General features: G+C 68.9%; 87 protein-coding genes. 32 read left to right on the top strand and 55 right to left on the bottom strand.

Going from position 1 to position 95,020, the window contains the following annotated elements:
* Nucleotides 1-102: 102 nt before the first annotated feature.
* From N8A90_RS22935 to N8A90_RS22905, 7 genes are all read right to left on the bottom strand, one after another.
* The gene (locus N8A90_RS22935; protein ID WP_262077538.1) at nucleotides 103-1,005 is read right to left on the bottom strand and encodes a carbohydrate kinase family protein; all 903 of its coding nucleotides are present in this window, start codon (nucleotides 1,003-1,005) and stop codon (nucleotides 103-105) included.
* Nucleotides 1,006-1,064: 59 nt separating this feature from the next.
* Entirely contained in the window at nucleotides 1,065-2,351 is a 1,287-nt protein-coding gene (locus N8A90_RS22930; protein ID WP_262077537.1) for a zinc-ribbon and DUF3426 domain-containing protein, read from the bottom strand.
* A 52-nt stretch (nucleotides 2,352-2,403) separates the two neighbouring features.
* Nucleotides 2,404-3,288: a 50S ribosomal protein L11 methyltransferase gene (prmA, locus tag N8A90_RS22925; protein ID WP_262077536.1), complete on the bottom strand. Its 885-nt coding sequence runs from the start codon at nucleotides 3,286-3,288 to the stop codon at nucleotides 2,404-2,406.
* Nucleotides 3,289-3,294: 6 nt separating this feature from the next.
* Complete coding sequence (gene accC, locus N8A90_RS22920) at nucleotides 3,295-4,644, bottom strand: acetyl-CoA carboxylase biotin carboxylase subunit (protein WP_262077535.1); 1,350 nt, start codon at nucleotides 4,642-4,644, stop codon at nucleotides 3,295-3,297.
* 2 nt (nucleotides 4,645-4,646) lie between these two features.
* Nucleotides 4,647-5,096, bottom strand: a complete 450-nt coding sequence (gene accB, locus N8A90_RS22915; RefSeq protein ID WP_262077534.1) for an acetyl-CoA carboxylase biotin carboxyl carrier protein — start codon at nucleotides 5,094-5,096, stop codon at nucleotides 4,647-4,649.
* Nucleotides 5,097-5,200: 104 nt separating this feature from the next.
* The gene (locus N8A90_RS22910) at nucleotides 5,201-5,749 is read right to left on the bottom strand and encodes a TlpA family protein disulfide reductase (protein WP_262077533.1); all 549 of its coding nucleotides are present in this window, start codon (nucleotides 5,747-5,749) and stop codon (nucleotides 5,201-5,203) included.
* Nucleotides 5,746-6,339 (bottom strand): hypothetical protein, encoded by a 594-nt coding sequence (locus N8A90_RS22905; protein ID WP_262077532.1) that lies wholly within the window; start codon nucleotides 6,337-6,339, stop codon nucleotides 5,746-5,748. Before N8A90_RS22905 ends, N8A90_RS22910 begins: the two co-directional genes overlap by 4 nt.
* A 67-nt stretch (nucleotides 6,340-6,406) precedes the next feature.
* Between N8A90_RS22905 and mpl the strand changes: the two genes are divergently transcribed.
* Both mpl and N8A90_RS22895 read left to right on the top strand, forming a co-directional pair.
* A complete protein-coding gene (mpl, locus tag N8A90_RS22900) occupies nucleotides 6,407-7,813 on the top strand; it encodes a UDP-N-acetylmuramate:L-alanyl-gamma-D-glutamyl-meso-diaminopimelate ligase (protein ID WP_262077531.1) in 1,407 nt (468 codons plus the stop codon).
* A 2-nt stretch (nucleotides 7,814-7,815) separates the two neighbouring features.
* Nucleotides 7,816-8,319, top strand: a complete 504-nt coding sequence (locus tag N8A90_RS22895; protein ID WP_262077530.1) for a cupin domain-containing protein — start codon at nucleotides 7,816-7,818, stop codon at nucleotides 8,317-8,319.
* A 48-nt stretch (nucleotides 8,320-8,367) separates the two neighbouring features.
* Here N8A90_RS22895 and N8A90_RS22890 read toward each other — a convergent pair whose 3' ends face one another.
* The 5 genes from N8A90_RS22890 to N8A90_RS22870 all read right to left on the bottom strand — a co-directional run bounded on the left by N8A90_RS22890 (nucleotide 8,368) and on the right by N8A90_RS22870 (nucleotide 15,072).
* A complete protein-coding gene (locus N8A90_RS22890) occupies nucleotides 8,368-9,486 on the bottom strand; it encodes a 3-deoxy-7-phosphoheptulonate synthase (protein ID WP_262077529.1) in 1,119 nt (372 codons plus the stop codon).
* Between the two features lie 221 nt (nucleotides 9,487-9,707).
* A complete protein-coding gene (gene tldD, locus N8A90_RS22885; RefSeq protein WP_262077528.1) occupies nucleotides 9,708-11,168 on the bottom strand; it encodes a metalloprotease TldD in 1,461 nt (486 codons plus the stop codon).
* 127 nt (nucleotides 11,169-11,295) lie between these two features.
* Complete coding sequence (gene rodA / locus N8A90_RS22880) at nucleotides 11,296-12,450, bottom strand: rod shape-determining protein RodA (RefSeq protein WP_262077527.1); 1,155 nt, start codon at nucleotides 12,448-12,450, stop codon at nucleotides 11,296-11,298.
* A gap of 29 nt (nucleotides 12,451-12,479) precedes the next feature.
* Nucleotides 12,480-14,315, bottom strand: a complete 1,836-nt coding sequence (locus tag N8A90_RS22875; RefSeq protein ID WP_262077526.1) for a sensor histidine kinase — start codon at nucleotides 14,313-14,315, stop codon at nucleotides 12,480-12,482.
* A gap of 13 nt (nucleotides 14,316-14,328) precedes the next feature.
* Nucleotides 14,329-15,072, bottom strand: a complete 744-nt coding sequence (locus tag N8A90_RS22870; RefSeq protein ID WP_262077525.1) for a response regulator — start codon at nucleotides 15,070-15,072, stop codon at nucleotides 14,329-14,331.
* Nucleotides 15,073-15,219: 147 nt separating this feature from the next.
* Here N8A90_RS22870 and N8A90_RS22865 point away from each other — a divergent pair, with 147 nt between their 5' ends.
* The 6 genes from N8A90_RS22865 to N8A90_RS22840 all read left to right on the top strand — a co-directional run bounded on the left by N8A90_RS22865 (nucleotide 15,220) and on the right by N8A90_RS22840 (nucleotide 22,586).
* Complete coding sequence (locus tag N8A90_RS22865) at nucleotides 15,220-17,298, top strand: carboxypeptidase regulatory-like domain-containing protein (protein ID WP_262077524.1); 2,079 nt, start codon at nucleotides 15,220-15,222, stop codon at nucleotides 17,296-17,298.
* Nucleotides 17,299-17,376: 78 nt separating this feature from the next.
* A complete protein-coding gene (locus N8A90_RS22860; protein WP_262077523.1) occupies nucleotides 17,377-17,964 on the top strand; it encodes a YqiA/YcfP family alpha/beta fold hydrolase in 588 nt (195 codons plus the stop codon).
* Nucleotides 17,965-18,015: 51 nt separating this feature from the next.
* The gene (locus N8A90_RS22855; RefSeq protein WP_262077521.1) at nucleotides 18,016-20,076 is read left to right on the top strand and encodes a ribonuclease catalytic domain-containing protein; all 2,061 of its coding nucleotides are present in this window, start codon (nucleotides 18,016-18,018) and stop codon (nucleotides 20,074-20,076) included.
* A gap of 30 nt (nucleotides 20,077-20,106) precedes the next feature.
* Complete coding sequence (locus N8A90_RS22850) at nucleotides 20,107-20,967, top strand: energy transducer TonB (protein WP_262077520.1); 861 nt, start codon at nucleotides 20,107-20,109, stop codon at nucleotides 20,965-20,967.
* A 13-nt stretch (nucleotides 20,968-20,980) separates the two neighbouring features.
* Complete coding sequence (gene aroE / locus N8A90_RS22845) at nucleotides 20,981-21,820, top strand: shikimate dehydrogenase (RefSeq protein ID WP_262077519.1); 840 nt, start codon at nucleotides 20,981-20,983, stop codon at nucleotides 21,818-21,820.
* 4 nt (nucleotides 21,821-21,824) lie between these two features.
* The gene (locus tag N8A90_RS22840; RefSeq protein WP_262077518.1) at nucleotides 21,825-22,586 is read left to right on the top strand and encodes a transglycosylase domain-containing protein; all 762 of its coding nucleotides are present in this window, start codon (nucleotides 21,825-21,827) and stop codon (nucleotides 22,584-22,586) included.
* Here N8A90_RS22840 and N8A90_RS22835 read toward each other — a convergent pair.
* Entirely contained in the window at nucleotides 22,552-23,106 is a 555-nt protein-coding gene (locus N8A90_RS22835) for a GNAT family N-acetyltransferase (RefSeq protein WP_262077517.1), read from the bottom strand. The two genes, N8A90_RS22840 and N8A90_RS22835, sit on opposite strands and share 35 nt — an antisense overlap.
* Before the next feature lie 21 nt (nucleotides 23,107-23,127).
* Here N8A90_RS22835 and N8A90_RS22830 point away from each other — a divergent pair, with 21 nt between their 5' ends.
* The 4 genes from N8A90_RS22830 (at nucleotide 23,128) to ruvC (ending at nucleotide 26,718) form a co-directional block, all read left to right on the top strand.
* Entirely contained in the window at nucleotides 23,128-23,775 is a 648-nt protein-coding gene (locus N8A90_RS22830) for a lysophospholipid acyltransferase family protein (protein WP_262077516.1), read from the top strand.
* Complete coding sequence (locus N8A90_RS22825; protein WP_262077515.1) at nucleotides 23,772-24,830, top strand: phosphatidate cytidylyltransferase; 1,059 nt, start codon at nucleotides 23,772-23,774, stop codon at nucleotides 24,828-24,830. The genes N8A90_RS22830 and N8A90_RS22825 overlap by 4 nt, the downstream gene beginning before the upstream one ends.
* 138 nt (nucleotides 24,831-24,968) lie before the next feature.
* The gene (locus N8A90_RS22820; protein WP_262077514.1) at nucleotides 24,969-26,075 is read left to right on the top strand and encodes a porin; all 1,107 of its coding nucleotides are present in this window, start codon (nucleotides 24,969-24,971) and stop codon (nucleotides 26,073-26,075) included.
* 94 nt (nucleotides 26,076-26,169) lie between these two features.
* Entirely contained in the window at nucleotides 26,170-26,718 is a 549-nt protein-coding gene (gene ruvC, locus N8A90_RS22815) for a crossover junction endodeoxyribonuclease RuvC (RefSeq protein WP_262077513.1), read from the top strand.
* A gap of 5 nt (nucleotides 26,719-26,723) precedes the next feature.
* Here the strand turns inward: ruvC and N8A90_RS22810 are convergent, their stop codons facing one another.
* The 21 genes from N8A90_RS22810 to dksA form a co-directional block, all read right to left on the bottom strand.
* Nucleotides 26,724-26,900 (bottom strand): hypothetical protein, encoded by a 177-nt coding sequence (locus N8A90_RS22810; RefSeq protein WP_021005646.1) that lies wholly within the window; start codon nucleotides 26,898-26,900, stop codon nucleotides 26,724-26,726.
* A 23-nt stretch (nucleotides 26,901-26,923) separates the two neighbouring features.
* Complete coding sequence (gene lpxC / locus N8A90_RS22805; protein ID WP_262077511.1) at nucleotides 26,924-27,847, bottom strand: UDP-3-O-acyl-N-acetylglucosamine deacetylase; 924 nt, start codon at nucleotides 27,845-27,847, stop codon at nucleotides 26,924-26,926.
* Between the two features lie 76 nt (nucleotides 27,848-27,923).
* The gene (gene ftsZ / locus N8A90_RS22800; protein ID WP_262077510.1) at nucleotides 27,924-29,132 is read right to left on the bottom strand and encodes a cell division protein FtsZ; all 1,209 of its coding nucleotides are present in this window, start codon (nucleotides 29,130-29,132) and stop codon (nucleotides 27,924-27,926) included.
* 160 nt (nucleotides 29,133-29,292) lie between these two features.
* Nucleotides 29,293-30,522 carry a cell division protein FtsA gene (gene ftsA / locus N8A90_RS22795; protein WP_262077509.1) on the bottom strand — a complete coding sequence of 410 codons (1,230 nt, stop codon included), beginning with the start codon at nucleotides 30,520-30,522 and terminating at the stop codon, nucleotides 29,293-29,295.
* 20 nt (nucleotides 30,523-30,542) lie between these two features.
* Nucleotides 30,543-31,325: a cell division protein FtsQ/DivIB gene (locus tag N8A90_RS22790; protein WP_262077508.1), complete on the bottom strand. Its 783-nt coding sequence runs from the start codon at nucleotides 31,323-31,325 to the stop codon at nucleotides 30,543-30,545.
* 4 nt (nucleotides 31,326-31,329) lie between these two features.
* Nucleotides 31,330-32,298 carry a D-alanine--D-alanine ligase gene (locus tag N8A90_RS22785; protein WP_262077507.1) on the bottom strand — a complete coding sequence of 323 codons (969 nt, stop codon included), beginning with the start codon at nucleotides 32,296-32,298 and terminating at the stop codon, nucleotides 31,330-31,332.
* Nucleotides 32,295-33,752: a UDP-N-acetylmuramate--L-alanine ligase gene (gene murC / locus N8A90_RS22780; protein ID WP_262077506.1), complete on the bottom strand. Its 1,458-nt coding sequence runs from the start codon at nucleotides 33,750-33,752 to the stop codon at nucleotides 32,295-32,297. The genes N8A90_RS22785 and murC overlap by 4 nt, the downstream gene beginning before the upstream one ends.
* Nucleotides 33,749-34,831, bottom strand: coding sequence for an undecaprenyldiphospho-muramoylpentapeptide beta-N-acetylglucosaminyltransferase (gene murG / locus N8A90_RS22775; protein ID WP_262077505.1), 1,083 nt, complete (start codon nucleotides 34,829-34,831; stop codon nucleotides 33,749-33,751). The genes murC and murG overlap by 4 nt, the downstream gene beginning before the upstream one ends.
* Nucleotides 34,828-36,126 (bottom strand): putative lipid II flippase FtsW, encoded by a 1,299-nt coding sequence (gene ftsW / locus N8A90_RS22770; protein ID WP_262077504.1) that lies wholly within the window; start codon nucleotides 36,124-36,126, stop codon nucleotides 34,828-34,830. Before ftsW ends, murG begins: the two co-directional genes overlap by 4 nt.
* Nucleotides 36,123-38,048 carry a UDP-N-acetylmuramoyl-L-alanine--D-glutamate ligase gene (gene murD, locus N8A90_RS22765; protein WP_262077503.1) on the bottom strand — a complete coding sequence of 642 codons (1,926 nt, stop codon included), beginning with the start codon at nucleotides 38,046-38,048 and terminating at the stop codon, nucleotides 36,123-36,125. Before murD ends, ftsW begins: the two co-directional genes overlap by 4 nt.
* Nucleotides 38,049-38,052: 4 nt before the next feature.
* Complete coding sequence (mraY, locus tag N8A90_RS22760) at nucleotides 38,053-39,231, bottom strand: phospho-N-acetylmuramoyl-pentapeptide-transferase (RefSeq protein WP_262077502.1); 1,179 nt, start codon at nucleotides 39,229-39,231, stop codon at nucleotides 38,053-38,055.
* A gap of 15 nt (nucleotides 39,232-39,246) precedes the next feature.
* Nucleotides 39,247-40,701 carry a UDP-N-acetylmuramoyl-tripeptide--D-alanyl-D-alanine ligase gene (murF, locus tag N8A90_RS22755; RefSeq protein WP_262077501.1) on the bottom strand — a complete coding sequence of 485 codons (1,455 nt, stop codon included), beginning with the start codon at nucleotides 40,699-40,701 and terminating at the stop codon, nucleotides 39,247-39,249.
* Nucleotides 40,702-40,760: 59 nt separating this feature from the next.
* Nucleotides 40,761-42,263, bottom strand: a complete 1,503-nt coding sequence (locus tag N8A90_RS22750) for a UDP-N-acetylmuramoyl-L-alanyl-D-glutamate--2,6-diaminopimelate ligase (protein ID WP_262077500.1) — start codon at nucleotides 42,261-42,263, stop codon at nucleotides 40,761-40,763.
* The gene (locus N8A90_RS22745; protein ID WP_262077499.1) at nucleotides 42,263-44,017 is read right to left on the bottom strand and encodes a peptidoglycan D,D-transpeptidase FtsI family protein; all 1,755 of its coding nucleotides are present in this window, start codon (nucleotides 44,015-44,017) and stop codon (nucleotides 42,263-42,265) included. Before N8A90_RS22745 ends, N8A90_RS22750 begins: the two co-directional genes overlap by 1 nt.
* A complete protein-coding gene (gene ftsL, locus N8A90_RS22740; RefSeq protein ID WP_262077498.1) occupies nucleotides 44,017-44,364 on the bottom strand; it encodes a cell division protein FtsL in 348 nt (115 codons plus the stop codon). Before ftsL ends, N8A90_RS22745 begins: the two co-directional genes overlap by 1 nt.
* Entirely contained in the window at nucleotides 44,361-45,284 is a 924-nt protein-coding gene (gene rsmH / locus N8A90_RS22735) for a 16S rRNA (cytosine(1402)-N(4))-methyltransferase RsmH (protein ID WP_262077497.1), read from the bottom strand. Before rsmH ends, ftsL begins: the two co-directional genes overlap by 4 nt.
* Before the next feature lie 11 nt (nucleotides 45,285-45,295).
* Complete coding sequence (mraZ, locus tag N8A90_RS22730; RefSeq protein WP_262077541.1) at nucleotides 45,296-45,727, bottom strand: division/cell wall cluster transcriptional repressor MraZ; 432 nt, start codon at nucleotides 45,725-45,727, stop codon at nucleotides 45,296-45,298.
* A 262-nt stretch (nucleotides 45,728-45,989) separates the two neighbouring features.
* A complete protein-coding gene (hslU, locus tag N8A90_RS22725; protein ID WP_262077496.1) occupies nucleotides 45,990-47,318 on the bottom strand; it encodes an ATP-dependent protease ATPase subunit HslU in 1,329 nt (442 codons plus the stop codon).
* Nucleotides 47,319-47,469: 151 nt separating this feature from the next.
* Nucleotides 47,470-48,015 carry an ATP-dependent protease subunit HslV gene (gene hslV, locus N8A90_RS22720; protein ID WP_262077495.1) on the bottom strand — a complete coding sequence of 182 codons (546 nt, stop codon included), beginning with the start codon at nucleotides 48,013-48,015 and terminating at the stop codon, nucleotides 47,470-47,472.
* Nucleotides 48,016-48,079: 64 nt separating this feature from the next.
* The gene (locus N8A90_RS22715) at nucleotides 48,080-49,696 is read right to left on the bottom strand and encodes an STAS domain-containing protein (RefSeq protein WP_262077494.1); all 1,617 of its coding nucleotides are present in this window, start codon (nucleotides 49,694-49,696) and stop codon (nucleotides 48,080-48,082) included.
* Between the two features lie 58 nt (nucleotides 49,697-49,754).
* Nucleotides 49,755-50,219 carry an RNA polymerase-binding protein DksA gene (gene dksA, locus N8A90_RS25430; protein ID WP_410087735.1) on the bottom strand — a complete coding sequence of 155 codons (465 nt, stop codon included), beginning with the start codon at nucleotides 50,217-50,219 and terminating at the stop codon, nucleotides 49,755-49,757.
* Between dksA and N8A90_RS25425 the strand changes: the two genes are divergently transcribed.
* Nucleotides 50,209-50,847 (top strand): hypothetical protein, encoded by a 639-nt coding sequence (locus N8A90_RS25425; RefSeq protein ID WP_316044034.1) that lies wholly within the window; start codon nucleotides 50,209-50,211, stop codon nucleotides 50,845-50,847. The two genes, dksA and N8A90_RS25425, sit on opposite strands and share 11 nt — an antisense overlap.
* 113 nt (nucleotides 50,848-50,960) lie before the next feature.
* On the opposite strand, the gene N8A90_RS22705 is transcribed toward N8A90_RS25425, so the two are convergent.
* The 6 genes from N8A90_RS22705 to dapF all read right to left on the bottom strand — a co-directional run bounded on the left by N8A90_RS22705 (nucleotide 50,961) and on the right by dapF (nucleotide 56,471).
* The gene (locus N8A90_RS22705) at nucleotides 50,961-52,010 is read right to left on the bottom strand and encodes a CobW family GTP-binding protein (RefSeq protein WP_262077493.1); all 1,050 of its coding nucleotides are present in this window, start codon (nucleotides 52,008-52,010) and stop codon (nucleotides 50,961-50,963) included.
* Nucleotides 52,011-52,084: 74 nt separating this feature from the next.
* Nucleotides 52,085-53,287 carry a class I SAM-dependent rRNA methyltransferase gene (locus N8A90_RS22700; protein WP_262077492.1) on the bottom strand — a complete coding sequence of 401 codons (1,203 nt, stop codon included), beginning with the start codon at nucleotides 53,285-53,287 and terminating at the stop codon, nucleotides 52,085-52,087.
* Nucleotides 53,284-54,291, bottom strand: coding sequence for a tyrosine recombinase XerC (locus N8A90_RS22695; RefSeq protein WP_410087734.1), 1,008 nt, complete (start codon nucleotides 54,289-54,291; stop codon nucleotides 53,284-53,286). The genes N8A90_RS22700 and N8A90_RS22695 overlap by 4 nt, the downstream gene beginning before the upstream one ends.
* Nucleotides 54,269-54,877, bottom strand: coding sequence for a YdcF family protein (locus N8A90_RS22690; RefSeq protein ID WP_262077490.1), 609 nt, complete (start codon nucleotides 54,875-54,877; stop codon nucleotides 54,269-54,271). Before N8A90_RS22690 ends, N8A90_RS22695 begins: the two co-directional genes overlap by 23 nt.
* A gap of 26 nt (nucleotides 54,878-54,903) precedes the next feature.
* On the bottom strand, nucleotides 54,904-55,593 hold the full coding sequence (locus tag N8A90_RS22685; protein WP_410087733.1) for a DUF484 family protein: 690 nt from the start codon (nucleotides 55,591-55,593) through the stop codon (nucleotides 54,904-54,906).
* Nucleotides 55,594-55,595: 2 nt separating this feature from the next.
* Entirely contained in the window at nucleotides 55,596-56,471 is an 876-nt protein-coding gene (gene dapF, locus N8A90_RS22680) for a diaminopimelate epimerase (RefSeq protein ID WP_262077488.1), read from the bottom strand.
* Between the two features lie 136 nt (nucleotides 56,472-56,607).
* On the opposite strand from dapF, the gene N8A90_RS22675 reads away from it, so the two are divergent.
* A complete protein-coding gene (locus N8A90_RS22675) occupies nucleotides 56,608-56,925 on the top strand; it encodes a hypothetical protein (protein ID WP_262077487.1) in 318 nt (105 codons plus the stop codon).
* Between the two features lie 5 nt (nucleotides 56,926-56,930).
* Here the strand turns inward: N8A90_RS22675 and N8A90_RS22670 are convergent, their stop codons facing one another.
* Complete coding sequence (locus N8A90_RS22670; RefSeq protein ID WP_262077486.1) at nucleotides 56,931-57,818, bottom strand: LysR family transcriptional regulator; 888 nt, start codon at nucleotides 57,816-57,818, stop codon at nucleotides 56,931-56,933.
* Between the two features lie 121 nt (nucleotides 57,819-57,939).
* Between N8A90_RS22670 and N8A90_RS22665 the strand changes: the two genes are divergently transcribed.
* The 3 genes from N8A90_RS22665 (at nucleotide 57,940) to N8A90_RS22655 (ending at nucleotide 60,700) form a co-directional block, all read left to right on the top strand.
* On the top strand, nucleotides 57,940-59,142 hold the full coding sequence (locus N8A90_RS22665; protein ID WP_262077485.1) for an MFS transporter: 1,203 nt from the start codon (nucleotides 57,940-57,942) through the stop codon (nucleotides 59,140-59,142).
* A gap of 25 nt (nucleotides 59,143-59,167) precedes the next feature.
* On the top strand, nucleotides 59,168-59,980 hold the full coding sequence (gene dkgB / locus N8A90_RS22660) for a 2,5-didehydrogluconate reductase DkgB (RefSeq protein ID WP_262077484.1): 813 nt from the start codon (nucleotides 59,168-59,170) through the stop codon (nucleotides 59,978-59,980).
* Nucleotides 59,981-60,181: 201 nt separating this feature from the next.
* A complete protein-coding gene (locus tag N8A90_RS22655; RefSeq protein ID WP_262077483.1) occupies nucleotides 60,182-60,700 on the top strand; it encodes a Dps family protein in 519 nt (172 codons plus the stop codon).
* A gap of 10 nt (nucleotides 60,701-60,710) precedes the next feature.
* On the opposite strand, the gene N8A90_RS22650 is transcribed toward N8A90_RS22655, so the two are convergent.
* From N8A90_RS22650 to N8A90_RS22630, 5 genes are all read right to left on the bottom strand, one after another.
* Nucleotides 60,711-61,754: a VWA domain-containing protein gene (locus tag N8A90_RS22650; protein ID WP_262077482.1), complete on the bottom strand. Its 1,044-nt coding sequence runs from the start codon at nucleotides 61,752-61,754 to the stop codon at nucleotides 60,711-60,713.
* A gap of 177 nt (nucleotides 61,755-61,931) precedes the next feature.
* Nucleotides 61,932-62,249: a hypothetical protein gene (locus N8A90_RS22645; RefSeq protein WP_262077481.1), complete on the bottom strand. Its 318-nt coding sequence runs from the start codon at nucleotides 62,247-62,249 to the stop codon at nucleotides 61,932-61,934.
* A 117-nt stretch (nucleotides 62,250-62,366) separates the two neighbouring features.
* Nucleotides 62,367-63,188, bottom strand: coding sequence for an alpha/beta fold hydrolase (locus N8A90_RS22640; protein WP_262077480.1), 822 nt, complete (start codon nucleotides 63,186-63,188; stop codon nucleotides 62,367-62,369).
* Between the two features lie 93 nt (nucleotides 63,189-63,281).
* Nucleotides 63,282-65,399, bottom strand: a complete 2,118-nt coding sequence (locus N8A90_RS22635) for an ATP-binding protein (RefSeq protein ID WP_262077479.1) — start codon at nucleotides 65,397-65,399, stop codon at nucleotides 63,282-63,284.
* 1 nt (nucleotide 65,400) lies between these two features.
* The gene (locus N8A90_RS22630) at nucleotides 65,401-65,763 is read right to left on the bottom strand and encodes a response regulator (protein ID WP_262077478.1); all 363 of its coding nucleotides are present in this window, start codon (nucleotides 65,761-65,763) and stop codon (nucleotides 65,401-65,403) included.
* A gap of 163 nt (nucleotides 65,764-65,926) precedes the next feature.
* Here N8A90_RS22630 and N8A90_RS22625 point away from each other — a divergent pair, with 163 nt between their 5' ends.
* The 3 genes from N8A90_RS22625 (at nucleotide 65,927) to N8A90_RS22615 (ending at nucleotide 73,354) form a co-directional block, all read left to right on the top strand.
* The gene (locus N8A90_RS22625) at nucleotides 65,927-66,658 is read left to right on the top strand and encodes a response regulator (RefSeq protein ID WP_262077477.1); all 732 of its coding nucleotides are present in this window, start codon (nucleotides 65,927-65,929) and stop codon (nucleotides 66,656-66,658) included.
* Between the two features lie 86 nt (nucleotides 66,659-66,744).
* Nucleotides 66,745-67,650 (top strand): helix-turn-helix domain-containing protein, encoded by a 906-nt coding sequence (locus N8A90_RS22620; RefSeq protein ID WP_262077476.1) that lies wholly within the window; start codon nucleotides 66,745-66,747, stop codon nucleotides 67,648-67,650.
* A 205-nt stretch (nucleotides 67,651-67,855) separates the two neighbouring features.
* Entirely contained in the window at nucleotides 67,856-73,354 is a 5,499-nt protein-coding gene (locus tag N8A90_RS22615) for an autotransporter domain-containing protein (RefSeq protein WP_262077475.1), read from the top strand.
* A 16-nt stretch (nucleotides 73,355-73,370) separates the two neighbouring features.
* Here N8A90_RS22615 and N8A90_RS22610 read toward each other — a convergent pair whose 3' ends face one another.
* Complete coding sequence (locus tag N8A90_RS22610) at nucleotides 73,371-74,273, bottom strand: LysR family transcriptional regulator (RefSeq protein WP_262077474.1); 903 nt, start codon at nucleotides 74,271-74,273, stop codon at nucleotides 73,371-73,373.
* 193 nt (nucleotides 74,274-74,466) lie between these two features.
* Here N8A90_RS22610 and N8A90_RS22605 point away from each other — a divergent pair, with 193 nt between their 5' ends.
* Complete coding sequence (locus N8A90_RS22605) at nucleotides 74,467-75,186, top strand: pirin family protein (protein ID WP_262077473.1); 720 nt, start codon at nucleotides 74,467-74,469, stop codon at nucleotides 75,184-75,186.
* Between the two features lie 16 nt (nucleotides 75,187-75,202).
* Entirely contained in the window at nucleotides 75,203-75,514 is a 312-nt protein-coding gene (locus tag N8A90_RS22600) for a GNAT family N-acetyltransferase (protein WP_262077472.1), read from the top strand.
* Between the two features lie 4 nt (nucleotides 75,515-75,518).
* On the opposite strand, the gene N8A90_RS22595 is transcribed toward N8A90_RS22600, so the two are convergent.
* Genes N8A90_RS22595 through N8A90_RS22570 form a run of 6 tightly spaced genes read right to left on the bottom strand, consistent with a single transcriptional unit; the run spans nucleotide 75,519 to nucleotide 81,466 of the window.
* Nucleotides 75,519-76,493 carry an SLAC1 anion channel family protein gene (locus tag N8A90_RS22595; RefSeq protein ID WP_262077471.1) on the bottom strand — a complete coding sequence of 325 codons (975 nt, stop codon included), beginning with the start codon at nucleotides 76,491-76,493 and terminating at the stop codon, nucleotides 75,519-75,521.
* A gap of 58 nt (nucleotides 76,494-76,551) precedes the next feature.
* A complete protein-coding gene (locus N8A90_RS22590; protein ID WP_262077470.1) occupies nucleotides 76,552-78,192 on the bottom strand; it encodes an MFS transporter in 1,641 nt (546 codons plus the stop codon).
* Nucleotides 78,182-78,589, bottom strand: a complete 408-nt coding sequence (locus tag N8A90_RS22585; protein WP_262077469.1) for a DoxX family protein — start codon at nucleotides 78,587-78,589, stop codon at nucleotides 78,182-78,184. The genes N8A90_RS22590 and N8A90_RS22585 overlap by 11 nt, the downstream gene beginning before the upstream one ends.
* Before the next feature lie 2 nt (nucleotides 78,590-78,591).
* Entirely contained in the window at nucleotides 78,592-80,481 is a 1,890-nt protein-coding gene (locus tag N8A90_RS22580) for an amidohydrolase (protein WP_262077468.1), read from the bottom strand.
* 16 nt (nucleotides 80,482-80,497) lie between these two features.
* Nucleotides 80,498-80,800 carry a XapX domain-containing protein gene (locus N8A90_RS22575; RefSeq protein ID WP_262077467.1) on the bottom strand — a complete coding sequence of 101 codons (303 nt, stop codon included), beginning with the start codon at nucleotides 80,798-80,800 and terminating at the stop codon, nucleotides 80,498-80,500.
* 12 nt (nucleotides 80,801-80,812) lie between these two features.
* A complete protein-coding gene (locus tag N8A90_RS22570; protein ID WP_262077466.1) occupies nucleotides 80,813-81,466 on the bottom strand; it encodes a hydrolase in 654 nt (217 codons plus the stop codon).
* A gap of 236 nt (nucleotides 81,467-81,702) precedes the next feature.
* Here N8A90_RS22570 and N8A90_RS22565 point away from each other — a divergent pair, with 236 nt between their 5' ends.
* From N8A90_RS22565 to N8A90_RS22555, 3 genes are read left to right on the top strand one after another with little or no spacing between them, the layout of a single operon-like run.
* Nucleotides 81,703-82,602 (top strand): helix-turn-helix domain-containing protein, encoded by a 900-nt coding sequence (locus N8A90_RS22565; RefSeq protein WP_262077465.1) that lies wholly within the window; start codon nucleotides 81,703-81,705, stop codon nucleotides 82,600-82,602.
* Nucleotides 82,603-82,616: 14 nt separating this feature from the next.
* A complete protein-coding gene (locus tag N8A90_RS22560; RefSeq protein WP_262077464.1) occupies nucleotides 82,617-82,922 on the top strand; it encodes a UBP-type zinc finger domain-containing protein in 306 nt (101 codons plus the stop codon).
* Nucleotides 82,923-82,939: 17 nt separating this feature from the next.
* Nucleotides 82,940-84,007: an aldose epimerase family protein gene (locus N8A90_RS22555; protein WP_262077463.1), complete on the top strand. Its 1,068-nt coding sequence runs from the start codon at nucleotides 82,940-82,942 to the stop codon at nucleotides 84,005-84,007.
* Between the two features lie 15 nt (nucleotides 84,008-84,022).
* On the opposite strand, the gene N8A90_RS22550 is transcribed toward N8A90_RS22555, so the two are convergent.
* Entirely contained in the window at nucleotides 84,023-84,946 is a 924-nt protein-coding gene (locus N8A90_RS22550; protein WP_262077462.1) for an SMP-30/gluconolactonase/LRE family protein, read from the bottom strand.
* 138 nt (nucleotides 84,947-85,084) lie between these two features.
* Here N8A90_RS22550 and N8A90_RS22545 point away from each other — a divergent pair, with 138 nt between their 5' ends.
* Nucleotides 85,085-85,867, top strand: coding sequence for an SDR family NAD(P)-dependent oxidoreductase (locus N8A90_RS22545; RefSeq protein WP_262077461.1), 783 nt, complete (start codon nucleotides 85,085-85,087; stop codon nucleotides 85,865-85,867).
* A 124-nt stretch (nucleotides 85,868-85,991) separates the two neighbouring features.
* On the opposite strand, the gene N8A90_RS22540 is transcribed toward N8A90_RS22545, so the two are convergent.
* A complete protein-coding gene (locus N8A90_RS22540) occupies nucleotides 85,992-86,954 on the bottom strand; it encodes a LysR family transcriptional regulator (protein ID WP_262077460.1) in 963 nt (320 codons plus the stop codon).
* 138 nt (nucleotides 86,955-87,092) lie between these two features.
* Between N8A90_RS22540 and N8A90_RS22535 the strand changes: the two genes are divergently transcribed.
* The 6 genes from N8A90_RS22535 to N8A90_RS22510 are packed head-to-tail and all read left to right on the top strand — an operon-like array spanning nucleotide 87,093 to nucleotide 94,907.
* Entirely contained in the window at nucleotides 87,093-88,511 is a 1,419-nt protein-coding gene (locus N8A90_RS22535) for an aldehyde dehydrogenase family protein (protein ID WP_262077459.1), read from the top strand.
* Nucleotides 88,512-88,564: 53 nt separating this feature from the next.
* Nucleotides 88,565-89,530 (top strand): ABC transporter substrate-binding protein, encoded by a 966-nt coding sequence (locus N8A90_RS22530; RefSeq protein ID WP_262077458.1) that lies wholly within the window; start codon nucleotides 88,565-88,567, stop codon nucleotides 89,528-89,530.
* 11 nt (nucleotides 89,531-89,541) lie between these two features.
* Nucleotides 89,542-90,621, top strand: a complete 1,080-nt coding sequence (gene chvE / locus N8A90_RS22525) for a multiple monosaccharide ABC transporter substrate-binding protein (RefSeq protein ID WP_262077457.1) — start codon at nucleotides 89,542-89,544, stop codon at nucleotides 90,619-90,621.
* Nucleotides 90,622-90,647: 26 nt separating this feature from the next.
* Complete coding sequence (mmsA, locus tag N8A90_RS22520; protein WP_262077539.1) at nucleotides 90,648-92,174, top strand: multiple monosaccharide ABC transporter ATP-binding protein; 1,527 nt, start codon at nucleotides 90,648-90,650, stop codon at nucleotides 92,172-92,174.
* Nucleotides 92,161-93,378 (top strand): multiple monosaccharide ABC transporter permease, encoded by a 1,218-nt coding sequence (gene mmsB / locus N8A90_RS22515; RefSeq protein ID WP_262077456.1) that lies wholly within the window; start codon nucleotides 92,161-92,163, stop codon nucleotides 93,376-93,378. The genes mmsA and mmsB overlap by 14 nt, the downstream gene beginning before the upstream one ends.
* Nucleotides 93,378-94,907, top strand: coding sequence for a sugar ABC transporter ATP-binding protein (locus N8A90_RS22510; RefSeq protein ID WP_262077455.1), 1,530 nt, complete (start codon nucleotides 93,378-93,380; stop codon nucleotides 94,905-94,907). The genes mmsB and N8A90_RS22510 overlap by 1 nt, the downstream gene beginning before the upstream one ends.
* Nucleotides 94,908-95,020 lie beyond the last annotated feature (113 nt).

Raw genomic sequence — 95,020 nt, 5'->3', positions numbered from 1 at the left:
ATCGGGCGTCCTTGGCCGGGTAGCTCCGGCAGTGTTCCTATCGTCCTGAGGTGTCAACGCTATTCAGGACGGGTCACGCTCAGGGCCGGGGCAAGAAGACGCTCAAACGCCCAGCACCGGCCGATCGAGTCGGTAGTTCTGCGGACCGCGCTGTGCGATCTTGAGTGCACCCACGCGGTTGCCCAGCGTGGCGCAGTCTGCCAGCGACCAGCCCTTCTCCAGACCGAAGAGCAGCGCACCGCGCCAGGCGTCGCCGCAGCCGGTCGGGTCGACCACCGCCTCGGGCGTCACGGCCGGCACATGCGTGCACTGGCCGTCGACCCAGACATCACAGCCATCGGCGCCGAGCGTGACCACCAGCCCGCGCACACGGCGCGAGATCTCGGCGTTGCCCCAGCCGGTGCGGTCGCTGAGCATCTTGCCTTCGTAGTCGTTGACCGTGACCCAGTCCGCCTGCTCGATGAAGCGCGCGAGTTCGTCGCCGTTGAACATCGGCAGGCCCTGGCCCGGGTCGAACACGAAGGGAATGCCGGCGACCTTGAACTGCTCGGCATGCTGCAGCATCGCATCGCGTCCGTCGGGCGAGATGATCCCGAGCCGGATGTCGTCGCGCGCCTCGATCCGCGTGACGTGCGCCTGCTGCATCGCGCCCGGGTGAAAGGCCGTGATCTGGTTGTTGGCGAGGTCGGTCGTGATGAAGCACTGCGCGGTGTAGGTGTCGCCGAGTTCGCGGACGAATTCAGTGCCGATGCCCAGGCCCTGCAGGCGTGCGATGTAGTCGGCGCCGTCGCTGCCGACGGTCGCCATCGGCAGCGCCGTGCCGCCCAGCGCATTCAGGCTGTAGGCGATGTTGCCGGCGCACCCGCCGAAGTCACGGCGCAGGCCGGGCACGAGGAAGGACACGTTCAGAATGTGCACCTGGTCCGGGAGGATCTGGTCGGCAAACCTTCCCTCGAAATTCATGATGGTGTCGAACGCGAGAGAACCGCAAATCAGGGCTGCCATGGGATGGACCGTTGGTAGGGAAGGAAGGGAAGAAGGGATGAAGACGCGCCGGAACGCGACTAGGGGTAGAAGGCATCGAGATGGAATCCGGCCACGCGCGGCAATGCCGCGGCGTCGCCGCTGGCGAGCGTCATCGGCAGCAGTGCCGTGCGCTCCCCGTGCGCGGCGATCACGGCCGGCGCGCCATAGTCGGCGGGCCTGAGCACGCGGCGCACGACGGTCCGCTCCTGCAGATCGATCAGCGACAGCTCGACCGCGGGCATGGCCAGCGGGAGGTCGGCCCGGTTGCGCAGCGTGAAGCTCAGCTGGTAGCCCTCGCCGCCTTTTTCTCGCGCGAAGGAAGCGCCGTCGATGGTGATGTCCGCGATGCGCTGCAGCGCCGACAGCTGACAACCCAGCACCTCGCACGCACTGGCAAAGGCGGGCCGCCATGACGGCTGGCGAGCCACGATGGCACTGCGCTCCTGGTAGGCCATCTGCGCCACCAGCAGCAGCAATGCGGCCGCCGAGAGGGTACGCCAGGGCCAGCGCAGACGAAAGCCCTGCTGGCGCTCCTCGTGCACGCGCGAGGAGCGCCGGCGGGCGGGCGCCGGCGAAATCTCCGGCGTCGGCGAAGGCTCCACGGGCTCGCTCGCCGTCATCACGACGGCGGCCGGCTCGCTGTCCTTGGCCTTGGCACGCGCCTTCGCGATCTTGGCGGACTTGATGCGCGCGCGGCGCAACGCCTTCTGAAACTGGGCGTCGTCGGCGTCGGACACCGCCGCTGGCACCGATGCCTCGGCGCGCTGCGGCACATCGCCCAGGTGCAGCGACGGCAGCCGCGACCAAGCGTCGACGGCCTCGGCCGCGACGGGCCCCGGTACAGGCGGCTCATCGACGGGGAACTCGATGACGGGCACCGTGGAGGTCGATGCATGGCCGCCGAACGCAGGCCAGCCGAGCGTGGGGGCCTCGAGCGCCACGGGTTGGGTGCGCGGTGGCTGCGGAATGTGGTCGGTGATGGCGGCCGTCGGCGCGCGGCCGGGCGCCTCGCCGTCCGATGAGCCGCCCTGGAGGCGCATCAAGGCCTCGCCGAAGAAGTCGATGTCGGCCAGCGTCGACGCCTCGGGTGTCGGCGAGTCCGAGGGCGGAGCGCTCTGCGCCGACGACGCCTGGTCGGCCGGCTCGGGTGCGGGCGTGGGCGCTGCCACGTCCGGCGTCGCAGCTTCGGTGTCGTGCAGGTGTTCCGTGCCGTCGAACACATGGCTGCAACGACCGCAGCGCACCCATCCGTCGGAAATGCGAAGCTGGTCTCGCACCACCTTGAACGTGGTGCCGCAGGCAGGGCAGCGGGTGGCGAGACTCATGAGGCGTCGATTGTAGGATCGGCCCTTGCCCGGATCGGCGGGCCGGCGGTGGCTACAGGCGCGCCGTCATGAGGATCCAGCCGTCCTCGGTATCGCTCACCTCGAGCGCCGCATAGGGCGCATAGGCGCTCTTGAGTTCGTCGGCCTGTCGCTCGAGGATGCCGGCCAGCACCAGCGAGCCGCCCGGCGCGACGTGCGCACACAGCAACGGCGCGAGCACCTTGAGCGGCGTGGCCAGGATGTTGGCCAGAACCACGTCGTAGCGGCCCTGGGCCGCATCGGGCAGGCCGGCGTTCAACTGCACGGCATTGGCGTCGGCGTTCAGCCGGGTGGCCTCGACCGCCGCAGGGTCGATGTCCACCGCGTCGATGGCCATGGCGCCGAATTTCGCCGCCCCGATCGCCAGGATGCCCGAGCCGCAACCGTAGTCGAGCACCCGTGCCGGCGCGGCGGGCTGCCGCGTCGCGATCCAGCGCAGGCACATGCGCGTGGTGGGGTGGGTGCCGGTGCCGAAAGCGAGCCCCGGGTCGAGGCGGATGGTCTGCCGCGCCTGGGCCGGCGGCTCGTGCCAGGTCGGCACGATCCAGAACTCGGGCGTGATCTCGACCGGCGCGAACTGCGACTGCGTCAGCCGCACCCAGTCCTGCTCCGGCACGTCGGCCACGCCGACCACTTCGCAGCCGGCGAAGAAATCCTGCGCCGACAGCAAGGTGGCCGCCTCGCGTGCCGCACGCTCGTCGGGGAACAGCGCGATCACGCGCGAGCGCTGCCAGCCGTCTTTCGGCGGCGGCATGCCGGGCTCGCCGAAGAGCGCCTGCTCGGCATCGGTCTGCGCGTCGGCGTCTTCGACGGACACGCTCAAGGCCTCGAGCGCCTCGAGCGCCTCGCTCAGGTCTTCGATGCGCGCTTCAGGGGCCAGCAGGCGGAGTTCAAACACGGTGCTTCACCGGGCCCGCGCCGCGAGCCACTCTTCGAGGTAGTGGATGTTGGTGCCGCCGGCCATGAACTTGGCGTCGACCATCAGCTCGCGGTGCAGCGGGATGTTGGTCTGGATGCCTTCGATCACGGTCTCGTTGAGCGCCGTGCGCATGCGCGCCATCGCCTGCTCGCGCGTGTCGCCGTGCACGATGATCTTGCCGATCATCGAGTCGTAGTTCGGCGGCACGAAGTAGTTCGTGTACACGTGCGAATCGACGCGCACCCCCGGCCCGCCCGGCGGGTGCCACATCGTGATGCGGCCCGGCGACGGCGTGAACTTGTAGGCGTCCTCGGCGTTGATGCGGCATTCGATCGAATGGCCACGCATCTCGATCTGGCGCTGCGTGAACGGGAGCTTCTCGCCCGCAGCCACCATGATCTGCGTCTTCACGATGTCGATGCCGGTGGTGAATTCCGTCACCGGGTGCTCGACCTGCACGCGCGTGTTCATCTCGATGAAATAGAACTCGCCGTTCTCGTAGAGGAACTCGAAGGTGCCGGCGCCACGGTAGCCGATCTTCTTGCAGGCTGCGACGCAACGTTCGCCGATCTTCTCGATCAGCTTGCGCGCGATGCCCGGCGCCGGGGATTCCTCGATCACCTTCTGGTGGCGCCGCTGCATGGAGCAGTCGCGCTCGCCCAGGTACACCGCATTCTTGTGCTTGTCGGCGAGGATCTGGATCTCGATGTGGCGCGGGTTCTGGAGGAACTTCTCCATGTACACGGCCGGGTTGTTGAAGGCCGCGCCGGCTTCCGCCTTGGTCATCTGGATCGCATTGACCAGCGCCGCCTCGGTGTGCACCACGCGCATGCCGCGGCCACCGCCGCCGCCCGCGGCCTTGATGATCACCGGGTAGCCGATGGCGCGCGCGATGCGCTTGTTGGTCGCGGCGTCGTCGGACAGTTCGCCTTCGGAACCGGGCACGCAGGGCACGCCCGCCTTGATCATCGACTGCTTGGCCGACACCTTGTCGCCCATGATGCGGATCGACTCCGGCGTGGGCCCGATGAACTGGAACCCGCTCTGCTCCACGCGTTCGGCGAAGTTCGCGTTCTCGCTGAGGAAACCGTAGCCCGGGTGAATGGCCTCGGCGTCGGTCACTTCGGCGGCCGAGATGATCGCCGGCATGTTGAGATAGCTCTGCGCCGAGGGCGCCGGGCCGATGCACACCGCCTCCTGCGCCAGCTTGACGTACTTGGCGTCACGGTCGGCTTCCGAATAGACCATCACGGCCTTGATGCCGAGTTCGCTGCAGGCCCGTTGGATTCGAAGTGCGATCTCGCCGCGATTGGCAACCAGGATCTTCTTGAACATGGTCACTCAATGATGAACAGCGGTTGGCCGTATTCGACCGCCTGGCCGTTCTCGCCGAGGATCTGGGTGACGGTGCCCGACTTGTCGGCCTCGATCTCGTTGAGGATCTTCATCGCCTCGATGATGCAGAGCGTCTCGCCCTCCTTCACCTGGGCGCCGATTTCCACGAAGGCCGGTGCACCGGGGCTCGAGGAGCGATAGAAGGTGCCGACCATCGGCGACTTCACCGTGTGGCCGGTCGCCACCGGGGCGGCCGCAGGGGCCGGCGCGGCAGCAGGGGCCGCCGCGGGAGCGGCGACTGCGGGGGCGGCCACGGATTGAACGTATTGCACCGGCGCCGCTTCGCCGGCCTTGACGATGCGGACCTTGCCTTCGGCTTCGGTGATTTCCAGTTCGGAAATATTCGACTCAGACACCAGATCGATCAGTGTCTTCAACTTGCGCAGATCCATGGGACTCCATTGCCGGCTATGCCGGTCGTTCCGGATTGAACTCACCTGAAAATCGGCTTATTTCGGCGTTCGTTCGCCAAGTGCCGGGTTGTATCGGCGAGATTCTAACTGTGAAGTTCTGCGCGCTGCCAAGCATCCAGATCGGCAGGCAGCAACTGACCCATCTTGCGGGCCGCCACGCTGCCATTGGCTGCTAAAACCAACGTAAAAGGCAGGCCGCCGCCGGCATTTCCCAGTTCACGGACCAGTTCGGTGCCGTCGAGCCCGGTGATGCCGATGGGAAAAGTCACAGGCGTGCGCGCCAGGAACTTCTTCACTGCCTCGGGCCGATCGATGGCCAAGCCTACCACTTGCCAACCATTCGCCTGCTGATCGCGATAGAAGCGATCGACCATCGGCAATTCTTCGACGCAGGGAGGACACCAGGTCGCCCAGAAGTTCAACAGCAACGGCTTGCCCTTGAGCGAGGCCATCTGCAGCGATTGGCCGTCGGGCTGCTCGAAGCGAGAGGCCCAGAACTTGGCGGGGAGTTGCTCGCCAGCGGCTTGCGTCGGCGCTCCATGGCGCCACCAGGCCACGCCCGTGCCGGCAACGCCCGCCGCGGCGGCAACGCCGCCTAGCACCCACGCCCTGCGCGTCGATGACGCGGTCATGCCGCGTCCTTTTCCATCAGACGGCGGAGGGCTGCCAGGTCGCCCCGCGGCGTGCGGCCCTGCGAATCGGGCTTGAGCGCGCCGCGCAGATCGTCGAGGTCGTACACCAGCAGGTGCACACCGATTTCCTCGCCCAGCTCGCGGCTCGTCGCATGGACGCTCAGCGCCTCGACCTGCTCGCCGTGGAAGCCGGTCACCATGCGCGGCTCGTAATCGACGTGGTGGTCGATGAGTGCGATCTCGGCCGATTTGCAGTCGTCGCAGAAAAGCTGGATGTAGATATCCGACAGCCGCGTCGCCGTACCGTGCCAGACCGCCCCCCCGACATGCGGCCGGAAGGCGGCCATGCGCTCCATCCATTCCAGCGCGAGCTGGCGCAGTGCGTGCAGTTCCTTGGGCTGGGTGTCGGCGCAGAACAGGGCGATGTAGTCGCGCACCTCGGCCTCGACCTCGTCGTTGTGCGGCAGCGCCGTCCGCGCCGGCAGGCCCAGATCCCGCAGGGCGCGACGCTTGGCCGGGCCGTACTCCAGCCCCTCCTCGACCACGAGGCGGGCGGCTGCGGCAGCGATTTCGCGCTTCGACGTGTCCATCCGGGCATTCTGCCCGCACTGCAGCATTCCATGGAAGCGCGGCGGGGAGCATCCCTAGAATCGACCGATGCACATTCATATCCTCGGCATCTGCGGCACCTTCATGGGCGGCGTCGCCGCACTGGCGCGCGAAGCCGGCCACCGGGTGACGGGCTGCGACGCCGGCGTCTACCCGCCCATGAGCGACCAGTTGCGCGCGCTGGGCATCGACCTCATCGAAGGCTTCGACGCGGACCAGATGGCGCTGGCGCCCGACATGTTCGTCGTCGGCAACGTGGTCTCGCGCGCACGCCTGCCCGACGGCACCCCCAAATTCCCGTTGATGGAAGCCATCCTCGACGCGGGTGCGCCCTACACCAGCGGCCCGCAATGGCTGGCCGAGCATGTGTTGCAGGGCCGGCATGTGCTGGCGGTGGCAGGCACGCACGGCAAGACGACGACCACGTCGATGCTGGCGTGGGTGCTGGAACGTGCGGGCCGCGCGCCCGGCTTTTTGGTGGGCGGCGTGCCGCTCGACTTCGGCGTTTCGGCCCGGCTGGGCCAGGGCCCCGCCTTCGTCATCGAGGCGGACGAGTACGACACGGCCTTCTTCGACAAGCGCAGCAAGTTCGTCCACTACCGACCGCGCACCGCGATCCTGAACAACCTCGAGTTCGACCACGCGGACATCTTCGACGACCTCGCCGCCATCGAGCGCCAGTTCCATCACCTGGTGCGCACGGTGCCCGGCACCGGCCGCGTGGTCGTGAATGCGCGGGAAGACAGCCTGCGGCGCGTGCTGGCCCAGGGCTGCTGGAGCGAAGTCAGCCGCTTCGGCACGGACGGCCCGGACACGGAATGGTCGGCCCGTGGCACGCATGATGCCTTCGACGTGCTGCACCGCGGCGCGCCGGTCGGCCGTGTCGAGTGGGCCCTGTCGGGCGAGCACAACCAGATGAACGCGCTGGCCGCGATCGCCGCCGCCGACCATGTGGGCGTGCCGCCGGCCGAAGCGGCCGCCGCACTGGGCAGCTTCCGCAACGTGCGCCGGCGCATGGAGCTGCGCGGTACGGTGGCGCGCGACGGCGGTGCGGTCACCGTGTACGACGACTTCGCGCACCACCCCACCGCCATCCGCACCACGCTCGACGGCCTGCGCCGCAAGCTGGACGGCGAGGGGCATCGCAGCGACCGCATCATGGCCGTCTTCGAGCCGCGCAGCAACACCATGAAGCTGGGCACCATGGCCGCGCAACTGCCCTGGAGCCTGGAGGCAGCCGACCTGTCGTTCTGCCACAGCGGCGGCCTGGGCTGGGATGCCGCATCGGCACTCGCGCCGATGGGCGACCGGGCCCGCGTGGTCGACGCCATCGAAGCGCTGGTGGCCCAGGTCGCGGCGGCGGCGCGTGCGGGCGATCACATCGTCTGCATGAGCAACGGTGGCTTCGGTGGCGTGCACGACAAGCTGCTGGCCGCGCTGCGCGCCCGGGACTGAACATGACGCGGGTCCAGCAGCTCATCCAGACGCTCGAATTGCAGCCGCACCCGGAAGGCGGCTGGTACGCGGAGGTGTTCCGCTCCGCAGCCAGCGTGACGCCCTTCGACGGGCGGCCGCCGCGGTCGGCCTTGACGAGTATCTATTTCCTGCTCGAGGCCGGCCACCATTCCCGCTGGCACCGCGTGCGCTCCGACGAAGTGTGGGTGCATCTGGAAGGCGCGCCGCTCGCGCTGTGGACGGCCGATGCAGCCCTGCGCACGGCGCCGGCGCACACGCGGCTCGGGCCGGTCGATGCGCATGGCACACGCCCGCAGCATGTGGTGCCGGCCGGCCAGTGGCAGGCGGCCGAGCCGATCGCCACGCACACCGCCGGCGACTACGTGCTGGCGGCCTGCATGGTCGGGCCGGGCCTCGACTTCGCCGACTTCTCGCTGATGCCCGAGGGCAGCGAGGAAGCCGCGCTCATGCGGCACCACTGGCCCGAACTCGCCCGCCTGATCTGAGCAATCTGAGCAATCTGAGCATCGGGCCGGGCGTCGCGCCCGGAGCGATCAGCCCCGGCGGCGTTTCACCGCCTGCGACAGCGTGTCGAGCACGGCGGTGGAATCGTCCCAGCCCAGGCAGGCGTCGGTGATGCTCTGGCCGTAGGCCAGGCCGCCGATCGCGTCCTGCCCCGGCGTGAACTTCTGGGCGCCGGCGTTCAGATGGCTCTCGACCATCACGCCGAACACGTTGCGGCTGCCGCTGGCAATCTGACCCGCGATGTCCTGCGCGACGTCGATCTGCTTCTGGTGTTGTTTGGAACTGTTGGCGTGGCTGCAGTCGACCATCAAGGTCGGCGGCAGCTTGGCGGCCTCCAGATCGCGGCAGGCGGCCGCCACGCTTTCGGCGTCGTAGTTGGGCGCCTTGCCGCCGCGCAGGATCACATGGCAGTCCTTGTTGCCGTTGGTCTGCACGATCGCGACCTGGCCGTTCTTGTGGACCGACAGGAAGTGGTGGCCGCGCGCCGCCGCCTGGATGGCATCGGTCGCGATGCGGATGTTGCCGTCGGTGCCGTTCTTGAAGCCGATCGGTGCCGAGATGCCCGAGGCCAGCTCGCGATGCACCTGGCTTTCGGTGGTGCGCGCACCGATCGCGCCCCAGCTGATCAGGTCGCCGATGTACTGCGGCGAGATCACGTCGAGGAACTCGCTGCCGGCCGGCAGGCCGATGCGGTTGATGTCGATCAGCAACTGGCGCGCGATGCGCAGGCCTTCGTCGATGCGGAAGCTCTGGTCCAGGTACGGGTCGTTGATCAGTCCCTTCCAGCCGACGGTGGTACGCGGCTTCTCGAAGTACACGCGCATCACGATCTCCAGCGAATCGGCGTACTTGTCGCGCTGCACCTTGAGACGGCGGGCATATTCCAGCGCGGCGGCGGGGTCGTGGATCGAGCAGGGCCCCATCACCACGAGCAGCCGGTCGTCATGGCCCGCCATGATGTTGTGGATGTTGCGGCGGGTGCCGGTGATCAGCGTCTCCACGGCTGTGCCGCGGATGGGGAAGAAGCGGATCAGATGTTCAGGAGGGGGGAGCACGTTGATGTCCTTGATGCGTTCGTCGTCGGTCTGGCTGGTTTTTTCGACGCGCGCATACCAGCTGTCGCTGGTGGGTGCGGAGGGATGGGTCATCGTGCGGCTCCTGGGTCTAAGGTTCGGGGATCAAAAGGGCATAAAAAAACCGCCGGGGCGTGAGCGCCGGCGGTCTTTGGAGGGTGTACGTTTGTCTTACGCGCTCGCCTCTAGGCCGCCGGAGGTCCGGAACCAAAAGTACGAAAAGTAGAAAGCGGCGTGTTGCGACATGACGGCCGAATGTAGCACGGGTTTCGGAAGAAAAGCGTTGTGCGGCGGCTTCAGGCGGTGCCGCCGACCGTCAGGCCGTCGATGCGCAGCGTCGGCTGGCCGACGCCGACCGGCACGCTCTGGCCTTCCTTGCCGCAGGTGCCGACGCCGGAATCGAGCGCCATGTCGTTACCGATCATGGTCACGCGCGTGAGCGCATCGGGGCCGTTGCCCACGATGGTCGCGCCCTTGACCGGGTACTGGATCTTGCCGTTCTCGACCCAGTAGGCCTCGCTCGCCGAGAAGACGAACTTGCCGCTGGTGATGTCGACCTGGCCGCCGCCGAAGTTGGTGGCGTACAGGCCCTTCTTGATGCTCGCGACGATCTCCTGCGGGTCCTTGTCGCCGCCCAGCATGTAGGTGTTGGTCATGCGCGGCATCGGCACGTGGGCGTAGCTTTCGCGGCGGCCGTTGCCGGTGGGCTTCACGCCCATCAGGCGCGCGTTCATCGAATCCTGGATGTAGCCCTTGAGGATACCGTCCTCGATCAGCACGTTGCGCTGGCTGGCGTTGCCCTCGTCGTCGACGTTGAGCGAGCCGCGGCGGTCGGCGATGGTGCCGTCGTCGAGCACCGTCACGCCCTTGGCCGCCACGCGCTGGCCAATGCGTCCGGCGAAGGCGCTCGAGCCCTTGCGGTTGAAGTCGCCCTCGAGCCCGTGGCCGATGGCTTCGTGCAGCAGGATGCCGGGCCAGCCGGAGCCGAGCACGACGGTCATCTCACCGGCCGGCGCGGGCCGTGCCTCGAGGTTGGTCAGCGCGGCCTTGACCGCGTGGTCGACGTATTCCGCGATGTGCGCATCGTCGAAGTAGGCCAGGCCGAAGCGACCGCCACCACCGCCGGAGCCGATCTCGCGGCGACCGTTCTGCTCGGCGATCACCGTCACCGACAGCCGCACCAGCGGGCGCACATCGGCCGCCAGCGTGCCGTCGGCACGCGCCACCAGCACCACGTCGTACTCGCTGGCCAGGCCGGCCATGACCTGCGCCACGCGCGGGTCGCGGCTGCGGGCCAGCTGCTCGACCTTCTCCAGCAGCTTCACCTTGGCGGTGCTGTCGAGCGTGGAGATCGGGTCGACCCCGTTGTAGAGCGAGCGGCTCGAGGCGATCTTGCGCGTCGGCACCTTGGCCCGGCCACCGCGCGCCGCCGACGAGATCGCGCGCACCGTGCGCGCCGCGTCGAGCAGCGAGGCTTCGGAGATGTCGTCGGAATAGGCGAAGGCCGTCTTCTCGCCGCTCACCGCCCGCACGCCGACGCCCTGGTCGATGCTGAAGCTGCCGGTCTTGACGATGCCCTCCTCCAGGCTCCAGCCTTCGCTGCGGGTGTACTGGAAGTAGAGGTCGGCGTCGTCGACCTGGTGGGCCTTGATCTCGGCGAGCGCCTTGCCGAGGTGGGACTCGTCGAGTCCGAAGGGCGTGAGCAGCAACTGCTGCGCAATGGCGAGGCGTTCGATGGTGGGTTCGCGGGAGATCATGAAACCATTATTGCTCGCCCCCAGGCTGCGCGGCACTTCGTGTCCGCTTCGCCCACTCCCTACCGGGGGCAATGCGTGCGGACCGGCAGAGCCGGATCCGCGGCATTCCGCGAAGGGGGCTGTCGGCTCAACTCTGCGCCAGTTTCTTGGCGCGCGAGATCGACATCAGGATGCCCAGCGCCAGCCCCAGCGTGACCATCGCCGTGCCGCCATAGCTGATGAAGGGCAGCGGCACCCCCACCACGGGCAGGATGCCGCTGACCATGCCCATGTTCACGAAGGCGTAGGTGAAGAAGATCATGGTCACCGCCCCGGCCAGCAGGCGCGAGAACAGCGTGGGCGCATCCATGGCGATCGCCAGGCCGCGGAAGATCAGGAAGATGAAGGCGCTGATCAGGAACAGATTGCCCGCCAGGCCGAACTCCTCGGAGTAGGCGGCGAAGATGAAGTCGGTGGTGCGCTCGGGGATGAACTCCAGGTGCGTCTGCGTGCCCTGCATGAAGCCCTTGCCGCCCACGCCGCCCGAGCCGATGGCAATCATCCCCTGGATGATGTGGAAGCCCTTGCCCAGCGGGTCCTTGGTGGGGTCGAGCAGCGTACACACGCGCTGCTTCTGGTAGTCGTGCAGCACCCGCCAGTCGACGCCGTCGGCGCACAGCCGCGACTCGAAGCCGACGATCAGGGTGACCGCCACCACGCCGATCAGCACCGGCGGCACGATCAGCTTCCAGCTCAGGCCGGCGAAGAAGATCACCGACATCCCGGCGGCCAGCACCAGCAGCGCGGTGCCGAGGTCGGGCTGCTTCATGATCAGGCCGATCGGCACCGCCAGCAGCACCGTCGCCACCACGAAATCAAGCGGCCGCAACTGCCCCTCGCGCCGCTGGAACCACCAGGCCAGCATCAGCGGCATGGCGATCTTCAGGATCTCGCTGGGCTGGATCACCATGCCCACGTTGATCCAGCGCCTGGCGCCCTTCTTGGTGATGCCGAAGATGGCCACCGCGATCAGCAGCGCCACGCCCACCGTGTACAGCGGCACCGCGAAATGCATCAGCCGCTGCGGCGGCACCTGCGCCACCACGAACATGATGAAGCCCGCCAGCAGCATGTTGCGACCGTGGTCCAGGAAGCGCGAGCCATGGTCGTAACCCGACGAGTACATCGTCAGCAGGCCGGCGCAGGCCAGCAGAAACACCGCGAACGCGAGGAAGCCGTCGAAGCCCTGGAAGATGGGCGCGATGCGGCGCGCGAACGAGGGTTGGTTGAAGACGGCCGACATGGGCGCGGATTATCGACGCGCGCGCCGCGTCATCCGCCGAAATCGACCTGGACGACCGTGCGGCCGGGTCGGCTTTGGACGTCGATCGCGGCGCCGATCGCTTCCGCCCGCAACGCGAGGGCGCGCGGCACCCGCGCCGTGTCGAAGCCGACGCCGTCGTCGATCACCCGGATGCGCAGCCCGGCGCTCGCCATCGACGCCTCGATCCGCAGGAGGCGCGCCTGCGCGTGCTGCAGCACGTTCGACACGGCTTCGAAGAGGAGGAACTGCAGCTGCCGCATCAAGGGTGCGTCCAGCCGGGGCAGGGCCGGCAGTTCGTCCACCGCCCATTCCAGGCCCAGCCCGGCGCCGGCAAAACGGGGCTCGAGCCGATAGCGCAGGCCGGCCAGCAAACCCTGCACGTCACCCGGCGGCAGCTGGATCGCGTCGATCGACAGCTTCAGCTGGTCCAGCGAATCGCGCAGCGTGCGCAGTACCTCCGGCTGGCTGGCCTGGCCGGACTGCAGCTGACGGATTGCCGAGTTGATGTGCGAGCCGACGCCGTCGTGCATGTCGCGCAGGATGCGCTCGCGCTCCCGCGTGCGCTCCTGTTCGCGCGCGGCCTGCTCGAGGTGGCCATAGACCGACGCCAGTTCGCGCTCGCGGTCGGCCACGCGCGCGGCGAGCGTGCGCAGCAGGTCGCGCGACTGGGCACTGGCCTCGCGGAAACGCATCAGCACGATGCCCAGCAGCGCCATGCCGAAGAACAGCGAGGTGTAGCGAACCCACGTGGTGTCGCCGTAGGCGTCGCTGACGCGGATGACGAACCAGTCGCGCGCCGCCACCACCAGGGTAAGAACCAATGCCGACGCCACCAGCATCCGCGGAGCGGTCGGCCGCCGGAGCGTCGCGCCGACGAAGAAGAGCACGTACGCCGTTACCACCGCGATCTCCAGTGCCAGCCAGGCGGTCAGCCAGAGGGGCTCGGCCCGCGTCAGAGCGACGTAGCATGCAAGCACCGGCATCGTGAAGATCACGGCTGCCGCACGCCGCAGCCACTGCGTGCCCGGCCGGTCGTGCCAGCCGGCGAGGTGCTGGCAGAACATGATGCAGGAACGGGCCCATCCGGAATAGCAGGCCGCCATGAGTACGCCCCAGGCGACCCAGGGCAGGGGCGGCTCGCGGATGGCGCCGTCGGCCACCCGCAGCGCCCAGCAGAATTCCGCCAGCGCCGCCCACAGGTACAGGTGCTCGCGGCGGGGCGGGCCTGCGCCGGTCGTGTCGGCCTGCGTGAACCACAGCGCCAGGGAGATGGCGCCAACCACGATGCTGAAGGCCGACAGGAGCACGGAACCCGTGAAGCGCCAGGCATACGCGGACGCGAACAGGCTGCCGCGAACCGGCTCCGCCGGCCCGATCGTCGGGACCGCCAGCCCCGCGCGACGGCCCGAGTCGGCGCGGATACGGATCTGCAGCAGGTTCTCCCCCGGACGCAGCAGGTGCGCCGGTATCGGCAGGTAGACCGGCGCCTTGGCGTAGTCGGCGCCGTTGGGGCGTGCGAGGTCGCCGTAGGTCTGCAGCACATGGCCGTTCAACGCGACATCGAAGGCGCTGCCGACGCGCGGGATGAACAGGCCCCACGGCTCGCCCGGCGTCTCCGCCAGGCTGAAGGGCAGCGTGAAGCGCGCTTCGCCCGGCCGGCCCTTGTGCATGCGGTCCCAGTGGTAAGGCAGCATGGCAGCTTCTTCGCGGGTGTGGCCATCGACGGTGCTGACCACCGTGCCCTCGCGCAGGGCCAGCAAGGCCGCATCCGGCGCGGCGGCCGCGGCAAGGCCACCCCACAGCGCCACGAACGCCAGGAAGACCCATCGCAGCATCGCCCTCATCGGTAGCGCCCCCTCAGCCGGGGTGGCGCAGCAGGCCGAGCCGCGTCGCCTCGAAGACGGCCTCGTTCTTCGAATGCACCGCCAGCTTGCCGTAGAGGTTCTTGATGTGCGTCTGCACCGTGTGCACGCTCAGCGACTTGAGCCGGGCGATCTCCGCGTACGAGAAGCCGCGGGCGATGAGGGCCAGCACCTCCTGCTCGCGCGCCGACAGCAACGTCGGCGCATCGGCCTTCGGTGCGGCCGGCGGAGCGAGGTCCGCCGGCCAATCGGCACGTGCACCGGCGCTGGCCGCAGACTGCAGGAGGCGGTACTTGGCCAGCACGCGGCGCGCGATCATGGGCGAGATGGGCGATGCGCCCGCCTTCATCTCGAGGATGGTCTGCGCGATGTCCTCCGGCGGTGCGTCCTTGTGCAGGTAGCCGACGGCGCCGGCCTCGATGCTCGCCAGCACGTTGTCCTCGTCGCCGAACACCGAGATCACCAGCGGCTCGCACTGCGGGAAGCGGGCCACCGCCGCGCGGATCACGTCGAGTCCGCTGCCGTCGGGCAGGCCGAGATCGGCCAGCAGGACGTCCGGCGCTTCGGTTGACGTGGCCAGCCATTCCAGCGCCTCACGCACCGTCCCGAGGCCGGCCATCCACCGAAGACGGTCGCTCGCGCGCACGCTCTGCTCGAAAAAGCCGCGCGCCCGCACGTCGTCCTCCACGACCAGCACCCTGAACGGCCTCCCCGGCCCGGTTGATACCTCGGTATGCATGGGCGCGAAGCATACGCCGCGAAACACCTGGAAATCTTTGATGACTCACTGATTCATGGGATGTGCCACGCGGCCACGACGCAGACACTGGCGCCCGTCGCATGTAACGACCTCGTAACGAATCAATCAAAGGACCGAGAGATGACGATGAACAAGAAGACCCGTGCGGGCCTGGCGGCTGCTATTTTGCTGTCGCTTGCCGCATGCGGTGGGGGAGGAAACAGCGGATCGGCTTCGGGAACAGGCACGGGAACGACGCCCCCGGTCACCGAGCCGGTCGCGACCCAGGCCACCCTGAGCGGCGTGGCCGCCACCGGCGCGGCCTTTGCCGGCGCCACCGTCACCGTCACCGACCAGACCGGTGTCACGGTGTGCACGACCCAGACTGACGACAAGGGCGCCTACAACTGCACGCTGCCCCTCGGCACCAAGGCCCCGCTGGTCATCAAGGCGAGCCGCGACGAGTTGAGCTTCTACAGCACCACGGCCAGCGCGGGCAGCGGCACGGCCAACGTCACGCCGCTGACGACCATCGTCGTCTCGCAACTGTCGCCGGACGGCAACCCGGCCAGCCTGGCCGGCGCCATCACCACCCGCCCCGAGAGCGTGACGGCCACGACCATCCAGGCGCAGGTGAGCGAACTCCTCACCGCGCTGCAGCCGCTGCTGAGCGCACTGAACGTGACGATCGACCCGATGTCCGGTGTCTTCGTCGCCGACGGCACCGGCCAGGACAAGGTGCTCGACGCCATCTCGGTGAGCGTGCGGCCCGACGGCACGGCTGCCAATATCGAGATCACCGTCAAGGCCCAGCCCGCGACGGCCGATGCCGCCCCGATGTCCATCAGCTTCCGCAGCGACGCGACGGCCGTGCCGACGTTGCCCGCGGTGACCGCGGCGCAACTCGATGCGATTCCATCCCCCGCGATGGTGGCCGGCCTGTTCGAACGCATGACCGCCTGCTACGCCCTGCCCGCCTCCCAGCGCGTCACGAACGGCAACGACAACGGCGCGGTCATCGGCACTGCCGCCAACGTCGTGGCGCCGGTCTGCCGAGGCATGTTCCTCAACGACGACCCGGCCACCTTCCAGAACAATGGCAACAACGTCGGCCGCGACGCCAACAACCGCGGCGCCTACGCCAGCCTGTTCCGCAGCGGTGCCACAGGTCTGAAGTGGGAGCGCGGCAACTTCGAGTTCCTCCGCACCAATGGCGACGTCGTGATGAGCTACCGCTGGGTGGACAGCACCGGCAACGCCGAAAACGACACGCTCATCGCACGCAACGTGAACGGCACGCTCAAGCTGGTGGGCAACGGCAACACCTACAGCGCGAGCGTGCGTCCGTTCTCGGAAGACCGCGACCTGATCAACACGCCGGCGTTCAGCTCGTTCACCACGGGCTACAACATCAGCATCGACAACCGGCTCGTGGGCGGCGCCTCGGTGTTCTCCAAGGTGGTCGTCACGACCCCGTTCGGCAGCCAGCTCACCTATGTGCCGACCGGCGGCCTGTCCTACCTGGTCGCGCAGAACAACGGCACGGCTACCGGCAGCAGCGTCTATCGGCTGGCCGCCGCCTACAAGAGCAGTTCGACGACGGGCAATCCGGCCGACAAGGAAAGCTTCTTCACAGCCAGCCCGCAGTACGACGAAGCCGGCCTGCGCGCCCTGCAGGACCAGAGCGTCTGGAAACTGGAGTTCTTCCACGTCGACACCCAAGTGCCCAATGTCGTGCAGAGCTACCGCACCCTGTCGCGCGCCCAATCGATCGCCGAGATCCAGCAGCTCGTGTTCGTCGACATGACGCCGACGCTGCGCGCCGAGCTCATCGCCGAGACAGGCGCGTCGAACTCGGGGAACCTGGTATTCGGTGCGCTCGACCCAGCCGAGCCGAACATCATCGACTTCAGCGCCGCCGGCAACACGGCCGGCTGGGTGGTCCCTGGGGGAGCGCTGGCACCGACATCGCTGTCCGCCTACGGCCGCGCGCCGGCGGTTGGCAATGCGCAGGGCACGCGTTACAACGACAGCACCGGCGTGTCGATCACGGCGCGCAAGGCGAAGCTGTATTGCTCGACGCAAGGCGCGTCGGACACGCATTGCGACGCGACATCGCCGACCCAGTATGCGCAAGGCACCACGATGAACATGTTCGAGCTGTGGGCCCGCAACACCCGGCAGGTCGAAGTGAGCAAGAAGTTCGCCACTTACAAGCTGCAGTGATCGCACGCTGACCTCGCCACGGCCCCGCCTCGGCGGGGCTTTTTCGTTCCGCGCAACGCCGCGGTTAGCATGCCGACGATGCCCACCACCCACCTCCTCTACCTGCACGGCTTCCGCTCGTCGCCCCAGTCGATGAAGGCGCGCCTGATGGCCGAGCGGGTGGCGCAACGCCACCCCGGCGTGCACTGGTGGTGCCCGCAACTGCCGCCCTCGCCGCGCGAAGCGATGGACCTGGTGATGCGGGGCATCGCGCCCTGGCCGCGCGACACGATGGCGGTCATCGGCTCCTCGCTGGGCGGCTTCTACGCGACCTACGTGGCCGCCATGACGGGCTGCCCGGCGGTGCTGCTGAACCCGGCCGTCGACCCGGCACGCGACCTGGCGCGCCACATCGGCGACCAGACGGCGTGGCACGACCCGGCGCAGCATTTCTATTTCCAGCCGGCGTTCATCGAGGAGCTGCGCACGCTGGAAATCGGGCCGGTCGACCGGCCCGAACGCGTCTTCGCCATCGTCGCCAAGGGCGACGAGGTGCTGGACTGGCGCGAGATGTCGGCCCGCTACCCGGGCAGCCGCGTGCGCCTGCTCGAAGGCGGCGACCACGCCCTGTCGGACTTCGAGACGAAGCACCTCGTCGACGTCCTGCGCTTCCTCGATCCGGTCTGACGCCGGGCCCGCCGGCGCCGGGGCCGGGTGGCCCATGGGACAATCGCACCCATGTTTGTATTGTTCGAAGAAGCCGGAAAGTACCTCGGCGGCCGCGTGTTGTCGGAGGCCGAAGCGTCGGCGCAGGTCGAGCTCGATAGCGGGAAGCGGGTCAAGGTCAAGGGCGCGAACATCGTGTTGCGCTTCGAGAAGCCGTCCCCGGCCGAGCTGATCGCCGAGGCCCGCGCGCTCGCCGCCGGCATGGACCTCGACCTGGCGTGGGAATTCGCGCCCGAAGGCGAATTCGCCTTCGCCGACCTGGCGACCGAGTATTTCCAGGCCAACCCCTCGCTGGCACAGCAAGCCGCGGCGCTGTTCGCGCTGTTCGAGGCACCGCACTACTTCCGCCGCGCCGGCAAGGGCCGCTTCAAAAAGGCACCGGCCGAGATCATCCAGCAGGCGCTGGCCGCGATCGAGAAGAAGAAGCAGGTGCTGGCGCAGATCGCCGACTGGGCGGCCCAGCTGGTGGCGGGCGAATGCCCGGCGCCCGTGCGCGAACAGCTCTACAAGATCCTCTTCAAGCCTGACAAGAACGCGCCCGAGTACAAGGCAGTGGTCGAGGCCTCGCGCACCGCGCAGCGCGCGCCGCTCGAGTTGCTCGAGCGCGCCGGCGCCATCGACTCGGCCTACCAGTTCCACTGGAAGCGTTTCCTGTTCGAAAATTTTCCCAAGGGCACGGCCTTCCCGCCGGCGCTCAGCGCACCGGCGATCGCCGACGACCTGCCGCGCGCCGACGGCGTCGAGGCCTTCTCGATCGACGATTCGCAGACCACCGAGATCGACGACGCGCTGTCGGTGCAGGGCCTGGGCAGCGGCACCGTGACGGTGGGCGTGCACATCGCTGCGCCCGGCCTGGCCTTCGCGCCCGGCAGCCCGCTCGACCAGGTTGCGCGCGCGCGCATGTCCACCGTCTACATGCCAGGCTACAAGATCACCATGCTGCCCGATGCGGTGGTGCAAACCTACACGCTGCTCGAAGGCGCCGACCGTCCGGCCGTGTCGCTCTATGCGCGCTTCGACGAGGCCACGCTGGAACTGCAGGGCACCGAGACGAAGATCGAACGGGTGCCGATCGTCGCCAACCTGCGGCACGACCAGCTCGACGGCGTCATCACGCAGCCCTGGCTGGAAGACGCTGCGGTGACCAGCACCGACACGCCCGACGTCGTCAACACGCTGCGTGCGCCGCTGAGCTTCCTGTTCCGCCTGGCCAGGCAACTCAAGGCGCAGCGCGAGGTGGTGCGCGGCAAGCCGGAGAACTTCAACCGGCCCGACTACAACTTCCGCCTGGTCGGCAACGAGGGCGAGCCGGAGGGCAGCGAGCAGGTGCAGATCAGCACGCGCCAGCGCGGCACGCCGCTCGACCTGATCGTTTCCGAAGCGATGATCCTGGCCAACAGCGGCTGGGGCGGCTGGCTGGGCGAGCTCGGCGTGCCGGGCCTCTACCGCAGCCAGGCCAGCCTGGCGCCCGGCATCAAGGTGCGCATGGGCACCCGGGCGCTGCCGCACGCGGGCCTGGGCGTGAAGAGCTACGCCTGGAGCACCTCGCCGCTGCGCCGCTACACCGACCTGGTGAACCAGTGGCAGATCATCGCGGCCGCCCGCCACGGCAAGACCGCCGCGCTGGCCGCGCCCTTCAAGCCGAAGGACGCCGACCTGTTCTCCATCCTCTCGGGCTTCGACGCCGCCTATGCGACCTACAACGCGTATCAAGGCGGCATGGAGCGCTTCTGGACGCTGAAGTACCTGCAGCAGCAGGGCATCGGCGAACTGACCGCGACGGTGATCAAGGACATCCCGAACGGTGCGCTGGTGCGCGCCGACACGCTGCCGCTGGTGTTCCCGGTGGCCGGCCAGCAGGAACGCGGCGCGCATCTGCGCGTGAAGCTCGGCGAGATCGACGAGATCGCGCTCGACGTGCACGGTACGGTGCTCGAACGCCTCGATGCGCCGGTCGATGCGGCCGCGCTCGACGAGGGCAGTGGCGACGACGAGGAAGAAGTGGCCGGCCCGATCGCCATCGCCGTGGACCTGAACGACAGCGAGGCTGCCGCAGAGAACACGCCGGCCTGAGAGGCCGAGCGCCACCCCGCCAAGCGCGCCATGAACCTCAAAGACCTGAGCACCCTGCAGATCGCCCTCGGCCTGTCGGTGGTGGCGCATGCCGCGCTGCTGGCGGTGCGCTTCGTCGACCCCGAGGCGTTCAACCGGGTGTTTCAGGACACGCCGCTCGAGATCATCCTGGTCAACGCGTCGACCAACGAGACGCCCGACAAGGCCATGGCGATCGCGCAGAAGTCGATGGCCGGCGGCGGCGATCTCGACCGCGGCCGCGCCACCAGCCCGCTGCCGCCCTCCACCTTCACCACCATCGGCGACTCGATGGAAGAGGCCGAGCGCAAGGTCGAGGCGATGCAGGCGCAGCAGCAGTTGTTGCTGGCGCAGATCAAGCAGCAGCTCGCCGCGATGCCGCTGCCCGATCCGCGCCAGCACGGCAACCCGAGCGACGCCAGGGCGCAGGAAGAGAAGCGCCGCCAGCTCATCAACCTGCTGGCCGAGATCGAACGCCGGGTCAACGAAGAGAACGCGCGTCCGAAGAAGCGCTACATCAGCCCCTCGACCCGCGAGGCGGCCTACGCGGTGTACGTCGACGCACTGCGCCGGCGCATCGAGTCGCGCGGCACCGAGAACTTCCCCGAGGTCGCGGGCAAGAAGCTGTATGGCGAGCTCACCATGCTGGTCACCGTCAACTTCGACGGCAGCCTGCTGACCACCGAAGTCGTCGAGACCTCCGGCAACCTCGCGCTGGACCGCCGGGCGCAGGCCATCGTGCGCAGCATCGGCAACTTCGGCCGCTTCAGCGATGCGATGCGGCGCCAGGCCGACCAGATCGTGCTGCCCTCGCGCTTCCGCTTCACACGCGACGAGACGCTCGAGACGCAGCTGTCCTCGCGCCAGAACTGAGAGGCTGAGCACCATGGACCTGTACTGCGTCATGGGCAACCCAGTCGAGCACAGCCGCTCGCCCTGGATCCACGCCCGCTTCGCCGAACTGACCGGCGAAACCCTGGCCTACGGCCGCCGCCGCATCGAGCTCGGTGGCTTTGCCGGCGGCCTGGCGGCCTTTCGCGCCGACCCCGACGGCACCGCGCGCGGCTGCAACGTCACCGTGCCCTTCAAGTTCGACGCACGCGATGCCGCCCAGCACCTGAGCGAACGCGCCACGCTGGCCGAGGCGGTGAACACACTGAGCTTTCGCGACGACGGCGTGCACGGCGACAACACCGACGGCGTGGGCCTGGTCCACGACATCGAGCGCAATGCCGGGGTGCCGATCGCCGGGCGCGACGTGCTGCTGATCGGCGCCGGCGGCGGCGCATCCGGGGTGCTCGGGCCGCTGCTGGCGGCGGGTGCGCGGCGCGTGGTCGTCGCCAACCGGACGCTGGCGAAGGCCATCACGCTGGTGCAGCGCCACGCCGCGCTGGCCCTGGAACACCACGCCAGCATCGAGGCACAGGAGCTGCACACCGTGGCGGGCGACTTCGACATCGTGGTCAATGCGAGCGCCTCGAGCCTGTCGGGCGGCGACGTGCCGGTCGCAGCCTCGGTGCTCAGACCCGGCACGCTGGCCATCGACATGATGTACGGGCCGGCGGCTGCGGGCTTCCTCGATTGGGCACGCGCGCACCGCGCGGTGCCGCGCGACGGCCTCGGCATGCTGGTCGAGCAGGCGGCGGAAGCGTTCGAGATCTGGCGCGGCGTTCGCCCGCCGGCGGCGCAGGTGCTGGCCGAGCTGCGCGCCTTGGTCGACGGTTAGGCGCATGCGGCAGGTCTCGCGCTGGCTGCTCTGCCTGGTGGTGGCAGGCATCGCCCTTCAGTTTTTCTTCCTCGGGCGCATCGCGCTCATGGTCGTGGTCGCACCGGAATCGACCGCCTTCCAGCGATCGGAAGCCTGGCAGATCGCGACGAACGGGCGCGCCAACGCCAAGCGCGGCGAGTCGCCCGACTGGCAGCAGGAGTGGGTGCCCTACGACCGCATCGCCGACACGCTCAAGCGGGCGGTGATCGCCAGCGAGGACGCCGAGTTCATCTACCACGGCGGCATCGAGTGGGAGGCCATCGAGCGCGCCCGCCAGCGCAATGCCAAGGCCGAGGCGATCGCGGCCCGCCGTGCCGCGCAGGCCCGCGCCCGCGGCAAGGAGCCGGCGCCCGCGAAGATCCGCGGCGGCTCGACCATCACGCAGCAACTGGCGAAGAACCTGCTGCTGTCGGGCGAACGCACGCTGCTGCGCAAGGGCCAGGAACTGGTGCTGGCGACCGCGCTCGAGCTGCTGCTGAGCAAGCGCCGCATCCTCGAGATCTACCTGAACAACGTCGAATGGGGTGAAGGTGTGTTCGGCGCCGAGGCGGCGGCGCAACACTACTTCAACAAGCCGGCGGCGCGGCTGAGCGCGAACGAGGCGGCGCGCCTCGCCGTGATGCTGCCCAGCCCGAAGTTCTTCGAGAAGCGGCCCGGCTCGCCCTATGTGAGCGGACGGGCGTCGACCATCATGGCGCGGATGCCGGCCGCCGATCTGCCATAGGTGCCGCTTCGTCGCCGAAGACGACGCGGCAGACGGTCGTGCGTCCCGACCCGTGGGGCCGCCGCGCGGGCTCGGCGAAGGTGTCGATCACGGCGAACCCGGCCTTGCGCATCATCCCGGCCGAGGCGGCGTTCTCTTCATGGCGGTCGATGTAGACCTCCTGCAGGCCCTGCGCCTTCAGCGCATCGAGCGCGGCCTTCAGCAGGCGGGCACCCAGCCCCTGCCCGACGGCATCGCGGTGCACGACCGCTTCGCACACATAGCCCTGCGGCTGTGCGGCGCGCCCGGCCGGCTGGTAGCGCGCGAAGTGCCGCGTCCGGCAGAAGGTGACGACCCCCTGCAAGGTCATGCCGTCCCAAGCGACGACCGCACCGACCTCGCCCGTCGCGATCTGCGCGACATGCCGCGCCACGTCGTCGGGCGGCAGCCAGTTCCACGGATTGGGCCCATGGGTGAGGATCAGATCGAGGAGCGCCGGGATGTCCTCGGCGCGGGCAGGCAGCAGTCGTTGTGTCGTCATGGCCCCGTATCATCGCCTCTCATGTTTGCCGCGAAGTTGCTGGGATGGGTGCTGCTGGGCCTGGTGCGTCTGCTCACCGGCGCGCAGGCGCGATGGTGGGGCTGCCCGCCCAAGGCCGAGCAGCGCATCTACTTCGCCAACCACCAGAGCCACCTCGACCTGGTGATGATCTGGGCCGCGCTGCCCGAAGAACTGCGCAGCATCACCCGGCCGATCGCGGCGCGCGACTACTGGGCCAACACGCCGATGAAGCGCTGGATCACCACCGAGGTGTTCAACGCCATCTATGTGGAGCGCGGCGGCACGCCGGCACCGGCCGAAGCAGGTGCACCGCCGCCCGACCCGATGGCGCCGCTGCAGCCGCTCGTCGAGGCGCTCGAGAGCGGCGACTCGATCATCATCTTCCCCGAGGGCACGCGCGGCCACACCGGCGAGCCGCAGAAGTTCAAGTCGGGGCTCTTCACGCTGGCGCAGATGTTCCCCGACGTGGTGCTGGTGCCGGCCTGGATCGACAACGTGCAGCGCGTCATGCCCAAGGGCGAGATCGTGCCGGTGCCCATCCTCTGTTCGGTGACCTTCGGCGCGCCGATCACCCTGGCGCCGGGTGAAGAGCGCCGCGCCTTTCTCGACCGCGCACGCGAAGCTGTGATCGCGCTGCGCCACGTATGAACGCCTTCCTCCGCAACCTCTCGCCGACCCACCAGGTCGCTGCCCTGTTCCTCATCGTCTTCGGCGTGCTCACGGTGGTGAGCATCGCCACGCTGGGGGTCGGCCTGCGCGAGCGGCGCAATGCCGCGCATGGCGAAGCCTGGCTGCGCGAGTTCGCGGACTTCCGCGCACTGCTGCGCACCACCTGGTTCATGGTGGTGGTGTTCTGGATCGGCTGGGCGCTCGGGCCGGGCGTGGCCACGCTGCTGTTCGCCTTCATCGCCTTCTTCGCGCTGCGCGAGTTCATCACGCTGTCGCCGACACGGCGCGGCGACCACCGCAGCCTGATCCTGGCCTTCTTCGTGGTGCTGCCTGCCCAGTTCCTCCTGGTGGGCAGCGCGCGCTTCGACCTCTTCACCGTCTTCATCCCGGTCTACGTCTTCATCGCGATTCCCGTGGTGAGCGCGCTGGCCAACGACCCCAGCCACTTCCTGGAGCGCAACGCCAAGCTGCAGTGGGGCATCATGGTCTGCGTCTACGGCATGAGTCACGTGCCGGCGCTGCTGCTGCTGTCCTTCCCCGGCTACGAAGGCAAGAGCGCGTTCCTCGTCTTCTTCCTGGTCTTCGTGGTCCAGACCTGCATGGTGGTGCAGCACCTGATCGCACGCCGCTTCGCCTACCTGCCGCCGGACGAGGCCGATGCTGCGCGGCACGGCCTGCGCGGCACCCTGCGGCGCTGGCTGGCACGCGAACCCTTCGCCCCCAACGTGAGCCGCAGCTTCAACTGGGTCAGCTGGGGCCTGGGCATGGCGATCGCCAGCGTCGTCGGCGCGGCGATGTCCTTCATCACGCCCTTCAAGTTCGGCCAGGCGCTGGCCATGGCGCTCATCGCCTGCGTCGCGGGATCGATGGGCCACCTGGTCATGAAGGCACTCAAGCGCGACCGCGGCATTCCGAACTGGGGCAAGAAGGGCGTCGGCGTGACCGGCGCCAACGGCCTGCTCGACCGCGTCGACGCCCTCTGCTTCGCCGCACCGGTCTTCTTTCATTCTGTGCGCTGGTATTTCGGTGTCTGAAGCCTTCTTCGCTCATTTCTACCGCGCGGTAGCGAATTCCGCTGGATTGCCCCATAGGGGAAACCGAGCAGGAAACACTTGGTCGCAACTACGTGCTCCTCCCCTAGAGTTGCGGTCACCACAACGAGGAGACGAAGAATGCTGAAGAAAGCTTCGATGGCCGGCGCCCTGCTCGCAGCCGCCCCCCTGGCCTGGTCCCAGTCGAGCGTGCAGATCTACGGCATCGTGGACGCCGCCATCCGGCACACCACGAACGAGGGCGCGGCCGGCGACGGAAGCCTCACGCAGATGATCGGCGGCGGCATGTCGCAGAGCCGTTGGGGCATCAACGTGACGGAAGACCTGGGCGGTGGGCTGCGTGCCTTGGCCAACCTGGAGAACCGCTTCGGCACCGACACCGGCGCCCAGGCGACCACCAACTACTTCCAGCAATCGTGGGTCGGCATCCAGAGCAGCAGCTTCGGCCGCATCACCCTCGGCCGTCAGTACAACGTCCTGTTCGACGTGGTGACCAGCACCTATGCGTCGTTCCCCTATTCGCCGTACTTCGATGCCTTCAAGCCGGAGATCGGCTTCTCGCTGGGCGCGCGTGCCAGCAACATGATCAAGTACATGGCCGAATACGGCGGCTTTCGGGGCGGCCTGCAGTACTCGTTCGACGAAGACGCGCCCACCGGGGGCCGGACGGTCGGCGCCTACCTGCGCTATGCCACCGGCGGCCTGGCCCTGGGCGGGGCCTTCCAGAACTACGAGTTCGGGTCCGGCCGCAAGCTCGATGCCTGGACGCTGGGCGGCTCCTACCGCATCGACAAGTGGTACTTCAACCTGGGCTACGGCCGCAACAAGCTCGACGGCGGCCCGCTGACCGCACCGATCGACCTGGCGGTGCTGTCGAGCCTGTGGAGCGGCAGTTCCGTGGCCAACGGCAACTTCGGCGGACCGGCCTTCCTGGCCGCCAACCGGCGCGACCTGGCGACCATCGGCGTGGGCTACCAGATCACGCCGCTGCTCAACCTCGGCGCGCACTACTACCGCACCAAGCAGTCGGGCCCCACGGTGGCCGGCGACGCGCGAGCCAACTTCTTCGTCTTCGCGGCCGACTATGCGCTGTCGCGCCGCACCGACATCTACGCCGAACTCGACACCACGCGCCTGAAGGGCGAGGCCAACCTCAACGGCACGACGACCTCCGGCGGCCCCAAGAGCCGCAACGGCTACACCGTCGGCGTCCGCCACCGGTTCTGATCGCGCTCGACGGCGGGGGTCGGTCGGCTACAGTCGAAGGCCCATCACCCTTGCTGCCGACGGCCCGTGCCGTCGGCGCTGTTCTGCCTTCGACATGCGCATCCTCGGTATCGACCCCGGCCTGCAAACCACCGGTTTCGGCGTGGTCGACCGGGACGGCCATGCGCTGCGCTACGTGGCCAGCGGCACGATCAGCACCAGGCACCTCGACCGCGGCAACCTGCCAGAGCGTCTCAAGGTGCTGTTCGACGGCATCGGCGAGATCGTGGCCCGCTACCAGCCCGATGCGGCAGCCGTCGAGATCATCTTCGTCAACGTCAATCCGCAGTCCACGCTGCTGCTCGGCCAGGCACGCGGCGCCTGTCTCACGGCACTGGTGTCGCGCGACCTCCCGGTCGCCGAGTACACCGCGCTGCAGATGAAGCGGGCCGTCGCCGGCCACGGGCAGGCGGCCAAGGCACAGGTGCAGGAAATGGTGAAGCGCCTGCTCGACCTCCCGGGCCTGCCGGGCAGCGACGCCGCCGACGCGCTGGGCATCGCGATCACGCATGCGCACGTCGGCAGTTCGATGGCGCGGCTGGGCGAGGCGGCCGACTTGTCACGCAGCACGAGCGGCATGTACCGCAAGGGCCGGACGCGCTGAAACCTTCAGGCCACGCGCTCGGCGATCAGCACGGCGAAGAAGCCGAAGGCCGCCAGGAGCGTCCACTTGAGCACGATCCAGCCGAAGCGCCGGTATTTGATCTGCCCGGTGCCCGCATAGAACGCGAAGGACACGCCGGCCACGAGCAGCAGCAGCAGGATGGCCCAGCGGAACAGCAGCATCGGTCGGTTCGCCGGCGTTGCCGTTACCAGGCGCGCGCCACTTCGGCGAAGCCGGCAGGGGCGAGCTTCTCGTCGTCGAAGGTGACGATCTCGTAGGCGTCCTCGTGCCGCAGCAGTTCGCGCAACAGCTGGTTGTTCATGGCGTGGCCCGAGCGGAACGCGCTGTAGGCCGCCAGCAGCGGGCGGCCGATCACGTACAGGTCGCCCATCGCGTCGAGGATCTTGTGCTTCACGAATTCGTCGTCGTAGCGCAGGCCGCCGACGTTCAGCACCTTGGTGTCGTCCATGACGATCGCGTTGTCGAGCCCGCCGCCGAGCGCCAGGCCCTTGCTGCGCATGTACTCGACTTCCTTGGTGAAGCCGAAGGTGCGTGCGCGCGCGATGTCGCGGCTGTACGAGCCGCTCCCCAGGTCGAACTCCACGCGCTGGCCGGTCGAGTCGACCACACGGTGATCGAAGTCGATCTCGAAGCTCAGCTTGAAGCCATGGTACGGCTCGAGCCGCGCCCACTTGGCGTTGGCACCGTCGCCCTCGCGCACCTCGACCGGCTTCACCACGCGGATGAAGCGGCGCGGCGCCTGCTGCAGCACGATGCCCGCGCTCTGAAGAAGAAAGACGAACGACGATGCCGACCCGTCGAGGATCGGCACTTCGTCGGCCGTGATGTCGATGACCAGATTGTCGATGCCCAGGCCGGCACAGGCCGACATCAGGTGCTCGACGGTCTGCACCTTGGCGCCGCCGTTTGAGACGGTCGATGCGAGGCGCGTGTCGGTGACGGCCTCGGCCGTCATCGGGATGTCCACCGGCTCGGGCAGATCGACGCGTCGGAACACGATGCCCGTGTCCGGCGCCGACGGGCGCAGTGTCAGCTCCACCCGTTGCCCGCTGTGCAGCCCCACGCCGACGGCGCGGGTGATGGACTTGAGCGTTCGTTGTTGCAGCACGGCCGTGATTTTAGGAGCGCGAGGCGCGCGCCGAAACGCGCGGCTCGCTATGGCCTCCATAGTCACACGGTCGGCCTCAGTCGGCTTGCCGACGCAGAAACGCAGGGATCTCGAAGTCGTCCATGCCGCCCGAGGACAGCGCGTCGACCTTGGCCGCCGCCATCGTGCGGTTGGTGCGCCACACGCTGGGCACCGCCATGCCTTCGTAGTTGGGCTGGCCGTGCGCGCCGGTCTGGCCCATGCCGCCCAGGGTCGGGACGGTGAACGGGATGTTGTCGGTGCCGGTGCGGATCACTTCCAGCGTCGGCGCCTGACGGCGTGCATCGGCACGCGACAGGCCGGTGGCCACCACCGTCACGCGCATCTCGTCGCCCAGGTTCTCGTCGTAGGCGGCGCCGTAGATGACGTGCGCGTCCGGCGAGGCGTAGGCGCGGATGGTGTTCATCGCCAGCTTCGATTCGGCCAGCTTCAGCGAGCCCTTCGAGGCCGTCACCAGCACCAGCACGCCCTTGGCGCCCGACAGATCGATGCCCTCGAGCAGCGGGCAGGCCACGGCCTGCTCGGCGGCGATGCGGGCGCGGTCCGGGCCGCTGGCCGCAGCCGTGCCCATCATGGCCTTGCCGGGCTCGCCCATCACCGTGCGCACGTCCTCGAAGTCGACGTTCACGCCGCCGTACTCGTTGATGATCTCCGAGATGCCGCCGACGGCGTTCTTCAGCACGTCGTTGGCATGCGCGAAGGCCTCGGCCTGCGTCACGTCGTCGCCCAGCACCTCGAGCAGCTTCTCGTTGAGGATCACGATCAGCGAGTCGACGTTGGCCTCGAGTTCGGCCAGGCCACTGTCGGCGTTGTTCATGCGCTTGCCGCCTTCCCAGTCGAAGGGCTTGGTCACCACGCCGACGGTGAGGATGCCCATCTCCTTGGCGATGCGGGCGATGACCGGCGCCGCGCCGGTGCCGGTGCCGCCGCCCATGCCGGCGGTGATGAACAGCATGTGCGCGCCGTCGATCGCCGCGCGGATCTCGTCGACCGCGAGTTCGGCCGCGTCACGGCCCTTCTCGGGCTTGCCGCCGGCGCCCAGGCCGTTGTTGCCCAGCTGGATCAGCTTGGGCGCGTTGCTGCGCGACAGCGCCTGGGCATCGGTGTTGGCGCAGGCGAACTGAACGCCCTGCACGCCACGCTCGATCATGTGCGCGACCGCGTTGCCGCCACCGCCGCCCACGCCGATCACCTTGATCTGCGTGCCTTGGTTGAACTCTTCCATTTCGATCATTTCGATGGCCATTTGGGACTCCTAGATTTCTTGCAGTTGCCGTGTGTTTCTGAACTATTTTTCTGTGCGCGGACCGGTTGCTCGTGGGGATGGCGGACCGGTCCGCCGCCATCGCTCGTTGAAGTGCCGGGGCGGACTGCCGCGGGCCAGCCAGAGGGGGTGGTACTTCATCTCAGAAGTTCCCCACGATGAAGTCTTTGAACCGTCCGAATGCGGTTTTGACCGATCCGTTCTTCTGCGCGACCTTGTAGCCGCGCATGCGTGCAAAACGTGCTTCCTCGAGCAGACCCATGACGGTAGCCGCACGGGGCTGGGCCACCATGTCGGACAACGCGCTCGAATACTTCGGGATGCCGCGGCGCACCGGCTTGAGGAAGATGTCCTCGCCGAGTTCGACCATGCCCGGCATCACCGCACTGCCGCCGGTCAGCACGATGCCGGACGACAGCACCTCCTCGTAGCCCGACTCGCGCACCACCTGCTGCACCAGCGAGAAGATCTCCTCGACGCGCGGCTCGATCACCCCGGCCAGCGCCTGCTTGCTCAGCATGCGCGGGCCGCGGTCGCCCAGGCCCGGCACCTCGACCTGCGTGTCGGGGTCGGCCAGCAGCTGCTTGGCGTAGCCGTTCTCGACCTTGATGTCCTCGGCGTCCTTGGTCGGCGTGCGCAGCGCCATCGCGATGTCGCTGGTGATCAGGTCGCCGGCGATCGGGATCACCGCCGTGTGGCGGATCGCGCCGTTGGTGAAGATCGCCACGTCGGTCGTGCCCGCGCCGATGTCGACCAGGCACACGCCCAGTTCGCGCTCGTCCTCGGTCAGCACCGCCTGGCTCGAGGCCAGCGGGTTCAGCATCAGCTGGTCGACCTCGAGACCGCAGCGGCGCACGCACTTGATGATGTTCTCGGCCGCGCTCTGCGCGCCCGTCACGATGTGCACCTTGGCCTCCAGGCGCATGCCGCTCATGCCGATCGGCTCCTTCACGTCCTGGCCGTCGATCACGAATTCCTGCGGCTCGACCAGCAGCAGCCGCTGGTCGCTCGAGATGTTGATGGCGCGCGCCGTCTCGACCACGCGGGCCACGTCGGCCGGCGTCACTTCCTTGTCCTTCACCGCCACCATGCCGCTGGAGTTGATGCCGCGGATGTGGCTGCCGGTGATGCCGGTGTAGACGCGGCCGATCTTGCAATCGGCCATCAGCTCGGCTTCTTTCAGCGCCTGCTGGATGCTCTGCACCGTGGCGTCGATGTTGACCACCACGCCGCGCTTGAGGCCGTTGCTCGGCGCCACGCCGAGGCCGGCGAGCTTGAGTTCGCCGTTGGGCAGCACCTCGGCCACCACCACCATCACCTTGGCGGTGCCGATGTCGAGGCCGACGACCAGGTCTTTGTATTCTTTGGGCATGGAATGTCCTCGGTGTTCGCTTATTTCTTCTTGGGGTCGTTGACGACCGTGGTGACGCCGCGCATTCGCAGCGCATAGCCTTCGTTGTGCCGCAGGTCCGCGCCTTCCACCGAGGCGACGGTGCGGCCGTACTGCGCAGCCACCTGCGACACGGTGCGCAGAAAGCGCTCGGTGCGGGCCACGACTTCCTCGCTGCGGCCGCGGCCCAGTTCGACGAGCGCGCCGCTGTCGAGCAGCACGTGCCAGCTGCCGCGGCTCGACAGGCCGAGCTCGACCACGCTCAGCTCGTAGGGCTGGAACAGCGGCGCCAGCAGGCGGTACATGCCGAGCACCTGGCCGGCCTGTTCGATCGGGCCGTCGAGCCGCGGCAGCTGGTCGTCGACCTCGGCCACGTTGGCCTCGAAGACCTCGCCGAAGCCGTTGACCAGCTTCGAGCCCGCCTCGTCGCCCCAGTGCGCGACCGCCACCTGCTCGGTCAGCGTGGCGCGCAGCTTGTTCGGGAACTCGCGCCGCACCACCGCCTTGCGCACCCAGGGCACCGACTCGAAGGCCGTGCGCGCACGCGCCAGGTCGACGGTGAAGAAGTTGCCCGCCAGCTGCGGCGCCACGTTGGCGCGCAGCGTGACCGCGTTGTTGTGCGTCACCTCGCCGTCGACCTTGATGCCGACGATCGGGAAAAAGGGCTGGCGCAGCACCCACCAGGCCCCCGCCGCCAGCAGCACGACACCGAACACGGCGAAGACCAGCGTCGCCGTGAGGTTCATGAGCTTGACGTCGAAGGGGACGGGTGCGGTCGTGGCCATGTCGTCAGACCTTGCCTTCCGAGTCCAGTGCTGCGGAGGCCAGCACGCGCACGCACAGGTCTTCGTAGGCGATGCCCACCGCACGCGCCGACATCGGCACCAGCGAATGGGTCGTCATGCCGGGCGAGGTGTTCATCTCCAGCAGGAAGGGCTTGCGGTCGCTGGCGCGGATCATCACGTCGGAGCGGCCCCAGCCGCGGCAGCCGAGCGTGCGGTAGGCCGCCAGCGTGAGGCGCTGGATCTCCTTCTCCTCTGCCTCGGGCAGCCCGCTCGGGCAGTGGTACTTCACGTCGTCGGTGAAGTACTTGTTCTGGTAGTCGTAGGCGCCCTCGGGCGCGGCGATGCGCACCACCGGCAGCGCCTGCGCGTCGAGCCCGTGGCCGAGCACGGCGCAGGTGACTTCCTCGCCCTCGATGAACTCCTCGCACAGCACGTCGGCGTCGTACTTGGCCGACAGCGCCACCGCGTCCTGCATCTGCGAGTAGCCCTCGACCTTGGTCACGCCGATCGACGAGCCTTCGCGCGGCGGCTTCACGATCACGGGCAGGCCGAGCACGTCGGGCACCGCCATGATCTGCTCGCGGCTTTGCTGGTCGGCGGCCAGGCGCACGTACTTGGGCGTCGGCAGGCCATCGGCCTGCCAGATGCGCTTGGTCATGACCTTGTCCATCGCCACGCTCGAGGCCATCACGCCCGAACCGGTGTAGGGGATGCCCAGCAGTTCGAGCGCGCCCTGCACCGTGCCGTCTTCGCCATGGCGGCCGTGCAGCGCGATGAAGCAGCGCGCGAAGCCTTCGCGCTTGAGCTCGACCAGGTCGCGCTCGGCCGGGTCGAAGGCATGCGCGTCGACGCCGCGTGCGCGCAGCGCCTCCAGCACGCCGGTGCCCGACAGGATCGAGATCTCGCGCTCGGCCGAGGTGCCGCCGAAGAGCACTGCGACCTTGCCGAAGGATTGAATGGATTCGCTGCTCACAGTGCACGTCCCTCGCGTGTGAAAGATCCGGGCTTCGGCAAGGCGGCCGTGCCGCCGAGTTCGACCACGCGGGCCGGCACCGCACCGATCGAGCCCGCCCCCATGCAGATGACGACGTCGCCGTCGCGCGCGTTGTCGAGGATGGCCTGCGCCATCGTGCCGATCTCGTCGACGAACACCGGCTCGACCTTGCCGGCCACGCGCAGCGCACGCGCCAGCGAGCGGCCGTCGGCCGCCACGATCGGCGCCTCGCCGGCCGCGTAGACCTCGCCCAGCAGCACGGCGTCGGCCGTGCCCAGCACCTTGACGAAGTCCTCGAAGCAGTCGCGCGTGCGGGTGTAGCGGTGCGGCTGGAAGGCCAGCATCAGGCGGCGGCCCGGGAAGGCGCCGCGCGCCGCGGCGATGGTGGCCGCCATCTCGACCGGGTGGTGGCCGTAGTCCTCGATCAGCGTGAAGGCCTCGGCCGCCTGCGCGTCCTTCACCGGCACGTCGCCATAGCTCTGGAAGCGCCGGCCCACACCCTTGAAGTCGGCCAGGCCACGCTGCACGGCCTCGTCGGGCACACCGAGCTCGACGGCCACCGCGATCACCGACAGCGCATTCAGCACGTTGTGTTCGCCGGCCAGGTTCAGCACGATGTCCAGGTCCGGCAGCGTGATGCCATTGCGGCGCTGCGCGGTGAAATGCATCTGCGCGCCGACCGCGCGCACGTTGACGGCGCGCACCTGGGCGTCTTCGTTGAAGCCGTAACTGGTCACCGGGCAGGTCACCTCGGGCACGATGTCACGCACCGCAGCATCGTCGGTGCACAGGATCGCCACGCCGTAGAAGGGCATGCGGTGCAGGAAGTCGACGAAGGCCTTCTTCAGGTTGCCGAAGTCGTGCCCGTAGGTCTCCATGTGATCGGCGTCGATGTTCGTGACCACCGCCATCACCGGCAGCAGGTTCAGGAAGGACGCGTCGGATTCGTCGGCCTCGACCACGATGTAGTCGCCGCTGCCCAGCTGCGCGTTGGCGCCGGCGCTGTTCAGGCGCCCGCCGATCACGAAGGTCGGGTCGAGCCCGGCCGCGGCCAGCACGCTGGCCACCAGGCTGGTCGTCGTCGTCTTGCCGTGCGTGCCGGCAATGGCAATGCCCTGCTTCAGGCGCATCAGCTCGGCCAGCATCAGGGCGCGCGGCACCACGGGGATCTTCCGCTCGCGCGCGGCGATCACCTCGGGGTTGTCGGCCTGCACCGCGGTCGACGTCACGACGGCGTCGGCGCCCGCGATGTTCGCCGCGGCGTGGCCCACGTGGGTCGCGATGCCCAGGCCGGCGAGGCGGCGCAGCGTGACGCTGTCCGACAGGTCGGAACCGGAGATGCGGTAGCCCAGGTTGAGCAGCACCTCGGCGATGCCGCTCATGCCGGCGCCGCCGATACCGACGAAGTGGATGTGGCGAATCGCGTGCTTCATGCGCCGCCTCCGCGCTTTTTCGCTGCAAGTTCTTCGCAGGCCAGCACTACGGCGCTGACCGCCTCGGTCTTCTGCATTGTCTTGGCCTTCACGGCCTTGTCCACCAGCGTGGTTCGTTCGAGTTTCTGGAGCAAGTCGGCCAACAATTCAGGCGTGAGTTCGGTCTGCTGGACCAGCCAGCCGCCGCCCGCATCCACGAGGAAGCGCGCGTTGGTGGTCTGGTGGTCGTCGACCGCGGAAGGGAAAGGCACGAACAGCGCCGCGGCGCCGACGGCTGCGATTTCGGTGACGGTGCTGGCACCGGCGCGCGCGACGATCAGGTCGGCGGTGGCGTAGGCGGTGGCGGTGTCGTCGATGAAGGGCGTGAGTTCGGCCTCGACGCCGGCGGCCACGTAGTTGGCGCGCAGGTCGTCGATCTGCCGGGCGCCGCTCTGGTGCATCACGATCGGCCGCTGCGCCGGCGCGATGCGCGCCAGAGCCTTGGGCACGATGCTGTTGAGCGCCTTCGCGCCCAGGCTCCCGCCCACCACCAGCAACTTGAGCGGGCCGGTGCGGCCGGTGAAGCGCGTGACCGGATCGGGCTGCGACACGAAGGCTTCGCGCAAGGGGTTGCCCACCCACTGCGCGTTCTTCAGCACGTTGGGGAAGGCCGTGAACACCCGGGTGGCGACGCTCGCCAGCACCTTGTTGGCGAGGCCGGCCACCGAGTTCTGCTCGTGCAGCACCAACGGCTTGCCCAGCAGCACGCTCATCAGGCCACCCGGAAAGGTGATGTAGCCGCCCAGGCCGATGACCACGTCGGGCCGCACGCGGCGCAGCACGCCGATGCTCTGGACGAAGGCACGCAGCAGGCGCGCCGGCAGCATCAGCAGCGTGAGCGGCCCCTTGCCGCGCAGGCCGCCGAACTGCACCGGCTCGAAGGCGAAGCCGCGCGGCGGCACGAGCTGCTGCTCCATGCCGCCGGGCGCGCCCAGCCAGTGCACCGCCCAGCCACGGTCGCGCAGCGCCTCGGCCACGGCCAGGCCCGGGAAGATGTGTCCGCCCGTGCCGCCTGCCATGACGAGTGCAGTTCGTGTCATACGCGACCACCCCGCATCAGCACGCGGTTCTCGTAGTCCACGCGCAGCACGATCGACAGCGCGATCAGTTGCATCAGCATAGCCGAGCCGCCGAAGCTCATCAGCGGCAGGCCGAGGCCCTTGGTCGGCAGCGCGCCCAGGTTCACGCCCATGTTGATGAAGGACTGGAAGCCGATCCAGATGCCGATGCCCTGCGCCACCAGGCCGGAGAACACGCGGTCGAGCGCGATCGCCTGGCGGCCGATGTGCATGATGCGGCGCGTCAGCCACAGGAACAGGCCGATGACCAGCAGCAGCCCGACCAGGCCGAACTCCTCGCCCAGCACGGCCAGCAGGAAGTCGGTGTGCGCCTCGGGCAACCAATGCAGCTTCTCGACGCTGCCGCCCAGGCCCACGCCGAAGATCTCGCCGCGGCCGATGGCGATGAGTGCATGCGACAGCTGGTAGCCCTTGCCGAGCGCATGCGCTTCGCTGAAGGGATCGAGGTACGCGAAGATCCGCTCGCGTCGCCATTCGCTGGTCATCACGATCAGCGCGAAGGCCGCCACCACCAGCGTGGCGATAACGAAGAACATCCGCGCGTTCACGCCGCCCAGAAACAGGATGCCCATCGCGATGATCGCGATCACCATGAAGGCACCCATGTCGGGCTCGGCCAGCAGCAGCATGCCGACCACGACCACCGCGATGCCCATCGGCAGCACAGCGCGGAAGAAGCGTTCCTTGATCTCCATCTTGCGCACCATGTAGCTGGCGGCGTAGAGCACCATCGCCAGCTTGGCGAGCTCGGAGGGCTGGAAGTTCATGATGCCCAGCGGCAGCCAGCGACGTGCACCGTTGACGACGCGACCCACGTGCGGGATGAGCACCAGCACCAGCAGCAGCAGCGACACGACGAAGATCCACGGCGCGACGCGCTCCCAGGTCTGCATCGGGATCTGGAAGGCCAGCAGCGCGGCGACGAAGGCGATCGAGATGAACAGCACATGGCGCAGCAGGAAGAACATCGGCCCATAGCCGGCGCGCGCGAAACGCGGGTTGTCCGGCAGCGCGATGGAGGCCGAATAGACCATCACCAGACCCCAGGCCAGCAGCGCCAGCGTGACCCACAGCAGCGACTGGTCGAAGCCCAGCACGCGCATCGGCGCGGCCTTGGTCTGCGACACGCTGCCGCCGCCCAGGCGCACCGGCAGGTGCATCGGCAATGCGTCGATGCCGCTCTTGGCGGCACGGCGGAACCAGCCGCCGAAGCGGCTCGGTGCGGTGTTCGGGGTGGCGGCGACCGTGTCGCTCATGCGCCCTCTCCCGCATCCGTCGACGACGGCGCGTCGGCCAGGGCCTGCACGGCGTTGCAGAACACCTGCGCGCGGTGTGCGTAGTCCTTGAACATGTCGAAGCTGGCGCAGGCCGGCGACAGCAGCACCGCATCGCCCGGGTGCGCGCGCTTGGCGGCGAGCTGCACCGCCTCGTCCATCGACGCGGCATGCACGAGCGTGACGCCGGTCGAGGCCAGCGCGGCCTCGATCAGCGGCGCGTCGCGCCCGATCAGCACCACCGCGCGGGCCACCTGACGCACCGGCGCGGCCAGCGGCTCGAAGTCCTGGCCCTTGCCGTCGCCGCCGAGGATGGCGACGATGCGGCGCTCGGCGCCCAGGCCATTGAGCGCGGCGACGGTCGCGCCGACGTTGGTGCCCTTGCTGTCGTCGAAATACTCGACCTGGTCGACGATCGCGACCGATTCGACGCGGTGCGGTTCGCCGTGGTACTCACGCAGGCCGTAGAGCATCGGCCCGAGCGGGCAGCCGGCCGCGCTGGCCAGCGCCAGGGCCGCCAGCGCGTTCAGTGCGTTGTGCTGGCCGCGGATGCGCAATGCGTCGGCCGGCATCAGGCGTTGCAGGAAAATCTCTTGCTCTTCGGCGGCGGCACCACGCTTGCGCTTGATCGTCTCGTCGGCCTCCAGCGCACGCACCAGCCAGGCCATGCCGTTGACACGCTCGATGCCGAAGTCGCTCGGGCGCAGCGGCAGGCCGGCGCCGAAGGTGATGTGCGTGCGGACCTGCGGACGCTGCAGCTTCACGCGGATGGGTGGCGGCAGCATCTGCATCACACCCGCGTCGTCGCGGTTCAGGATCATCAGGCCCTGCTTGCCGAAGATGCGCGCCTTGGCGGCGGCATACGCCGCCATGTCGCCATGCCAGTCGAGGTGGTCCTGTGTGAGGTTCAGCACGGCCGCGGCGGTGGGCTCGAAGTCCTGCACGCCGTCGAGCTGAAAGCTGGAGAGTTCCAGCACCCACACGTCGGGCAGCGTCTCGGCATCGAGGTGCGCGGCCAGCGTGTCGAGCAGCGTCGGGCCGATGTTGCCGGCCACTGCCACGGTCTTGCCGGCGCGTTCGACCAGCAGACCGGTCAGCGTGGTGACGGTGGTCTTGCCGTTGGTGCCGGTGATGGCGAGCACGGCCGGTTCGTAGCCCTTCGGCACCGGCGCTTCGGGCACGGCGACGGGCAGCGGGGCCTCGTCTTCGGGCGTCGCCGCAGGCGCGGCCACGGAAAGCTCGGCGATACGCGCGACGAATTCGGCGGCCTCGCGGGCGGCGGTGTGGACGGAAGGCTTGGCCACGACCGGGGGCGGCGCATCGGCGTCCGGGGTCGACTCGACCGTCGGCGGCGTCTCGGCTTCCGGTGCTTCCGGCACTTCGGCGTCCGGTGCGGTGGGCGCCTCGGCGACCTCCACGGGCGGCTGCTCGGCCATCGCGATCTCGGCCTGCGTCGGCGCTTCGGGTGCAGGCGCGACCTCGGGAGCGATGTCCTCGACAACCGGCGCCGCTTCGGCTTCTTCGATCGGATCGACCAACGCTTCGGCCGGCACGTCCACCGTGCGCAGGTCGCGCAAGGCCTGCGCGAACAGGTCGAGCTCGCCGCCCACCGGCAGGCCGATGACGCGTGCCGCGTCGACCACCGGCGCGATCGTCGCCGGCGTCAGGCCGGGCGAGCGGTACACGGCGCGGATCGGCGTGCCCTCGACGAGGGCAGCGGTCAGCGGCCCACCGACGAAGCGCACGCTAGGCCACTCGGCCTGCAGCGTCGCCAGGGCGGGCGGCGTGTCGCGCGTATCGGCCACCGTCACCTCTGCACCGTGCCGCGCGCACCAACGCGCCATCGCCAGGCCGGACGCACCGAGGCCGAGGACGAGAACGGGGAGGTCGTGCAGATGCTTCATCGGCTCAACGCAACTTGAGGGTCGACAGGCCCACGAGGCACAGCAGCATCGTGATGATCCAGAAGCGCACGACGACCTGCGTCTCGCGCCAGCCGCTCTTCTCGAAGTGGTGGTGCAGCGGCGCCATCTTGAGGATGCGCCGCCCTTCGCCGAAACGCTTCTTGGTGTACTTGAAGTACATCACCTGCGCCATCACCGAAATCGCCTCGACCACGAAGATGCCGCCCATCACGAAGAACACGATCTCCTGGCGCACGATGACCGCGATGGTGCCGAGCGCGCCGCCCAGCGCCAGCGCACCGACGTCGCCCATGAAGACCTGCGCCGGGTGCGTGTTGAACCACAGGAAGGCCAGACCGGCGCCGGCCATGGCCGAGCAGAACACCAGCAGTTCGCCCGAGCCGGGGATGTGCGGGAACAGCAGGTACTTCGAGTACACCGAGCTGCCGGTGACGTAGGCGAACACGCCCAGCGCCGAGCCGACCATCACCACCGGCATGATCGCCAGGCCGTCGAGTCCGTCGGTGAGGTTCACCGCATTGCTCGACCCCACGATCACCAGGTAGGTCAGGATGACGAAGCCGATGCCGCCGAGCGGGTAGCTGATCTCCTTGAAGAAGGGCACCAGCAGGTTGATCTTGGGCGGGAAGTCGAGCGCGAAGCCCGAACGCACCCAGGCGTAGAACAGTTCGAGCACGCGCCAGTTGGAGCTCTCGGAAATGCTGAACAGCAGGTAGAAGCCCGCCAGCAGGCCGACCACCGACTGCCAGAAGTACTTCTCGCGCGAGCGCATGCCTTCCGGGTCCTTGCGCACCACCTTGCGCCAGTCGTCGACCCAGCCGATGGCGCCGAAGCCCAGCGTCACCCACAGCACGATCCACACGAAGCGGTTGCTCAGGTCGAACCACAGCACGGTGGCGAAAGCGATGGAGAACAGCACGAGCACACCACCCATGGTGGGCGTGCCGCTCTTGGTCAGGTGCGACTCCATGCCGTAGCCGCGCACCGGCTGGCCGATCTTGAGCGCGGTCAGCCGGCGGATGGCGTACGGGCCGACCGCCAGGCCGATCAGCAGCGCCGTGGTCGCGGCCATCAGCGCGCGGAAGGTGAGGTACTGGAAGACGCGCAGGAACCCGAACTCGGGCGAGAGCGTCTGCAGCCATTGCGCCAGGCTCATCAGCATGCGGCTGTACGCGGTTCATGCAGCATGACCGGCCTCCTTGTCGTTATGGTTGTTCGTTGTCGTGGTGGCCGCGGCGATGGCCTGCACCACCCGTTCCATCCGCATGAAGCGCGAGCCCTTGACCAGCACACTGGCGAGCGAGGGCAACTGCGCCAGCACGGCCGCGTTGAGGGCATCGACATCGGTGAAGTGGCGCCCCTGGCGCCGCACCCGCTGGTCGGCGAAGGCGGCCACGCTGTGCACCGTCTCGTCGCCGAGCGCAAACAGCATCTCGACGCCGCGGTCGCGCGCCCACTCGCCCACCTCGGCGTGAAAGCCCTCGGCCTGGTTGCCGACTTCGCCCATGTCGCCCAGCACCAGTAGGCGCGGACCGGGCAAGGCGGCGAGCACGTCGATGGCGGCGCGCACCGAATCGGGATTCGCGTTGTAGGTGTCGTCGACCAGCGTCAGCGTGCGACCCGCGGACAGCGCGATGGCGCTCGCCTTGGAGCGGCCCTTGACCGGCTCGAACGCCGCCAGGCCCTCGGCGATCTTCTCCAGCGACACGCCGCTGGACAGGGCGCAGGCCGTCGCCGCCAGCGCATTGATCACGTTGTGATGGCCGGCGATGGCCAGCGTGGTCTGGAAGGGGCCGAGCGGCGTGCGCACCTCGATCGCCCAGACGCCCCGGCGCCATTCGGCGCGCCCGAGGGCGATGTCCGCGTCGGGATGGTCGCCGAAGCTGAGGCAACGGCGCGTCGCACCTTCGTGCGCGATCTCGTTCCACAGCGGCGTGAAGGCATCGCCGAAGGGGAACACGGCGGTGCCGGTTTCGGGCAGCGCCGTGAAGACGCTGCCGTTCTCACGGGCCACGGCCTCGACCGTCGCCATGAACTCCTGGTGCTCGCGCTGGGCGTTGTTGACCAGCGCGATGGTCGGCCGCGCGATGGTCGCGAGCCGCGCGATCTCGCCCGGATGGTTCATGCCGAGTTCGACCACGGCCAGCTGGTGGTGCGCACGCAGCCGCAGCAGCGTCAGCGGCAGGCCGATCTCGTTGTTGAAGTTGCCGACGGTCGCCAGCGACCGGTCGCCCCACGCGGCGTGGAGGATGGCCGCGACCATCTGCGTGACCGTCGTCTTGCCGTTGCTGCCGGTGACGGCCACCAGCGGCAGGTCGAACTGCGAACGCCAGCCCGCGGCCAGCGCACCGAGCGCCGCCAGCGTGTCGGGCACTTCGAGGCCCGGCAAGCCGGCCGCCTCGAGCCCGCCGTGCGCGATGGCCGCGACGGCGCCCTTCGCGCGTGCGTCCGCCAGGAAGTCGTTGGCATCGAAACGCTCGCCGCGCAGCGCGACGAAGAGATCGCCCGGTTGCAGGCTGCGGGTGTCGGTGTGCACGCGCAGGAGCGGTGTTTCGGCATCGCCGACCAGACGCGCACCCGGCACCCAGGCGAGCGCCTGGCCGAGAGTCATCATGGGGACGGACACGCTCATTGAATCACCTCCGCCCTGTGGGCTGCGGTGCCGAGCGCCTTCGGGCGGCCGGGCGGCGCTCATGCGGGGCTCCTGCGTTGCAGCGCGTCACGCGCGTGGATGCGGTCGGAAAATTCGGTGCGCACGCCGTCGGCTTCCTGCCAGGCCTCGTGGCCCTTGCCGGCGATCAGCACCACGTCGGCGGGTGCCGCCTGGGCCAGGGTCTCGGCGATGGCGCGTGCGCGGTCGGGCTCGACCTGCGCGGCATCGGGGTCCGACAGGCCCAGCAGGATCTGGCCGATGATCGCGGCTGGCTTCTCGCTGCGCGGGTTGTCGCTGGTGATCACCACATGGTCGGCCTGCGTCTCGGCGACGGCGGCCATGAGCGGGCGCTTGGTGGCATCGCGGTCGCCGCCGCAGCCGAACACGCACCACAGCGCGCCGCCGCGCTGCGCGGCGAGCGGGCGCAGGCCGGCGAGCGCCTTGTCGAGCGCGTCCGGCGTGTGGGCGTAGTCGACCACCGCCAGCGGCCGGCCTGGCAACGCCACACGCTCCATGCGGCCCGGCACGCTCTGCAGGTCGCGGCAGGCATCGACCGCATCGGCCAACGTCATCCCGAGGGCGCGCAGCGCACCGATCACGCCGAGCAGGTTGGCCACGTTGTACTGGCCGATGAGCCGGGTCGACAGCGTCTGCGCGCCGGCCCCCTGCTCGACCACGTCGAAGCGCAGGCCCTCGGCGTCGTGGCGGATGTCCTGCGCCATCAGGCGCGCGGCGCCGCCGCCGGCCGAGACGGTCCAGAGGTCGAGTGCGCCGGTGCCGCGGTCGATCAGGTTCGCGACCAGCGTCGCGCCGTGCAGGTCGTCGATGTTGACCACCGCCGCGGCGAGGCCGGGCCAGCGGAACAGCTCGACCTTCGCCTCCCAGTAGGCGTCCATGCTGCCGTGGTAGTCGAGGTGGTCCTGCGTGAAATTGGTGAAGACCGCGACACGGATCTCGCAGCCGTCGAGCCGCCGCTCGGCGATGCCGATCGACGACGCCTCGATGGCGCAGGCGCCAAAGCCCTGCCGGACGAAGCCGCGCAATTCGCGCTGCAGCATCACCGGGTCGGGCGTGGTGAGGCCGGTATAGCGCAGCTCGGGCGGCACGCCGATGCCGAGCGTGCCGATCAGCGCGCACGGGCCGTGCCCCGGACGCTTCGACAGCGCCTCGGCCAGCCACCAGGCGGTCGAGGTCTTGCCGTTGGTGCCGGTCACCGCGATCAGCGGGATCTGGCTCGACGGCTGGCCGTAGAACGATGCGGCGATCGGCCCGGTGGCGGCTTTCAGGCCGACGTAGCTGGCGATCGGCTGACGCGCATCGAAGCCGAAGGCCTCGACACCTTCGCGCTCGACCAGACAGACCGAAGCGCCCTGCGCCAGCGCGGACGCCACATGCGCGCGCCCGTCGGTCGCGGCGCCCGGCCAGGCGATGAAACCGTCGCCGTCGCCGATGCGCCGGCTGTCGGCATGCAGGTCGCCGCCCACGCAGGAGCGCAGCCAGTGCGCGGCTTCGTTGGGGGTGCGGAGGTTCAGGTCGTCCATCAGAAGCTCTCGTCCACGCCTTGCGTGATGACCAGCGGCTTGACCGCGAGATCGGGCGCCACGTTCATCATGCGCAGCGTCTGCTGCACGACTTCGCTGAACACCGGCGCAGCGGCCAGGCCGCCGAAGTACTGGCCGTCGCTCGGCTCGTCGATCATCACGCCGACGATGATGCGCGGCTTCTCGATCGGCGCCATGCCGGTGAACCAGGCGCGGTACTTGTTGCTGGCGTAGCCCTTGCCGACCTGCTTGTGCGCCGTGCCGGACTTGCCGCCCACCGAATAGCCCACGGTCTGCGCGAGCTGGCCGGTGCCGCCGGGGCCGGCGGCCATCTGCAGCATCTTGCGCACCGCATGCGCGTTCTCGGCCGAGAACACGCGCACGCCGACCGCCGTGTCGGAACTCTTGAGCATCGTCACCGGGATGATGCTGCCGTCGTGCGCGAAGGCTGTGTACGAATGCGCCATTTGAAACAGCGACGCCGACAGGCCGTAGCCGTAGGCCATGGTGGCCTGCTCGACCGGCTTCCAGTTCTTCCACGGGCGCAGCCGGCCGGTCACGGCGCCGGGGAACTGCACCTGCGGCTTCTGGCCGTAGCCGAGCGCGGTGTAGGTGTCCCACATCTCGTGCGGCGTCATCTTCTGGGCGATCTTGAGCGCACCGACGTTGCTCGACTTCTGGATCACGCCCTCGACGGTGAGCGTGCCGTAGTTGTGGGTGTCGCTGATGGTGAATCCACCAATCTGATAACGGCCCGGGCTGGTATCGATCAGCGTCGACGGCTTCACGCGGCCAGCCTCGAGCGCCATGCCGATGGTGATCGGCTTCATGGTCGAGCCGGGCTCGAAGGTATCGGTGAGCGCGCGGTTGCGCAACTGCTCGCCGGTGAGGTTCTGGCGCCTGTCGGGCACGTAGCTGGGGTAGTTCGCAAGCGCGAGCACTTCGCCGGTGGTGCTGTCGAGCACCACCACGCTGCCGGCCTTGGCACGGCGCGCGATCACCGCGTCGCGCAGCTTCTGGTAGGCGAAGAACTGCACCTTGCTGTCGACCGACAGCTGGATGTCCTTGCCGTCGACCGGCGGCACCGTCTCGCCGACGCCTTCGACCACGCGGCCCAGGCGGTCCTTGATGACGCGGCGCGAGCCGGCCTTGCCGGCCAGGTCCTTGTCGAAGGCCAGCTCGATGCCTTCCTGCCCGTGGTCTTCCACGTTGGTGAAGCCCACCACGTGCGCCGCCGCTTCGCCTTCGGGGTACTGCCGCTTGTATTCCTTGCGCTGGTAGATGCCCTTGATGTTGAGGTCGGCGATCTGCTTGGCGATGGGCGCATCGACCTGGCGCTGGATCCAGACGAAGGTCTTGTCCTCGTCCTCGAGCTTCTTGTCGAAGTCCTTCTGCGCCATGCCCAGCAGCTTGGCGACCTGCCTGAGCCTGGCCTTCACGTCCGGGTCGTTGCGCTCGATGTCCTCCGGGATGGCCCAGATGCTGGGCGCCACCACGCTGGAGGCGAGCAGCAGCCCGTTGCGGTCGAGGATGCGGCCGCGGTTGGCCGGCAGCTCCAGCGTGCGTGCGAAGCGCACCTCGCCCTGGCGCTGGAAGAACTCGTTGTCGATCACCTGCACGTAGGCCGCACGCGCGGCCAGCACGACGAAGCCCAGCGCGATCGCGGCGACGATGAACTTGCTGCGCCAGACCGGCGTCTTGCTCGCGAGCAAGGGGCTGGTCGTGTACTGCACGCTGCGGCTGCGGCGGACCATCAACCGGTCCTCCGCGCTGTGCCCGATGTGCCTGGTTTCGCCGGTGCAGACGCCGCCGGCGCCGGAATCGGCGGGATCACCGTGCCGTCGGGCCGCACGTACTGCGTGATGGCCGGCGTGGTGGTGCGCATCTTGAGCTGCTCCTTGGCCAGCTTCTCGACGCGCAGCGGCGTGGCCTGCGCGCGCTTCTCGACCTGCAGGCGGTCGCCGTCGACTTCGAGGCGGCGCGCCTCGGTGTTGGCGCGATCGAGTTCGGTGTAGAGCAGGCGCGAGCGGTACTGCGTGTGCACCAGGAACATCGCCGTGGCCATCACGGCGATCAGCAGCAGGACGTTCAGGCGCGTCATGCGTCGGTCCTCTCGGCCACACGCAGGATGGCGCTGCGGGCGCGCGGGTTGGCGGCCACCTCGGCGTCCGACGGGCGGATGCGGCCCAGGGCGCGCAGCTTCATCACCTTCGGCGCGGCGAAGGGCGCACGGCGGTCGTAGACCTCCTTCGAGTGCGTCGCGATGAACTGCTTGACGATCCGGTCTTCCAGCGAATGGAAGGCGATCACCGCCAGCCGGCCGCCCGGCTGCAGCACCGCCAGGCTCGCGTCTAGCGCCTGTTGCAGCTCTTCAAGCTCGGCGTTGATGAAAATCCGAAGAGCCTGAAATGTGCGCGTTGCAGGGTTCTGGCCCTGCTCGCGGGTTTTGACCGCGCCAGCCACGAGCTCGGCCAGCTCGGTGGTGGTTGAAATTGGGCCCCGTTCTTGTCGGCGAGCATCAATCGCCTTTGCAATCTGAACAGCAAACCGTTCTTCGCCATAGTCACGGATCACCTCTGCAATCTGCTGGGTTTCGGCCGTTGCCAGCCAGTCGGCCACGCTCTCGCCGCGCGTGGTGTCCATGCGCATGTCGAGCGGGCCGTCGAAACGAAAAGAAAAACCCCGTGCGGGGTTGTCGATCTGCGGGGAGCTGATGCCCAGGTCCATCAGGAGCCCCGTCACGCTGCCCGGCGGCAACTCCCCCAGATCCTTGAAGCCCTGGTGCCGGATGGAAAAACGCGCATCGGTGATGCGCGCTGCTTCGGCCACCGCTTCCGCGTCCTTGTCGAACGCGATGAGCCGGGCCTCCGGCGCCAGCCTTTCCAGCAACAGCCGGCTGTGGCCACCGCGCCCGAAGGTCGCATCGACGTAGGTGCCGGCGAGCGGCTGCGGCCGGCCGGCGAGCAGCGCATCGACCGCCTCCTCGCGAAGGACGGTGGTGTGGGTGAAGGACGTGTCCAAGGCGGCGCTCGTCAAAAGGCGAGGTCCTGGAATGCTTCGGACTGCAGGCCGGCCTGGATCGCTTCGGCTTCCTTGGCGTCGTGCGTGGCCTTGTCCCAGAGCTCGAAGTGGCTGCCCATGCCGAGCAGCAGCGTGTCGCGCGCGATATTCGCGGCGGCGCGCAGTTCCGGCGACACCAGAATGCGGCCGGTGCCGTCCATGTCGACATCCATCGCATTGCCGAGGAACAGGCGCTTGAGCCACTGGTCCTTGAGCGGCATGGATGCGATGCGCTCGCGGAACTGCTCCCACGCAGGACGCGGGAAAATCATCAGGCAGCCGTGAGGGTGGCGCGTGATCGTGAGCTGACCGCCGGCCGTGGCAGCCAGCACGTCACGATGCCGGGTCGGCACTGAAAGCCGACCCTTCGCATCCAGACTCAGCGATGAAGCGCCTTGAAACACGGCCACGAACCCCTGTGGTGGGAACGGTCAGGCACCTCGACGAGACGCTATCCGACACTTTTTCCCACTTAACTGCACTTTTTTGCACTGTAGCAGGAAACCAAGGTACGACAGCAAGAGCCGTTGTCTATTTTTTGTAATGGAATCAACGACTTAGCGCGGTTTCCGAACGCTCGGAAACCGCGAATTCCGTTGCAAATTAAGCACTTAGCTCACGCAGTGAATGTGTTGCGTGAAGCGCCGACGCCGGGACGGTGGCCCGTCAAAGGATGAAGCGCGAAAGATCTTCGTCGTGACTTAGTGCCGCGAGCCGTTGCTCGACATAGGCCGCATCGATGCGCACCGACTGCCCGCCCAGCCGTGCGGCGTCGAAGCTCACCTCGTCGAGCAGGCGCTCCATCACGGTCGACAGACGACGCGCGCCGATGTTCTCCGTGCGCTCGTTCACCTCGAAGGCGATGCCGGCCAGGCGGGTGATGCCGTCGGGGGTGAAATCGAGCGTGACGCCTTCGGTGGCGAGCAGCGCCTGGTACTGCTTGACCAGCGAGGCGCGGGTCTGCGTGAGGATCGCCTCGAAATCGGCCACGGAGAGCGATTGCAGCTCCACGCGGATGGGAAAGCGCCCCTGCAGTTCGGGAATCAGGTCGCTCGGCCGGCTCAGGTGGAAGGCGCCGCTCGCAATGAACAGGATGTGGTCGGTGCGCACCACGCCGTACTTGGTGCTGACGGCCGTGCCCTCGACCAGCGGCAGCAGGTCGCGCTGCACGCCCTGGCGCGACACGTCGGCGCCCTGCGTGTCGGTGCGCGTGGCCACCTTGTCGATCTCGTCGATGAAGACGATGCCGTTCTGCTCGGCGTTGTGGATGGCCTGGGTGCGGATTTCTTCCTCGTTGACCAGCTTGCCGGCTTCCTCGTCGATCAACAGCCGCATGGCCTCGGCGATCTTGAGCTTGCGGGTCTTGCGCTTGGCCTGGCCGAGCTGGCCGAACATGCCCTTGAGCTGCTCGGTCATCTCTTCCATGCCGGCCGGCCCCATGATCTCGAGCGGCGCGCGCGTTTCCGCGAGGTCGAGCTCGATCTCCTTGTCGTCGAGCGCGCCTTCACGCAGCTTCTTGCGAAAGGCCTGGCGCGTGGCGTTGCCGCTGTCGACGACCGCGGCGCCCTCGGCACCGGTGCGCGCTGGCGGGAGCAGCACGTCGAGGATGCGGTCCTCCGCGGCGTCCTCGGCGCGCATGCGCACCTTGGCGCTCTCCTTCTCGCGGGTCTGCTTGACGGCGATCTCGGCCAGGTCGCGGATGATCGCATCGACGTCCTTGCCCACGTAGCCCACCTCGGTGAACTTGGTGGCCTCGACCTTGATGAAGGGTGCGTCGGCCAGGCGCGCCAGACGGCGGGCGATCTCGGTCTTGCCGACACCCGTGGGGCCGATCATCAGGATGTTCTTCGGCGTGATCTCCTGGCGCAACGCCGCGTCCACCTGCTGGCGCCGCCAGCGGTTGCGCAAGGCAATGGCCACGGCGCGCTTGGCGTCGGGCTGGCCGACGATGTGGTTGTCGAGCTCCGAGACGATCTCTTGGGGCGTCATCGACATGCCAGTTCTCCCGCAAGCTTGCCCTGCCCACATTCGAGAAACCGAGCACAGCCAGAGTCCAGGGATACCGCGGAACCGGCTTTGCCGGGCCGGTGGTATCGCCCCCTCGAGGGGGAGGCGCCGCAGGCGCTTCGGGGGTGGTATTTCATTTTCAGAGCGTCTCCACGGTGTGGTTCATGTTCGTGTAGATGCAGATTTCGCCGGCGATCTCCAGCGATCGCTTCACGATCTGCTCGGCCGTGAGGTCGCTGTGGTCGAGCAGGGCCTTGGCGGCGGCCTGCGCGTAGGCGCCGCCGGAACCGATGGCGACGACGCCGTCTTCGGGCTCGAGCACGTCGCCGTTGCCGGTGATGATCAGCGAGGTGGTGGCATCGGCCACCGCGAGCATCGCCTCCAGGCGGCGCAGCACGCGGTCGGTGCGCCAGTCCTTGGTGAGCTCGACCGCCGCGCGGGTCAGATGCCCCTGGTGCTTCTCGAGCTTGGCCTCGAAGCGCTCGAAGAGGGTGAAGGCATCGGCCGTGGCGCCGGCGAAGCCGGCGAGCACCTTGCCGTGGTGCAGACGGCGCACCTTGCGCGCCGAGCCCTTGATGACGATGTTGCCGAGTGTGACCTGCCCGTCCCCGCCGATGGCGACCTGGTCGCCTCCGGGAGTCTTGCGGCGCACGCTGATGATCGTGGTTCCGTGAAACTGTTCCATCGAAGCCATCTGGGGATGGCCCGGACCAATGCAAGGGACCGCCAGGCCCCGCACGGCGTCACGGCTAGTTTTCGCGCACCCGCACCAGCGCGTGGTCCGCGATGCCCACCACCTTGAAGAAGGCGGCGATCAGGCGGTGCGCATCGACGAACTGCACGCGCTGGCCATTGGCGTCGCGCTCGGTCACCCAGTGCAGCAGCGTGCCGGCCGCGGCGAGGTCCAGGCGCACGAGCGCCGTGCAGTGAATGGTCGCCGGCGCCGTCGGGTCGGCGATCTCGGCGTCGGCGATCTCGGCATCGAGACGGCGCCAGGTCGACGCCGACTCACCGCTCAGATCACCGGCCAGCGTCGCGCCCAGGATCTCCGGTGAACCGGTCGACGACGCCTGTGCCTGGCTGTCGATGCTCATGGCCATGGACAAGCCAGCCGGCCGGCTCGTCCCCGTCGACTCCACGGCGACATAGCGGCCCACCGGCTCTTCCCAGGGCGGCGGCGAGACTTCGTAGGTGATGCAGTAGTTGAGCGCGACCAGCTCGAAGAGGTCGACCTCGTTCATGAGCCGCAGCGCAGCCATGCGCAACTGCCACCAGGCCTCGTCGGTGTTGCGCTCGTTGGCAGGCGTGGCCTTCTCGAGCACGGCCAGCAGGCGCCCGGCGCCGACGAAGCGCACGTCGACCGGCGATGCCGACCAGTGCGCGAACAGCGACTTCAGCGGCCCGGCCGCGGCAAGATCGATGCCGCCGAGCAGGCGCCAATCGAGCGTCCACACCGAACCCGCGCCGCCCAGCGCACGCGTGAGCTCGACCAGGCCCTCCCGGTTGAGCTGCGCCGGGCTGCGCCAGTCGGCCGAATGCTGGCCCGTGGCCGCGACGCTGGTCTGCACCCCGCGCGCCAGGGCGCGCAACGACACCCACTCGGGGCCATTGCGCCTCATGCGCTGCGCATAGCGGGTACTGGCCGCCGCGAATTTCTCGGCGTCACCGACGGCGCGGTACAGATCGAGCAGCGCCAGCCAGATGTCGTTGTGGTCGTTCTGGGTCGCGTCGGACAGCAGGCTCTGCAGCAGGATCGACTCGGCGCCGGCATCGTCGCCATGCGCGAAGCGGATCGCGGCTTCGTCGAGCGCACTGTCGTACACCAGCAGCGGCACGGCTGCACTGGTCGCCCCGGCGGCGCCGGCCGGCGCTTCGGCGATCGCCGGCACGGTGCTGTCGGCGGCCTGCGGCGCCGTGTCGGCGTAAGCCCGGGCGCGCTGGGCCGCCAGGAGTTCGGGGTTGATCGACGGTTCGTCGTCGGTGGTGGTGGTCGTGGTGGTGGCGGGTGCGCCCTTCCACCACTGCTTGGACATCTGCGCCTCGATCTCGTCGATCTTCTTGAGCGTGAGGGCGCGCCCCTCGGTCTTGCCCGAGGTGCTGCTGAGGTTCAACGAGGACGGTTGCCCCGGGTCGCGCGCGCCGGCCGCCTCGCGCTGGCGCAGCTTGCGCAGCATGTCGAACTCCCGGCGGCGCACGAAATCGTTGCGCTGGCGCCGCTCGATCATCTCCTTGAGCATCTCGCGGCTGTAGCCGTTCTCGGTCGCGGCCGAATCCTGCGCATCCAGTTCGGCCCAATCCTTCAGCGGATTGCGCACGAACTTTGCCACTTTCGAGAGCAGGCGACCGGACTGTTCTTCCTTGGACATGCGGAGGTACGGAACTCAGGGCATCGATGGAGAGGTCATGTCGAGGAAGAAAAGGCGCCTAGTCTCCGAACATCTTCTGCTTGAGTTCCCGGCGTTGCTGCGCCTCGAGCGACAGCGTGGCGGTCGGGCGGGCCAGCAGGCGGCCGACGCCGATGGGCTCGCCGGTCTCGTCGCAGTAGCCGTAGTCGCCGGCGTCGATGCGCTGGATCGACTGCTCGATCTTCTTGAGCAGTTTGCGTTCGCGGTCGCGCGTGCGCAGTTCCAGCGCGTGCTCTTCCTCGATGGTGGCGCGGTCGGCCGGGTCAGGCACCACCACGGTGTCTTCGCGCAGATGCTCGGTGGTCTCGCCGGCGTTCTCGAGGATGCCGCGCTTGAGCTCGATCAGCTTCAAGCGGAAGAAGGCCATCTGCTTCTCGTTCATGTACTCGCTGTCGGGCATGGCGATGACTTCGGCGTCGCTCAGCTCCTCGACGGACTTGGTCTTCCAGTTGTTGGCGAGCTTCGGGTCTTTCTTGACCGCCATCGGAGGCGGCGGCACCAGTGCGGGCGAGGCGCTCTGCGTGAAGCTGGACTTGGCCGCCGTCGAGGCGACCGACTGCGCCATCGAGGGCACGGTCAATTGCGACAGGCGCGACACCCGGCCACCGCGCGTGGCCGGAGCGGGCGCGGCGGGGATCGAGGTGACGGGAGTTGTCGCCGGGGCGGAAGTGGAGGCGGCAGCCGTTTTTTTCATGGGGAGCGAAGGAGCAGGTGGTTCGGCACTGCGGCCGGTGGGTTTGGACGACGCGGCAGCCACGGAGGCTGCCTTCGATGTGCTTTTCGCCACAGCCTTGCGGGCCGGGGCGGGCGGAGCGGCTTTCACGGCGCGGACGGTCTTTGCCGGGGCCGCGCTGACTTTCTTGGCGGGAGCCGACGGGGCGGAAGCCTTTTTCGCCGACGACGCTGCCGACTTGGCCGCCGGCGTCTTCGGGACGACCGGCTTCAAGACAGGTTGGGCCTTCGCGGCAGGTTTCTTCACGGTGGCTGGCTCCTTCGACGAACTCGAATGCGCTTTCACTGGCTATCCCCCTGAAAGCCGTGCGGTTCTTCGACCTCACGACCCACACTGTCAGGTGCCCACCGGTGGCGAGCCCTCGGGGTTATACCCTTGAAAGCACGCCAGGAACGCACGCCCTCCTATGCCGGAAGTCACACCCTGGTCTTCTGAAGACCCGGGGCGGCTGCGGAACAGGCGCGCGATTGTATATAGATATGAAGCCGGCGGTCAGACCAGGCACTGCTCGAGGCCTTGCTCGAGAATCTCGCGCGGCAGCTCGATGCCGATGAACACCATCCGGCTCTGGCGGACTTCGTCGGCGCCCCATTCCGGACCCAGGTCGCTGCCCATCAGCTGGTGCACGCCCTGGAAGATCACCTTGCGGTCGGTGCCCTTCATGTTCAGCACGCCCTTGTAGCGCAGCATCTTCGGGCCGTAGATGTTGACGATGGCGCCCAGGAAGTCTTCCAGCCTGGCCGGGTCGAAGGCGCGGTCGGCCTTGTAGACGAAGCTCTTGACATCGTCGTCCGTGTGGTGATGGTGGCCATGGCCTTCGTGCGCATGCGACGGGTGGTCGCAATGCTCGCCATGCGCGTGGTCGTGGTCGTGCGGTTCGGTCTCTTCCTTCAGGAAGTCCGGGTCGATGTCGAGCTTGGCGTTCAGGTTGAAGCCGCGCAGATCGAAGATGTCCTTGAGCGGCACGTCGCCGAAATGCGCCTTCTGCTGGGGCGCGCGCGGGTTCATGTGCTTCAGGCGATGGATCAGCGCCTCGGTTTCCGCCTCGGAGACGAGTTCGCTCTTGCTGATGAATATCTGGTCGGCGAAGCCGACCTGGCGGCGCGCCTCCTGGCGGTCGTTGAGCTGCTGCGGCGCGTGCTTGGCGTCGACCAGCGTCAGGATCGAGTCGAGCAGGTAGCTCTCGGCGATCTCGTCGTCCATAAAGAAGGTCTGCGCCACCGGACCCGGGTCGGCCAGGCCGGTGGTTTCGATCACCACGCGGTCGAAGTCGAGCAGGCCCTGGCGCTTCTTGGCGGCCAGCAGCTGCAGCGCCTCGCGCAGGTCTTCGCGGATGGTGCAGCAGACGCAGCCGTTGCTCATCTGCACGATCTGCTCCTTCGACTCGGTCACCAGGATGTCGCTGTCGATGTTCTCTTCGCCGAACTCGTTCTCGATCACGGCGATCTTCTGGCCGTGCGCCTCGGAGAGGATGCGCTTGAGCAACGTGGTCTTGCCCGAGCCGAGGAAGCCGGTGAGGATGGTGGCGGGAATGAGGGCCATAGCGGGACTCCGAGAACGGGAAAGGCGGAAAGTTTAGCGACGCGGCCCGGCGGGCGCTGCGGCAGGGTCAAAGGCTACTTGCGCACCACCACGAGGCCTTTCAAGTACTCCCCTTCGGGAAACTCGATGGTCATCGGGTGGTCGGGCGCGGCACCCAGGCGTTCGCTGATGTACCCGTCCACCCCCGCGTCCAGGCCGGCCGAGGCCACGATCTTGTGGAACAGGTCGGCGCTGATGCCGCCCGAGCACGAGAAGGTCAGCAGCACGCCGCCGGGCTCGAGCAGCTTGAGCGCCAGCCGGTTGATGTCCTTGTAGGCCCGCGCGGCGCGGTCGGCATGGGCCACCGTGGGCGCGAACTTGGGCGGGTCGAGCACGATGGCGTCGAAGCGGCGGCCCTCCTCGATGAAGCGGCGCAGCGAAGCATTCACGTCGGCATCGAGGAACTGCGCGTTCGCGCCCTCGAAGCCGTTGAGCGCCAGGTTGGCGCGGGCGCGCTCGAGCGCCGGCAGCGACGAGTCGATCGAGGTCAGCTCGGCGCCCTCGACCGCGCCCGCCGCCTTCAGCCCGGCCAGCGCCGCGACGGTGAAGCCGCCCGTGTAGCAGAAGCAGTTGAGCACGCGGCGAAAGCGCCGGTGCTTCGCGATCTCGGCGAAACGCTGCCGGCTGTCGCGCTGGTCGAGGTAGAAGCCGGTCTTGTGGCCGGTCGCGATGTCGAGCGACAGCCGCCAGTCGTGCTCGCGGATCACCTGCTCGGTGGCGCCCTCCCCGCGCAGCCAGCCGGTGACGGGCTTCAGCCCTTCGCGCTCGCGGCCGCTCGCATCGGAGCGCTCATAGAGTTTGGCGAGCCCCGTCGCCGCCAGCAGCGCATCGGCCAGCACGTCCTTCCAGCGTTCGACGCCGGCCGAGCCGAACTGCGCGACCAAGGTGTCGCCGTAGCGATCGACGATCAGGCCCGGCAGCCCGTCGGCCTCGCCGTGCACGAGACGGATGCCGTCGCTTTGCAGATCGAAATAACTGCGGGCGCCGACGGCGCGGACGCACAGCGATGCCAGGAACGCCGCGTCGATGCGCTGTGTCTCGACGAAGCTCCAGGCGCGTGCGCGGATCTGCGAACTCGGGCTGAACGCCGCCCACGCGAGGAATTGGCCGTCGTGCGACTCCACGCGCACCGTTTCGCCGGGATCGGCGCCACCGCGTGCAATGGCGGATTCGAAAATCCATGGGTGGCGGCGCAGCAGCGACTTTTCCTTGCCGGACTTGAGGCGGAGTGTTTTCATTTGTTGTCGTCTTTGGCCTTCGCCCGTGGATGCGCGGCATCGTAGGCCTTGGCCAGGTGCTGGAAATCCAGCCGTGTGTAGACCTGCGTGGTCGTGATGTTGGCGTGGCCGAGCAGCTCCTGCACCGCGCGCAGGTCGCTGCTCGACTGCAGCACATGGCTGGCGAAGGAATGGCGCAGCATGTGCGGGTGCACCGCCGCCGGCAGCCCGGCCTTCAGGCTGCGCGCCTTGACCCGCTGCCAGACCGACTGCGCCGAGAAGCGCGTGCCGTTGCGGCCGATGAAGAGCGCCGCCGCGGCGGCCGGGTCGCGCAGCAGGGCGGCCGGCAACGCCGCGCACCGGTCGCGCACCGCCAGCCAGGCGTGCAGGGCTTGCGCCGCCTTGCCGCCGACCGGCACGCTGCGCCGCTTGCTGCCCTTGCCCAGCACCTGCGCCTCGCCGGCGTCGAGGTCGACCCAGCCGCGCGCGTCCTGGCTGGCATGCACGTCGAGCCCGACCAGCTCGCTCACGCGCAGGCCGCAGCCGTACAGCAGCTCGACGATGGCGCGGTCGCGTGCCTCGGTCCACGGATCTGCGTCGGGGTCGTGCAGCTCGGCCAGCTGCACCGCGTCGTCGACCGCCAACGCCTTGGGCAGCGGACGCGCCGCCTTCGGCGCGCGCACGTCCTGCACCGGGTTGAAGGGCACCAGCCGCTGCTGCCCGAGCCAGCGGAAGAAGCTGCGCCAGCACGACAGCACCAGCGCGATGCCGCGCGGCTCGCGCCCGGCGCTGTGCATCTGCGCCATCCAGCGGCGCACGTGCGCGGCGGCGACGCGGTCGACCGGCAACTGCGCTTCGGCCATCTTCACGGCCAGTGCCCGCAAGTGCTCGGCGTAGATGTCGAGGGTGCGCTCGGCCAGTCGGCGCTCGACGCGCGCGTGCTCGAGGTAGCGCTCGATCAGCGCCTCGGCGGCAGGGGCGCGCAGGTCCGCCCCGGTGTCCTCAGAAGTAGCCATGGAGGGCATTGTTCACGATGGCCAGCGGTTCGCGCAGCGCGCCGCGAAAACGCATGCCCCAGCGCTGCCAGCAGGAGGTGGGCGCGGCGGCGTACTGCACGTCGAAGTCGCGCGCGAAACCGCTGGCACGCGCCAGCCGCTCGACCCGCCACAGGTGGTAGGGCTCCGACACCACGATCACCCGCCGCACGCCCGCCTCGCGCAGCACGGCGGCGGACATCGCGAGGTTCTCGCGCGTCGAGTTCGACCGGCTTTCGCGCAGCACCGGCCCGGTGTAGCCGATGGCGCGCGCATGCACGTCCATCACCTGCGATTCGATGCGGCCGTCCTCATGGTCGATGCCGCCCGACATCACGAGCCGCGGCACCAGCCCGGCCCGGGCCAGGGCGACCGCCGTGTCGACACGGCCGGTGAGACAGGGGTTGGGCGCGCCGTCGCGGTAGGCGCGGTTGCCCAGCACCAGCACGGCATCGGCCGGCCGGGGCGTGGCGGCGAGCACGGTCTCGGCCCGCTGCCAGATGGTGACGGCGATCCACGCATAGACCGCCATCCCCGCCAACGCGCCCAGGGCGAGCACGCGCAGCGCAGTCCGCACCGTGCGCCAAGGCCGGCGCGCCGGCCTCAAGGCCGCAGGCGCGACAGCGCGGCCGACGCGAATTCGGCGATGCGCTCGAGAAAGTCGGTGCCCATGTCCGGGTTGAAGCGCTGCGCATCGGGCGACGCCAGCACCAGCAGGCCGAAGGCCGGCGCCTCGGGCTCGGCGCGCAGCGGGATCAGCGCGATCGACACCGCCGCGCGTGCGTCGTCCAGCCAGGCCGTGGCCTCCAGCCCGGCGTTCAGGCCGCAGTAGGGCGCGGTCAGCGAGGTGGCGAAGGCCTTGACGTCGTCGCTGACCCACTGGGCATAGGGCTCGTTGCCGTAGGCCGCATCGCAGTCCCACACCTTGATGGCGATCTGCGGCACCATGAAGAGCGCCTGCAGTTCGCTGGCCATCTGCAGCGGCAGGCCGCGCGGGTCGCGTGCGGTGAGCAGGCCGCGCGTCCAGCGCTGCAGCCGGTCGGCCGTGACCACGTTCTCGGTGCCATGGCGCACCATGTCCATCACGCGGTGTTCCAGCGCCTTGATCTTCTCGCGCAGCATCTCGGCCTGGCGCTCCTGCAGGCTCACCGCGCGGTTGCCGTGCGGGCTGGTCAGCTGGACCTGAGCCAGCAGCTGCGCATGGCGCTCGAAGAAGTCGGGCGTGTTCGCCAGGTAGTCGGCGATGTCGTCTTCGGTGATCGGGTTCATGGCGGCGTTGTTGTTGTGGGGCATGGTCATAGTTCGTCGGGGACGTCGATCTCGCCTTCGAAGACGGTGATGGCGGGGCCGGTCATGCGCACCGACTGGCCCACGCCGTGCCACTCGATGGTGAGGATGCCGCCGCGCGTCTCGACGTCGACACGGTGGTCGAGCCGCCCGAGGCGGATGCCCGCCACCACGGCCGCGCAGGCGCCGGTGCCGCAGGCCAGCGTCTCGCCGGCGCCGCGCTCGTACACGCGCAGCCGCACATGGGTGCGGTCGACGATCTGCAGGAAGCCCGCGTTGACCCGCTGCGGAAAGCGCGGGTGGTGTTCGATCAGCGGGCCCTGCTCGGCCACCGCTGCGGTCTCGATGTCGTCGACGATCTGCACGGCGTGCGGATTGCCCATCGACAGGATCGCGAAGGGCACGATCGCGCCTTCGGCGTGGGTCGAGAGCGTCAGGTGCCAGGTCTCCCAGTCGCCATCGGGCTGCGGGTCGATCCCGGCGTCGTCGAAGGGGACGCGTGCCGGCTCGAAGACGGGCGGGCCCATGTCGACGGTGACGCGGCCGTCGTCGCCCATGCGCGGCTCGATCACGCCCGAGAGCGTCTGCACACGCACCGCGTCCTTGGTCGTCAGGCCGTGTTCGCGCACGAAGCGAAGGAAGCAGCGTGCGCCGTTGCCGCACTGTTCCACCTCCCCGCCGTCGGCGTTGTGGATCACATACTGGAAGTCGATGCCCTCGGCTGGCGAGGGCCGTACCGTGAGGATCTGGTCGGCGCCGACGCCGAAATGGCGGTCGGCCAGGAACTGGTACTGCGCGGCCGACAGGCCGAGCGGCGCGCCGGTCTCGTCGAGCACGACGAAGTCGTTGCCGGCACCCTGCATCTTGGTAAAGCGGATTCGCATCGGCGGATTATCCGCCGCGCGTCGGACAACACCGATCCCCTTTCTTCTCGAAAACCCACTCGCGGGGGCGCGGCGCCGACCCTAGACTGGGCTCGACGCCCGGCGCCTGGGCGCCGAGCGCAAGGAGGACAACGATTTGGCTGATTGGTTCGCGTGGTTTCCGGCCTGGGCTTGGGTGGCTGCGGCCCTCGGCGTTCTGGCCGTCGCCGTCTGGGTGGTACGCGTGCGCCGGCCGCGCGAATCGTCGGTGGTCACGCTGGTGCGGCGTCGGCGCGAGTTGATGGCGCAGCTGCAGCAACTCGCGGGCGAAGAGACCGCCGAGCTGATGCGCCATGAATCGCGTCGGCTGCGTGCCGGCCCCAACACCATCGCGGTGCTCGAAGCCGCGCTGGACCGCGCCGAACGCCTGACGGCGAGCGGCGAACTCGGCCCCAACAAGACACGCAAGGCCTGACTCGGTCAGTGGCCGAGCCGTGCGGCCAGGAAGTCCAGGAAGCACGCGATGCGCGACGCCAGCTGCGTGTTGCGGTAATACACCGCGTTGAGCGGCTGCCGCACGTCCACCGTGTCCTTCGCCAGCAGCTGCACCAGATCGCCGCGCGCGCGGTCGCCCGCGGTCATGAAGTCCGACAGGCACACGATGCCCGCGCCCTGCAGCGCCAGCTGACGCAACGTCTCGCCGCTGGACGCCGTGATGTCCGGGGCGATCGGCCATTCGTCGCCGTGCGCGCCGCGCAGCGGCCAGCGGTTGAGCGACTCCGGCTGCGTGAAACCGAGCAACGTGTGCTGGCCGAGCGACGCCACGCTTTTGGGCCGACCGTATTCCGCCAGATAGGCCGGGCTCGCCAGCACGCGGATGCGGCTGGTGCCCAGCGAGCGCGCGTGCAGCGTGGAGTCGCGCAGCGCGCCGATGCGGATCGCGATGTCGGTGCGCCGCTCCAGCAGGTCGATGTTGAGCTCGTCGGTATCGAGTTCCAGCGTGATCTGCGGGTAGGCCCGGCGGAAGTCCGGCACCAGCGGCACGACGGCATGCAGCATGAAGGGCGTCGCCGCATTCACCCGCAGCCGGCCGGCGGGCTTCTGCCGGCGCGCAGCCATCTGCTCCTCGGCCTCGTCGATCGCGCCCAGGATCGCGCGGCAGTGCGCCAGGAAGGCGGCGCCCTCTTCCGTGAGCGCGATGCGGCGCGTCGTGCGGCGCAGCAGCGTGGTGTCGAGCTTCTTCTCGAGCCGGCCGAGCGCACGGCTCATGCCCGACACCGTCTGGCCCAGCCGGTCGGCGGCGGCCGTGATCGAGCCGGTGTCGACCACGGCCACGAAGGCCTGCAGTTCGTCGAGGGTGGTTTTCATGGGGTACTCCGCGGTCCGATGCGGCCGATTATTGATCTCCAGGCAAGTATCTTTGGCCAGTCACCCTCTTTTTCTGCAAAGGCGTCGGCTTCAGACTCCCGCCATTCCAAGGAGTTTTCCCATGCCCATTGCATTGCTCGCGCTGACCCTCAGCGCATTCGCCATCGGCACGACCGAGTTCGTGATCGTCGGCCTGCTGCCCACCGTGGCGGCCGACCTCGGCATCGGCCTGCCCTCGGCCGGCCTGCTGGTCAGCCTGTACGCACTCGGCGTGGCGGTCGGCGCGCCGGTGCTCACCGCCCTGACCGGCAAGGTGCCGCGCAAGGCACTGCTGCTCGGCCTGATGGCGCTCTTCACCGCCGGCAACCTGCTGGCCTGGCAGGCGCCCAGCTACGAGACGCTGGTGGCGGCGCGCATCCTCACCGGCCTGGCGCACGGCGTGTTCTTCTCGATCGGCTCGACCATCGCCACCGGCCTGGTGCCCAAGGAGAAGGCCGCGAGCGCCATCGCGATCATGTTCACCGGGCTCACCGTCGCGCTGGTCACCGGCGTGCCGCTGGGCACCTTCATCGGCCAGCATTTCGGCTGGCGCGAGACCTTCCTGGCCGTCTCGGCGCTGGGGGTGATCGCCTTCATCGGCAGTTGGCTCTTCGTGCCCAACAACATCCGCCACAGCGCGCCGGCCTCGCTGGTGCAGCAGGCCAGGGTGCTGGCCGAACCGCGGCTGCTGCTGGTGTACGCCAAGACGGCCATCGGCTACGGCGGCTCCTTCATTCCCTTCACCTTTCTCGCGCCTATCCTCACCGACGTGTCGGGCTTCAGCGCCGGCGCGGTCGGCTGGGTGATGCTGGTGTACGGTGTGTCGGTCGCGGCGGGCAACATCGGGGGCGGCAAGCTGGCGGACAGGATGGGGCCGATCCCGGCGCTGAAGATCATCTTCGCGCTGCTGGCCGCCGTGCTGCTCGTCTTCCAGTTCACCGCGCCGCACAAGTGGCTGGCGCTGGCCACCGTGCTGGCCTGGGGCGCGGTCGCCTTCGGCAACGTGCCGGGCCTGCAGGTCTACGTGGTGAAGCAGGCAGAACGCTTCACGCCGCAGGCGGTCGATGTGGCCTCGGGCCTGAACATCGCGGCCTTCAACCTCGGCATCGCCGGCGCGGCCTGGGCCGGCGGCCTGATCGTCACGCACCTGGGGCTGATGCACACGCCGTGGATTGGCGCCCTGGTGGTGCTGGTTTCGCTGGCGCTGACCCAATGGAGCGGAAAGCTCGACCAACGCAGCGGCATCCCCTTACGCACCGACGGCCCGATGCCGGTCGGCCACTGATCACTTTTCAAAGGACAACGACACCATGAACACCAACACCATCCCCGCCTTCGGCCTCGGCACCTTCCGCCTGAAAGACCAGGTCGTCATCGACTCGGTCAAGACCGGCCTCGAACTCGGCTACCGCCTGGTCGACACGGCGCAGATCTACGGCAACGAAGCCGAGGTCGGCCAGGCGATCGCCGAGAGCGGCGTGCCGCGCGACGACATCTTCATCACCACCAAGATCTGGACTGCGAACTACGCGAAGGACAAGCTGGTGCCGAGCCTGAAGGAAAGCCTGCAGAAGCTGCGCACAACCCACGTCGACCTGACGCTGATCCACTGGCCCTCGCCGAAAAACGAAGTGCCCGTCGCCGAGTTCATGGGCGCGCTGATGGACGCCAAGGCACAGGGCCTGACGACGCGCATCGGCATCTCCAATTTCACCATCGCGCTGATGAAGGAAGCCATCGCCGCGGTCGGCGCGGAGAACATCGCGACGAACCAGATCGAGCTGTCGCCCTTCCTGCAGAACCGCAAGGTGGCCGACTTCGCGAAGAGCCAGGGCATCCACATCACCTCCTACATGACGCTGGCCTACGGCAAGGCACTGAAGGACCCGGTGATCGAAGCCATCGCGAAGAAGCACACAGCGACGCCAGCCCAGGTGGTGCTGGCCTGGGCGATGCGGCTGGGCTATGCCGTGATCCCGTCGTCGACGAAGCGCGAGAACCTGGCGAGCAACCTGCTGGCACAGCAGTTGAAGCTCGGCGAGGCCGACATGGCACAGATCGCCGCGCTCGACCGCAACGAGCGCCTCACCAGTCCAGAAGGCCTGGCGCCAGCCTGGGACTGAGTGGGCGGCGATGCCGACGGCGCAAGGCCACGGCACGCCCGTGTCCGTTGGTCGTCGGCATGTTTCAGTTGAAGCACGGGCTTGCGCGCGCGCAATGCCCCTGCAACAGCGGCTGGCGACAGTAGAGGCTCTGCACCGGCGCACTTCTGCACCGATGCGGTCCCCGACGCCAACACGCCGCCTTCAACCCCAGGAGTCTCCATGACCGATCTCGCCGCCGCCAAGAAGCACCGCCTCGCACCGCTGACCACGCCCACGCCCCTGGGCGCGGACGCCACCCGCGACATCTCCGCGGAACTCAACGCCCTGCTGGCCGACACCTTCGCGCTGTACTTCAAGACCAAGAACTTCCACTGGCACATGTCGGGCCCGTCGTTCCGGGACTACCACCTGCTGCTCGACGAGCAGTCGGACCAGATCTTCGCGACCGTCGACCCGATCGCCGAGCGTGTGCGCAAACTCGGCGGCACCACGCTGCGTTCCAGCGGCCACGCCGTGCGCCTGCAGCGCCTGAGCGACAACGACGCCGACTTCGTGACGCCGGCCGACATGCTGGCCGAGCTGAGCCAGGACAACCAGCGCGTCGCCGCCTTCATGCGCGAGACGCACGCCCTGTGCGACCGCTACGGCGACGTGGCCACCGCCAGCCTGCTGGAAGTGTGGATCGACGAGGCCGAGCGCCGCACCTGGTTCCTTTTCGAGGCGGGTCGTCAGAGCTGAACGTTCTGAATCAGGCGATGCGGCCGAACCAGAGCATCGACAGCGCGGCGGCCGCCATCGCCAGCAGGGCCGAGGCCAACGCGAACACCGCGCTGATCTCGGTCTCGCGCGTGAGCACCTGCACGCGCGAGCCCAGGTTCTCGTAGACGCTGCGCAGCGCCTCGGCGGTGCCGGCGTGGTGGTAGTCGCCGCCGGTCATCCGCGCGACCTCTCGCAGCGTGGGCTCGTCGAGCTTCATGTAGATCGCCATGCCGTCGGGCGCGGACACATCGCCCTCGACCGTGCCCAGCCCCACCACATGCACCCGCACGCCGCGGTCGGCGGCCATCTTCGCGGCGGCCAGCGTGTCGACGCCGGTGGTGCGGCGGCCGTCGCTCAAGAGGATGATCGCCGCCGAGTTGTACGAGCCCGGCGCCACCGGCGTGAACGGCGGGCGCGGCGGCCTGGCCTTGTCGTCCAGGCTGCGCGCCCGCGGGTTGCCGTTGCTGCCGGCGTTCATGTCGGCAAGCTCGATGCCCTGGTCGGGAAACAACTCCGCCAGACACAGCACGATGGCGTTGCCCACGGCCGTGCCCATCTGCATCTGGAAGCCGTCGATCGCCGTCACCAGCGCGTCGCGGTCGAGCGTCGCGCGCTGCGCGACCTGGCTGCTGCCGGCGAAGGTGACGAGCCCGACCTCGATGGTCTTGGGGACCTCCTGCAGGAAGCGCTTGGCCGCGTCCTGCGCGGCCACCAGGCGGGTCGGCTTGACGTCGCTCACGCGCATGCTGAGCGACACGTCGATGGCCAGCATGACCGTGGTGCGCGCCCAGGGCAGCGGGACACGCGCCACCGGCCGCGCCGCTGCCAGCAGCAGGCCCGCGAAAGCCAGCAGCAGCAACGCGGGTGGCAGGTGCCGCCGCCATTGGCGCCCGGCCACCGCCGCCTGCACCACGCCCAGGCTGCTGTAGCGCAAGGCGGCCTTGTTCCGCCGGCGCAGCAGCCACAGGTAGGCAGCCGGCATCAGCGCCAGCAGCAGCAAGAACCAGAGATACCCAGGCCAGAGGAAGAACATGGCGACGCTTGGCGGTGAACTCGTCGGCAACCGCGACCTGGCGCCGACGACCGGCGCCAGACTTTCTCGCAGTGCAACACCATCCTGCCCGCGAAGGATTCATCGCGCAACCGCCACATGGCGGGTGGGCCGCACGTCGAGGCGGCCCCTCGCGTGCACCCGGCGCTGCGACACCGCTCAGCGCTGGAGCGTCTGCGCCTCTTTGGCGAGCGCGACGGCCCGCTCCAGCTCGACCAGCGACAAGGTGCCCTGCAGATCGACTTCGCCGACGCGCACGCTCGCCAGGGCGGCCTGCGCAGCGGGGCCGCTCAGCCATGCGAAGGCCGACGTGATGGTGCCGCCGCCGAACCTGGCGCGCAGCGCGGACGCGGCGGCACGGCTCACCTCGGCAAAGGCCGCCTGGTCCGGTGCCTCGGAGGCCGCGCGAACCAGCAGGCAGAAGGCCTCGAGCTTGTCGGCCTCTACACGCAGCCGGCGGTCGCGTCCGGCGCTCATGGGTGCATCGCCCGGCAAAGGCATGCCGGGGCGAGAAAGAAGGGGGCGTCCAAGGTCATCGGTGTGCTTAGAAACAAGCCTGCGATTGTCCGCTCGATCCGCCCGCCCCGTTCCTCATCAGCCCTGGATGAAAGCCAGCAGGTCCGCGTTGAACTTGTCCGCATGGGTGGTCGCGATGCCGTGCGGCGCGCCGGCGTAGACCTTCAGCGTCGCGCCCTTCACCAGCTTGGCCGACAGCAGGCCGGACGCGCCGATCGGCACGATCTGGTCGGCGTCGCCGTGCACCACCAGCGTGGGCACGTCGATCTTCTTGAGGTCGGCGGTGAAGTCGGTTTCGGAGAACTGCTTGATGCAGTCCAGCAAGCCCTTGTGCGAACCGGCCATGCCCTGCAGCCAGAACGAATCGCGCATGCCCTGCGTGACCTTGGAGCCCTCGCGGTTGGCGCCGTAGAAGGGCGTGGTGAGGTCCTGGAAGAACTGCGAGCGATCGGCGGCGACGCCGGCACGGATGCCGTCGAACACCTCCATCGGCAGGCCGCCCGGGTTGCTCGCGGTCTTGAGCATCTGCGGCGGCACGGCGCTCAGCAGCACGGCCTTGGCCACGCGCTGCGTGCCGTGGCGGCCGATGTAGCGCGCCACTTCGCCACCACCGGTCGAATGGCCGACCATCACGGCGTTGCGCAGGTCGAGCTTCTCGAACAGCGCGGCGAGGTCATCGGCGTAGGTGTCCATGTCGTTGCCGTTCCAGGGCTGGCCGGAGCGGCCATGGCCGCGGCGGTCGTGGGCGATCACGCGGAAGCCGCGCTCGGCCAGGAAGACCATCTGCGCGTCCCAGGCGTCGGCCGACAGCGGCCAGCCATGCGAGAAGACGACGGGTTGGCCGCTGCCCCAGTCCTTGTAGTAGATCTGGGTGCCGTCTTGGGTGGTGAGGGTGCTCATGTGATTGCTCCGGGGATGAACGGCCGAGGCCGCGAAGACCCGATGCTCCGGCGGCGCGGTTGCCGCCCGGTTTCGCGCGGCGGCGCGCAGATTTCAGCTGTAGCGGCCGCCGCCATCGTCACTGCGGCCGCGCAGTGCCTCGGCCAGCCGCGTGGCCAGCTCGCGCAGCGCGAGCGGCTTGTGCAGCACCGCGTGCACACCCGCGGCCTGGGCGCGCTCGACCATCGCCGGGTCCACCTTGCCGCTCATGAGCAGCACCGGCAGGGCGGGCCGCTGCGCCCGCAGCAGGCGCGCGAGTTCGGTGCCGGGCATGCCGGGCAGCATCTCGTCGCTGAGCAGCGCGTCGAAGCGCCCGGGGTCGGCCTCGAAAGCCTGCAGGGCGCGTTCGGCCGAATCGAAGCCGACCGGCTCGTAGCCCAGGCCGGCCAGCGTTTCCTCCGCCAGCTCGACCAGGGCCTGCTCGTCGTCCACCACCATCACCACCTCGCCCTGCCCGGCCGGCCACTCGCCGCTGTCGGGCACGGTGGCCGGTGCGCACTCGCCGCACACCGGCAGCCAGACCGACACCTGCGTGCCTTCGCCGGGCACCGAGGCGACATCGATGGCGCCGCCGAGGTCGGCCACGATGCCGTGCACCACCGCCAGCCCGAGCCCGGTGCCCTCGCCCTGCTTCTTGGTGGTGAAGAAGGGCTCGAAGATGCGCTGCAGCGCCTCGGGCGGAATGCCCACGCCGGTGTCGCGCACCTCCAGGCAGACGTGCGGGCCGACGGCCAGCTCGCTGTGCAGCAGGACGCGCGGCGCGCTCACGTCGACGCGGCGCAGCCGGATAGACACCGTGCCCGCGCCCTCGATCGCCTGGACCGCGTTGGTGCAGATGTTCATCGCCACCTGGTAGAGCTGCGTGGCGTCGCCGAGCACGGCGGCGTCGCCGGCGTCCAGCTGCGCCTGCAGGTCGACGCCCGCCGGCAGGGTGGACGCGAGCATCGCGACGATCTCTTCCATCAGCGTCTGCACATGCACCGGCGCGCGGTCGGTCACGCCGCTGCGGCTGAAGTCGAGGATGCGCCGCACCAGCAGCCGCGCCCGCGCACCGCCCTGCAGCACGCGGTCGATGTGGCGCCGCAGCGCGCTGCCGGGCTCGGCCTGCTGCTGGGCCAGTTCGCCGAAGCCGAGGATCGCGCCGAGGATGTTGTTGAAGTCGTGCGCGATGCCGCCGGCCAGCGTGCCCAGCGCTTCGAGCCGCTGCGTCTGCTGCAGCCTCGCCTCGAGGCGGCGGCGCTCGCGCTCGGCCTCGGCCTCGCGCCGCAGCTGGCGCAGCAGCGCCACGACGGCCAGGCCGACCAGCAGGCACATCACCCCCGTGCGGATGCCGGCGCTCCACATCTCGTCGTACCAGGGGCGCAGCGCCTCGTCCTCGTCACGCGTGATCGCCAGCACCAGCGGCAGGCTGCCCACGCCGACGGCGGCGATCAGCTTGGCCCGCCCGTCGACCGGGCTGGCCGCACGGTCGATCAGCGCGCCGCCCTTGAGGGCCGACAGCTCGGGGAAGCGGGTGCGCGGCGCATCGGCGGGCTGCTGCACCACCACGCTGCCGTCGTCCTGCGCCAGCACCAGCGAACTCCGGTCGCCGAAGTGGATGGCCGAATAGGCGCTCTGCAGGGCCTGCAGCGTGACGATGGCGGTGACCACGCCGTCGAAGCTGCCGTCGGGCCGGCTCAGCCGGCGCGAGATCACGACCGCCGGGCGCCGCTCGGTGCGCGTGACGATCGGCTCGTTGATGACCAGGCCGGCCGTGTCGGTGTCGCGCTGCTTGAGGAAGTACGCGCGGTCGGACACGTCCGCCAGCGGCTCACCGGTCGGGCGCGAACGGAAGCGCTGCATGCCGCTCGCATCGACGATGGTCAGCACGCTCACCTGCGGCACGCCGACCGCGCGCGAATTGAGCGCGGCCACGACCGCCTCGGGCTCGGCGCGCCAGGGGAAGTTCTCGTACCAGCTGGCGGTGTCGCGCAGCAGCACGTCGACCGACTGCAGGTTGCGGTCGGCCTCGCCGGCCAGCGCGGTCGCGAGGTTGCCCAGTTCCCGCTCGTTGACCGCCATCACCTGCTGGTGCAGCCGCCAGCCGTCGTAGGCCGCCGAGCCGATGAAGGCGACGATCAGCAGCAGGCCGCCGGCGATGATGCGTTGGCGCAGGCGCGCGGAGGAACGCATGTCAGTGCGTGGTGCTTGTGGCGTCCACCACGGCCGCGAGCAGTTCGCCGGCGGTGCAGGGCTTGGACAGCAACGCGGCCACGCCCAGGGCCTGCGCCCGGTCCGAGCTGCCCGGCAGGCTGCGCGCGAGCTGCGCCGACAGGCCGATGACGGGCGCACCGGGGTAGCTCGCCCGCAGCGCGTGCACCTGCAGCGCGTCGCCTTCGCGCAGCCTGGGCACGTCGGCAATGACCAGGTCCACGCCCGCGACCGGCGTGGCCGCGCCGCTGCGCAACGCCTCCACCCGGTAGCCCGCCTGCGTCAGCCACTCGGCAATCAGGGCCTGCATGGCGACGTCTTCTTCGATCAGCACAACTTTCAACATGGAACACACCCGCGGCATGCGGTCGGCAAGGAGCCGCCGCTTCTTCAGGTGCCATTGGCGCATGGCCGGATGCCGGGGTGATTTCGGCCCGCACGGCCATGTTTCATATGAAATATGGCGCGGTTGCTGCATGCAGGGAATCTACATTACGCTCGCGGCCCATATGGCCAACCGCCCCCACATCCTGGTCGTCGACGACGACGCCGCGATCCGCGACCTCGTCAGCACCTACCTCGCCGACAACGAGTTCCGCGTGAGCGGCGCCGCCACCGGCGCGGAAATGAACCAGCTGCTGCAGGAGCATGTGATCGACCTGGTCCTGCTCGACCTGCGCCTGAACGGCGAAGACGGCATGCAGCTCGCCCGCGGCCTGCGCGACAGCGGCGAGATCCCGGTGATCATCCTCACCGGCCGCCTCGAGGAAGCCGACCGGGTGATGGGCCTGGAAATGGCCGCCGACGACTACGTGACCAAGCCCTTCAGCAACCGCGAGATGCTCGCGCGCATCCGCGCCGTGCTGCGGCGCTACCAGAAGCGCGGCGACGCGGTGGCCGGCGCGCACGACACGCAGCGGCGGGCCTACCGCTTCGACGGCTGGGAGCTGAACCTGCTGGCCCGCCGGCTGACCGCCCCCGATGGCCGCCGCGTGGACCTGAGCAACGGCGAATTCAACCTGCTGCAGGCCCTGTGCGAAGCCCCGCAGCGCGTGCTGTCGCGCGACCGCCTGCTCGAGCTGTCACGCCTGCACGGCGCCGAGGTGTACGACCGCTCCATCGACGTGCAGATCCTGCGCCTGCGCCGCAAGATCGAGGGCGACCCGTCGTCGCCGCGCTTCATCCAGACCGAGCGCGGCGCGGGCTACGTCTTCAACACGCCGGTCGACGTGCTGAACTGAGCGGGCGCCCCTTTTCACCCTTGTCCCGCCCGGCAGGAGGGTCGAGGCCGGCTGCCTAAGATGCCGTTCCGCCACCGACCTGCCCCATGACCGCCGTCGCCGCCTCGCCCAACCGCTTTGCCCGCCAGCTCGCACGGCAGTACGGGCTCGACGAGGTGGAGGCGTCCCGCGCGGGCACGCGTGCGCTGGACATGGCGCGCATGCAGTACGCCCAGCCCCATCTCTTCGTGCTGCCGCCGCTGCCGGCGGACGAGGCCTTCGTCGTCAGCGTCGAGCTGTCGCGCGCCGGCAGCCGGCGCTTCTTCCAGCAAGGCGGTGAGACGCACCTGGGGCTGCTGGAGGCCGGCACGGTGCACATCGCCGACCTCGCGACCCGCCCGTCGGCCTATGTCTGCAGCCCCTTCCATTCGGTGCTGTTCCGCATCACGCGGGCGGCACTGGACGAGTTCGCCCAGGAATCGGGCGTGGCCGCAGTCGGCGCACTGCGCTGCGCGCCCGGCACCGCCGACCCGGTGCTCACGCACCTCGCGGCCGCCCTGCTGCCTTCGCTGCAGCGGCCGACAGAAGCCAGCGCCCTCTTCCTCGACCAGATGGCGCTCGCCCTGTATGCCCACGTCGCGCATGCCTACGGCGGCTCGGCGCCCCGCGCGGGCGGCACAGCGGGCCTGGCGCCGTGGCAGGAGCGCCGCGCCCGGGAATTGCTCGGCGCCGACCTGGCACACGACATGTCGCTCGCCGAGATCGCCACCGCGTGCGGCCTGTCGCGCAGCCACTTCGGCAAGGCCTTCAAGACCACGACCGGCCAGACCCCGCACGCCTGGCGCACGGCGCAGCGCATCGAGGCCGCGCAGAAACTGCTGCGCGACGACACGGCCTCGCTCCCGGAGATCGCCATCGCCTGCGGCTTCGCGGACCAGAGCCACCTGACGCGCGTCTTCGGCGCGCGGATGGGCAGTTCGCCGGCGGCATGGCGGCGGCTCCATCGACATTGAGCCCGCGCTTCTTGAAGGCTGGTGTTGAGGGGGCCCCCGTGGGAAGGGGCCGCCGTCCAATTGCACCATAAGATACATTCAAATACACTTGGAAACACTTCCATCCGGGCTGACGGAGGTGTTTGCCGATCAGCCCGTGCCTTCCCACAACTCCAGAGCGTTCGCGCGATCGCGCGCGTGATGGTCTCCTGCTCTGGGCTCGTCCATGAACCGCATCTACCGCATCGTTTTCAATCGCCGCACGAACATGTGGCAAGTGGTCAGCGAGATCGCGCGCGGACCTTGCCAGTCCACTTGCTCCGACGTGCCAGGGGCCAATGAAAAGAACCCGGCGTCGACGGAGCGGAACGGCGCACGGCTCCCGCTGCGCACGCTGATTGCGACATGGGGGTTCGCCCTGGCACAGGCGGCGATGGCGCAGGTCACTTCCTCCCAACTGCCGACCGGCGGAAGCATCAGCGGGGGCACCGGGACGATCAACAGTCCCGTCGGCGCGACATTGACGATCGATCAGGGCTCGTCGAGCATGTCGCACTCCTGGTCGACCTTCGACATCGGCTCGGGCGCGAGCGTGACGTTCAATCAGCCGGCCACGAGCAGCGCAGGCCTCAGCGTGATCAACGGCGGCAATCCCACGCAGATCCAAGGCACCCTCAATGCAAACGGTCAGGTTCTGCTGAGCAACCGCGCAGCCATCCTGTTCGGCAGCACCGCATCGGTGAATGTCGGCGGCCTGCTGGCCACGTCGCTGGGCATGCAGGCATCCGACTTCATGGCGGGAACCTACGAACTGGATGCCGGAGGAAACACTGTCTCCCTGGTCGCCAACAGCGGAACCATGAACGCCGCCTCGGGCTCTGTCATCCTGCTGGGCGGCGCGGTCGTCAACCAAGGACCGATCACTGCCGCGGCCGGCAACATCCAACTGGTCGCCGCCGACAGGGCCACGCTCACCTACGAATCCGGCGGCTTCAACGCCAGCGTCACCGGCGCGCTGCAGCTGGCCCTCAACCCGGCAGCCATCACGAACACCGGCACGCTGTCGGCGCCCGGCGGCCGGATCACCCTGCAGGCCTATGCGGCACCCGGCCTCTTCAACCAGTTGATCGACAACAGCGGAACCATCACCGCCGCAGGCTCGGGTTCCGACAACGACGGCTCGGTGGCCTTCATTGCCACTGGCGCCAGCGGCCAGATCGCCATCACGGACAGCGGTCAGGTCAACGTGCGAGACGGAACGATCTCTTTCAGTACCGATGGCGGCGTGCAGCAGACGGGCAGCTATGTCGCCGGGGTGCTGGAGGGCAGCATCGGCGGCAATGCGAGTTTTGTCGGCACTAACCAGATCGCGGCGATCGGCACGATGGACGTGTCGGGCAACTTGATCGTGCGCAACGACAGGAACCTGGCGCAGAGCGGCAGCCTGAACGTCGCAGGCGCTACATCGATCGACACGGGGGCGAACGCGATCACGCTCGACAACGCAAACAACGTCTTCGGGAACACGGTGTCACTGATCGGCGGGAACACGCGGATCGTCGCCAGCAACGCCCTCACGCTGGGCACGTTGGCCACCGGCAATCTCATTGCCACCAGCAGCGGTGCACTGACCCTGGGCAGCGGCACGGTGACCGGCACGCTCTCCGCGACCAGCAACGGCGGCGCGATCACCCAGTCCGCGAGCAACCCGCTCACGGTCACCGGCACCAGCAACCTCAATGCCGGTGCCGGCGCGATCACCCTGACCACGACCGGCAACGACTTCGGCCAAGCGGTCAGCCTGACCGGCGGCAGCACCGCGATCGCCGACGCCAACGCGCTGACCTTGGGCACGCTGGCCACCGGCAACCTCACCGCGACCAGTACCGGTACCTTGAACCTGGGCAGCGGCACGGTGACCGGCACGTTGGCCGCGACCAGCAACAACGGCGCGATCACGCAGTCGGCGAGCACCCCGCTCACAGTCACCGGCACCAGCGCACTCAATGCCGGCACCGGCGCGATCACGCTGACCACCGCCGGCAACGACTTCGGTCAGGCGGTCAGCCTGACCGGCGGCAGCACCGCGATCACCGACGCCAACGCGCTGACGTTGGACGCGCTGACCACCGGCACTCTCACCGCCATCAGCAGCGGCGCACTGAACCTGGGCCGCGGCACGGTGACCGGCGCCCTGTCCGCGACCAGCAACGGTGGCGCGATCAGCCAGTCCACGACCAATCCGCTCACGGTCAGCGGCACCAGCAACCTCAATGCCGGCGCCGGCTCGATCACGCTGGAACAGGCCGGCAACCATTTCGGCGGCGCCGTATCGCTGACCGGCAGCGGCATTCGCCTGGTCGACGGCAACGACCTGAACGTCGCCGCGTTGACCCTGGGCAGCAACAGCGCGCTGTCCTTGATCGCCGCCGGCACGCTGAGCTTGCCGGCGAACGCGATCGATACCGGCAGTGCCGACCTGACCCTACGCAGCGGCAACGTGCTGGCCACGGCTGCAGCCTTGTCCGGCAACAACGTGAGCATGCGCGGCGACGACGGCATCACCCTGGCGCACGACGTCACCGCCGGCACGCTGGCGCTGACGACCAGCAACAGCGCGATCGCCCAAAGCGCCGGCGTGCTCGCCGTCAACAACACCAGCAGCATCGACGCCGGCAGCGGCGCCATCGCCTTGACCAGTGCCGGCAACGATTTCGGCCAGGCGGTCAGCCTGACCGGCGGCAGCACCGCGATCACCGACGCCAACGCACTGACCTTGGGCACCCTGGCCACCGGCAACCTCACCGCGATCAGCAGCGGCGCCTTGAATCTGGGCAGCGGCACGGTGAACGGCACGCTGTCGGCGACCAGCAACGGCGGCGCGATCACCCAGACCGGCGCGCTGACCCTGACCGGCAATGCATCGCTGGCCGCTGGCACGGGCATCGCCCTCACGAACGCGGGCAACGACTTCCAGGGGACCCTGTCGCTCACCGGAACGGCGGTGCAAGTGACCGACAGCAACAACCTCTCGCTCGGCGCCATCAACGCGAGCGGCGCGCTCAGGTTGGCCGTGGGCGGCACCGCCACCACCACGGCGGCGCTGACGGCCGCAACGGTGACCATGGATGCGGGCATGCTGCGCGTGGACCATGCCCTGACGACGAGCAGCGTCCAGGTGGGTCAAGGCGCCGCGATCGGTGGCACCGGCACCATCACCGGCGCGGTCGAGGTGGCCTCGGGCGGCGTGCTCAAAGGAACGAGCGGCCAAACCTTGACCACGGGTTCGCTCACGCTCGCCAGCGGCGCGACCGTCGAAGCCACGCTGGGCACCGCCGGTGCGGCGCAGCTTTTCCAGGTCCATGGCGCCTTGACGCTCGACGGTTCGCTGAACGTGAACGACATGGGCGGCTTCAGCGCTGGCGTGTACCGGCTCTTCAACTACACCGGCGCGCTGATCGACAACGGGCTGGACATCGGTACCTCGCCCTCGGGAAGCACACTCACGGTGCAGACCGCGGCGGCGGGCGAGGTCAACCTGGTCAACACCGGCGGACAGACGTTGAACTTCTGGGACGGCAACGCGACAGGCGCTGCCGACAACGGTGCGGTCGATGGCGGCAACGGAACCTGGACTGCCACGTCGACCAACTGGACCACGGTCAACGGACTCGTCAACGCCAGCATGGCGCCGACGCCCGGCTTCGCGATCTTCCAGGGCACGCCCGGCACGGTGACGGTGAGCGGCACGCAAGGGCAGGTCGCGGTCACCGGCATGCAGTTCGCGAGCAACGGCTACCGGCTGCAAGGCGATGCGATCGCGCTGAGCGGCAGCCGCGCCGCCATCCGCGTGGGCGACGGGAGTTCGGCAGGAGCGGCCTATACCGCCACCATCGCCAACGCACTCACGGGCACGGCCCAACTGGAAAAGACGGATGCCGGGACCCTGGTGCTGACCGGCACCAACACGTATTCGGGCGGCACGCTGGTGAGCGGTGGCACGCTCGTCGGCGGCATCCGCAGCTTCGGCACCGGCGCGATCGAGAACCACGGCACACTGGTGATCAACGAGGCCAAGGACGGCGTGCTCTCCAACACGCTATCGGGCGATGGCAGCCTGAGCAAGACCGGCGTGGGCCTGGTGCGCTACGACGGTGACGGCTCGGCCTTCACGGGCCGCCTCACGGTCGATGGCGGTGCCTTCTCGGTCAACGGGACGCTGGGCGGCCACATGCTCATCGGCAGCGGCGGCATCCTGAAAGGAACTGGCACGGTGGGCAGCACCACGCTGGCGGCCGGTGCCACGGCGGCGCCGGGCAATTCGATCGGCACGCTGCGCGTCGCCGGCAACCTGGTATTCCAGAGCGGCTCGGCCTACGAAGTCGAAGTCGATGCCGCCGGCAACAGCGACCGTATCGACGTCACCGGCACCGCCACGCTGGGCGGCGCCACGGTCAACGTACTGGCGGCCAACGGCAGCTGGACCCCGGCCACCCGCTACACGATCCTGACTGCCGGAGGCGGCGTGCTGGGCACCTTCGGCACGCTCACGTCGAACCTCGCCTTCCTCACGCCATCGCTGGCCTACGACGCGCAGGAGGTCACGCTCACCCTCGCACGCAACGACGTGCCGTTCCAACAGGTGGGCACCTCCGCCAACCAGCGCAGCACCGGGGAAGCCGTCGAGCAACTGGGCGCAGGCAGCGTTTACGCCGCCGTGCGGCAGGCCGACGCCGCGACGGCGCGCACCGCGTTCGATCGACTGTCCGGCGAAGTCCATGCCACTGTGCGATCGGGCCTGGTCGAAGACAGCCGCTTCGTGCGCGACGCGAGCCTGGCGCGGCTGCGGCAAGACGGCGACGCCACCATGGCCGCGACCGATCTGCGCGCCAGCCAGGACACGTCGGGCGATGGTGCCTGGGCACGCGCCTACGACGGGCACGGCCGCGCCGCCGGCGATGGCAATGGCGCACGCGCCGACCGCAGCGCAAGCGGCGTGCTCGTGGGTGCCGACCGCCGGGTGGGCGACTGGCGCGTGGGCGTGATGGGCGGCGCCGGCCACGACAAGACCGACATCTCGGACCGCGACTCGCACGCCTCGATCGACAGCTACCACCTCGGCGTCTATGGCGGCCGGCGATGGGGCGACCTCGCCCTGCGCTCGGGTGTCAGCTACACGCGCCACGACATCGACACGCGGCGCCACATCGCGTTCGGCAGCTTCGCCGATGCCACGCGGGCCGACTACCATGCCGACACCGCGCAGGCCTACGGCGAACTGGGCTGGCGACTGCAGGCCGGCAGCGTTGACCTGGAGCCTTTCGCCAGCCTCGCCCACGTGCGCCTGCACACCGACAGCGTCGACGAGCGCGGCGGTTCCGCGGCACTGCAGGGCCGCGGCGAGACCACGGGCACCACCTTCTCGACCCTCGGGCTGCGTGCTGGTCAGCGCTTCGACCTCGGCCGCTTCCAGCTGACTGCGCGCGGCATGCTGGGCTGGCAGCGCGCCTACGGCGATGTCACGCCGCAGGCTTCGCTGGCCTTCGACGGCGGCAGCGCCTTCACGGTGTCCGGCGTCCCGGTGGCACGCAACACGCTGGTGGCCGAGGCCGGCGTCGATGTGCAACTGCAGCGATCCCTCACGCTGGGCGTGGCCTATGCGGGACAGCGTGGCGACGGCGTGCGCAGCCATGGCCTGAAGGCCGATCTGCGCTGGCGCTTCTGAAGCCTGGCGCCCGGCCTCAGCCCGGCAGGATCGCCGGCACCAGCTCCCGCTGCAGCCGGGCCCGCCACCACTTGAGCGCCTCGCCCGTGGCGGCGGGCTTCCAGGCCAGCCAGAAGGTTTCTTCCGGCCGCGACTCCTCGCAGGCCAGCTCGACCAGCGTGCCGTGCGCCAGCGCCTCGCGCACGCAGTCGCGCGGCACGAAGCCGTGGCCCAGGCCGTCGATCTGGCAGGCGATCTTGGCGGCCATCGACGGCACCGTGAGCCGACGCTGGCCTGGCAGCAGGCCGATGGTGCGGTCGGACAGGGCACGTGCGCCGTCGCCCACCACCACCGCCGTGTGCTGCAGCAGGTCGGCCCGCGTGAGCGGGCGGCGCAGCATCGCCAGCGGGTGCGTGGGCGCCACGCAGAAGGCGAAGGACAGGCTGCCGACGGCCACCGCCTTGTAGCCACCGCCGGCCGGCCCGTCGCTGGCGGCGACGATGAGGTCGGCGCGGCCGTCGCGCAGCGCCTCCCAGGTGCCGGTCATGGTGTCGCAGCCGATGCGCAGCCGCGTGCCGCAGTTCAGGTCCTCGAAGGCGCGGATGTCGTGGTTGAAGGCGCTGGTGGGGATGAGCGAATCGTGCACCAGCCGCAGCTCCGACTCGAAGCCGGTCGCGATCTGCCGCATGCGCGATTCGAGCTCGGCCGCCGCGGCAATGAGCCAGCGGCCTTCCTTGAGCATCTCCTTCCCGGCCGGCGTGAGCGTGACGCGCGGCCCTTGCCGGGTGAAGAGCGCGATGCCCAACTGTTCCTCGAGCTTGCCGATGGCGTACGAGATGGTCGAGGGCACCTTGTGCAGCCGCTCCGACGCGGCCGCGAAGGAGCCGTGGCGCGCGATGGCGTCGACCAGCTCGATCGCCTCCAGGGTGAGCTTCAGCATCGGAGTGCCTCCAAATTAATCATCGAAATCATCGATCAATCGGCCGTAAACGTTTCAGCATCCGACGAGGCATCGCGTTCGATACTTTCCTCGCACCACGATTTCTTCTAACCGATCTTCTGCATTCACTCGCAGCGCAGATGCAAGAACGAATCGTGAATTTCATCGACAGATAAAAGACAAGGAACGCATCATGCTCGAACTTCGCAAGGCCGACCAGCGCGGCGTCGCCAACCACGGCTGGCTCCGCTCCCGCCACACCTTCTCCTTCGGCCACTACCACGACCCCAAGCAGCAGGGCTTCTCGGACCTGCTGGTGATCAACGACGACCGCGTCGACCCGGCGCAGGGTTTCGGCACCCACCCGCACCGCGACATGGAGATCTTTTCCTATGTGCTCGAAGGCGCGCTGGCGCACCAGGATTCGATGGGCACCGGCTCGGTCATCCGGCCGGGCGACGTGCAGATGATGAGCGCCGGCACCGGGGTGCGCCACAGCGAGTTCAACCACTCGAAGACCGAGGGCGTGCACTTCCTGCAGATCTGGATCGTGCCGTCGGTGAAGGGCGCCGCGCCGCGCTACCAGCAGGTGCATTTCAGCGACGCCAAGAAGCGCGGCCAGCTGCGCCTCATCGCCTCGCCCGAAGGCACCGACGGATCGCTCGGCGTGCACCAGGACATGCGGATGTACGCCGGACTCTTCGACGGCGCCGAGAGCACGGCACTCGATATCAGCCCCGACCGTTACGCTTACGTGCACGTGGCGCGCGGCAGCGTCGAAGTCAACGGCGAGAAGCTGAGCGAAGGCGACGGCGTCCGCATCCGCGACGAGCGCCAGCTGCGCTTCGCCAAGGGCGACCACGCCGAGGTGCTGGTGTTCGACCTGCGGCCGCTCGAGCGGCCGACGATGTAAGGCAAGGAGAACGACCATGCAAGAGCCCACTGCCCGCGTGACGGACAACCCCGCGCAGAACCGCTTCGAGGTCACGGTCGACGGCCACCGCGCCGTCGCCATCTACGACCTGGCGCCGGGGGTGATCACCTTCCTCCACACGCTGGTGCCGGAAGAACTGCAGGGCCGCGGCCTTGCCAGGGAACTGGTGCTGGCGGGGCTGGCCTCGGCGCGGGAACGCGGGCTGGCCGTCGTCCCGAAATGTCCGGTGTTCACGGCGTACATGCGCAAGCACGTCGAGACGCAGGATCTGCTGTCGCCTGAAGGGCGGACGCTGCTGGGCCTGTGAGGACTCAGTCCTCGTGGAACGCCGCGCCGCTCGCCATGTGCAGGGCCGTGCGCACGACGATCCACACGACCACGCCCGTGGCGACCGTCAGCGCGCACAACGCGATGGCTGCCGTGTAGCGACTCGGCCGCGCCTGGTAGTAGGCCAGCGTGGCGCCAGCCCAGCCATCGGCCGGGAAGGTCATGGCCCACCAGCTCATGAAGAACGCACCGTGCGCCGCATGATGAACCAGCGTCGCCAGCAGGATGGCGATGAAGAGCGCCAGACAATAGAAGATGTCGCCCATCGCACCCGCGTGCCCGCTGGTGAAGGCCAGGTACGACGACAGGCCGATGGACGGCGGCGCCAGCAGGATGAACAGCGTGGGCATGCTGCGCTGGCTCATGGCCGGAACGAAGAGCACGCGGTGCAGCACGATGGTGAAGAAGGCGAGCCACAGGATGAGGCCGACCGAGAAGAAGAACCAGCTGATCTCGACATAGCCGAGCGGCACGCCACCGATGGGGATCAGGATGTTGCCCACCACCGGGATGAACCAGGCCGGGGTCAGCACGCCTTCGTCCTGCGCATGCAGGATCCAGCGCCGGATGAGCGTGACGGCCAGCACGAAGTGCAGCACCGCGCCGGACCACCACAGCCCTTCGGCCCAGCCGTGCGCATACGGGCGCAGGCCGATCGACAGCACCACGGCGGCCACCGAGATGGTGGGGAAGAAGCTGGAGCGCACCGGGTGCGCGAACTCTTCCCGCACCGCCGACAGATGAAAGCCCAGCTTCAGCAGGTGCGTGACGGCCAACACGCCGAAGAGCAGCACGGCCACGCCCAGCAGCAGTTCGCTCACCACCACCGGCGCACCGAAGGCGCGGTGCGCCAGCGCCCAGGCGTTGGCCAGACCGCCGATGCCCATCACCATGCCGAACATCGCGACCGACAGGCGCGCCAGCAAGGGTTGCTCGGGCGCGGCTGACACCTCGCTCATTGGATACCTCCGCCCTGCGGGCTGCGGAGCTGAGCGCCTTCGGGCGGCCGGGCGTCGCTCATGACGGCTCCTGCGCCGCCTGCGCGCCATGGGCCGCGGCGCGCGCATGCTTCATGTCCAGCGCGAGGAAGTGGTGTACCACCGGCTTGCCCGGCCCGATGTGAAAGCGGATGGCCTCGTTCTGCAGGTCGGCATCGGCGTTCGACACGCGCTGGTGCTGGCGCAGGTGCTCGGCCCACGATTCGACCAGGAACCACTCCATCAGGCACTCGCGGTCATTGGTGTGCTCGGTGATGCCCCAGGCATAGGCGCCGTCGCGGCGGCGTTCCGCCGACAGCTTCTCGAGCGCCTGCAGGAAGGCCGGTTGGTCTTCGGGGCGGATGCGGTATTCGATCTGCACCATGACCGGACCGCGATCGTGCGCCACGGGCGCGCTGAGCAGGGGTTCGGGCCAGTGGTTCGACGCCTGCAGGTCGGCCTCGCCGGTCGGCAGCCGGACGCGGTGGAAGACGAAGGCCACCGCCGCCAGCCCCGCGGCGCCGACGAGCAGCGTTGCGGGCACGCCGATCTCCTGCGCGATCAGGCCCCAGCCGAGACTGCCGCCCGCCATCGCGCCGTTGAAGACGGTCAGGTAAATCGCCAACCCGCGACCGCGCACCCAGTTCGGCAGCACCGCCTGCGCCACGCCGTTGAGCGTGGTGAGCGCGATGATCCAGCCCACGCCCAGCAGCAGCATGAGCAGCACCGCGACCCACTGGGGCGGGGCGAAGGACAGCGCGCACATCACGACCGCCGAGATGAGCGAGGCCGCCAGCACCAGGCCGTCGGCATCGAGCTTCTCGCGGATTCGGGGCAGCAGCACCGCGCCGAGGATGGCGCCCGCGCCCACCGCGCCGAGCATCACGCCGTAGAAGCCGGCCGTGCCCCCGAGCATCTGGCGCGTCACCAGCGGCAGCAGCGCCCACACCGAGCTGGCGAACAGGAAGAACACCGCGGCGCGCAGCAGCACCACGTGCAGTTCGCGGCTCGCCTTGGCATAGCGCAGGCCGGCGCGGAAGGCGCCGAAGAACTGCTCCGACAGGCCCGTGTCGACCGCGGCCGGGCGCTTCCACCACAGGAGCGCGGCGATGACGAACACGTAGCTCAGCACGTCGGCACCGTAGGCGAAGGACGCGCCAAAGCTCGCCAGCAGCAGGCCGCCCGCGGCCGGGCCGATCGCGCGGGCGATGTTGATGCCCAGCGAGTTCAGCGCGACCGCGCTCTTGAGGTCCGACCGCGGCACAAGCTCAGGCACGATCGACTGCCAGGTCGGCCCCATCAGCGCGGCGCCGATGCCGCCGACGAAGGTCAGCGCGACCAGGTACTCGACCGTCAGCGTGTTCGTGCGCGCCAGCACCAGCAGCGTGCCGCTCACGCAGGCCAGCATGACCTGGATGAAGATCAGGAAGCGGCGGCGGTCGAGGATGTCCGACAGCACGCCGGCAGGGATGGCCAGCAGGAAGATCGGCAGCGTGGCGGCGGTCTGGATCAGCGCCACCGCGGTCGGGCTGGCCGACAGCTCGGTCACCATCCAGGAACTGGCCACGTCGCGCATGAAGCTGCCGACGTTGCCCAGCACCGTGGCGGCCCACAGCACGGCGAAGACCGGTCGGCGCAGCGGGGCGAAGCTGCCCGCCGTCGAGACACGCTCAGTGCTCATCACGCCCCTTCAGGTCATGCCAGGCCACCAGCAGGAAGCCGCCGACCAGGCCCCAGTGCTCGAAGAAGGCATTGGCGACCATGAAGCGCTCGGGCATCGCCATCTCCCAGAAGCGGTTGGCCACGAAGGTCGCCATCAGCGTGAAGCCCGCGAGGCCCAGTGCGCCCAGCCAGCGGTAGAAGCCCGTGAGGATCATCAGCGCGGCGCCGAACTCGAACACGATGACCGCCACGGCCATCGGCCCGGCGGGCGCGATGCCGAAGTGGTTCATCTCGGCGATGGCCGACGGGAAGTCGGTCGCCTTGTTGAAGCCGCCCTGCAGGTAGGCGGCGCAGAGGAAGAGCAGCGCGAGCCAGTGCACGGCGCGCGTGGTGAAGAGGCGGCGGATCGCGGCCATCCTTACACAGCCCAGCAGGCGCAGCCGAGCGCGCCCCAGAAGCTCTTGAGGTCGGCAATGGGCAACTGGCTGCTCCACGCCGTCGCATGCCGGTGCCCGTGCACATTGCAGTCGTTGGCGCAGGCGCAGTCGGCCGCCAGGCGGCGCATCGCGGCCTGCATCGGCTTGCCTTCCTTGTCGCCCCAACCGGCGTAGCCGCCGAAGCTGCGCACCGGCGACCAGTCCGGCATGGCCGGCGGCGGTGCGCCGTCGTCGTGCGCCTGGAACGGGCCGGCGGCATAGACGACCTTGCCGCCGACCATGGTCAGCAGCGCGGTCGTATCGGCGATCTCGGACTCGGGGCAGGCGAAGAAGTCGCGGTCGGGCACCACCAGGTCGGCCAGCTGGCCGGCCTCGATGCGGCCCTTCTTGCCGACCTCGTTGGAGAACCAGGTGACGTTCTCGGTCCACATGCGCAGGGCCGCTTCGCGGTCGAGGCAGTTGCGCTGCGGGTAGAGCTGCATGCCGCCGACCGTCCGGCCGGTGACCAGCCACGACAGCGACACCCACGGGTTGTACGACGCGACGCGCGTGGCGTCGGTGCCGGCCGAGACCTTCACGCCCTTCTCCAGCATGCGCTTGACCGGCGGCGTGGCCTCGGCCGCCGCGGCGCCGTAGCGCTCCACGAAGTACTCGCCCTGGTAGGCCATGCGGTGCTGCACCGCGATGCCGCCACCCAGCGCCGCGATGCGGTCGATGGACTTCTCGGAGATCGTCTCGCAGTGGTCGAAGAACCAGTTCAGGCCCGCCAGCGGCGTGTCGCGATTCACCTTCTCGAAGACATCGAGCGCGCGATCGATGGTCTCGTCGTAGGTGGCGTGCATGCGCCATGGCCACTTGTTCTGCACCAGCACGCGCACGACCTCTTCCAGGTCGTCTTCCATCTCGGGCGCCATGTCGGGCCGGGGCTGGCGGAAGTCCTCGAAGTCGGCGGCGGAGAACACCAGCATCTCGCCGGCGCCGTTGTGGCGGAAGTAGTCGTCGCCCTGCTTGTACTTGGACGTGGCGGTCCAGTTCAGGAAGTCCTGCTTCTCCTGTTTGGGCTTCTGCGTGAACAGGTTGTAGGCCAGGCGGATGGTGAGCTGGCCGGCATCGGCCAGCTGCTGGATCACCTGGTAGTCCTCGGGGAAGTTCTGGAAGCCGCCGCCCGCGTCGATGGCGCCGGTCACGCCCAGGCGGTTGAGCTCGCGCATGAAGTGGCGCGTGGAATTGATCTGGTACTCGAAGGGGAGCTTGGGGCCCTTGGCCAGCGTGGCGTACAGGATGCTCGCATTGGGCTTGGCCAGCAGCAGGCCGCTGGGGTTGCCAGCGGCGTCGCGCACGATCTCGCCACCGGGCGGTGCGGGCGTGTCTCGGGTGTAGCCGACGGCGCGCAGCGCGGCGCCGTTGAGCAGCGCGCGGTCGTACAGGTGCAGCAGGAAGACCGGCGTGTCGGGCGCCACGGCATTGAGCTCGGCGATGGTCGGCAGGCGCTTCTCGGCGAACTGGTGCTCGGTGAAGCCGCCCACCACGCGCACCCATTGCGGTGCCGGCGTGATCGCGACCTGCCGCTGGAGCATGGCCATGGCGTCGGCCAGGCTGCGCACGCCGTCCCAGCGCAGCTCGAGGTTGAAGTTGAGCCCGCCGCGGATGATGTGCAGATGGTTGTCGATCAGGCCGGGCAGCACGGCGCGGCCCTGCAGGTCGATCACGCGCGTGCTGTCGCGCGCCAGCGGCAGGATGTCTTCGTCACGCCCCACATGCGTGAAGCGCCCACCGCGGATCGCGACGGCGGTCGCCGTGGGGTTGGCACGGTCCAGCGTGGTGAAGCGGCCGTGGTGCAGGATGAGTTCGGGGGGTTGGGCGTCGACCATGTCGGGTTCCTTGAAATCAGGACGAGCGGCCGCGGGTCGCGGTGCCGTCGGTGCTTTCGGTGGCGGCCACGTCGGACGGCCTGGCGCACTGCGGCAGCTCGCCGAACATGTGCGGCTTGACCTGGTGGTCCAGCCACGAGCTGGCGCTCGGGCTGCTGTCGAACAGTCGCTTGACCAGCGGCGGCAACTGTTCGCCGGCCAGGATGCCCAGCAGCCCGACCAGCGCGATGATGGGCGGCGCCGGCGAGCGCACGCTGAAGAGCGCGTAGATGACGCCGACCAGCACGCCCAGCGCGAGGGAAACGATGTACGGCTTCATCTCGCGCTCCGCTCAACCTTCGTGCGCGTTGAACATCGTTTTCGCGTAGGTGATGCCCAGGCCGTAGGCGCCGCCGAGCTTGCGCGCGATGCCGGTGGTCATGTCGTAGGTGTCGGTGCGGGCCCAGTCGCGCTGCAGCTCGAGCAGGTACTGCAGCGAGGTCATGGGCTGCGCGCCGGCCTGCACCATGCGCTGCATGGCGCGCTCGTGCGCTTCGGCCGACACATCGCCGCAGGCGTCGGCGATCACGTACACCTCGAAGCCCTGGTCGATGGCCGAGAGGGCCGGGCCGACGATGCACACGCCGGTCCACAGGCCCGACAGCACGATGCGCGGCTTGCCGATCTCGTTGATCTTCTTGATGACGGCCGCGTCTTCCCAGGTGTTCATCGACGTGCGGTCGAGCATGGCCTGGCCGGGGAAGGCGGCCTTGATCTCGTCGAACATCGGGCCGGAGAAGCTCTTCTCGGCCACGGTCGTGAGGATGGTCGACACGCCGAAGCCGGCGGCCGCGCTGGCCACCAGTCCAGCGTTGTTGCGCAGCGTGACGGCGTCGATCGAGTGCGTGGCGAAGGCCATCTGCGACTGGAAGTCGATCATGACCAGCGTGTGATCCTTCGGGGTGAGCAGCTTGGCGCCGGGCGTGGGAGTGGCGGTGATGGACATGGTGGGTTTCTTCCAAAGGGGTGATGACAGGCGGATCGGGTCGTGCCATAAGTCGGCACACCCCGCGGGGCCGTGGAGCGCACGGCAGGCGGGGCATCGGGAAAGCAGTGCGAAGGCTACGGGGGCCGGGCGCTGCTGGCTTGAACAAAGGCGCGGCGTTTTTTCCGTTTGCGCGATCGGTCACCCGGCGGTGTTTCAATCGCCCTACCCCTGCAAGGACATCACGGATGAACGCCATGAATTCAGCCTCCGGGCCGCATGCCCTCGCGACGGCCCACGACACGCTCGGCTGCCAGTCGGCCCAGCTGAGCGACAGCCTGGAATTCGCCGGCTCGGGCATCCGCTTCTATCGGAAGCGATCCGACGACGCGCGGCTCGGCCACGTCGCCACACCAGCCAGCGAACGGGGCTTCCTGGTCGGCGTCTCGCAGTCGGCCGGGCACCGGCGGCGCATCCTCCACGGCCGCCGCGCCGAGGCCTGCGGCTTCGGCCAGAACGCCGTGTACGTGCGCAACTTCGGCGACGACTACCGCGCCGACATGCAGAGCCCCTTCGACTTCCTGCTGCTGGAGATGTCGCACGCCGCGCTGGCGCAGGCCAGCGGCCGATCACGGATCGACGGGCTGACGGCCACGGCCGGTGCCGACGACGGGGTGCTCGCGCACCTGGTGGGCGCGCTCACGCCGGTGCTCACGCGGCCGGCCGAGGTCAGCCCGCTCTTCGTCGACCAGCTCTGCCTGGCCATCGGCATTCATCTGAACGACCGCTACGGCGGCGCGACGCCAGCCGCCGAGCGGCCCGCCCAGGCCCTGGCGCCGATGCACGAAGCCCGCGCCAAGGAGATGCTGCGCAGCCACCTCGACGGCCGCATCGCCATCGCCGATGTCGCCGACGCCTGCCAGCTGTCGCGCAGCCACTTCACGCGCGCCTTCCGCCTCGCCACCGGCCACACGCCGCACGACTGGCTGCAGGCGCAGCGCCTAGCACGCGCCCGCGAGCTGCTGCGCGCGTCGGACCTGCCCCTGGCCGAGGTGGCCACCGCCTGCGGCTTCGCCGACCAGAGCCATTTCACCCGCGTGTTCTCGCGGGCCGAAGGCGCGCCGCCCGGCCAGTGGCGACGTGCGTTGCAAACCTGAGGGAAGATCGCGCCATGAGCCAACACTGCACGCACACCGACACCATCCGCCACGTCACGCCCAGCGCGCGCGGCTGCGAGGAATGCCTGAAGTCCGGCAGCACCTGGGTCCACCTGCGCCTGTGCCGCAGCTGCGGCCACGTCGGCTGCTGCGACGATTCGCCCCACCGCCATGCACGGGCGCACTACAAGGACACCGGCCACCCGATCATCGAAGGCTACGACCCGCCCGAAGGCTGGGGCTGGTGCTATGCCGACAAGGTGATGGTCGAGCTGCCCGACACCACGCCGCAGCTGGGGCCGATCCCCCGTTACTACTGATCACGCGCCCTGCCAGCATGTCGACCCCTTCCCTCACCGAAGCGCCATTCGGCCAGCTGCCCGACGGCCGGACGGTCACGCAGTACACGCTGGACAACGGCCGCGGCCTGCGCCTGAGCGCCATCAACTTCGGCGGCATCGTGACCGCGCTGGAGGTGCCGGACCGCGCCGGCCAGTGCAGCAGCATCGTGCTCGGCCTGCCCACGCTCGCCGACTACGTCGCGCGCAATCCGCACTTCGGCACCATCGTCGGCCGCTATGCCAACCGCATCGCCGCGGGCCGCTTCACGCTCGACGGCGAAACCTTCCAGTTGCCGGTGAACGACGGTCCGAACGCACTGCACGGCGGCCTGCGCGGCTTCGGCGCGCGCTGGTGGGACATCGCGCCGGTCGACACCGGCGTGCCGAGTGAAGTCGCCATCGCGCTGCGCCGCGTCAGCCCCGACGGCGAAGAGGGCTACCCCGGCCGCCTCGCGGTGGAACTGCGCTACACGCTCGATGCCGAGCAGGGCTGGCGCATCGACTACAGCGCCGAGACCGACCGGCCCACGGTGCTGAACCTGAGCCATCACGACTACTTCAACCTCGCGGGCAGCGGCTCGGTGCTCGACCATGTGCTGACGCTGCCGGCCAGCCGCTACACGCCGGTCGACGCCACGCTCATTCCCACCGGCCTGGCGGAGGTGGCCGGCACGCCCTTCGACTTCCGCACGCCGACGCGCATCGGCGAGCGCATCCGCAGCCCGCACGAGCAACTGGTGCTTGCGCGCGGCTACGACCACAACTGGGTGCTCGACCGGCCCACCGACGGCATGGCGCTGGCGGCACGGCTCGAACATGCCGAATCGGGGCGCGTGATGGAGGTGTTCACCACCGAGCCCGGCGTGCAGTTCTATTCGGGCAACTTCCTCGACGGCACGCTGGTCGGCCGCGCCGGCGCGGTGGTGCGCCAGGGCGACGGACTGTGCCTCGAGACGCAGCACTTTCCGGATTCGCCCAATCAGCCCGGATTCCCATCGACGGTGCTGCGCCCCGGCGAGCGCTTCGCGAGCCGCACGCTGCACCGCTTCGGCCTGCTGCGCTGACGCGCTGCGGCCGCTTCAGCCGCCGAACCGTGGCGCCGGCAGACCGGGGCTGTCAATGCGCACCGAGAACAAGCCGCCGGCCAGCGGCTCGGCCACGCGCTGCGCATCGCCGAGCCCGCTGCAGGCGCTGGTGATGAACAGGGTGCAGAAATCGTCGCCACCGAAGGCGCAGTTGGTGATGTGCGAGGTCGGCAGCACGATGCGGCACAGCTCTGCCGCGCTCGCCGCGTCGTGGCAGCTCACGCAGGCACCGCCCCAGTGCGCGATCCAGAGCCGGCCGGCCGCATCGGTCGTCATGCCGTCGGGCACGCCGTCGCCGGGCGCGAAGCGAAGCCACTCGCGCTCGTGGGCCAGCGTGCCGGCCTCCGGGTCGAAGTCGTAGGCCAGCACGCGGCCCTGCACAGTGTCGTTGAAGTACAGCGTGCGGCCGTCGCCCGACCAGGTCGGCCCGTTGGTGACCGCGAAGCCCTGCGCATGGCGGGTGCACCGGCCGTCGGGGTCGAAGCGATAGAGGGCGCCGGTCGGCGCCTCGCAGTCGAAGTCCATGGTGCCGCCCCAGAAGCGGCCCCGGGCGTCGCACTTGCCGTCGTTGAAGCGGTTGCCGGTCAGCGACGGCTCGGGCTGGTGCAGGTACGCCGGCACGCGTTCCGGCCGGACCGGGTCGAAGAAGGCGAAGCCGCGACGCAGCGTGACCAGCAGGCCCGGCGCGTTCGCGCGTTCCGCCACGGCGGAGATCTCCTCGTCGAAATGCCAGCTGCGGCGTGCGCCATCGTCGGCCTGCCAGCGGTGCAGTGTGCGTTCGAGGATGTCGACCCAGTAGAGCGCGCGCTCGCGGGGCGACCACAGCGTGCCCTCGCCCAGGGTGGCCTGGGCGGGCCAGAGGCAGCGGGGCTCGCCGAGGGGGCGCGGCGTCGAGGGCACGGGGGCAGGCACGGTCATGGATGTCTCCGGTTCGGCAATCGGACCGCTCCGGGTCCTTGACGCGGCGGATCGTATCAGGGCATATTGATATAGGAAAACACAAAAACGCATATCTATCGATATGCAAATTGCAATACATCAGATTCGGAGACAGCCATGAGCGCACCCGCCTTTCAGAAGAACGCCGTCTTCCCCAGCCTGCGCGACCGCGCGGTCTTCATCACCGGCGGCGGCAGCGGCATCGGTGCCGCGATGGTGTCGGCCTTCGCGGCGCAGGGCGCGCGCGTGGCCTTCGTCGACATCGCCGAGGAAGCCAGCCGCACGCTGGCCGCGCAGATCACCGCAGCGGGCCACCCGGCGCCATGGTGGCGCCGCTGCGACGTGCGCGACATCGCGTCGCTGCAGGGCGCCATCGCGGAGGCGGCCGCCGCCCTGGGCGACTTCGCGGTGCTGGTCAACAACGTGGCGAGCGACGACCGCCATTCGCTGGCCTCGGTCACGCCCGACTATTACGACGACCGCATGGCCATCAACGAGCGGCCGGCGCTCTTCGCCATCCAGTCGGTGGTGCCGGGCATGCAGCGCCTGGGCTTCGGCTCGGTCGTCAACCTCGGCTCGACCGGCTGGCGCGGCAAGGGCTCGGGCTACCCCTGCTACGCGATCGCCAAGTCGTCGGTCAACGGCCTGACCCGCGGGCTGGCGGTCGACCTCGGGCGCGACCGCATTCGCATCAACACCGTGTCGCCCGGGTGGGTGATGACCGAGCGGCAGGTCCAGCTGTGGCTGGACGACGAAGGCGAGCAGGCGCTCAAGCGCAACCAGTGCCTGCCCGACAAGCTGATGCCCGAGGACATCGCCCGCATGGTGCTGTTCCTGGCCTCGGACGACGCAGCGATGTGCACCGCGCAGGAATTCACCGTCGACGCCGGCTGGGTGTGATGGCCCACCCCCGATGCGGCGCACTGCGTGTCGCCGCCTCCCCCTCGAGGGGGCGCACCCGGCGGCCTGGCAAAGCCAGTTCCGCGGGTGCCCTGGCAGGCTTCATCGACGGCGGGTGGAAAGCTCAGTCAGCCAAGACGAGCTTGCGGTTGTAGACCGGCAGGCTGGCCGCCTGCAGCGCGCGCAGCATGACCTTCGCGGCCGGCGAGAGCAGCCGGTCGGTGCGGGTGATGAGGCCGAAGTTGTCCATGTGGCAGGGCATCTCCAGCGGCAGCAGCGCCACGATGCCGTGCGCCGCGTAGTAGCGCGCCACGTCGGCCGCCAGCACCGCCAGCATGTCGCTCTGCTGCAGCATGCGCGTGATGAACAGCAGCGCGGCGGTCTCCACCGTGTTGATCGGCGGCGCCAGACCGTCCTCCTGGAACATGCGCTCGAAACGGTGCCGCAGCACGCTGCCCGCCGGCGGCACGATCCAGCTGGCGTTGACCACGTCGCGCAGCGCCAGCCCCGCGGTGCCGAGCAGCGGATGGCCCGGCCGCACCACCGCGCAGACCAGCTCCTCGGTCAGCGCCTGGTAGCGCAGCTGCGATTTGTCGTGCTCCTCCGACAGGCGCGCCACCAGGATGTCGAGCTTGCCCTGCTCCAGCCGCTCCAGCAGCACCGGGCTGGTCTCGATCTCGAGCGAGACGCGCAGGTTCGGCTGCTCGCGCTTGACCGCCGCCACCGCCGGCGGCAGCAGCGCGAGCGCCGGCGAGGTGATGGCGCCGACGTTCACCTGGCCGTAGCTGCCGGCCTTGAGCGCCTGCAACTCGTCGTGCGCCTGGTTGAGGCTGCCCAGCGCGACCCGCGCGTGGCGGATCATCGTCTCGCCGTACCAGGTCGGCCGCATGCCGCGCGGCAGGCGCTCGAAGAGCGGCACCTCCAGCACGTCTTCCAGGTCCTTGAGCAGCTTGGAGGCGGCCGGCTGCGTCATGTTGAGCACCTGCGCCGCGCGGTGGATGTTGCCCTCCTCGGCCAGCGCCACCAGCAACAGAAGCTGGCGCGTCTTGAGGCGCGCGCGGATGAACCAGTGGGTGGTGGTCGTCATGGGGTTTTCCAGAATCCGTCGATCGATATCTATTCTGACTAAAAAATGATTGGATCGATATCCAAATCGTTTTTAGACTGGCCGCCGCTTCCAAGAACAACGAAGCGCAACGAGACAAAGCGCACGAGAGGTGGCCCGGTGAGACACGGCGAGATTCAGCAGAACGTTCGGCAATACATCAACGGCCGCTGGGAAACCAGCGCGACGACCGGCGTCAGCGTGAATCCGTCCGACACCCGCGAGGTCGTGGCCGAGTACGCCCGCGCCGACCGTCACCAGGCCGAGCTCGCGGTGCGAGCCGCCGCGGACGCCTTTCCGCACTGGGCCCGCAGCACGCCGCAGCGGCGCGCCGACGTGCTCGACCGCATCGGCAGCGAGATCCTCGAACGCCGCGACGTGCTGGGCCTGCTGATCGCCCGCGAACAGGGCAAGCCCCTGGCCGACGCGGTCGCCGAGGCGGTGCAGGCCGGGCGCAGCGTGAAGTTCCTGGCCGGCGAGGCGCTGCGGCAGGGCGCGGGCGACAGCGGGGGCACGCGGGCCGTGATGCGGGCCGGGCTGCAGGTCGACGTCTCGCATGCGCCGGTCGGCGTCGTCGGGGTCATCACCCCCTGGAGCAGCCCGCTCGCGATCCCCGCCACGCAGGTGGCCGAAGCGCTCGCCGCGGGCAACACCGTGGTCTTCAAGCCGTCCGAACGGGTGCCGGCCTGCGGTTGGGCGCTGGCCGACGTCATCAGCCGCGCGGGGCTTCCCGCCGGTACCTTCAACCTGCTGATGGGCAGCGGCCGCGAGCTGGGCCAGGCCCTGGTCGACAGCCCGCAGGTCCAGGCGCTGAGCTTCGTCGGCTCCGCCGCCAAGGCCGAGCGCGTGCGGCTGGCGGCCACGGCACGGCGCGCCCGGGTACGGCTCGACACCGGCGGCCTCAACACGCTGGTGGTGCTGGCCGACGCCGACCTCGCGCAGGCGGTCGATTGCGCGGTGCAGGGCGCGTATGGCGTCAACGGCCACCGCGGCAACGCGTCGAGCCGCATCGTGGTCGAGGCGCCGTTGCACGATGCCTTCGTCGCCCGGCTGCGCGAGCGGCTGGCGACGCTGACGGTGGGCCATGCGCTCGAGCGCGACACCGCGCTCGGCCCGCTGCCCCACGCGGCCGAACTGGCGCGCCACCTCGAACGGGTGCAGCTGGCGCAGGGCGAAGGCGCGGAACGCGTCTGGGGCGGCGAAACGCTCACGCGCGCAACGCCCGGCCACTACCTGAGCCCGGCGCTCTTCCTCGCGCGGCCGGCGCACCGCATCGCCCGAGAGCCGCTGTTCGGCCCGATCGCCTGCGTGCTGCGCGCGGTCGACTACGAAGACGCGCTCGCGATCGCCAACGACACGCCCGACACCCTGAGCGCCGCGCTGTGCACCCAGTCGCTGCGCCATGCGCTGCACTTCCGCCGCCATGCCGCCGCCGCGACGACGCTGCTGAATCTGCCGACCACCGCGGCGGACGACGCCATCGACCGGCGTGCAGCGCCCTTCTTCAGCACCCCGCGCACCGGCTACCTGCCGGCCTGATGCCAACACCTCTTTCATCCGCGCTTCCCTTCGACAACAACAGGAGACTGACCATGTCCATGAACCGACGCACCGTCACCGCCAGCCTGGCGGCCGCCACCCTCGCCGGGCTGCTGCCCGCCACCGTGCTGGCGCAGAAGAAGCTCGTGCTGGGCTTCGCCCAGGTCGGCGCCGAAAGCGAATGGCGCACCGCCAACACCGAGTCGATCAAGTCCGCGGCCAAGGACGCGGGCATCGAGCTCAAGTTCTCCGACGCGCAGCAGAAGCAGGAGAACCAGATCAAGGCGATCCGCTCGTACATCGCGCAGAAGGTCGACGTGATCGCCTTCTCACCGGTGGTCGAGTCGGGCTGGGAGACGGTGCTGCGCGAGGCCAAGGCCGCGAAGATTCCGGTGGTGCTGACCGACCGCGCCGTCAACACCAAGGACGACACGCTCTACGTCACCTTCATGGGCTCCGACTTCGTCGAAGAAGGCCGCAAGGCCGGCCGCTGGCTGGTCGACAAGATGAAGGACACGAAGACCGACGTGAACATCGTCGAACTGCAGGGCACGGTGGGTTCGGCCCCGGCCATCGACCGCAAGAAGGGCTTCGAGGAAATCATCAAGGCCGACCCGAAGTTCAAGATCATCCGCTCGCAGACCGGCGACTTCACCCGCGCCAAGGGCAAGGAGGTGATGGAAGCCTTCCTCAAGGCCGAGGGCAAGAAGATCAACGTGCTGTTCGCGCACAACGACGACATGGCGATCGGCGCCATCCAGGCGATCGAGGAAGCGGGCCTCAAGCCCGCGAAGGACATCACCATCATCTCGATCGACGGCGTCAAGGGCGCCTTCGAAGCCATGATCGCCGGCAAGCTCAACGTGTCGGTCGAATGCAGCCCGCTGCTCGGCCCGCAGCTGATGAGCGCCGTGAAGGACATCAAGGCCGGCAAGTCGCTGCCCAAGCGCATCGTCACCGTGGAGGGCATCTTCCCGATGGAAGTCGCCGCCAAGGAACTCCCGAACCGCAAGTACTGAGGAACCGACCCATGAAACGCAACTTCCTCAAGACACTGCTGGCCATCGCCGTCACCGGCGCCCTCGGCGCCACCTCGCTGGTGCAGGTGGTGCACGCCCAGGACAAGGGCCCGATCGCCATCTCGATGCCGACCAAGTCGTCGGCCCGCTGGATCGCCGACGGCGCCAACATGGTCAAGTACTTCCAGGAGAAGGGCTACAAGACCGACCTGCAGTACGCCGACGACGACATCCCCAACCAGCTCGCGCAGATCGAGAACATGGTGACCAAGGGCGCCAAGGTGCTGGTGATCGCCGCCATCGACGGCACCACGCTGTCCGATGTGCTGCAGAAAGCGGCCGACAAGGGCGTGAAGGTGATCGCGTACGACCGGCTCATCAAGGGCTCGAAGAACGTCGACTACTACGCCACCTTCGACAACTTCCAGGTCGGCGTGCTGCAGGCGGCCTACATCGAGAAGGCGCTCGACCTGAAGGCCGGCAAGGGCCCGTTCAACATCGAACTGTTCGGCGGCTCGCCGGACGACAACAACGCCTTCTTCTTCTACAACGGCGCGATGTCGGTGTTGAAGCCCTACATCGACAGCGGCAAGCTGGTGGTGCGCAGCAAGCAGACGGGCATGGACAAGGTCTCGACCCTGCGCTGGGACGGCGCGGTGGCGCAGGCCCGCATGGACAACCTGCTGTCGGCCTACTACACCAAGGACAAGGTCGATGCGGTGCTCTCGCCCTACGACGGCATCTCGATCGGCATCATCTCCTCGCTCAAGGGCGTGGGCTACGGCACGCCGAAGCTGCCGATGCCGGTGGTGACGGGGCAAGACGCCGAAGTGCAGTCGGTCAAGTCGATCCTGAAGAAGGAACAGACATCGACCGTGTTCAAGGACACGCGCGAACTCGCCAAGGTCACGGTCGCGATGGTCGACGCAATGATGGCCGGAAAGCAGCCCGAAGTGAACGACACCAAGACCTACAACAACGGCGTGAAGGTGGTACCCGCGTACCTGCTCAAGCCGGTGAGCGTGGACATCACGAACTGGAAGCAGGCGCTGGTGGACAGCGGCTACTACAAGGAAAGCCAGATCAAGTGAGCGCCACCGGCGACACCCTGCTGGAGATGCGGGGCATCACCAAGACCTTCCCCGGCGTGAAGGCGCTGAGCCAGGTCGAACTGGCGGTGCGCGCCGGCGAGATCCATGCGGTGGTGGGTGAGAACGGTGCCGGCAAGTCGACGCTGATGAAGGTGCTCAGCGGCGTCTACCCCTGCGACAGCTACGAGGGCGAGATCCGCTTCGAGGGTGCGCCGCGGCGTTTCCGCGGCATCGCCGACAGCGAGAAGCTCGGCATCATCATCATCCACCAGGAGCTCGCGCTGGTGCCCCTGCTCTCGATCACCGAGAACATCTTCATGGGCAACGAGATCGCCCGTGGCGGCGTGATCGACTGGTTCGCCGCGCATGCGAAGACGCGCGCGCTGCTGGCCAAGGTCGGCCTGGCCGAGTCGCCCACCACGCTGGTCACCGACCTGGGCGTGGGCAAGCAGCAGCTGGTGGAGATCGCCAAGGCGCTATCGAAGGATGTGAAGCTGCTGATCCTCGACGAGCCGACCGCGAGTCTCAACGAGCGAGACAGCGACGCGCTGCTGGCACTGCTGCTGGAACTCAAGCGCCAGGGCATCGCGTCGATCCTGATCTCGCACAAGCTGGGCGAGATCGCCAAGGTGGCCGACGCGATCACCGTGCTGCGTGACGGCACCACGGTCGAGACCATGGACTGCCGCGCCGCGCCGATCAGCGAGGACCGGATCATCCGCGGTATGGTCGGGCGCGACATGGCGCACCGCTACCCGCAGCGCACACCGCGCATCGGGGAGACGGTGTTCGAGGTCAGCGACTGGCATGTGCACCATGCGGTGCACGCCGAGCGCGAGATGATCAAGGGCGTCGCGCTGAACGTGCGTCGCGGCGAGATCGTCGGCATCGCCGGCCTGATGGGCGCCGGCCGCACCGAGTTCGCGATGAGCGTGTTCGGCCGCTCCTGGGGCCAGCGCATCCGCGGCACGGTGCGCATGAACGGTCAGCCGGTGGACGTGAGCACGGTGCGCAAGGCGATCGACCACGGCATCGCCTACGTCACCGAGGACCGCAAGGGCTACGGCCTGGTGCTCGAGGAAGACATCCGCAAGAACATCACGCTGGCGAACCTGGAAGCGGTCTCGACCGGCGCCGTCATCGACGAGGGCCGCGAATGGAAGGTGGCGGGCGACTACCGCCGCGCCCTGCGCATCCGCTGTTCCGGCACCGACCAGCTGGTGGTGAACCTGTCGGGCGGCAACCAGCAGAAGGTGGTGCTGAGCAAGTGGCTGTTCGCCAAGCCGGAGTTGCTGATCCTCGACGAGCCGACGCGCGGCATCGACGTCGGCGCCAAGTACGAGATCTACACCATCATCGACCAGCTCGCCCAGGAGGGCAAAGGCATCCTGATGATCTCGTCGGAACTGCCCGAGCTGCTCGGCATGTGCGACCGGATCTATGTGATGAACGAAGGCCGCTTCGTCGCCGAATACCCGGTGGCAGAGGCCTCGCAGGAGCGCATCATGCGCGCGATCGTGAATTCAGGGAGTTCCGTCCATGTCCCCCAGTGACACCGAAGCGGCACAGCCCGCCGTCCCGTTGACGCCCGCCCCCAGCGGCAAGCTGCATGCGGGTTTTCTCAAGAACAACCTGCGCGAATACGGCATGCTGATCTCGCTGGTCGCGATCATGGTGCTGTTCCAGGTACTGACCGACGGCACGCTGATGCGGCCGCTCAACCTGACCAACCTCGTGCTGCAGAACAGCTACGTGGTGATCATGGCGCTGGGCATGCTGCTGGTGATCGTGGCCGGCCACATCGACCTGTCGGTCGGCTCGGTCTGCGGCTTCATCGGCGCGCTGGCGGCGGTGCTGATGGTGCAGTACGACTGGGGCTACCTGCCGACCGCCATCGTCAGCATCGCCGCGGGCGCGCTCATCGGCGCGGCGCAGGGCTGGTTCGTGGCCTTCGGCAAGATCCCCTCGTTCATCGTCACGCTCGCGGGCATGCTGGTCTTCAAGGGCCTGACGCTCGCGCTGCTGCAGGGCCAGTCGCTCGGGCCGTTCCCCGAGACCTTCCAGAAGCTCAGCTCCGGCTTCATCCCCGACCCGCTCGGCGGTGACACGATGCGCACCACGTCGCTGATCGTCGGCGCCTTGGCGGCTGCGGCCCTGGTCTTCTTCAAGCTGCGCGGCCGCGCCAAGCTGGCGGCGCACGGCATGGAGCAGGAGCCCTACACCTTCTTCCTGGTGAAGAACGTGTTCTTCGCGCTGGTCATCCTGTTCTTCAGCTGGCTGCTCGCGTCGTACAAGGGCCTGCCGAACGTGCTGGTCGTGATGGCGGTGCTGATCGTGGTCTACGACTTCGTCACCAACCGCACCACCATCGGCCGGCGCATCTATGCGCTCGGCGGCAACGAGAAGGCGGCGCGGCTGTCGGGCATCAAGACCCAGCGCCTGGCCTTCCTGACCTTCGTGAACATGGGCGCACTGGCGGCGCTTGCCGGGCTGGTGTTCGCCGCACGGCTCAACACCGCCACGCCCAAGGCCGGCCTGGGCTTCGAGCTCGACGTGATCGCGGCCTGCTTCATCGGCGGCGCCTCGGCCTCCGGCGGCGTGGGCAAGGTGATGGGCGCGGTCATCGGCGCCTTCATCATGGGCGTGATGAACAACGGCATGTCGATCCTCGGCATCGGCATCGACTACCAGCAGGTCATCAAGGGCCTGGTGCTGCTGGCCGCGGTGTTCATCGACGTCTACAACAAGAACAAGTGATGGCCGACGCCACCACCAGCGCCACCGCGCCCGTGCTGGAACTCGCCGGCATCGGCAAGTCCTTTTCCGGCATCCCGGTGCTGGAGGACGTGCAGCTGCGCCTCTACCCGGGCGAGATCCATGCGCTGATGGGCCAGAACGGCGCCGGCAAGTCGACGCTGATCAAGGTGCTGACGGGCGTGCTGGCGTCGAACGGCGGCGAGATGCGACTGGCCGGCGAGGCGATCCGGCCCGGCTCGCCGCTGGAGGCGCAGAGACTGGGCATCAGCACCGTCTACCAGGAAGTGAACCTCTGCCCCAACCTGTCGGTGGCCGAGAACATCTTCGCCGGGCGCTACCCGCGCTGCGGCATCGCACAGGGCTTCCGCATCGACTGGGGAACGGTGAACGAGCACGCCCGCGCGCTGCTGGCGCGCATCGGGCTCGACATCGACGTGACCCGGCTGCTCGCGAGCTACCCGGTGGCGGTGCAGCAGATGGTGGCCATCGCGCGGGCGCTCGGCGTCTCGTCGAAGGTGCTGATCCTCGACGAGCCCACGTCGAGCCTGGACGACGAGGAGGTGAACAAGCTCTTCGAGGTGCTGCGCCGGCTGCGCGACGAGGGCCTGGCGATCGTCTTCGTCACGCACTTCATGAACCAGGTGTATGCGGTGTCGGACCGCATCACGGTGCTGCGCAACGGCCGCTGGGTCGGCGAATGGCGCGCGGCCGAGCTGGGCCCGCAGGCCTTGATCGCTGCCATGCTCGGGCGCGAGCTGGCCGCCCAGTCGGCGCGCCCCGAGGTGCTGCCATCGTTCGATGACACGGCGACCGCGCTGCTGCAGACCGAAGGCCTGGCGCAGGCCACGCAGCTGCAGCCGCTCGACCTGCGCGTGCGCGCTGGCGAGATCGTCGGCCTGGCCGGGCTGCTGGGCGCGGGCCGCACCGAACTCGCGCGCCTGCTGTTCGGCATGGAGACGCCCGACCGCGGCGTGATCCGCATCGACGGCCAGGTGGTGAGCTTCGCCAATCCGGCCGACGCGATCCGCCACGGCCTGGCGCTGTGCCCGGAAGAGCGCAAGACCGATGGCATCGTGGCGGAGCTGTCGGTGCGCGAGAACATCGCGCTGGCGCTGCAGGCGCGCATGGGCACCACGAGGTTCCTGTCGCATGCCGAACAGACGGCGCTGGCGGAGCGCTTCGTCGCCGCGCTGGGCATCAAGACCGCGAGCATCGAAACACCGATCGGCTTGCTCTCCGGCGGCAACCAGCAGAAAGCCATGATCGCGCGCTGGCTCGCCACCGAACCGCGCCTGTTGATCCTGGACGAGCCCACGCGCGGCATCGACGTGGCGGCCAAGCAGGAAATCATGGAACAGATCCTGAAGCTGGCTGCGGCGGGCATGGCGGTGATCTTCATCTCGTCGGAGATGAGCGAGGTGGTGCGCGTGGCGCATCGCATCGTGGTGCTGCGGGATCGGAAGAAGGTGGGCGAACTACCGGGTGGGTCGACCGAGGACGAGGTGTACGAAATGATTGCGGCGGCATGAACGTCTTCCTTTCGATCCAACGCGAAAAGCCGTGGTCGGGGCGCGATCACGCCGACGGGGTACCTTGCTCCGCGAATGTCCCCCGGCCTGCGGCCTCCTCCTTTATTTCGCTG

This window comes from Variovorax sp. N23 (assembly GCF_025486315.1).
In the GTDB taxonomy this organism is placed as follows: Bacteria; Pseudomonadota; Gammaproteobacteria; order Burkholderiales; family Burkholderiaceae_C; genus Variovorax.
This window is presented reverse-complemented; position numbering and strand designations above follow the sequence as displayed.

What these genes read in the sequence shown, in the direction of transcription:
- N8A90_RS22935 (WP_262077538.1), bottom strand. Translation starts at nt 1,005, where the DNA reads ATGGCAGCCCTGATTTGCGGTTCTCTCGCGTTCGACACCATCATGAAT.
- N8A90_RS22930 (WP_262077537.1), bottom strand. Translation starts at nt 2,351, where the DNA reads ATGAGTCTCGCCACCCGCTGCCCTGCCTGCGGCACCACGTTCAAGGTG.
- accC (WP_262077535.1), bottom strand. Translation starts at nt 4,644, where the DNA reads ATGTTCAAGAAGATCCTGGTTGCCAATCGCGGCGAGATCGCACTTCGA.
- accB (WP_262077534.1), bottom strand. Translation starts at nt 5,096, where the DNA reads ATGGATCTGCGCAAGTTGAAGACACTGATCGATCTGGTGTCTGAGTCG.
- N8A90_RS22910 (WP_262077533.1), bottom strand. Translation starts at nt 5,749, where the DNA reads ATGACCGCGTCATCGACGCGCAGGGCGTGGGTGCTAGGCGGCGTTGCC.
- N8A90_RS22905 (WP_262077532.1), bottom strand. Translation starts at nt 6,339, where the DNA reads ATGGACACGTCGAAGCGCGAAATCGCTGCCGCAGCCGCCCGCCTCGTG.
- mpl (WP_262077531.1), top strand. Translation starts at nt 6,407, where the DNA reads ATGCACATTCATATCCTCGGCATCTGCGGCACCTTCATGGGCGGCGTC.
- N8A90_RS22895 (WP_262077530.1), top strand. Translation starts at nt 7,816, where the DNA reads ATGACGCGGGTCCAGCAGCTCATCCAGACGCTCGAATTGCAGCCGCAC.
- N8A90_RS22890 (WP_262077529.1), bottom strand. Translation starts at nt 9,486, where the DNA reads ATGACCCATCCCTCCGCACCCACCAGCGACAGCTGGTATGCGCGCGTC.
- tldD (WP_262077528.1), bottom strand. Translation starts at nt 11,168, where the DNA reads ATGATCTCCCGCGAACCCACCATCGAACGCCTCGCCATTGCGCAGCAG.
- rodA (WP_262077527.1), bottom strand. Translation starts at nt 12,450, where the DNA reads ATGTCGGCCGTCTTCAACCAACCCTCGTTCGCGCGCCGCATCGCGCCC.
- N8A90_RS22875 (WP_262077526.1), bottom strand. Translation starts at nt 14,315, where the DNA reads ATGAGGGCGATGCTGCGATGGGTCTTCCTGGCGTTCGTGGCGCTGTGG.
- N8A90_RS22870 (WP_262077525.1), bottom strand. Translation starts at nt 15,072, where the DNA reads ATGCATACCGAGGTATCAACCGGGCCGGGGAGGCCGTTCAGGGTGCTG.
- N8A90_RS22865 (WP_262077524.1), top strand. Translation starts at nt 15,220, where the DNA reads ATGAACAAGAAGACCCGTGCGGGCCTGGCGGCTGCTATTTTGCTGTCG.
- N8A90_RS22860 (WP_262077523.1), top strand. Translation starts at nt 17,377, where the DNA reads ATGCCCACCACCCACCTCCTCTACCTGCACGGCTTCCGCTCGTCGCCC.
- N8A90_RS22855 (WP_262077521.1), top strand. Translation starts at nt 18,016, where the DNA reads ATGTTTGTATTGTTCGAAGAAGCCGGAAAGTACCTCGGCGGCCGCGTG.
- N8A90_RS22850 (WP_262077520.1), top strand. Translation starts at nt 20,107, where the DNA reads ATGAACCTCAAAGACCTGAGCACCCTGCAGATCGCCCTCGGCCTGTCG.
- aroE (WP_262077519.1), top strand. Translation starts at nt 20,981, where the DNA reads ATGGACCTGTACTGCGTCATGGGCAACCCAGTCGAGCACAGCCGCTCG.
- N8A90_RS22840 (WP_262077518.1), top strand. Translation starts at nt 21,825, where the DNA reads ATGCGGCAGGTCTCGCGCTGGCTGCTCTGCCTGGTGGTGGCAGGCATC.
- N8A90_RS22835 (WP_262077517.1), bottom strand. Translation starts at nt 23,106, where the DNA reads ATGACGACACAACGACTGCTGCCTGCCCGCGCCGAGGACATCCCGGCG.
- N8A90_RS22830 (WP_262077516.1), top strand. Translation starts at nt 23,128, where the DNA reads ATGTTTGCCGCGAAGTTGCTGGGATGGGTGCTGCTGGGCCTGGTGCGT.
- N8A90_RS22825 (WP_262077515.1), top strand. Translation starts at nt 23,772, where the DNA reads ATGAACGCCTTCCTCCGCAACCTCTCGCCGACCCACCAGGTCGCTGCC.
- N8A90_RS22820 (WP_262077514.1), top strand. Translation starts at nt 24,969, where the DNA reads ATGCTGAAGAAAGCTTCGATGGCCGGCGCCCTGCTCGCAGCCGCCCCC.
- ruvC (WP_262077513.1), top strand. Translation starts at nt 26,170, where the DNA reads ATGCGCATCCTCGGTATCGACCCCGGCCTGCAAACCACCGGTTTCGGC.
- N8A90_RS22810 (WP_021005646.1), bottom strand. Translation starts at nt 26,900, where the DNA reads ATGCTGCTGTTCCGCTGGGCCATCCTGCTGCTGCTGCTCGTGGCCGGC.
- ftsZ (WP_262077510.1), bottom strand. Translation starts at nt 29,132, where the DNA reads ATGGCCATCGAAATGATCGAAATGGAAGAGTTCAACCAAGGCACGCAG.
- ftsA (WP_262077509.1), bottom strand. Translation starts at nt 30,522, where the DNA reads ATGCCCAAAGAATACAAAGACCTGGTCGTCGGCCTCGACATCGGCACC.
- N8A90_RS22790 (WP_262077508.1), bottom strand. Translation starts at nt 31,325, where the DNA reads ATGGCCACGACCGCACCCGTCCCCTTCGACGTCAAGCTCATGAACCTC.
- murC (WP_262077506.1), bottom strand. Translation starts at nt 33,752, where the DNA reads ATGAAGCACGCGATTCGCCACATCCACTTCGTCGGTATCGGCGGCGCC.
- murG (WP_262077505.1), bottom strand. Translation starts at nt 34,831, where the DNA reads ATGACACGAACTGCACTCGTCATGGCAGGCGGCACGGGCGGACACATC.
- ftsW (WP_262077504.1), bottom strand. Translation starts at nt 36,126, where the DNA reads ATGAGCGACACGGTCGCCGCCACCCCGAACACCGCACCGAGCCGCTTC.
- murD (WP_262077503.1), bottom strand. Translation starts at nt 38,048, where the DNA reads ATGAAGCATCTGCACGACCTCCCCGTTCTCGTCCTCGGCCTCGGTGCG.
- mraY (WP_262077502.1), bottom strand. Translation starts at nt 39,231, where the DNA reads ATGCTGATGAGCCTGGCGCAATGGCTGCAGACGCTCTCGCCCGAGTTC.
- murF (WP_262077501.1), bottom strand. Translation starts at nt 40,701, where the DNA reads ATGAGCGTGTCCGTCCCCATGATGACTCTCGGCCAGGCGCTCGCCTGG.
- N8A90_RS22750 (WP_262077500.1), bottom strand. Translation starts at nt 42,263, where the DNA reads ATGGACGACCTGAACCTCCGCACCCCCAACGAAGCCGCGCACTGGCTG.
- N8A90_RS22745 (WP_262077499.1), bottom strand. Translation starts at nt 44,017, where the DNA reads ATGGTCCGCCGCAGCCGCAGCGTGCAGTACACGACCAGCCCCTTGCTC.
- ftsL (WP_262077498.1), bottom strand. Translation starts at nt 44,364, where the DNA reads ATGACGCGCCTGAACGTCCTGCTGCTGATCGCCGTGATGGCCACGGCG.
- hslU (WP_262077496.1), bottom strand. Translation starts at nt 47,318, where the DNA reads ATGTCGATGACGCCCCAAGAGATCGTCTCGGAGCTCGACAACCACATC.
- hslV (WP_262077495.1), bottom strand. Translation starts at nt 48,015, where the DNA reads ATGGAACAGTTTCACGGAACCACGATCATCAGCGTGCGCCGCAAGACT.
- N8A90_RS22715 (WP_262077494.1), bottom strand. Translation starts at nt 49,696, where the DNA reads ATGTCCAAGGAAGAACAGTCCGGTCGCCTGCTCTCGAAAGTGGCAAAG.
- dksA (WP_410087735.1), bottom strand. Translation starts at nt 50,219, where the DNA reads ATGGCGGTCAAGAAAGACCCGAAGCTCGCCAACAACTGGAAGACCAAG.
- N8A90_RS22705 (WP_262077493.1), bottom strand. Translation starts at nt 52,010, where the DNA reads ATGGCCCTCATTCCCGCCACCATCCTCACCGGCTTCCTCGGCTCGGGC.
- N8A90_RS22700 (WP_262077492.1), bottom strand. Translation starts at nt 53,287, where the DNA reads ATGAAAACACTCCGCCTCAAGTCCGGCAAGGAAAAGTCGCTGCTGCGC.
- N8A90_RS22695 (WP_410087734.1), bottom strand. Translation starts at nt 54,291, where the DNA reads ATGCCCTCCATGGCTACTTCTGAGGACACCGGGGCGGACCTGCGCGCC.
- N8A90_RS22685 (WP_410087733.1), bottom strand. Translation starts at nt 55,593, where the DNA reads ATGCCCCACAACAACAACGCCGCCATGAACCCGATCACCGAAGACGAC.
- dapF (WP_262077488.1), bottom strand. Translation starts at nt 56,471, where the DNA reads ATGCGAATCCGCTTTACCAAGATGCAGGGTGCCGGCAACGACTTCGTC.
- N8A90_RS22670 (WP_262077486.1), bottom strand. Translation starts at nt 57,818, where the DNA reads ATGAAAACCACCCTCGACGAACTGCAGGCCTTCGTGGCCGTGGTCGAC.
- N8A90_RS22665 (WP_262077485.1), top strand. Translation starts at nt 57,940, where the DNA reads ATGCCCATTGCATTGCTCGCGCTGACCCTCAGCGCATTCGCCATCGGC.
- dkgB (WP_262077484.1), top strand. Translation starts at nt 59,168, where the DNA reads ATGAACACCAACACCATCCCCGCCTTCGGCCTCGGCACCTTCCGCCTG.
- N8A90_RS22655 (WP_262077483.1), top strand. Translation starts at nt 60,182, where the DNA reads ATGACCGATCTCGCCGCCGCCAAGAAGCACCGCCTCGCACCGCTGACC.
- N8A90_RS22650 (WP_262077482.1), bottom strand. Translation starts at nt 61,754, where the DNA reads ATGTTCTTCCTCTGGCCTGGGTATCTCTGGTTCTTGCTGCTGCTGGCG.
- N8A90_RS22645 (WP_262077481.1), bottom strand. Translation starts at nt 62,249, where the DNA reads ATGAGCGCCGGACGCGACCGCCGGCTGCGTGTAGAGGCCGACAAGCTC.
- N8A90_RS22640 (WP_262077480.1), bottom strand. Translation starts at nt 63,188, where the DNA reads ATGAGCACCCTCACCACCCAAGACGGCACCCAGATCTACTACAAGGAC.
- N8A90_RS22635 (WP_262077479.1), bottom strand. Translation starts at nt 65,399, where the DNA reads ATGCGTTCCTCCGCGCGCCTGCGCCAACGCATCATCGCCGGCGGCCTG.
- N8A90_RS22630 (WP_262077478.1), bottom strand. Translation starts at nt 65,763, where the DNA reads ATGTTGAAAGTTGTGCTGATCGAAGAAGACGTCGCCATGCAGGCCCTG.
- N8A90_RS22625 (WP_262077477.1), top strand. Translation starts at nt 65,927, where the DNA reads ATGGCCAACCGCCCCCACATCCTGGTCGTCGACGACGACGCCGCGATC.
- N8A90_RS22620 (WP_262077476.1), top strand. Translation starts at nt 66,745, where the DNA reads ATGACCGCCGTCGCCGCCTCGCCCAACCGCTTTGCCCGCCAGCTCGCA.
- N8A90_RS22615 (WP_262077475.1), top strand. Translation starts at nt 67,856, where the DNA reads ATGAACCGCATCTACCGCATCGTTTTCAATCGCCGCACGAACATGTGG.
- N8A90_RS22610 (WP_262077474.1), bottom strand. Translation starts at nt 74,273, where the DNA reads ATGCTGAAGCTCACCCTGGAGGCGATCGAGCTGGTCGACGCCATCGCG.
- N8A90_RS22605 (WP_262077473.1), top strand. Translation starts at nt 74,467, where the DNA reads ATGCTCGAACTTCGCAAGGCCGACCAGCGCGGCGTCGCCAACCACGGC.
- N8A90_RS22600 (WP_262077472.1), top strand. Translation starts at nt 75,203, where the DNA reads ATGCAAGAGCCCACTGCCCGCGTGACGGACAACCCCGCGCAGAACCGC.
- N8A90_RS22595 (WP_262077471.1), bottom strand. Translation starts at nt 76,493, where the DNA reads ATGAGCGAGGTGTCAGCCGCGCCCGAGCAACCCTTGCTGGCGCGCCTG.
- N8A90_RS22590 (WP_262077470.1), bottom strand. Translation starts at nt 78,192, where the DNA reads ATGAGCACTGAGCGTGTCTCGACGGCGGGCAGCTTCGCCCCGCTGCGC.
- N8A90_RS22585 (WP_262077469.1), bottom strand. Translation starts at nt 78,589, where the DNA reads ATGGCCGCGATCCGCCGCCTCTTCACCACGCGCGCCGTGCACTGGCTC.
- N8A90_RS22580 (WP_262077468.1), bottom strand. Translation starts at nt 80,481, where the DNA reads ATGGTCGACGCCCAACCCCCCGAACTCATCCTGCACCACGGCCGCTTC.
- N8A90_RS22575 (WP_262077467.1), bottom strand. Translation starts at nt 80,800, where the DNA reads ATGAAGCCGTACATCGTTTCCCTCGCGCTGGGCGTGCTGGTCGGCGTC.
- N8A90_RS22570 (WP_262077466.1), bottom strand. Translation starts at nt 81,466, where the DNA reads ATGTCCATCACCGCCACTCCCACGCCCGGCGCCAAGCTGCTCACCCCG.
- N8A90_RS22565 (WP_262077465.1), top strand. Translation starts at nt 81,703, where the DNA reads ATGAATTCAGCCTCCGGGCCGCATGCCCTCGCGACGGCCCACGACACG.
- N8A90_RS22560 (WP_262077464.1), top strand. Translation starts at nt 82,617, where the DNA reads ATGAGCCAACACTGCACGCACACCGACACCATCCGCCACGTCACGCCC.
- N8A90_RS22555 (WP_262077463.1), top strand. Translation starts at nt 82,940, where the DNA reads ATGTCGACCCCTTCCCTCACCGAAGCGCCATTCGGCCAGCTGCCCGAC.
- N8A90_RS22550 (WP_262077462.1), bottom strand. Translation starts at nt 84,946, where the DNA reads ATGACCGTGCCTGCCCCCGTGCCCTCGACGCCGCGCCCCCTCGGCGAG.
- N8A90_RS22545 (WP_262077461.1), top strand. Translation starts at nt 85,085, where the DNA reads ATGAGCGCACCCGCCTTTCAGAAGAACGCCGTCTTCCCCAGCCTGCGC.
- N8A90_RS22540 (WP_262077460.1), bottom strand. Translation starts at nt 86,954, where the DNA reads ATGACGACCACCACCCACTGGTTCATCCGCGCGCGCCTCAAGACGCGC.
- N8A90_RS22530 (WP_262077458.1), top strand. Translation starts at nt 88,565, where the DNA reads ATGTCCATGAACCGACGCACCGTCACCGCCAGCCTGGCGGCCGCCACC.
- chvE (WP_262077457.1), top strand. Translation starts at nt 89,542, where the DNA reads ATGAAACGCAACTTCCTCAAGACACTGCTGGCCATCGCCGTCACCGGC.
- mmsA (WP_262077539.1), top strand. Translation starts at nt 90,648, where the DNA reads ATGCGGGGCATCACCAAGACCTTCCCCGGCGTGAAGGCGCTGAGCCAG.
- mmsB (WP_262077456.1), top strand. Translation starts at nt 92,161, where the DNA reads ATGTCCCCCAGTGACACCGAAGCGGCACAGCCCGCCGTCCCGTTGACG.
- N8A90_RS22510 (WP_262077455.1), top strand. Translation starts at nt 93,378, where the DNA reads ATGGCCGACGCCACCACCAGCGCCACCGCGCCCGTGCTGGAACTCGCC.